Consider the following 114,785-nt stretch of genomic DNA (forward strand, 5'->3'; position numbering starts at 1 on the left):
GCGACCTGACCATCGATAACGCCACCCTGAGCAATGTCACCAGCAGCGATGGCGGCATTACCTGGACCGCCACATTGACGCCGTTAGCCGGCATCACCGACACCAGCAACATCGTCCGGCTGGGCAATGCCGGCGTTCAGGATCTGTCCGGCAATATGGGCAGCGGCACCACCGACTCCAACAATTACGCCGTCGACAGCCAACGCCCGACAGCGACTATTGTGTTGAGCGATACGCTCCTGAGAGCAGGGGAAGCCTCGCTGGCAACCATCACCTTCAGCGAGGCGGTGAGCGGCTTCGACAACAGTGATCTGACCATCGCCAACGGCACTTTAAGTGCGGTGAACAGCAGCGACGGCGGCATCACCTGGACCGCTACGTTCACCCCGACCACGGGCCTGACTGATACCACCAACGTCATCACCCTGAATAACACTGGCGTCTCAGACTTGGCTGGCAATGCGGGTGTGGGCACCACCGACTCCGCCAACTATATGGTGGAAACCCAGGTTCCGACCGCGACCATCGTGGTGGCAGATAACGCCCTCAAGGCCGGCGAAACCTCAGGGGTGACCATCACCTTCAGCGAAGCGGTGAGCGGTTTCACCAACGCCGATCTGACCATTGCCAATGGCTCCTTGAGCAACGTCAGCAGCAGCGACGGCGGCATTACCTGGACCGCGACCTTCATACCAACGGTTGACGTGACGGACAGTACCAACCTGATCAGCCTGGACAATCGGGGTGTGACCAACGCTTCGGGCAACAGTGGGGTCGGCGTGACCGACTCGAACAACTTCACCATCGATACGGTGCGCCCGACCGCAACCATCGTGGTGGCGGACAACGCCCTGAACATCGGCGAAACCTCGCTGGTGACCATCACCTTCAGCGAGGCGGTCAGCGGGTTCGACAACAGTGATCTCACGGTAGCTAACGGTTCCCTGAGCAACGTCAGCAGCCGCGATGGTGGCATGACTTGGACCGCAGCGTTCACCCCGACCGGTAACATCACCGGCGCCAGTAACCGGATCACCCTGAACAATAGCGGCGTCAGTGACCTGGCAGGCAACGCCGGAGTGGGCAGTACCGACTCGAACAACTACGCCGTCGACACCCAGCGGCCTACCGCCAGTGTTGTGGTCGCCAGTTCGGCGTTGACCGCAGGACAGACGTCGCAGGTGACCATCACCTTCAGCGAGGCCGTGAGTGGTTTCGATCTGTCCGACCTGAGCGCCACTAATGGCACGCTGTCGAACTTGTCCAGCCACGATGGCGGCCAGACCTGGACTGCCACCCTGACGCCGACGGCCAATATCAACGTCGCCAGCAATCTGGTCAGCCTGAACACCCTCGGCGTGACGGACCTGGCAGGCAATGCTGGCACCGGCAGTACAAACTCCAATAGCTTTGGCATCAACAGTATTTCCATGACCGGTGACCCGGAATTCCGCACCAGTATTACGCCAGCTGCGCTTCCGGGCGTGTCCAACGTGGCGCTGCAACCGAACGTGTTCGCTGCGCCGCCCGGCAATCTCGGCTCACCGTTGGCCTTCAACTCGCTGTTTCAGTCGCCGACCCTGGGCAGCGATGTACCGGCCCTAGGCAACATCTTCATCAATAATCAGGCGCTGGCGCCAAGTTATATTGCCCAGGTTTTCGGTAGCAGCGACAGCACGGGCAGCGTAACCAGTGGCTTTCATGGTGCTGGCGGGGGCGACGGTGGAGTGTTCGGTACTAGCACGATTTCCGGGGTATTTGGTCGGGACTCGGTGCCTGATGTTTCGCCGCTGAACGTGTTCGACGGTAAGCAATGGAACAGCAGTAGCAAAAATGCAGGCGAAGGGGTGCGCGGAATTTTTGGCGCGCCGACACTGAGCCAGCAATTGCATCAACTCAAAGAAAACGAGCAACGCCAGATTCGCGAATTGACGTTGGCGCTTGTGCAGATCGGCGCGAGTGAAGCGCAGGCCTGACTATAAAGAAGCTGTTTGCCGTACTAGGGGTTAGGGATGAATAAGGCTCAGAAGTTGTTCAGCGTCAGCTTGCTGGCGTTGATTGTGAGTGGTTGTGCGGTCACCAGTAAGCCGATCGATCGAAGTGAAAGCGAGCAGCGCGCCAAGAGTGATCTGGTCGATATGTACAAGGATCAGGAGCCGCTCAATGGTCCGCTGACCTTGCATGAGGCGATGGCTCGCGCGGTGAAATATAACCTCGAAGCCCGCCTTAAAGTCATGGAAGAGGCCATGGCTCAGCGTCAGGTCGATCTGGCCAGCTTTGACATGCTGCCACGCATGGCGATGAGTGCCGGTTACGCCGGGCGTAATAACGTCGGAGCCTCCAGCAGCCAAAGTATCCAGACCGGAACCCAGTCGTTGGAACCCTCGACCTCCCAGGACCGCGACCGCCGGGTTGCCGACTTGACCATGGTCTGGAACGTGCTCGATTTTGGTGTCAGCTACATCAGTGCCAAGCAACAGGGCGATCAGCGCCTGATCGTGCAGGAGCGTCGGCGCAAGGTGGTTAACACTATCGTCCAGGACGTGCGCTCTGCTTACTGGCGTGCTCTGGCTGCTGAACGGTTGCTCACGCAAATCGACAGTCTGATGGCGCGCGTCGAAAAGGCCCAGACCAACAGCGAGGCCATGAGCGACCAGCGCGTGGGTGACCCGGTTCAGGCCCTGAGTTATCAGCGCGCCCTGATCGAAGCGACCCGGCAACTGGAAGACCAGCGCCGCGCTTTATCCTTGGCCAAAACCGAGCTCGCAACCCTGATCAATCTGCCATTGGGTTCCGATCTGAAGCTGGCAGCGCAAAGTGATTACGAGGTCCCCGTGCTGAAAGTGGGCCTTTCTCGTTTGGAGGACGAGGCCTTGGCCAGCCGTCCTGAACTGCGCGAACAGGATTATCAGACGCGCATCAGCGCTGCAGAAACCCGTAAAGCCATGCTGCGCATGTTGCCGGGGCTTGAGTTCTCTGCTGGCGGGCATTACGACAGCAACTCCTTTCTGGTCAACCAGAGCTGGGCTGATTACGGCGTCAAGGTGACCTGGAACCTGTTCAACGTGATTTCGGCGCCCGCCGCCATCAACGTTGCCAAGGCAGGGGAATCCGTGGCTTCAGCTCGTCGGCAGGCCATGTCGATTGCGATTCTGGCGCAGTTGTATGTTGCCAACGCCAATTACCAAGAGGCCCTGCGTCAGTTCAAGACCAGCCAGCAATTGTCGAAACTCGACGGGCAGATTGTCGGCCAACTGCGCAATCGCTATAAGGCCAACAGCATTGGCGAACTCGATTTGATTCAGGGTGAACTCAATACTCTGCAAGCCGATTTGCGCCGTGACTTGTCCTACGCTGACTTGCGCAACGCCTATGGGCAAATCTTCGCCAGTGCCGGCCTTGATCCGCTGCCAGTGACGTTGGAATCGACGGAAATAAAATCCATTGCCAGCGCGTTGGCTACGCGTGAAGACGGCTGGGCGCAGGGTAAGATCTCGACGCCATGAGTGGGATGCGTTCGACGTCGCCTGACAGGCGCTCTGTCGGCGCGTTTGAACGCTGCGCTTTTCCATCGCCCAAAATTAAGCCCGGCAAAAGCCGGGCTGAAAGAACCTGCATAAGGTGTTAGCTCACACGGTTTGTACCGACGTGGTCATCGCTGATATTGATAGTCCGGAAAAATCATACTGATCATAGGATTAGCGATTTTTTTCCGGGCGATGCGAAGGAGTAGTGCGAGGGGTGTGGTTTTTTCGATGCTCGCAGCGTTCTATTTTTTGACCGAAATCGGGGCAGGAAAGTGCAACAAGGTCGGCGCAACGGCCATTCATCATTAGCCGTTGCAGCCTGTTGTAACTATTCCACGACCGCAGTCAGCTCGGGTGTACCGAAGCCTTTGAGTTCGGCATGCGAGCGTTCGAAGTAACCCGTCCAGAAGCTTTGCAAGTTCTGGATCAGTTTGCCGGAGCGGTAGCCGTTCTTGTTGTCTTGAGGGACGAACGCAGCACCGTGAACATAGACGCGGGCTCCCGCGAAGTCGGCAAACAAATTCTGCTTTTCGACCTTGGCCAGCTCGGCTGCGGGGTTGATATCGCGTATCCGATTAGCCGCATAGAAACTGCCGAAGTCGCTGTATTCGAGCATGTCGGACATCAAGAAAATGACCTGTTCGTTGGCGTCTTTGGCGTTGCGCAAATCGGCGGAAATTTCCCGCAAGCTGAACAGGATCTCACTGCGCGGAATGTCCGTGCTGGAGGTGCCCATGGTCGCTGCGAATGCCTTGCCGAAGTTCTGCCAGAGCACCTGCGGTTGAGCTTTCAGACAGTTGCCCAGTTTGCGCGCAGGCATCATCGGCACATCGCCAATGACACTGTCTTGCAACGGATTTTCCAGGGTTCCGGAGAATTGCAGTCGGGTGTAGTGCCCTTCCAGGTAGGCGCTGAAGCTGTAAAGCCGCAGCTTGTCCCCAGGCTGAATGAACCGCTTGATGTGGCTCCAGGCGGTTTGCTGCAGCTCCTTGGTCAGCGGCGTGGTCTGGTCGATGATAACCGTCAACAAGCGCCCCGAAGAGGGCGCCTTGAACTCGGTCAACTTGCTTTGCTCATAGCAGCTGGGCACGTCGTTGCGCTCAGCGCCCCATGCTATTAGCGGGACAAAGGCCAGCACAGCGATCAGTGTTTTGATCATCATCAGCTTTCCTGCTCGTCCAGCATCTGGAGTTTGTAAGCACGGCGGATCAGCGTTTCGTCCACGCCTTTTTTGCCCGCGACATAGGCTAGGTCTTCCTCCTCATAGCCGGTCAGCTTGCCCCAGGCGTGCGGGTCGAAACCGGCCGTCTTGGTGGAGACGTGTGCAATGGGTTCTGGCGTGACATCGACCGCGGAGGTCACCACAGCGGCTTGCCGTGTTTCGGCCGCGATGGGGTCAGGGATGGCCGACAGATTTTCGGACCTTTTGTTTTCGATGAAGCGCTCAAAGGTCCGCGCGTGTTTGTTCGATTCCTTCTCGCTGTGATCAGTGCCAGAGATATGGAACTGGGCCGACAGCAGCGCTTGCAGCGTGCTCAGTGCCTGTTGTGCGTCAACCGCAATGGAGCTTGCGAGGCGGCGGTGATAGGCCACATATTCATCGGCGTTGGCAAAACCGACGGTCTGCTCCCAGGCCTCTTTCGATTTGCTGCCAACAAAACCTCGGGAGTACGCCAGGTAAGTGCTGGTGAACTGAATGAACACGAACAGTGCGCTGAGCACGCCGAAAGTGATCATCGACGCGCGGTGCATCGAATCAATCTGGTCCTGAGCGCTTTTGGTTTTCGAATCGTTGCCCAGCGACTTCATGTCGTCGGTGATCGGGAAGTCATTCGAGGACGGGAAGTCATCGGCCGAAGCACTGATGGCCGGAGGGTTGGCGATCAACTCGGCCTCTTGGGCCTGCAGAGTTTCAGCCCGCACCCAGAAGGCTGCAACCGCCAGAATCAGGATGAAAACGCCATAGGCGACAGTGATGCCGAAGGACTTGGCTGGCGTTTGCTTGCTGTAGTTGACCTTGATGCGGTTGAGCATCTGCTGGTACGCCGGGCGGTCATTATCATCGTAGGTCTTGTCGATATTAAGCCGGTCTTTTTTGATGAAGTCGCCTTCCTCACCTTTCTTGCGCATGGTGGCGTAGGCCATGATCTGGCCGACCATGTGGTTCAGGTACAACTGGCGACCGGTCAGCTCAGACAGCAGCAAGGCGATGATCGAAATGACCAGACCAATACCAAACGCACCCGCCAGCGCGGTGTTGGGCGTGGCGAGTGTCATGGCGTATGGCGACAACGCGTAACCGAACGCAGAGGCTTCGATCACCATCAGCATGATCACCAGCATCCACAGCCACATGCTTTTTTCGATGCGGTGATCCTCGCTGACTTTCATCAGATAGTCTTCGCACTTCTGAAAGAACTGACCATTTTTTACATGGCCCTCGTAGTAGTGGTAGTAGGCGCTGCACAGCTGGGTTTCGGCGTCGAGGAAGTGGGTTTTCGGGTTCTGTTCGCCCGGATGATTGACCCAATGTTTGATCTTCCCGAACAGCGGGACGTTGTGCCGGGCCAGCATTAAGCCGTAACGCACTTTGTTCCAGTAGATGACCACCGGAATCATGAGAAAGAGCGTCGCCAGGAGAGGCACAACGATGTACCAGTAGGCGATGAAGAACGCCTGAATTGTCTGCAGCATGTTATTTCCCTATTTCATCTGGTTAGCGACGAACCGGCTCGAATTCAGCGACGAAAGCCTCGCCTTGTTTTGGATAGAACAGTTCCCCGGCTGTCGCGGCGCCTGTTCTTTTGTCGAACACGATGTCCATGCAGGACACCGGCGACTTCGATGCATCGACTGCGAAAACCCGGTACAGCACCTTGGTTTCACCGTCGAAGGTATTGGCAATCGACTGAATCTTTTCCGACTGCTTTTTTGAAGTCTTGTAGTCAGGGATGAATTGCATGAACGGCTGTACTGCCACCGTCGCATCTTCTTTGAGAATGGCGACTGGCCCGACCAAGGCGACATGCCCGTTGATGGCCTGGCCCCAAGGGCGACCGTTCATCCCAGGCAGGTAGTCAGTGGTGGCGATATCCACCAGCGCTCGATCAGTGGCCAGGTTTTTTACTTCGCCCGCCATACGTGGCATATCGGCGACGCAGGAACCTACCGGAGCCGAGGCGTAGGCCGGAGAGATAACGCTGAATACCGATTTCTTGGGCTCGATACCGCGCGCCAGTGCCGACTCCATACTGACGACCTGATGGCCGCCAAAATCGATACCACCTTTGCCCTGAACCGGAATGCCTGTGGAAGGCGCAGGTTGGGCTGTCGCGGGCGAGGACTCGGCTTTGTCGGCTTTGCTCAGGGTCGGTGTTTTGACCGGTGCACTGGCAGCTGTTGCCGCCGGGCTGGTCCGGGTGCCGTGTTCCAGGTATTTGGGGTTGTTGCGCTCGGCGCGTACGCGGGCAACCAACAGTTGCTGGTTATCGACCTGGGTCAATTCCACTCGACGGTTTTGCGCCCGACCTTCGGTCGTGATGTTGGCCGCCACAGGTCGCGAGGCACCGGCACCCTGGTAATAGATGTCTGCGGGCTGCAAACCGGCCTGGGCGAGGATTGTGCTCACGGCGCGGGCACGTTGTTCCGAGAGTCGCTGGTTGAGCTCGGCGTTGCCGGTGGAGTCGGTATGGCCCACTACCAGGATTTTCTTCGGCGCCGTTTGTGTTCCGCTCTGGCCTTCCGCAAGTACCGCAGCCATCTTGCGCAACTGACGTTCCCCATTGGCGGTCAGCACGGCAGAGCCGGTGGCAAACATTGCACTGTCCTGCACCTGCGCCTCTATGCCCACGGGTTGCAATTGGGGGGCGCTTTTACCTGGAGTGGGAGCCTGGGCCGTTGCAAGCTCCTTGATCTGCATGCTCATGCCTTCCTCGGTGGCAATCGCCTGCAGACGCTTGACGCGTGCCTGATACGCCAACGTTGCACCGCATCCGACAGCGGCACCGGCAATCGCACCGCCCGCGGCGTTCTTGCCCAGGGCAACCGCCACACCCGCGCCCAGCACGGCACCCAACATGCCGCCAGCCACGCATGCTGAGGTCTTATCCATTCCGCCCAATTGGTTATCGACGCTGGCGCAACCGGTTACACCGAGAGCAATGGCCATAGCCAGTGCTGTCGGGCGCACATTCCTTGAGTTCAACATCCCTTGCTGATTCCTTTTTTGTCCTTGGCACCTGACAGACTTGTCGGTGTGCCATATCACGCAAAACGCGTTGCTATCCCGTGTCATTACACAACGAACGCCACCATGCCAGAGTGGGCGATCCGACGGTTAATCAGGCTGGCGTCGCATCCGAGAGTGCGTGCTTTGACGGGTGTTACAAAATGTCGGGGGATAGTAGTAGCATTTCGATGTCAATAAAACAGTCGGCGACCACTTTCATTGAAGCCGGGGCAACGAAGTTGCCCCGCAATCGATGCCTGCCAGAAACACGTTCGAGGGGTGGCCGCAGACGCTCGCAGACGCAAGGGGCTGCGCATCAGAACGCCGGCAACCCCCATGCTTCAAGCGGGAAATCCAACAGCGACTCAAGGCGCAGATCGGCGTGAACGTATTGCTCGATTGGCATATGGGCGTCCGGCACGGCCACGGCGGACATGCCCGCAGCCTTGGCGGCCGTCACGCCGAAGGGCGAGTCTTCGAACACCAGGCAGTCCTTTGGGGCAACGCCCAGGCGGCGGGCGGCGACCAGGAAGATATCCGGTGCGGGTTTGGCGGCGCCCACTTCCGAGTCGTCAGCCGTTACCACGGTGTCGAACAGCTCGAACCATGCCCGATGCAGGGTGGTTTTGGCCTTGAAGTAGTGGATCGACGAGCTGGTGCCCACGGCGATGGGGATATTGTGCGCGGCCAAATGCCGGACCAATGCCTCGGCGCCTGGCATTGCGGGTGAACGTGGGAAGCGCTCATCCAGCATGGGTTCGCGAGTGGTCAGAAACTCATCGATGGACAGCGGCAACTCCAGCGCGCCGATCACGTAACCGGCGAAATCCCGCGCCCCACGGCCGATGGTGTTCTGCTTGATCGTCCAGTCAAACGTCCGACCGTAACGACTGGCAATAATATGAGTGACTTCGGTGTAGATACCCTCGGTATCCAACAACAAGCCATCCATATCGAAAATAACGGCCTTGATCGGGCCAAAAACGGTGCGTTGCTCACTCATCTCGTTTGATCCCGTTTTCAAATTCGAACATCAGCCTACCGTCTGAGGGAAGACCGTGGCTAGCGGCGGATGATAATCTCGGTCGATTATGGACAGCGAAGTGGGGCGGAAGATGAGCAAATCAGCAAACGTTGCAGTAGGCGTCGTCATTGCGGTGGCGGCACTGGGCACCGCTGGGGCGTGGTACACCGGGACTCAACTGGATGGTGTTTTGCGCGATTCGATCGACAACGCCAACCGACAGTTCAAGTCGTCTTTTAGCGGAACCGACGACAGCATGAGCGTCGAGCTGGTGTCGCTCGAGCGCCATCTGTTCACCAGCACGGCGCACTATCGTGTGAATGTTCAAAGCAAAAGCCTGGGCAAAAACAACGAAAAGATCGAGCTGTTGTTCGTGGATAACATTGAGCACGGCCCGTTGCCTTTTTCGCGACTGAGGTCGTTGAAGCTGCTGCCGGTCATGGCTTCCAGCAATTATGAAATCGAGAAAAACGCTTTTTCCGAAAAGTGGTTTGCCATGACTAATGGTGCCGCGCCGCTCAAAGGCAGTGCGAGCATCGGCTACGACCGCGCTACCGAAGGCACCCTGCAATTGCTGCCATTGGATATCAATGACAAAGACGGCATGTTCAAGTTCTCCGGCCTCGACCTCGCTGTGGCGGCCAGTGCCGATGCAGAGAAGCTCAAGATCACCGGGAATATGGACAACCTGCAACTCAACGTAGCCTCGGAACAGGGCCCTGTGAGTGTTGAACTCCACGGCGTGACCTTCGACACCGGTGGCACCAAAGGCGCCTCGGGTTTCTATCTTGGGCATAGCAACCTCAAAGTGGCCAGCGCGTTGTTCCAGATCGGGGACAAGCCTCCGGTGCTGTTCAAAGACTTTGTGAACACCAGCTTGATGCAAGAGGCAGACAGTAACCTGTCGGCTCAAGTGACCTACGACATCGGCATGATCAACTACAACGGCAAGGACATTGGCGCCTCGCAGATGCTGTGGAAGTTCGGCAACTTCGACGTAGCGTCTACACAAGCACTGCTCCATTTCTTCCAGGAGAAAGTCCAGCCTCAACAACAGGCTGCCGCGCAGGCCGGTATACCGTTCAAGTTGAAGCTGAGCGATGCCGATCAGGCAAAAATGAATGCCGACCTGGCGAAGCTGCTGAACGCCAAGCCGCACATCGAACTGGAAAAAATATCGCTCAAGACCGCCAACGGCGAAAGCCACTTCAGCCTTGCGGTGGACCTGAAAAATCCCGGGCCGCTCGATCAACCGCCTGCAGAAGTGGGCAGAAAAATGATCGGCGAACTGAACGCCAAATTGCTGCTGTCTCAACCCATGATCAAGGATGTCGCCAGTCTGCAAGCGAGCCTCAACGGTCTGACCGACCCCAAAGCGATCGCTGAACAGGCGCAGGGCGCGAGCGACATGGTCAGCGGCATGGCGGTGATGACCCAGTTGGCCAAGGTCGAGGGCGAGAACGTTGTCTCGGACCTTCACTATGCCAACGACATCGTTGACTTCAACGGCCAGAAAATGACCGTGCAGCAGTTCTTCAGCATGGTGACGAGCAGACTTGGCGGGCTGAGCACAACGGATCAGTAAGTCACCGAGTCAGCAAAGAGGGGCGAGTTTATTTATCGAAAATAAACTCGCCCTTTTTCTGCATGTTTACTGTCAGCGATGCCGACGAGATCAGCGCTCCGATGTATGCCATTCCATAGGGTTAGACGAAGGGCTGACCATGAAACCCTCGAGGGAGTCGCTGCGGTCCGGGCATATCCGTGAGCCGCTGTTGCCAAGAGGCACGCCAGTCGCTCGATGCATGAGCAGTCCTCGCTTTCCTCGCAGCTCTGCGTGCTGCGTTTCGCACGGTTTTCCTCGCCTCTTTGAAGGCATCGGTGTTACGGCAGTTGCGACACTTCACACGTCCAAGCTCAGTGGTGGAGATGATGTTGTCGCCGTGGCGGCCGCAGGCGATGTGCCCGGCGAGCCTGTAGTGAGTAACCATCGGTAAATCTCCTTCGCAGTGATTGCGGTACAGGAGTAAAAACAAGACGGATTTATCTATTAAAAGTAGATCCGTCTTGCTCAATTTGCAACGTACCGTTGGTCCCAACAATCTGCGCCACCCGCTCCAATGCGATCTTCAATTGTGCTCGATTGCTGGCTGCACACAGGCTGATGCGTACGGCATGGGTATCGTGTTCCTTGACTGCGAAAACCTCAGCAGGCACCACGTCGACCTGTGCTGCACGGCAGGCCTCGGCCAGCTTCATGGAGGGCAGTGAGCTGGTGACCCAAATGTGAGGAGACGGGCTTTGTGCCTGATACAACGCCGCGCCGAGTGTCTTTTTTGCCAAGCGCCAGCGCTGGGTGGTTTCTTCGGTCTGCCACGCCAGACGACGTTGTGCGGTTCCATCGTTGATCCATTGGCAGGCGATACTCAGGCAGAGCGGTGAAACGCCCCAGTGCGTGGCCTGCGCGTGGGGGTCGATACGTTCAAGCACGGACGGTTCGGCCGTGATCCAGCCAACCCGTAAACCGGGCGCGACCGTTTTCGACAGACTTGTCACCAACAGGCCATGCTTGCCCAACAGTCGCGTCAGTGGAGGTGAGGAGGTCAGCGCGCCATAGACATCATCTTCGATAATCAGCAGGTCATGCTGTCTTGCGACTTCCGCGATCTCGAATTGCCGCTGGGGCGACATGATCGTTGACGTCGGGTTCTGTAGCGTGGGCGTCAGCACGACGATTTTTGCCCCGGTGGCCCGCGCCATCCGGTCGAGTTCGTCAGGGAGGATGCCGCATCGATCAAGCGCAACGCCATGCATGGGCAAGCGCAATTGGCGGCAGGCCGCTTTGATCCCTGGCGCAGTGAAGGCTTCCACGATGACCGGCTCGCCGGGCTGACACAGCGACAGCAACGCCGTGAACAACCCCTGCTGGGCGCCGTTGCACAGCATGATGTTTTCTGTGGGCACGTTCAGGCCCCGGGCGTGCAGCCAGGCGGCACCCTGAGCCCGGCCAACTGCCAGGTCGTCAGCCGTGAGGTAGCGTTGCAGGCGCTGTGCTTGTCCGTTATTGATCAGCGTAGAGAGCGCCAAGACTTCGTCCTGACTGTCCTCATCGGTCACCGGCACATTGGTGCAAAGATCAATCAGGGCAGGGCGTTCGCTTGGTTGCTTGAGCCGGAACAACGTCGCCTCTTTGCTCCCGGCCAATACGTAAGTGCCGCGCCCCACTTCACCCGAAACCAAATGCCGCCGCGCGGCCTCACGATAGGCCTGCATCGTCGTACTTGGGTTCAGGCCCAGGTTCCAGGCGAGACGTCGTTGCGGTGGCAGCCGCTCGCCGACTTTTAACTCGCCGCTTTCTATCGCGCGCGTGATCGCTTCAACCAAGGCCAGGTACTTCGGCTGCGCACTGTCGTTGAGCGTCGGCGTCCACATTTATTGTTGCTCATGCAATATAAGGTTTAACCCATACAATGCCCCGGCCCTAAGATCAGGTCAAACCCACCCACAACCCGGTGACCTGATGTTTGACCTCGCCTCGTTACGCCACGCCGCGCAAACCATTCGCCCACTGGTTCCGCCTACCCCCCAATACGCATGGCCGCGCTTGGCCGAGCGTCTGGGTTGTGAGGTCTGGGTCAAACACGAAAACCACGCACCGACCGGCGCCTTCAAAATTCGTGGTGGCCTGCTGTACGTACAGGGATTGCTCAAGCGCAAACCTGACGTTACCGGGCTGGTGACTGCCACCCGAGGCAATCATGGGCAGAGCCTTGCAACGGCCGCACGCAACGCAGGGCTGCCGATTATCATCGTTGTGCCCCTCGGCAATTCGCAGGAAAAAAATGCCGCGATGCGGGCCATGGGCGCGCAACTTATCGAGTACGGGCAAGACTTCGACGAGGCGCGGATAGAAGCCGCGCGCCAAGCCGAAATGCAGGGCTACGAGAGTGTCCCGGCGTTTCATCCTGACCTTATTTTAGGTGTCGCGACCTACGCGCTGGAATTGCTGGAGGCGGTGCAGGGTCTGCAGACGGTCTACGTCCCCATCGGTATGGGTTCCGGCATATGCGGCCTGATCCAGACTCGCAACTTACTGGGCCTGAAAACCGAAATCGTCGGTGTCGTATCCGAACACGCCGACGCCTTTGCGCAGAGCGTCGAACAAGGCCGAATCATCACCACCGAAACCGCCAACACCTTCGCCGACGGCATGGCCTGTCGCCTGCCATTGCCGCAAGCATTCGACATCATCCGCCGAGGCGCAGCGCGAATCGTCCGGGTTAATGACGACGAAATCGCCAGCGCGATCCGGATCTTCCACGAAGACACCCACAACACCGCCGAAGGCGCCGGAGCTGCGGGCCTGGCGGCGCTGATCAAAGAGCGTGAGCGCCAACAAGGTGCCAAAGTGGCGGTGATTTTGAGTGGGGCGAATATTGATCGGCAGGTTTATGCGCGGGTGCTTGGGGGGTGAGTTTTCAGTGTTGGATTACGTCTTCTTGCGCCTACCAATAACCCTCTGAAATAGAACATCATCTGTGGGAGCTGACTTGTCTGCGAATAAGCCCGGTACGGGCTTCAGACATGCCCTAATGCACCCACATCACTGCATAGCCCAAGGTCATCAGACCCCAGGCTACCAGCGGATGAAACACCACTTGCCACACGCGTGCATGCGGGTCGAAGCCCACGCCGTGCACGTACCCCGCAGCCACGCCCCACATGACCAGCATCAGCAGGTTGTGGTTGTAGTGCCCTTGGGCGTTGAGGATGGTGATGGGGTGGATCAGTAGAATCAGGCTCAACGGAACGGCCAGCAGCAGGGACAAGACCCTGCTGCTGGCGCGTCGCAACCGCGGTGTTGCTTCAGAGGTCACCCGCTGGCTCCTTGTCCAGCGTGTCGGTGGCCTCGAGCCACATGACGTTGATGATGCCGAAGCTACAGGCCAATAAGACACCGAGGATCCAGGCGAAATACCACATAGTGTGTGCTCCTCAGTAAAGGCTGTGAGTGTTGGCGTCGATGTGTTTGGTGGTCACTTTGCCCCACATTTTGGCGTAGCACCAAAGGGTATAGCAGAGGATCAGTGGCACGAAAATCGCTGCCGCAACCAGCATGATATTGAGTGTCATGCGGCTGGAAACAGCATCCCACACGGTCAGGCTGGAGGCAGGGTCGATACTCGACGGCATGACAAACGGGAACAGGGCGAAACCGGCTGTGCAGAGGGTGCCAACGATGGCCAGGCTGCTGCCCAGGAACGCGCAGCGACTGTGACCTCCGCTGGCCGAGAGCAGGGCCAGCAGCGCGCCGACTATCCCCAAGACCGGCGCAATGATGGTTAGTGGGTATTTCCCGTAGTTCACCATCCAGCCCGGATTACTCGCGGCCACGGTTTTGCTCAGCGGATTCAAGGCTATGCCGGGATCGAAGGCTGAGGTGATGGTTTGACCTTCAATGCCGCCCAGCAAGAGCCAGACTCCGGCACCGATGAAGGTGAGCAGATAAACCGCCGCGAACAGTTGAGCAGCGCTGCGAGAACGCCGGGCGATGTCACCCTCTGTACGCATCATCAACCATGTGCCGCCGTGCAGGCAGAGCATGCTCAAGCTGACGACGCCAGCGAGCAGCCCGAATGGGCTGAGCAGTTGCCAGAAGCTGCCGTGGTAGCTGGAGCGCAGGGTATCGTCAAACTGGAAGGGCACGCCCAGGAGCAGGTTGCCGAACGCCACACCGAATACCAGCGAAGGCACCACGCCGCCAACGAACAGGCCCCAGTCCCAGCTTTGCCGCCAGCGGGTGTTGCTCAGTTTGCTCCGATAATCGAAGCCTACGGGGCGAACGAATAAGGCGAACAGTACCAGCAGCAGGGCCCAGTAGAAGCCCGAAAACGCGGCGGCATACACCAATGGCCAGGCGGCGAACAACGCCCCGCCGGCGGTAATCAGCCAAACCTGGTTGCCATCCCAATGCGGCGCGATGGTGTTGATCACCACGCGTCGTTCGTTATCGTTGCGGCCGACGAAGGGCATCAGCGCGGCGGCTCCGAGGTCGAAACCATCAGTCAAGGCGAAGCCGATCAGCAAGACGCCAACCAGTACCCACCAAATCAGTTTGAGGCTTTCATAGTCGAACATCATTTGCTCCTCAGACCAAGGTCGGCTGTGTGGCGTTGGCGGGTGTTGCCTCGCGTTCCAGGTGATAACGACCGGTGTGCAGACTGCTCGGCCCGAGTCGGGCGAACTTGATCATCAGGTACATCTCGATCACCAACAGCACGCTATAGAACGCGATCAGCGCCAGCAGAGAACCCCAGACATCACCGGTCGACACGCTTGAAGCAGACAGATGGGTCGGGAGTATTTCACCGACGGACCAAGGCTGACGACCGTGCTCCGCGACAAACCAGCCGGTCTGCGTGGCAACCCACGGCAGTGGCAGGCTGAACAGGGCCCACCTGAGCAGCCAGGGTTTGCTCATTTCGTTCTTGCGGGTAGACGCCCAGAACGCACAGACGAACAGGGCCAGCATCAGGAAACCGCTGAGCACCATCAGGCGAAAGGTCCAGAAAATCGAAGCCACGCCCGGGATAGAGTCCAGCGCGGCCTGCTTGACTTGTTGGTCGCTGGCATCGACCACCTTGTTCGTGTATTTCTTGAGCAGCAGACCGTAGCCCAGGTCCTTTTTCACCGCATTGAAGGCAGAGACCGTCTGTTCGCTTTTATCCCCGGCGCGCAGTTGCTGAAGCAGATCATAAGCAACCATGCCATTGCGAATCCGTACCTGATGCTGGGCAACCAGGTCCTTGATGCCTGTCACCTTCGTGTCCAGCGAGCGCGTGGCAATAATCCCCATGACATAAGGGATTTTTACCGCGTAGTCGGTACGTTGCTCGGCCTGATTCGGCAGCCCGAACAGGGTAAAGGCTGCAGGTGCGGACTCGGTATCCCACTCGGCCTCGATTGCCGCGAGCTTGGTTTTTTGAACATCGCCGATTTCATACCCGGACTCGTCGCCCAGAATGATCACCGAAAAAATCGACGCCATGCCGAAAGCCGATGCAATGGCAAAGGAGCGCCGCGCGAACCCTATATCGCGGCCCTTGAGCAGGTACCAGCTTGAAATAGCCAAGACAAAAATCGCGCCGGTCACGTAACCGGACGCAACGGTGTGGACGAACTTGACCTGTGCCACGGGGTTGAACAGCAAGGCGCTGAAACTGGTCAGTTCCATCCGCATAGTGGTGAAGTTGAACTCTGCGCCGACCGGGTTTTGCATCCAGCCGTTGGCGATCAAGATCCACAATGCCGACATGTTCGAACCGATGGCCACCAGCCAGGTAACCCCCAGATGCTGGACTTTGGTCAGACGATCCCAGCCAAAAAAGAACAGGCCGATGAAGGTCGATTCCAGAAAGAACGCCATCAAGCCTTCAATCGCCAACGGGGCGCCGAAAATGTCGCCGACGTAATGGCTGTAGTACGCCCAGTTAGTCCCGAACTGGAACTCCATGGTCAGGCCGGTGGTGACACCCAAGGCGAAGTTGATGCCGAACAGCTTGCCCCAGAACCGGGTCATGTCCTTGTAGACCTGCTTGCCGGTCATCACATAAACCGACTCCATGATGGCCAGGAGGAAGGTCAAGCCCAGGGTCAGAGGGACGAACAGAAAGTGATACAGCGCCGTCATAGCGAATTGCAGTCGAGATAAGTCGACGACTGATTCCGAGATCATTGGGGGTTCTTCTCAGGAAGTGCGGGAGGGGGGCCAAGCATGTGTTGGCCTACTTTGACGCCGTCATCCATGACCTCAACCGGAGCGCTGAACCAGATGCTTCGGATCCCCAACAACAAGACGAGCTTGATAAGCAATATCAGGCCAATTTCCTTCATTAATGGTTTTTTTAGAAAATCGAAGGGGCCTGGCATGACGGGTACTCGCAGGGATGGCGGAATTGTCCTGACGGCGACGGTGGCTAATATTGATCTGGATCAATATTTTCAACTGCAACGGGAGTGACGGAACGTCACACCCAGGCCGCGAGACGCATGAGCTGTCCGCACCGGGCAATGCTCGTCGGCCTGATCGTAGGGAACCGAGAACGGGTGTGATACACGACAGTATTGGGTACCGAACTAACGCTGATAAGCCACGTTGGCAGCTATGATGTTGTAGTCGGTATCCAGAATGATGGTCGACTGTTTTTCGTGTTCGAGATACGACACCCACTCGTGCTGTCCTTGGGTTGGCGTATGAAAACTCAATAAAAACAGTTGGTTGTAAGTTTGTTCAGATAATAGAAGATTGGCATGCTGATTAAGATGAATACAGGTCGCCAGTCGCGTGTCACCCAACTATCAGGAGAGCAGCTGTGATCATCGGTGACCAACTGCAGGTAGAAGCGTTCTTCGACAGCCATACGTGGACGGTCAGTTATCTGGTGCTGGACCGTGCGACGAAGCAATGTGCGCTGATCGACAGCGTGCTGGATTACGACCCCAAGTCAGGACGTACCCATACCGATTCGGCCGACCAATTGATCGCGCGGGTTCGTGAGTTGGGCGCATCGGTAGAGTGGATACTGGAAACCCATGTGCACGCCGATCATATTTCCGCTGCGGCCTACCTGAAGAAAACGCTCGGCGGAAAAATCGCCATTGGTAGCCTGATAACCGTTGTGCAGGACGTGTTCGGCAAGCTCTTCAATGCCGGCAGCGATTTTGCCCGTGATGGAAGTCAGTTCGATGTACTGCTCGATGATTGCGCGCACTTCAGCATTGGCTCGCTGCGGGCCAGGGCGATGCACACGCCGGGGCATACACCTGCGTGCATGACCTATGTTGTCGAAGTCGAGGGCGAAACCATCGCTTTCGTAGGTGACACCCTGTTCATGCCGGACTACGGCACTGCGCGGTGTGATTTTCCTGGTGCCGATGCGCGAACGATGTATCGCTCGATAAAAAAGATCCTGAGTCTGCCTCCACAGACCCATCTGTTCATGTGCCACGACTACTTGCCCAATGGCCGCGAACTCAAGTACCTGACAACCGTCGCGGAACAACGCGCCAGCAATATCCACATACACGACGGCATCGATGAAGACGCCTTCGTCAAGATGCGCGAAGCACGCGACGCTACCCTGGAAATGCCCGTCCTCATCTTGCCATCGGTGCAGATCAATATGCGCGGCGGTCTTCTGCCGGAGCCCGAAGACAACGGCGTCCGCTATCTGAAAATTCCGCTTAACGCGATTTGAATATGGGCTCAGGCGGAAAAATGAACGAACACAACCTGCTGCACCGGAGGGACGCAACGATGATCGACTGGTTAAATTTCACACCCTGGACTTCGTTGGCCGGAGGCGCGCTGATCGGGCTGGCCGCCAGCCTGTTTGTTCTGGCCAATGGACGGGTGTCCGGGATCAGCGGTCTGCTCGGCAGCCTTCTACAGCCCGACAGCGAAGGCCGTAGCGAAAAGGCACTTTTCCTGCTCGGCCTATTGATTGCGCCACTGGTGTGGGGACTGTTTGCTGCCTTGCCGCTAATAGCGTTCAAAAGCGGTTGGTTTGGCCTGGCAGTGGCCGGTTTGCTGGTGGGCGTCGGCACCCGCTACGGTTCGGGCTGCACCAGTGGGCACGGGGTGTGTGGAATTTCCCGGCGTTCCCCGCGCTCTATCGCGGCCACCATCACCTTCATGTTCGCGGGATTCATCACCGTCTTTGTCCTGCGTCATCTTCTCGGGAGCTAATCATGCGCAAACTGACAGCCTTCATTGCTGGCCTGCTATTTGGTATCGGCCTCTTGCTCGCCGGTATGGCCAACCCGGGCAAAGTGCTGGGATTTCTCGATCTGGCAGGCGCTTGGGATCCGTCGCTGGCGCTTGTGATGGTCGGCGCCATCGCCGTGGCGAGCGTGCCGTTCAACTGGGCCGGCAAACAATCGAAATCGTTGCTGGGTGCGCCGATGCAACTGCCCGTCAAACGCGAGCTGGATGCGCGCTTGATCGGTGGCAGCCTGCTGTTCGGTATCGGTTGGGGCATCGCCGGGATATGCCCGGGACCGGCAGTGGTCCTTCTGCTGACGGCCCACTGGCAAGCTTTTGTTTTCGTGTTGGCCATGCTGGTCGGCATGCTGTTATTCACCGCGCTGGAAGCCCGGCGCGCACATTGATCGGGAGATCACCATGAACGCAAACGTTGGAACCATCGACCGCGTCCTGCGCATCGCACTGGGCGTTATTCTCATCGGGCTGACCGTATTCGGGGTCATTGGCGTGTGGGGCTGGATTGGCGTAGTACCACTGGCGACCGGCATCTTCCGCTTTTGCCCAGCCTATTCACTGCTGGGCATCAAAACCTGCAAACGTGATTGATGCGTCGTCCGATGTGAAAGGAATCCCTTCAGGCCTTGAATCGCTCAAGTCGCTTTGATGGGATTTTTTTTTGAGCTCCGGGACTGACGCCAGGCGCCAGTCCTCAGCTTCAAAAAGTTACCGGGGAACCGCAGCCTCCAGAGCTTGGGCGAGGTCGCTGAGGATGTCATCGCAATGTTCGATGCCGATGGAGAGTCGGACCATATCCCTTGGCACGCCGGCCTTTTCCAGCTCTTCGTCGTTCAACTGGCGATGAGTGGTGGACGCAGGATGGCAGGCCAGTGATTTGGCATCGCCGATGTTGACCAGGCGCACCACCAGTTTCAAGGCATCGATAAAGCGTGCCCCGGCCTCCTGTCCGCCCTTGATACCGAACGACAGGATCGATGCGGGTTTACCAGCGGTATAACGCAAAGCAAGTGCATGCTCTGGATGGTCGGGTAACCCGGCGTATTTCACCCACGCGACGTTTTCATGAGCCTTGAGATAGTGCGCGACTTTGAGCGCATTTTCTGTGTGGCGCTCCATGCGCAGCCCAAGCGTTTCCAGGCCTTGCAGGATCAGGAAGGCGTTGAATGGCGACAGCGCCGCCCCCGTATTGCGCAGTGGCACTACCCGGCAGCGGCCGATGAAGGCGGCTGGGCCGAAGGCTTCGGTGTAGGTCACGCCATGGTAGGACGGGTCGGGCGTGTTAAGCAGGGGGAAACGTTCTTTGTTGTCAGCCCATGGGAATTTGCCGGAGTCGACGACGATGCCGCCGATGCTGGTCCCGTGTCCGCCGATGTACTTGGTCAGCGAGTGCACAATGATGTCGGCACCGTGCTCGAAGGGGCGGCAAAGAATTGGCGTGGCAACGGTGTTATCGACGATCAGCGGCACACCATGCCGGTGGGCAGCGTCGGCTAGTGCCTGAAGGTCAATAATATTGCCGGCCGGGTTGCCAATGGATTCGCAGAAAACCGCCTTGGTCTTGTCGTCGATCAGCGCCTCAAGCGCCGCGATGTCGTCATGGGCAGCGAAACGCGTCTGGATACCAAAGCGCGGCAGGGTATGCGCCAGCAGGTTGTAAGTCCCGCCATAAAGCTTGGCCACCGAGACGATATTGTCACCCACTTCGGCCACGGTCTGGATCGCATAGGTAATCGCGGCCATGCCTGACGCAACCGCCAACGCACCGACACCGCCTTCCATGGCTGCAACGCGCTTTTCAAGCACGTCATTGGTAGGGTTCATGATGCGCGAGTAAATATTGCCTGCGACTTTCAGGTCGAACAGGTCGGCACCATGCTGGGTATCGTCGAACGCGTAGGACGCGGTTTGGTAGATCGGCACCGCTACTGCTTTAGTTGTCGGGTCGGGGCTATAGCCTGCGTGGATAGCCATGGTTTCCAGTTTCATGCTCGCGCGTTCCTTCAGGAGTTGTAGGTGTCCCCGAAGAATGTGTTGAGCAAAGGCGGTAGTCAAGTTAGGGAATGGCGCTTGATTTCAGTGCGCATCACTGCGTGTATGTCTCCAGTTCAAGGAATGCAAAGCATACGAGGGGGCATACACGGCGTGAAGTTATAGGGGTAGGGAGGGATAGCCAGAAACAAGAAAGCCCGCACAGGGCGGGCTTCTTGGGGTGTTTCGTAGACTGTCTGAGACAGCCAGAAACAGCTATTTGGTGCACCAGGCGGGATTCGAACCCACGACCACTGCCTTCGGAGGGCAGTACTCTATCCAGCTGAGCTACTGGTGCAATGCGGGCGCCATGATACTCATCTGGCTGGCGGGCGTCCATGCTGGTGAGTGCTGTTGTTGATTTCGCACGTAACAGGGTGTGAACGTGACGTTGATCTGAAACTAATCGGCTAAACTCCGTTTTCGTTCTTTTTTTCGAACAGACTATTGTCCTTTACCCCCGCAGACCCTAGGATTCGTTTGAGATTTCAAACGCTTTTGGCTGGGTGCTGAACCGCACGTTCTACGATCAGTGCGCTATTTGTGCTTGAGTACGGTGAATGATTTCCTGACGGCAGCCTTTTATAGGCGCCTTTGAACAAACAAAAAAATTCGCTCCGCGCGTGCGCGGTGCTGTTTAGGAGACCGACATGCAGCTTAAAGACACCCAATTGTTCCGTCAGCAAGCCTTTATCGATGGCGTTTGGCTGGATGCGGACAATGGTCAGACGATCAAGGTGAACAACCCGGCTACCAATGAGATCCTCGGGACTGTTCCGAAGATGGGTGCTGTTGAAACCCGTCGCGCGATCGAAGCTGCTAACAAGGCGCTGCCGGCCTGGCGTGCGTTGACCGCCAAGGACCGTGGGAACAAGCTGCGTCGTTGGTTTGAACTGATTATTGAAAACCAGGACGACCTCGCTCGCCTGATGACCCTGGAACAGGGCAAGCCGCTGGCTGAAGCCAAGGGCGAAATCGTTTACGCCGCTTCGTTTCTCGAGTGGTTCGCTGAAGAAGCCAAGCGCATCTACGGTGATGTGATTCCTGGTCACCAGCCAGACAAGCGTTTGATTGTGATCAAGCAGCCAATCGGCGTGACGGCGGCGATTACGCCGTGGAACTTCCCTGCAGCGATGATTACCCGTAAAGCGGGCCCGGCGTTGGCTGCTGGCTGCACCATGGTTCTGAAACCGGCTTCGCAGACTCCGTTCTCGGCTCTGGCGTTGGCTGAGCTGGCGCACCGCGCGGGTATCCCGAATGGTGTGTTCAGTGTTGTCACCGGCAGTGCTGGCGACATCGGCGGCGAACTGACCAGTAACCCTATCGTGCGTAAATTGTCCTTCACAGGCTCGACTGAAGTCGGTCGCCAACTGATGGCTGAATGCGCCAAGGACATCAAGAAAGTGTCCCTGGAATTGGGCGGCAACGCGCCCTTCATCGTGTTCGACGACGCCGATCTGGATAAGGCGGTCGAAGGTGCGATCATCTCCAAGTACCGTAACAACGGTCAGACTTGCGTTTGCGCCAACCGCTTGTACGTGCAGGACGCAGTCTATGACGCGTTCGCCGAGAAGCTGAAAGTCGCGGTGTCCAAGCTCAAGATCGGTAATGGCCTGGAAGTCGGCACCACTACCGGCCCGTTGATCGACGGAAAAGCCGTGGCCAAGGTCAAGGAACATATCGCTGACGCCATCAGCAAAGGCGCGACCGTACTGGCTGGCGGCAACAGCATGGAAGGTAACTTCTTCGAGCCGACCATTCTGGTCAACGTGTCTAAAGATGCGGCTGTCTCCAAGGAAGAAACCTTCGGTCCGCTGGCTCCGCTGTTCCGCTTCAAAGATGAAGACGAAGTGATCGCGATGGCTAATGACACCGAATTCGGTCTGGCGTCGTACTTCTACGCCCGCGACCTTAGCCGCGTATTCCGTGTTTCCGAGGCACTGGAATACGGCATGGTTGGCGTTAACACAGGCCTGATCTCCAACGAAGTCGCGCCGTTTGGCGGGATCAAGGCGTCGGGTCTGGGCCGTGAAGGCTCGAAGTACGGCATCGAAGATTATCTGGAAATCAAGTACCTGTGCCTGGGCATCTAATTCTGTCAGCACAGTAGCGACACGTAATTCCACCTGTAGTTGGAACGTTGCAGCAGTCGATCATCGTATGCTGCTGCAACTGCCACCCGACTGCTTAATCCTTGAACTACGCCGCCCGATGAGCGGTGAATGAGGACATTATGAGCCAGACCAACGAATCCTTGATGAAACGCCGCAATGCCGCTGTTCCGCGCGGCGTGGGCCAGATCCACCCGATCTTCGCGGCTTCCGCGAAAAACGCTACTGTTACCGACGTTGAAGGTCGTGAGTTCATCGACTTCGCGGGCGGTATCGCGGTACTCAACACCGGTCACCTGCACCCGAAAGTTATCGCGGCCGTGCAAGAACAACTGACCAAGCTGACCCACACCTGTTTCCAGGTGTTGGCCTACGAACCGTACGTTGAGCTGTGCGAAAAGATCAACGCCAAGGTGCCAGGTGATTTCGAGAAGAAAACCCTGCTGGTCACCACCGGTTCCGAAGCGGTAGAAAACGCTGTGAAAATTGCCCGCGCCGCCACTGGCCGTGCCGGTATCATCGCGTTCACTGGCGCTTACCACGGCCGGACCATGATGACCCTGGGTCTGACCGGTAAAGTCGTGCCTTACTCGGCCGGCATGGGCCTGATGCCGGGCGGCATCTTCCGCGCGCTGTACCCATGTGCACTGCACGACGTGACGGTTGACGACTCCATTGCCAGCATCGAGCGCATCTTCAAAAATGACGCCGAGCCACGTGATATCGCCGCAATCATCATCGAACCTGTTCAGGGCGAAGGTGGTTTCTACGTTGCGCCGAAAGAGTTCATGATTCGCCTGCGTGCCCTGTGCGACAAGCACGGCATTCTGCTGATCGCGGACGAAGTTCAAACTGGCGCTGGTCGTACCGGTACGTTTTTCGCGATGGAACAGATGGGCGTATCTGCCGACCTGACCACCTTCGCCAAGTCGATTGCTGGCGGTTTCCCGTTGGCTGGCGTTTGCGGCAAAGCTGAGTACATGGATGCCATCGCTCCAGGCGGCCTGGGTGGCACTTATGCAGGTAGTCCGATTGCATGCGCTGCTGCACTGGCCGTATTGGACGTGTTTGAAGAAGAGCACCTGCTGGAGCGTTGCAAAGCGGTTGGCGAGCGCCTGGTGACGGGCCTGCGCGCGATTCAAGCCAAGTACCCAGTAATCGGTGACGTTCGTGCCTTGGGCGCGATGATCGCTGTCGAGCTGTTTGAAGGCGGTGATCCGCACAAGCCTAACGCGGCTGCTGTGGCTCAGGTTGTAGCCAAAGCGCGCGACAAGGGTCTGATCCTGCTGTCGTGCGGTACTTACGGCAACGTGTTGCGCGTTCTGGTGCCTCTGACTGCTCCTGACGAGTTGCTGGACAAAGGCCTGGCGATCATGGAAGAGTGCTTCGCTGAACTCGCATAAGTGTGAGTAAGTAAGCAAAAAAACCCGCTTCGGCGGGTTTTTCTTGTTTTAGGACAAGCATTTGCGCTTAGCGCCTATATCCCCACGGTTTGTTTGGATAGAGTGCGGGTATCGCTGTCGGAGAGCCCGGAATGACTGTTCTTGAACCGCCCACTGCACCCCGTGTTTTGATCGCTGAGGCTGACCCTTGGGTGCGCGACATGCTGACCGAATTAGTCCTGAGCGTGCGCGGTGATGCTGATCTGAAAGTGTGCTCCGAAGGGCTGGAGGCGCAAGACTGGTTGAGTCATCACCACCCCGATCTGGTGATTGCCGGTTGGGAACTGCCGGGCTCCGATGGCTTGAACCTGCTGCGCGGGGTGCGTCAACAGCGTCGTCAGCCGACGTTGCCTTTTATCCTGCTGAGTAGCCGCAATGACAGCGCCAGCGTGCGCGAGGCATTGCCGCTGGCGCCCACCGCTTACTTGACCAAGCCTTTGAATATGGACGGTCTGCGCCAACGCCTGGAAGATTTGCTGCTTCAGTCGAGTGAGCCGGTCGCTGTCGAAATTCCGGCATTGGCACCTGGTTTGAGTCTGTCGCAGTTCCTTGAAAGTCGCCGGGAAACCGCAGATGGCGCGCCCTTGCGGGTGGATGTGCATCAGGCGCTGAGGAGCAGTCAGGGTGCGACCGGCGCGGATTTGCGGCTGCTGGAGCAGGAACTGCGAGCTGACCCGCATATCACGGCAGTATTGATCGCTGCGGCCAACAGTGCGGCGCAGCACTTGGGCAAAGGCGTGCAGACCTTGCCGCAGGCGCTGCAGGCGCTGGGCCCGACGCAGAGTGTTAATCTGCTCCTTGGCCTGGCTATGAAGCGCGGGGCGAGGCTGACGGACAAAGGGCTGATCACCCACGCCCAGCGTTTTTGGGAGCAGTCGAGCCGCGCGGCTGAATACGCGCGCTCGCTTGCGCGTTTGCTGGATCTGGACCAAGAGCGTTGTTTCTGTGCCGGATTGCTGCACAGTCTGGGTGATTTGACGGTGTTGCGTTGCTTGCAGGACTGGATGCTGGCCGGTGGTGAGCTGGATGAGAAGGCGGTCAGCGAGTCGTTGGCGCAATTCGGTGCGGGGTTCGGTTCGGCTCTGCGCACGCGCTGGCGCTTGCCACTGGAACTGCGTGAGTTGATCGCGGCGGTCTATCACTTCGGCGGAGGCGTGTACTCGCGCGAGGCCCTGGCTATGAACGTGGCGGCGCAACTGGCGCTGCTCGGCCCGGAAGAGGGCGTTGATGCACTGGCCAACAGCAAACCGGCCCGTCTCTTGAAGATCGGGGCATCAGAGCTGGGGCGGTTGCGCAAGACGTAAATCTTCGTTGGCCAATAGGCCATTTTTCGCGAAAAAATCGCGAAAAGGCTGCATCAGGGACAGAAAACCTTCAGACCAAGACAATCTGATTCTTGCCCTGACGTTTGGCTTGGTACATCGCGGCATCGGCCCGAGCGTAGAGAACTTCCAGGCCAAGGTCATCGTCGCGGAGGTTGGTCAGGCCCTGGCTTACGGTGATGCCGAATGCCTGGTTGTTGCACTGGAAGCTCAGGCGCTGGATTTCCCGCTGCAGCCGTTCGGCGATTTGCTTGGCCATGTCCGGTGCGCACCCAGGGAGCACGGCGGCAAACTCTTCCCCGCCGATACGTCCGAACACATCGCCTCGACGCAGAGCTGAACGTCCACTCTCGGCGATGCGTTGCAACACCTGATCGCCTTCCTGATGGCCGTATGTATCGTTGACCAACTTGAAATCATCGATGTCCAGGAGCAAAAACGCCAAGGGCAAGCCCTGCAAGCGAGCCTGTTCGAACTCATGCTGAGCGCATTCGAAAAAGTGCCGACGGTTACTGCTCTGGGTCAGCACATCAGTGGTGGCGAGACGTTGAAGTTCGCCTTCAAGCTGCTTCTTTTCGGTGATGTCTTCGGCGATACCCACCACAATCAGACGCTGTCCGAGTTCCTGGCGACTGATAAAGCATTTGTCGCTCAGCCAGCGAACCTGCCCGTCTGAACGGATGATCCGGTATTCGCGGTCTTCGATGGCGCCCTTGTCCAGCACCTGGGTCAGGCTGCGTTCGGCATAGTCCAGGTCGTCGGGGTAAATGCTGTCGCGCCACTCGTTGTAGTCGGCGAGCAACAGGCCGGCCGAGCGCCCGAAAATCTGCTCATAGGCCGGGCTGACGTAAATCATTTGCTGGGTTTCCCAGTCGAACGCCCATAACACCGCGTTGACGCTGACCAGCAGCGAACTGAAAAGCTGTTCTCGTTCGCTCAGGCGTGCGACTTCTGCTTGGGCGTGCATCAGCGCCAGGAGGGTTTCCGCGGAAGGCGGCAGGTCGGTGGGAGAGGGCTGGTTAATGGGTGTCTGTCTGTCCATGAGCACTGCATCTCTAGAAGATGTGCGGCGCACAGCCACAAGTGAGCCCACCGAAATAGTGAGCTATTCATTCAGATAGAAAGTAGGACATGAAGTTCCAGCAGGCGCGCTCCCGGGCGGGGCGCGCCGATCAACGGTGTCAGACGGCGACAGGCCGTAGCGAGTAGGTTTTCAGTTGGCTGGCGAAATCACGCAGTGACTGGATACCACTGGCTTCGGCTTCATGAACCCACTCTTTGATCGCGGCGAGCATGTCGTGACCGTTGGTGCTGGTTTTTAGCCAGATATGTTGCAATGCCAAGCGCTTCTCGTAGATCACTTTCAGTGCTTGGCTGTGTTCAAGCATGGTATGGATGTGCAGATGGTGCTTGTCATCAAGCAGGCTGGTTTCTCGAGAGAGCAGGCGCTTGGCGCGATGGAACTGATGGCGTACCGACACATCGGCCTTGGTCAGTTCTTGTTTCACCAGCGGCGCGATCACCAATTTGCGGTACTGAGCCATGATCTGAAAGCGATTGTTGAGGATTGCCATGGCGGTATCCATGTCAACATGGCCCTTGCCTTCAACCCGGTGGGCGATAGGCGCAACGCGTTGAACCTTAGCCAGACGGAAGAAGCTGAAAACCTTGATCCAGGCCCAGCCCATGTCGAACTCCCACTTCTTGACCGACAACTTGGCCGAGTTCGGGTAGGTGTGATGGTTGTTATGCAGCTCTTCGCCGCCGATCAGGATGCCCCATGGCACCAGATTGGTCGCCGCGTCACGGCATTCGAAATTACGGTAGCCCACGGCATGACCAAGACCATTGACGACGCCTGCGGCCCAGAAGGGAATCCACATCATCTGTATCGCCCAGACGGTGATGCCGATCACGCCGAACAACGCGAGGTCGATCACCGCCATTATCGAGATCCCGAGGAGAGGGAAACGAGTGTACAAGTGGCGTTCGATCCAGTCGTTCGGACAATTTTTGCCGTAGATGCGAAGTGTGTCCGGATTTTCCGCTTCAGCGCGATACAATTCGGCGCCTTTGCGCAGTACAGTAGACAGCCCTTTGATCACAGGACTGTGTGGATCATCGACGGTTTCGCATTTGGCGTGATGCTTGCGGTGAATGGCGGTCCACTCACGGGTGTTCTGGGCAGTGCTCAACCACAGCCAGAAACGGAAAAAGTGTTTGAGCCCAGCGTTGAGTTCCAACGAACGATGGGCGGAGTAGCGATGTAGATAAACCGTGACGCCGACAATGGTCACATGGGTCATCAACAGGATGGCTACCACCAGTTGCCAAACTGATAAATCAAGAAGACCGTTGTTCCACATAAAATGTGTTGCCCTCAAAAATGCTCGATGAATATAAAAGCAGCAGCAGGCATTATCACTGACTCAGCTGATAAAACCAGTCGCACTTTTAGATAAGAGTCGCCGGATGTTTCTACTCTATAATCCGCGCCTTTCGTAAGGTTTTTTTTAATTTTATGTCACTTTCTTCTCGCAATGCGCTGCGGACGGCCCTGCTCTACGCGCTGGTGTCGGCTTTGTGGCTTGAGATCAGCAATGCCTCGCTTCGGCATCTGATCCAGGATCAGGCTAGTTTCGACCAATGGCAGTTGGTAAATGCCTATGCATGGCTGATTTTCAGCGCCGTGCTGATTTTTTTCGCCCGCACCCGGCTCCTCGGCTGCATGGCCGCCGCTGCCCGAGCCGGGCTGAAAAAGCAGGACCAGGAGCGCTTGAGCCAAGCGGAGGCGGTGTTCGATTGCACGTGCGAAGGCGTCGTGGTCACTGACAAGCAGGGTTTGATCGTGCATGTGAACCGGGCCTTCATGGAAATTACCGGTTACCAGGCAAACGAAGTGCTCGGACTTAACCCGAAAAAATTCAAGTCTGGCCGCCACGGACCTGAATTTTACCAGACCATGTTTCAGGCGTTGAACGCCAGCGGTCAATGGAGCGGTGAGATCTGGAACCGTCGTAAAAACGGCGAGATTTTTCCGCAATGGCAAAGCATCCGCGTCATCAAGGATGAGAACAGTGAAATCAGCCATTATGTGGCGGTATTTTCGGACATCTCCGCCATCAAGCGTTCGCAGCGCGAACTGGTGCACCTGGCGCACTTCGATCCGCTGACCAGTCTGCCTAATCGTCTATTGTTTACCGACCGTACCGAGCAAGCTCTGGAGCATGCCCAGGCCAACAAGCGTGGCTGTGCGTTATTGCTGATCGATCTGGATCACTTCAAGAACATCAACGACAGTCTTGGGCATAACGTTGGCGATCAGGTGCTCAAAATTGTGGCTGAGCGCCTGAATACATTGCTCGGCAACGGCATCACCCTGGCTCGGCTCGGGGGGGATGAGTTCGCCGTGTTGGCAGAAAACTGCCAGCAGGTGGCACAGGCCGCAGAACTGGCTCAAAGAGTCATCGAGGGTTTGAAGAAACCGTTCGTGTTCGAGGGCCATCAGCTGTTTATCAGCGCAAGCGTGGGCATCAGCCTGTTCCCCAGTGATGCCCTGAATGCCGAGCAACTGCTGCGCAACGCGGATTCGGCGTTATTCAAGGCTAAAAGCGAAGGCCGCGAAGGGTATGCCTTGTATACCGAAGAGCTGACCGCGCATGCGCAGCAGCGGGTCGAATTGGCCAGTGAGCTCCGTCGCGCCATAGCGCACGAGGAGTTGCGGGTGTTTTATCAGCCGATACATGACCTTTCCAGCGGCCGTATGTCCGGGGTCGAAGCGCTGGTCCGCTGGCAGCATCCTGAACGGGGGCTGGTGTCCCCGGGCGACTTTATTCCGGTTGCCGAACAAAGTGGCTTGATCGCCGATATCGACATTTGGGTGCTCAAGCACGCCTGCCAGCAGATGAGTGATTGGCGCAAAGCCGGGGTCGGCCTTGAATTTGTCGCGGTGAATGTTTCTAGTCGGATGTTTGGTCGCAGCGATATGTATCAGCACGTCGCGCAGGCTCTTCGCGACACGGGGCTTGATTCGCGTTTTCTGGAACTGGAGGTCACTGAAAGTGCGGTGATGGAAGATCCGGACATGGCCATCGAGCAACTGCATCGCCTGCGCGAGTTGGGCCTGCGACTGGCCATTGATGACTTTGGCACGGGCTATTCATCGTTGCTGCGGCTCAAACGCATGCCGGTGCAGAAACTGAAAATCGATCAGGGCTTTATCGCCGGTTTGCCCCATGACGAGGATGATGTCGCCATCGTTCGAGTGATCATCGCGCTTGCGCAAACGTTGGGAATGCAGGTGCTGGCCGAAGGCATCGAGCGTCCCGATCAGGCGAGTTTCCTGCTGGAAAACCATTGCGAGCAGGGCCAGGGCTACTGGTTTGGCCGTCCACAGCCGGCTGAAAAGCTGGATTTACACCATGTGGTGACGTTGTCCTGAGCACCCGAATGTCACGTTGCTGGAAACGCGCAATACGTTTCCTTGCCAGGAAATATCTCTAAATTCTTTTTGGTTATATCTGCATTCTTAAATAGTCTTTTTAAGAATAACTGCGCCTCTCTAAGATTACCTCCACGCCACAAGCAGTTGCCCGCGAATCGCTACTGCAGGCACCTCTTATCAAGGAGAAGAATCATGAGCGCATCTCTACGCAGTGTTGACGGCCAGGACGAAGCAAGCATCCTGCGCGAAATTCAGAGTGCGTTGCGCGACCTGCGCTTCGGCGCAGTGGAAATCACTGTGCATAACGCGCAAGTGGTTCAGATCGAACGCAAAGAAAAATTCCGCCTACAGACCCCGAGCAACAAGACCAGTTGACCTGCGGATCCAGGCGTCCGCCAGCTCCCACAGGGAGATGAGTTCGACCCATCAAGCAAAAGCCAACAATCAAAGAATTGTCCAGGAGCTTCACCATGTCTATTCGTCGCTTTGCCTTGGCCGCGCTCGCCAGCGCTGTTTTTGCAGGTTCCGCCGTTGCCAAGGACATTGAGCTGCTGAATGTGTCCTACGACCCGACGCGCGAGCTGTACCAGGATTACAACGCTGAGTTCATCAGTTTCTGGAAGAAGACCCACGCTGACGATACTGTGAAAATTCAGCAATCCCATGGTGGTTCAGGCAAGCAGGGGCGTGCGGTGATCGACGGTCTGCGCGCGGATGTGGTGACTTTGGCCCTGGCTGGCGACATCGACGAAATTGCGAAAATCGGCAAAACCTTGCCCGAGAACTGGCAAACCCGCCTGCCGGATGCCAGCACGCCATACACTTCAACCATCGTGTTCCTGGTACGCAAGGGCAACCCTAAAGGCATCAAAGACTGGGGCGACTTGATCAAGAATGACGTGTCGGTCATCACCCCTAACCCGAAAACCTCTGGCGGCGCACGCTGGAACTTCCTTGCCGCGTGGGCTTATGGTCTGAAGGCCGGTGGTAGCGAAGCCAAGGCGCGGGAATACGTGCAGGCCTTGTTCAAGCATGTGCCGGTTCTCGACACGGGCGCTCGCGGTTCAACCATTACCTTCGTCAATAGTGGTCAGGGTGACGTGTTGCTGGCATGGGAAAACGAAGCGTTCCTGGCACTGAAAGAAGACGGTGGCGCTGACAAGTTCGACATCGTCGTACCTTCGCTGTCGATTCTGGCCGAGCCGCCGGTATCGATTGTCGACAAGAACGTCGACAAGAAAGGCACCCGTGAAATTGCCACTGCTTACCTGGAGCATCTGTACAGCCCGGCCGGTCAGGAAATTGCCGCAAAAAACTTCTACCGCCCACGTAACGCAGAAGTGGCGGCCAAATATGCCAGGCAATTCCCTAAACTGGACCTGGTGACTATCGACAAAGACTTCGGTGGCTGGAAAACTGCGCAACCGAAATTCTTCAATGATGGCGGCGTGTTCGACCAGATTTACCAGGCGCAATAGCCTGTGCAGCGCTACGTTGAAAAGCGTATCGCCTAGTTTGGCCTTTAGCCCGGATTCATTTCCGGGCTTCGTGCGTTAACCAAGGACTTTTATGTCGCGTCGTATTTCCCCCGTCATACCCGGCTTCGGGCTGACGCTGGGCTACACCTTGGTGTACCTCAGCTTGATTGTGTTGATCCCGCTGGCTGCCATGTTCATCCATGCTGCCCAGCTGACGTGGGATCAATTCTGGGCCATCGTCACTGCCCCGCGTGTGGTTGCCGCCTTGAAGCTGAGTTTTGGCACCGCATTTTATGCCGCCATCATCAATGGCGTGATTGGCACACTGCTGGCCTGGGTGCTGGTGCGTTACACCTTCCCCGGGCGCAAGATCATCGATGCGATGATCGACCTGCCGTTCGCGCTGCCGACTGCTGTTGCCGGTATCGCCCTGACGGCGCTGTATACGCCGACAGGCCTGGTAGGGCAGTTCGCCGCCGACCTGGGCTTCAAGATTGCTTACACCCCGCTTGGCATCACCCTCGCCCTGACCTTTGTCACGCTGCCGTTTGTGGTGCGCACGGTGCAGCCGGTGTTGGCCGATATCCCGCGTGAAGTCGAAGAGGCCGCCGCCTGCCTGGGCGCGAGGCCGTTGCAGGTGTTCCGCTATATTCTGGTGCCGGCCCTGCTTCCCGCATGGCTGACCGGGTTCGCCCTGGCCTTTGCGCGTGGCGTCGGCGAGTACGGATCGGTGATTTTCATTGCCGGCAACATGCCGATGAAAACCGAGATCCTGCCGCTGCTGATCATGGTCAAGCTCGATCAATACGATTACACCGGCGCCACTGCCATTGGCGTGATGATGCTGATGGTTTCTTTCGTCCTGCTGCTGCTGATCAACTTGTTGCAGCGTCGCATCGAAACCCCATCCTAAGGAGGCGCGTATGTCTTACTCAACTGTTTCTGCTGCCGCCTCCGCCAACGCTGCCCGTCGTGGCAGCGCAGTGTCTCGAAGGATTCTGATCGGTCTTGGCTGGCTGGTTTTTATCCTGTTTCTGGGGCTGCCGTTGTTCATTGTGGTCTCTCAAGGCCTGAAAAACGGACTGGGTGCGTTCTTCACCGCGATCTTCGAGCCGGACGCATTGTCGGCGCTCAAACTCACCGTGATCGCCGTGCTGATTTCGGTACCGCTCAATGTCGTGTTCGGCGTCAGCGCTGCCTGGTGCGTGAGCAAGTATTCGTTCCGTGGCAAAAGTATGCTGGTGACCCTGATCGACTTGCCGTTTTCGGTGTCACCGGTAATCGCCGGTCTGGTCTACGTCCTGATGTTCGGCGCTCAAGGCTTGTTCGGGCCTTGGCTACAGGATCACGACATCCAGATCGTGTTTGCCTTGCCGGGTATCGTGCTGGCGACTATTTTCGTGACCGTGCCGTTTGTTGCTCGCGAGCTGATCCCGTTGATGCAGGAGCAAGGCACGCAGGAAGAAGAGGCGGCGCGGCTGTTGGGGGCCAACGGCTGGCAGATGTTCTGGCACGTCACGGTCCCGAACATCAAGTGGGGTTTGATCTACGGCGTGGTGCTGTGTACCGCGCGGGCCATGGGTGAGTTCGGCGCGGTCTCGGTGGTTTCCGGGCACATTCGCGGCGTCACCAACACCCTGCCGTTGCACGTTGAGATCCTTTATAACGAATACAACCACGTTGCAGCGTTTGCCGTGGCGAGCCTGTTGCTGATCCTGGCGCTGTTCATCCTGCTGCTCAAGCAGTGGAGCGAGTCGCGCATTACCCGTCTGCGCCAAAGTGCGGCGGAGGAATAATTCATGTCGATCGAAGTCCGTAACGTCAGCAAGCGTTTCAACGCCTTCCAGGCCCTGAACTCCATCAATCTGGACATTCAAAGCGGTGAGCTGGTGGCCCTGCTGGGCCCGTCAGGCTGTGGCAAAACCACCTTGCTGCGTATTATTGCCGGCCTGGAAACCCCTGATGAGGGCAGCATCGTTTTCCACGGAGAAGACGTCTCCGGGCACGATGTGCGTGATCGCAATGTCGGGTTCGTGTTCCAGCACTACGCACTGTTTCGCCACATGACGGTGTTCGACAACGTCGCGTTCGGTTTGCGCATGAAACCGAAGAACCAGCGTCCGACCGAAAGTCAGATTGCGGTCAAGGTTCATGAACTGCTGAACATGGTGCAGCTCGATTGGTTGTCGGACCGTTATCCGGAACAGTTGTCCGGCGGTCAGCGTCAGCGTATCGCGCTGGCCCGTGCGTTGGCGGTCGAGCCTAAAGTGCTGCTGCTTGATGAACCGTTCGGCGCGCTGGATGCCAAGGTCCGTAAAGAGCTGCGCCGCTGGCTGGCGCGCCTGCACGAAGACATCAACCTGACCTCGGTCTTCGTGACCCACGACCAGGAAGAAGCCATGGAAGTGGCAGACCGCATCGTGGTGATGGACAAGGGCGTGATCGAGCAGATCGGTTCACCGGGCGAGGTGTATGAAAACCCGGCCAGCGACTTCGTTTACCACTTCCTGGGTGACTCCAACCGTCTGCACCTGGGCGACGATAACCACGTGCTGTTCCGCCCGCATGAGGTGTCGTTGTCGCGGCATGAACTGGAAGACCACCACGCGGCCGAAGTGCGTGATATCCGGCCGCTGGGCGCCACCACTCGTGTGACCTTGAAGGTCGAAGGTCAAAGCGAACTGATCGAAGCCGAAGTGGTGAAAGACCACGACAGCCTGATCGGTCTGACGCGTGGCGACACCTTGTTCTTCAAGCCGAAGGTCTGGCAGAAACTGGCGGGTAGCTGATCTTTTTGACGCGGCGTGTTCGGCACGCCGCGTCAAACCATTCGCCTGTGCAGGCTGTGTGGAGCTAATGGCGTTGATCAAACCAGCGCTTTCTTCCCGCGAATACCGGTAGGTCCGACACGCTCTTCCATGGCGTGCTTGAGTGACTGTCGCAGCCCCAGCAAAAATGCCACTTCGGCCACCACGAACAGTGGCCCGACGATCAGCCCCGACACATCGTCAACGAACGCCGGTTTACGCCCTTCGTAAAAATGGCCGACAAATTGAATCGCCCAACCGACGACAAACAAACCGACGCCGCTGCTCAGCCAGACCAGCGTCGACTGCACGGCGAGCGTGTGTCCTGTCCAAAGGGATAGGCCGAGCAGGGCGCCCATCACCACACCTAACCGCATGTCCAGGCGCAAATAGAACCCTGTAGACGCCAGCGCCAGCAGGGTTGCGGGCGAAAGCCATACGCCGCTCATCACTGCGCCGGGGCGCGAAAGGAGCACGGCCACCGCAATGACAATCAGCGGAATGCCGATAAAGTGGCTGACGATGTTGCGTGTGTCGCGATGGTAGGCGGCGTATTGACTGAGATGATCAACGAGGTTTTTCATTGTTATTCCTCCTGTGGAACGATGATCATGCCTCGGGATTTGAAAGGGCTTTGTCTGTTACCCGACAAAGTCTGCAATTAAGGAGTTCATATGAGCGGAGCTGTATGGCGGACCCGACTGCTGACCGGCTACTGGTTCAGCAATCTGCCGGCTGGTTTACAGGATAGCTTGCTCAATGCCGCGAAAACGCGACGCCTGACGCCAGGTAAGCCGTTGTTCCGGCGCGGCGATCCGCCGTGTGGGTTGTATGCGGTGCTCGAAGGCGCGATTCGTATTGGCTCGGTCAGCGAGCAAGGCAAGCAGACGTTGCTGTCGCGGATCGAGCTGCCTTACTGGTTTGGCGAGGTGTCGTTGTTCGATGGCCTGCCGCGCACCCATGACGCATTTTCCGAAGCCCACAGCATTCTGTTGCAGGTCCCGCAGTCGGCGCTGGTGACTCTGCTGGAAAAAGAGCCTCAGTATTGGCGCCATTTCGCCTTGTTGATGAGTCAGAAACTACGCCTGACGTTCGTTCATCTCGAGCAGCAAAGCTTGTTGCCTGCCGCCGCGCGCGTGGCCTGTCGCTTACTGTTGATCGCCGAAGGGTATGGCGAGATCAATCGCTCGCGAGAGGTGATCGAGCTGCCTCAGGAGCCGTTGGCGCAAATGCTGTCGATGTCTCGCCAGACCATCAACAAAATCCTCAACGATTTTCAGGCTCAGGGTGTCCTGGACATCAGTTATGGCGAAATCAGGATTCTTGACCTGGATAAACTGCGTGCGGCGGCCTCGCAATCAGCCTAGCCTAGACGCACGATAAATGAGGTGCACCATGCGTTTGCTGTTAGTGGAAAACGATCTCAGTACCGCCAATCAGTTGGCCAAGGGGCTTGGCGAGTCGGGGTTTAGGGTCGACGTCGCGGATAACGGCCTGTCCGGCCGCCATTTCGTCGAAGAGAATGCCTACGACCTGATCATTCTCGATGCCATGTTGCCTGGCCTGAATGGCTGGCAACTGCTGCAACTGGTCCGTCAGCGCGGCAATACGCCCGTGTTGTTCCTGACCGCCCGCGATACCATGGAAGACCGGCTGCGCGGGCTGGAACTGGGTGCCGATGATTACCTGCTCAAGCCCTTTACCCTTGAGGAACTGTTGGTCCGGGTTCGGACCTTGCTGCGGCGTGGGCCAACCGGTACTGCCGACAGCTACTCTATTGCCGATCTGGAAATCGACGTACCACTCCAGCGCGTTAGTCGTGGCGGGCAACGGATCTCGTTGAGCGATCAGGAGTTCGAACTGCTGCAGTTGCTGGTCAGCCGTCAGGGTGATGTCATTTCACGCGCGCTGATCGCTTCGCAGGTGTTCAACAATGACATGGACAAGGTCGAAATCGCCATCCATCGCCTGCGCTCTAAAATCGATGAGCGCTACTTGCCGAAACTGATTCATACCGTGGGTGTTGTGGGCTATCAGTTGGAGGTGCTGGAAGGCTGATTGAGCTCTGTTGGCTGACTCCAACATGCACTATAGGCAGCTTTCTGCCCGGTAACGTTTCTGTCACAGCGTTTGGATAAGCTCGAATTGTAAGTTTTTTATGGGCCGCTCCTTAGGCAGGGGGCGGTCCTTTTTTTTGCCTGCCGAATCTATAATTCTTATATTCTTTTAAGGTCTTAATAAATAGCTTATTATTCCTTAACGAATATATGCCGCGTCCTTATACTTTGCCCATGAACGCAAACAGGCAGGAGGCGCACCCCATGCGTAATGAGTCGATCCGCTATCTGATCGTGCCAGGCTGGCAAGGGTCGCCTGACGACCATTGGCAAACGCATTGGCAGAACAGTTTGCCCAACAGCGCGCGCGTGGAGCAGGCCGACTGGCTCAAACCGCGGCGCGAGGATTGGGTCGGTGAATTGCAGCGCGCGATTGCCGCTGACAGCACGCCGGTGATCCTGATCGCTCATAGCCTGGGGTGCATCACCGTTGCCCATTGGGCCGAACTCGCGCCTTTGCAGTCGCTGCGTCAGGTGCGCGGAGCCTTGCTCGTGGCGCCGGCTGACGTTGAACGGCCGAACTGCTCGCCTGCGTTACGTAATTTCGCACCGATTCCTGGGCACCTGCTGCCGTTTCCGACCCAAGTGGTCAGCTCGGATAACGACACGGCGGTCAGTACTCAGCGCGCGCTAGAGCTGGCTCATAACTGGGGTGCAGAAACAGGCATTCTCAGGGGGGCGGGGCACATCAATGTGAAGTCCGGCCATCAGCGCTGGGAGCAGGGCTTCGCCTATCTGTACCGCCTGCAAAACCGAATGGAACACCACGCTCGGCGTCGCGCTTGAATTCAATCGGCGCGGCAGACGCCGCGCTTTACTCATCGCCCTCAATAATTTTCACGCCGGACCCTCGGGCCCTATTGTCTATTTTTAACGCGTGAGTCGTCGCAAGGGCTCAGGCGGGAGTTTGCCATGAGCCTTCACGAAACCTTTGGTCAGCCGTTATTGACCTTCCCCGATGCGGAAAAAAGCCCGCTGAGCATTCGCGCCAAAGCGCTGGTGTTCGTCGACCCGCGCTCGCGTCAGTTGCGCGAAGAGCTGGAGCAACTGGCACCGCGCTCGTTACCGGTGCTGATCCGTGGCGAAACCGGCAGCGGCAAGGAACTGCTGGCCCGGCATATCCATCGCGCCAGCGACCGTGGGGGCTTATTCGTGTCAGTGAACTGCGGAGCGATCAGCCCGACGTACGCCGATGCCGAGCTGTTCGGCTATGCCGCCGGCGCTCACAGCAGCTCCGCCAGCAGTCGTGCGGGATGGTTCGGTTCGGCCAATGGCGGGACCTTGTACCTGGATGAAATCGGCGATTTGCCGCTGCCGATACAGATCAAGCTGTTGGCGGCGCTGGAGAACCATGAAGTGACCCGCGTTGGCGCCCAGCAACCCAGCCCGGTGGACGTGCGTCTGGTGGCCGCCACCAGCATCGATCTGGCGCAGGCGGTGGCCGTCGGTAAATTTAACGAGCGGCTTTATCACTACCTCAGCGAAGGTCGACTGGACCTGCCTGCGTTACGCGAGCGAGTGGGTGACATCATGTCTTTGGCCGAATATTTTCTCGGCATTTACAGCCAGCGTTTGGGCTTGCCGGTGCCACTGATCAGTGAAACTGCGCAACAGGTATTGGAGCGGCACAGTTGGCCGGGCAATACTCGCGAGCTGGAGAACGTTATTCATTTCGCGCTGTTGGTCAGCAGTGGCGATGAAATTTTGCCCGAACACCTTAATCTGCCCGACAGCGCGAATCCTCTGGCGCAGATCGAGCAGCAAGCGGAGCACTTGCTCGCTTTCGCGCATCCCGGGCAACTGTCGGAATTGCAGCGATTGCTGGAGCGCCTGAGCCAACGCGTGTCGCAAACCCCACGTTAGACGCTGTGTTTCGCGGAGAGAGTGGCGCTTAATGCTAGTCAGCACAAAAAAGCATAACCATTGGCGTAAAAAGTATTGTCATGGAATAAGAAATATCGGTAATGTCCATTTCACGCCGCTGAGTCATAAGGTTCAACCGATGATCAGCGGCAACTCACTGATAAGCCGTCGTTTGTGACGACCGCGACTTTCACTAAGGACACCGCATGAAAAAGACGTTGTTGTTGACCGCCCTCGCTGCTGCGCTTTCGATTGGCCTGGCCCACGCCGGTGAAAAACTGGTCGTCGGCGCTACGCCTGTTCCGCACGCCGAGATTCTTGAGTTGATCAAGCCTGAGCTGGCAAAAGAAGACGTGGACCTGGAAATCAAAGTCTTCAACGACTACGTGCAGCCGAACCTGCAGGTTTTCCAGAAGAAGCTCGATGCCAACTACTTCCAGACCAAGCCGTACCTGGATGGCTTCAACAAAGGCAAGAAGGCTGATCTGGTTACCGTCGTCGGCGTTCACGTCGAACCGTTCGGTGGCTACTCGTCCAAGTACAAATCCCTGGCTGACCTGCCGGACGGCGCAACTGTTGCCATTCCAAACGAAGGCAGCAACGCTGGCCGTGCACTGCTGCTGTTGGAGAAAGCCGGTCTGATCACCCTGAACGACCCGACTGACGCACTGGCAACGGTAAAGGACGTCAAGACCAACCCCAAGAACCTGAAGTTCAAGGAGCTGGAGTCGGCCATGTTGGCGCGCGCTTACAATCAGGTTGATCTGGACATGATCAACACCAACTATGCGTTGGAAGCCAAGCTCAACCCGAAGAAGGATGCACTGATTCTCGAAGGCGCTGATTCGCCTTACGTGAACTTCCTGGTGGCGCGTCCAGACAACGCCCACAGCGATGCAATCCAGAAACTGGCCAAGGCGCTGACCAGCCCTGAAGTCAAAGCATTCATTGCCAAGAAGTACGACGGCGCGGTACTGCCGGCGTTCTGATCTGAATTCAAGCGTTAACGTTTTTTACGCCGGCGGCTTTCATTAGCGTCGGCGTTTTTGCGTTTGGAACTGACCTGCCCGGCGGATCGCTAGTGTGTTCAGTGATATCTATATTCCCCAACGGTATTTAAATTAAGTTTCTTATACCTATAAAGTTCTGACTCTTGTTACCCAGCACACCCGGAGTCGGAGTTCTCATGCCAGCAGCCTCCCAAGCGTCCTCATCTGTATACATAGCCGATCAAGCATTCGACATACGCTCGTTCGCCGAAAAAGTGGGTGCGGAAATCATCGGCCTGGATCTGTCCCGGCCTCTCAGCGATGCGGACTTCGCCCGTGTCCATCAGGCGCACCTGGACTACCACGTCGTGGTGTTTCGCGATCAACACATCACCCCGCAGCAGCAGATTGATTTCAGTCGGCGTTTCGGCATCCTGCAAATCCATGTACTCAAGCAGTTCCTGCTAAAAAACCATCCGGAAATTCTTATCGTTTCGAACATCGTCGAGGACGGTCAGCCGATTGGCTTGGGCGATGCCGGCAAGTATTGGCACTCGGACCTGTCCTACAAGGAACTGCCGAGCCTCGGTTCGATGCTGCACGCCCAGGAGCTGCCTGACGAAGGTGGTGACACGTTGTTCGCCAATCTGCACGTTGCCTGGGATACGTTGCCGCACGCCCTGCGTGAGGCGGTCGAAGGCCTCTCGGCGGTGCATTCCTACACCTCGCGCTACAGCGACGGCAAAAATGCCGCCAACTGGCGCCCGGCGCTGACGTCGGAGCAGCTTGCACAAGTGGCTGAAGTGACTCACCCGATTGTGCGCACCCATCCAGAAACCGGGCGCAAGGCGTTGTTCGTCAGCGAAGGATTCACCACGCGCATCGTCGGCCTGCCGGAAGACGAAAGTCGCCAGTTGCTGGATCAACTCTATGCCCACAGCGTGCGTCCAGAGCATGTCTATCGGCACCAATGGCAGCCCCATGATCTGGTGTTCTGGGACAACCGCTCGCTGATCCATTTGGCTGCGGGTTGCCCCACTGAACTGCGCCGCAAGCTGTTCCGTACCACGATTCAAGGTGATGCGCCGTTCTGATCGAGGGAGTTGTTTCATGAACGCTGTTTTGCAGGACCACACGGCCAGCGATAGTTTTATCGCACACAAGGTCAATCAGCAGACGGCTGAGCCCTTGTTGCACGTCCAGGGCGTGAGCCTGGAGTACCGCACCCCCGAGCGGGTGGTGCGGGCGACTCATCAAGTGAGTTTTGAAATCGACCCTGCGGATCGCTTCGTGCTGCTGGGGCCCTCGGGCTGCGGCAAATCCACCTTGCTCAAAGCTGTGGCCGGCTTCATTCAGCCCAGTGAAGGGCAGATCCGTCTGGCGGGCGTGCAAATCAAAGAACCTGGCCCGGACCGGATAGTGGTGTTCCAGGAGTTCGATCAGTTGCCTCCCTGGAAAACCGTGATCCAGAACGTGATTTTCCCGTTGGTGGCGTCTCGCACTCTCAAGCGTCGCGAGGCCGAAGAGCGTGCGCGTTACTACCTGGACAAAGTCGGCTTGAGCGCGTTTGCCGACGCCTACCCGCACACCTTGTCCGGCGGTATGAAAGCGCGGGTGGCGATTGCTCGCGCCTTGGCCATGCAGCCAAAAATCCTGTTGATGGACGAACCCTTTGCCGCCCTCGATGCACTGACCCGACGCAAGATGCAGGAAGAACTCCTGGCGCTGTGGGACGAGGTGCGTTTCACCTTGTTGTTCGTCACCCACTCCATCGAAGAAGCGCTGGTGGTCGGTAACCGAATTTTGCTGCTTTCGCCCCATCCAGGCCGCGTTCGGGCTGAAATCAACAGCCATCAATACGACCTGAACAGCCTCGGCGGTGCCGGTTTTCAAAACACCGCGCAACGCATTCATCGCCTGTTGTTCGATGAGGGTGGGACCGAACCGGTGGACCGCGAACTGAGCTTCCAGGATGTGCGCATAGCGTACTGACCATGACCCCGTCTCCCAGAAAAACGCTAACCCCTGTAGGAGCTGACTTGTCTGCGAAAGGCTGGGGTCGCGTCCGCCCCGGAGGACCTTCATACGGGGATGAATCCAGCCATTTTGCGACTGCTGCGCAGCCGATTCGCAGACAAGTCAGCTCCTACCTGGACATGATCCACCAAGAGAATTCGAGCATGAGCATCCGAGAGGAATACGAAATCACGCTGACGCCTTTTACTCAGGCGGCACTGGCGCGTGATATCCCGCTGACGCAACGTATCTGGCAACTGAGCTGGGTGCGCAAAAGCGTGATCCTGATCGCCCTGGCGGTGATCTGGGAACTGGCTGCGCGTGTGCAAAACAATGACCTGCTGCTGCCGAGTTTTTTGCAGACCGCCGCTGCTTTCTACGACGGCATCATCACCGGTGAGTTGCTGAACAAGGTCTGGATTTCCCTGACCGTGCTGGTCAAGGGCTACCTGATCGGGATCATCCTTGCGTTCGGCTTGACGACGCTGGCGGTATCAACGCAATTGGGCCGCGACCTGCTCAGCACGCTGACCGCGATGCTCAACCCGTTGCCTGCGATTGCCTTGCTGCCGTTGTCGCTGCTGTGGTTTGGCCTAGGCGAGAACAGCCTGATTTTCGTGCTGGTGCATTCGGTGCTGTGGGCGCTGGCACTGAATACGTATGCGGGCTTTCTCGGTGTCTCGGAAACCCAGCGCATGGCCGGGCGTAACTATGGCCTCAAGGGGCTGCGCTTCGTCTGGTTCATTCTGATCCCTGCCGCGCTGCCATCGATTCTGGCCGGGCTGAAAATTGGCTGGGCCTTCGCCTGGCGCACGTTGATCGCCGCAGAGCTGGTGTTTGGTGCGTCGTCGGGTAAAGGCGGGTTGGGTTGGTACATCTTTCAGAATCGCAACGAGCTGTATACCGACAAAGTATTCGCCGGGTTGGCCGCCGTTATTTTGATCGGCTTGCTGGTGGAAAACCTGCTGTTCAACAACATCGAACGCCTGACCGTAAAACGCTGGGGCATGCAGCGCTGACAACACGCGTAACCTTCTTATCTGCATTGCGAGGATCACATGGCCACTTCTTTCAAGCGTCCGGCGCTGACAGCACTTGCGACGGCATTCGGTTTATTCGGGGCACTCCTGAGCAGCGGCGTGCAAGCAGAAGGCAAGATCAGCATCGCCCAACAATTCGGTATCGGTTACCTGATTCTCGACGTGGTGCGCGATCAGCAATTGATCGAGAAACACGGTAAACAGCAGGGCCTGGACATCAAGGTCGACTGGAACAGCATCTCGGGATCTACGGCCATGAACGAAGCATTGCTGGCCGGTGCGCTGGATGTGGTCTCGGCCGGGGTTCCTCCGATGTTGACCCTCTGGGATCGCACCAAGGGCAAACAGAACGTCAAGGCCATCGCTTCGCTGGGTTCGATGCCTAACTACCTGCTTAGCAACAACCCGGACGTGAAGAGCTTGAAAGACTTCACTGACAAGGACCGTATCGCCGTGCCTGCCGCAGGTGTCGGCTTCCAGTCACGCACGTTGCAGATCGAAACGGCCAAACAGTTTGGCGATGCCGACTTCAAACGCTTCGATACGATCTCCGTCAGCCTGCCGCACCCGGATGCTACCTCGGCGTTGATCGCCGGCGGGTCTGAAATCAGTTCACACTTTTCCAGCCCGCCGTTCCAGTATCAGGAGCTGGAAAACCCGAAGGTGCATAAGGTGCTCAGCTCCTATGACGTGCTCGGCGGTCAGGCCACGTTCAACGTGCTCTACACCACTGAAAAATTTCACGACGAAAACCCCAAGACCTACAAAGCGTTCTATGACGCCCTGGCTGAAGCCGAGCACATCATCAAGGCCGACAAGCCTGCCGCTGCTCAGACCTACATTCGTGTGGAGCAATCGAAATTGCCATTGGCCTTCGTCGAGAAAATCGTCGCTGACCCGGAAATCGACTTCACCATCACCCCTCAGCGCACCTTTATCTACGCCAGCAAATTGCACGAACTGGGCGTGCTGAAAAACAAGGCTGATAGCTGGAAAGACTTCTTCTTCGAAGAAGCACATGGCGCGCCGGGAAGCTGATTTCTACTCATAGATGGTGGCTGCGATCTTTTAGGATCGGTACTACAGACAGTTTTTTTGTTTTCCACTAATTTCTGCTACTTCGAGTCAGTTGCCGATTTTCGGGCGCGCGGGGGCAGCATGTTTTACATGAACCGATGTTTGTATTCAGGGCTGCTGATCTGCGCCCTGTTAATGGCGCCATGGGCCGCCGCCGATACCTGGTTGGAAAACGACTATTGGCGAATAGAGATAGACCCGGCAACACTGGCGATTCGTGCCATTCCTGCCCGGGGTGCAGCAGTGCAAGCCTCCGCCGGAGTGGTTGCGCATCGGGTCAGCGCTCTGGATAAGCATGCGGAGCGCATCAACTGGCTGTGGGATGACGGTGCCTGGCAGCTCAGCGCAACGCTGGATCAGCGTGAACTCTCTCTGACTATTCAAGCCCGAGACCCCGGTGAGCTGGTTTTTCTCCGGCAACCCGGTCATGCGATGGGGAAGGGCTTGATATGGCCGCTTGCTGAAGGGCGTTACGTCCCGGCAGGTGATCCAGTGTGGCAGCGGTTCCTGCTGGATCAGGGCGAATTCAATACCACTCAGGACCTCAGCTTGCCGCTGTGGGGTATCGATCATGGCGGTTTCACCCTGAACTGGCTGATGACGAATCCCTACAATAACCGCCTGACATTGAGCGCCGAAGGCCTGGGGTTGGCGATTGCGGCCAGTCATGAATTCACCTCGCTGGCCCCGTTGACGCCGCTGACCTTTAGCCTATATTTGGGCGAAGCCGACCCGCTGGCTGGCGCCAAACGCTATCGACAGGGGCTGATTCAAGCTGGACGCTATGAAACCTTCAGCGACAAACTGCGGAAGACCCCAGAAGCCGCGAAGTTGCTGGGAGCCAGTCACATCTATTTATGGGGCAATGATTTACTCGGGCCGGATGATGTACGCAGTTGGCCGCGCTTGCTTGAACTACTGCGCGGCAAAGGAACATTGGCTACAGCGTTGCGCGGTTATCTTGATGCTGCAGCCACGCAGATGCTGGAAATCGCCCAGCCCCCGCTTAGCCGTTACCAACAGGCCACCCTGTTGAGCGGCCTTAATCAAGCCCTGAACACCAACGCGCGAGAAAGTTGGCAGGGGGCGGCCAGACCGGATATGCAGGCGTTGGCCAATCGCTACGGCGAACTGCGCGAGGAGTTCGCGAAGGCTTTCGTCACGGCGCTGACACCGCAGCCTGAGCGGTGGGGCAGCATCATGTCCGAGACGACGATCAAGCAACTCCAGGCCGCCAAGCTGACGCGTTTGTGGCTGGGAGTGGCCGAAGGTTGGGAAGGCGGCCTGTGGCATCCCGAGGCGATACGCGCCGGCGTACAGGCTGGCTATCTGATGGCCCCATACGACTCTTATCAAACGGCATTGTCGTCGACGGAAAACCCGGACTGGACTACCGCGCATCTGGGAAACGACGCCTATCGCGATTGCGCCATATTATTGAAGCGCGGCGAGTTCAAGAGTGGGTTCCAGCAGTCAGGACATTACACCGACCCGCGCTGCGTGCGGCCTTTACTTGAGGCTCGAATAAAGGCGATTCAGGCTAAAGCCGGGTTCAACAGTTGGTTCCTCGATGCCTACGCAACCAGCATGTTGTTCGACAGCTATCGTCCTGACGCCAGCATGACCCAAGCGCAAAATGCCGCTGGCAATATTGATGCCTCACGCTGGATCGCTGAAACCTTGAAGCTGGTCGCAGGCTCTGAAGACGGAAATGCTGTCACCGCCCAAGGCATCCTGTTCGCTCATGGTATGCAGACGCCGGTTATTGGTTGGGGCGATCCGGACCTCAGCAAAAACAAACAGTCACCGTACTATCTGGGTGACTGGTACCCACCAGAACAGCCGAGCGTATTCTTCAAGCAGGTTCCGATCAAAGAACCCTATCGAACCGTCCATTTCGATCCCGCTACGAGGCTCCCCCTGTATCAGGCGGTGTTCCATGGCTCGGTGATCACCACTCATCACTGGCTGTTCGACAACGTCAAGCTGAGTAACGTGAGAGCGGAGAACGAGTTGACACAACTGCTCTACAACGTGCCGCCGCTTTACCACCTGAGTGCTGACACGCTGAAGCATCGGTTGCCGCTGATTGAGCGCCAGAACGCTTTTTTCCAACCTTTGCACCAACGTTTGGGGACTCAGTCTTTGACGGAATTCCGCTGGCTGACGCCCGATCGGCAAGTTCAGCAGACCACGTTTACCGATGGCACGCGATTGGTGGCCAACTTTGATCGCCAGGTGCGGGAGGTCGTCGGCAAGCGCTTTGCCGGACAGTCTATTACAGCGTTTGAGGCGGACGGGCAGGTGACGGAATATCACGTTGACGGGAAGTTTGAAGGCTGAACAATTTGCTGCCACCGTCAGTCAGGGCATCTTCGAAGAAACGCTCTCCAACACGTTGTCTCCTGCAGGATTCAGGCATGACGCCGATCCGGGGCATTCCAATTATCTGTCGCCGAGTAAAGAACAACGGGGGCAGACTAAAGAGGGAAAAGGTGACCCCACAGGGCCACGTTGAATGTTTCGCCCATAAGTTAGCACCTGCAGGATCTGAAACACTCTGTAGGCGCTATCTTTTTGGCAATACTATTTATGTGGATATAACGTTTTCACCGGTCAATAGTTAACTTCAAAACTATCGAATTCGATCGCTGTGTAGCGGAAAACAGGTTCGCCCGCTTTATGATTGTAAATTTCTCGCTTTGGGGGGGACGCCGAGGAAGCGACGAGTTGGAAACCCGGCAGCAAGCCAACCGGCGGAGTAAATTCGTACTCCAGGCTTGTCCATTCACTGCGCGCAATCCCTGGTAATGGCATTAAATAAAACTCGTTTTCTATTCTCCCGGAAAGTAATAAGCCATAAAGTCCGATTTCGTCAGGACCTTTAAGGTCGGAAGCACGCACATTGAATTTCAAGGTGAATGTTTTCTGTGGGGAATTCTCCATTATCTGTTCGATCTGAACGCCTGGGCGCAACTTTATAGCCGCGTGGCCATTCAGCGGAGGGGCCCACTTGATAAGTGCTATATCCTGAGTTGTCCAATCGGCAAATTTTTTTGCGAAATCGCCGTTGAGCACGTGATTGCGAGGAACGGTACTGGTTGAAATGGGCATCGATTACGTCCTTGTTTAATGGCAGAGTGCGATTATTCCGCCGTCTAGCAACGGCGAGAACAAAATATAGAGTTTTTTGTTTTTATCAAATACTGTCAGAAGTAACAGGTTTCTAGAGTAATTAGCGATAACCCACTCACACTAAATATCGGTTGGTTACCACACGTTGGCTCCCCCCGGTGTCAGGCTAGTTGTCGCCTGAGCTGATTTATCAAAACGATAGATCGGGGGCGCCAAAGAGAGCTGTAATGTCGAGCTATTCACCTGAGCGTAAAGCGGCCCTTATCAACAAATTGCTGCCGCCTCAAAACATGTCCGTGGCCGAGTTGTCGCGTCAAGAAGGCATCTCTCAAGCCACCCTGTATGCTTGGCGAACCAAGCTCAAAGCAGGAGGCGCAGTGGTGCCCGGAGATAAAAGCAGTGCCGATAACTGGTCGGCTGAAGCCAAGTTCGCAGCGGTGTTGCACACGGCCACGTTGAGCGAGATCGAGCTTAGCGAATACTGTCGCAGCAAGGGTTTGTACCCCGAGCAAATCGGCGCTTGGCGACAGGCCTGCATCAGTGGCCAGCTAACAGCCCAGGCACAGCGCCAGGCCGAGCGAGAACAGGCGCGCGCCGACAAAAAACGCATCGCCGAGTTGGAGCGTGAACTGCGGCGCAAGGACAAGGCGCTCGCAGAAACCGCCGCGATTCTGGTGCTGCGAAAAAAGATGAATGCCTTCTGGGGAAACGACAGCGAGGACGTCTGACCTCGCTGCCAGAACGGCAACAACTCGTTGAACGTTTTAACCAAGCCGTTGCTTCTGGTGCACGCAAAACTATTGCCAGCGCGGAGATCGGGCTGTCGCTGCGCAGCCTGCAACGCTGGGCGCTGACGCCTGTGATGCAGGCCGACGTGCGCACCACCACGTCACGTCCGCGACCACTTAATGCCCTGAGTGAACAGGAGCGTTGCGCTATTTTAGAGGTCTGCAACAGTCCGCCATTCGTCAGCCTGCCGCCCAGCCAGATCGTCCCGATACTGGCCGATCAAGGTCGTTATCTGGCCTCAGAGGCAACCTTTTACCGCGTCCTGAAGGAAGCTGATCAGCAGCACCGACGTGGCCGCAGCCATGCACCGCACAAGCATGCTGCGCCGACAACTCACAGCGCAACCACAGCCAATAAGGTCTGGTCTTGGGACATCACCTACTTGCCATCGCCAGTGCGTGGGAAGTACTACTATCTGTATTTGATCGAGGACATCTACAGCCGAAAGGCCGTGGGCTGGGAAGTTTACGAGCAAGAAAGTGGCGAGCTGGCGGCCGAACTGATGCAGCGCACCGTGCTCACCGAACGCTGCGCCGGACGGCCCCTAGTGCTGCACTCGGACAACGGTGCACCGATGAAATCGGTGACGTTGCTGAGCAAACTGTACGAACTCGGCATCACCCCGTCACGCGGACGACCACGGGTGAGTAACGATAATCCCTACTCAGAATCGCTGTTTAGAACCCTGAAATATTGCCCGCAATGGCCTCCTGGTGGTTTTGCAGATTTGGACGCGGCACGCAGCTGGGTGCGCGATTTTATCCGCTGGTACAACCACCAACACCGCCACAGCCGCATCCGCTTCGTGACCCCGGCGCAGCGTCATCGAGGAGATGATCAAGAGATCTTGGCCAAGCGTCATGCCCTGTATCAGCAAGCTCGTAATCAACATCCACATCGCTGGTCAGGTGCGACACGCAATTGGCAGCCCATCGGCGCGGTCACACTCAATCCGGAAAGGGAGTTACCGACACTGAAAATAGCCGCATAAAACACAGCTGACGCGACAACTACCTTGCAAAACGCCGCTCCTCCAAAGATGGTGTTACCGACCAACTTTCTGTGGGAAGTCCTTCAAGCCTTGCGCCACACACTCGCCAGCCACGGCTGTTTCTCGCGGGGCAGTCCTTCGGGGCGGTAATAGTGTTCAAGCTCGGTGAAGCCCGCGTCATTGAGCAGTTCGCGCCAGGCTTCCAGGTCGTGATAGGAGCCATAACGGCTGCCGTTCCAGCCTTCCTGATTTTCGCCCCTTGGATTGGAGCTGAACAGCACGCCGCCCGGCTTCAGCGTTGCGTGCAGTTCGCGCAGGACCCGTGGCAGTTCCTGGCGGGGGACGTGGAACAACACTGCGTTGGCGAAGATCCCGTCGAAGCGCTCGGCCGGTAGATCGAGTTCGAGAAAGTTCTGCTGCAAGACCTCACAGCCGGTCTCGGCACGGGCCATGTCGGCGAAACGCTCGGCGCCGTCCAGACCCACCGCACTATGACCCATGGCGCTGAAGGTCTTCAGATCGCGTCCCGGTCCGCAGCCAAAATCCAGAATATGCCACGGCGCCTCGCCTTCGATATGTCGCAGCAGCGCGGCTATGTTCTGGCTGACGTCGTGGTCACGGGTGCCTTCGCGGAAGTCGTCAGCCACTTCGTTGTAGTGGCCGACGGTGGTGGCGGTGATTTTGGCGAGGTCCTGCGGGGCGAGTTTCATTGCGGGTCTGTCTGGGCGTGGGTAAGTGATGAATATACCCCCGCCCAGCCGTTGTTCAATCACTCAACGCTTGTTCAGCACCTGAGCCAGCCGATCACCGCCAAACTGAATCACTGCGACCAGCACCACTAACAAGGCAATCACAGTGAGCATCACCTGGCTGTCGAAGCGCTGATAACCGTAGCGGTAGGCGATGTCACCCAATCCACCTGCGCCGATAGCCCCGGCCATGGCCGACGAGTTGATCATCGTCACCAGTGTAATGGTGAAGCCGCCGACGATACCCGGCAACGCTTCGGGCAGCAGCACATGCCAGATGATGTGCCATCGGCGGCAGCCCATGGCTTGCGCGGCTTCGATCAGGCCATGGTCGACCTCTCGCAGGCTGACTTCAGCGATGCGCGCAAAAAACGGCGTCGCTGCGATGGTCAGCGGCACCACGGCCGCCCAGACGCCGTAGGTGGTGCCGACGATCAGCCGGGTGAACGGAATCAGCGCGACCATCAGGATCAGGAACGGAATCGAGCGGAACAGATTTACGAAGGCGCCCAGCACGCGATTCAGAGTGGGCGCTTCGTAGATTCCGCCTTTGGCGCTGGTGACCAGAATCACTGCCAGCGGAATGCCCAGCAGCAGGGCAATCAATGACGATACACCGACCATTAAAAACGTATCGATGACACCTTGAAGCAGTCGATCAAACCACATAACCCAATACCTCCGCGCGTTGCGCCAGTGTGCGGGCGCGATTGAGTAACTCGTCCAAGTCATGTGGCGAGTGGGCGACCTCGATCACCAGATGTCCCAGTGCGCGGCCCTGAATGCGCTCAACCCCACCCTGCAACAGGCTGATCCGCCCGCCAAGGGAATTGAACAGCGCGGCCAGGTCCGGCTCTTCGCCGCCAACGCCAGTGAAATGCACGTCCAGTACCACCGCAGCCGTGGGGTGCTGTGGCTCGGGGTTCAAGCGCGCTTGCACATCCTCGGGGAGCCCGTGTTGCAGCGGCGCCAGCAAGGTTTTGCTGACGTCGTGCCGAGGGTTGCCGAACACCTGCCACACAGGGCCGTGCTCGACGATTTGACCGTGTTCAAGCACCACCACCCGGTCGCAGATATCGCGGATGACCGCCATTTCATGGGTGATCAAAATGATGGTCAGGCCCAGCCGTTTATTGATCTCGCGTAGCAGACCGAGAATCGATTGCGTGGTCTCCGGGTCCAGCGCCGAGGTGGCTTCATCGCACAGCAGAATCGCCGGATCATGGACCAGGGCGCGGGCAATCCCCACGCGCTGTTTTTGTCCGCCCGACAGTTGTGCCGGGTAGGCCTTGTGCTTGTCTTGCAAACCGACCAGTTCCAGCAGTTCGGCGACTTTGCGCTGGCGCTGTTCACGTGGCACGCCGGCGACTTTGAGCGGCAGTTCGACGTTCTGCCACACGGTCTTGGCCGACATCAGGTTGAAGTGCTGAAAGATCATCCCGATACGCCGACGCAGCTGCACCAGATGGTCTTCGTCGAACTCGCTGATGTCCACCTGATCGATCAGCACCCGACCGCTGCTCGGGCGCTCCAGGCGGTTGATGGTCCGAATCAATGACGACTTGCCCGCGCCGCTGCGGCCGATGATGCCGAACACCTCACCGCGTTGAATCGCCAGGTTGATGTTCTGCAGTGCATCCACCGGCCCGTGCTGGCTGTCATAGGTTTTGCCCAGGTTGATAAAACGCACATGGGCCCGATTCAAGTCAGGGTGCAATTCCGAGGGCTGCTCGGCGTTGGGCGATTCATGCGGTAACGGGCGTTGGGCAGTCGCGTTCATGTTCAGCCTTCCCAGCCGGCTTGATAGAGTTTGCCATGGGCTTTATCCAGGGCGGCGCGAACAACGGGCGAGTGCTGGTATATGTCGACGAACTTGGCCAGACGCGGGTCATTTTTGTTCTCGGGCTTGATCACGAACTGGATCACGTATTCCTTATGATCTAGACCGTCGAACAGCAACGCGGAACCGGCATCGAAGGTTTTCGACAGGCGAATGTAGGCCGGGTAGCCCTGCACCAGATCAGCGTCATCGTAGGCGCGCACCAGTTGCACAGCCTCGACCTGAATCAGTTTGATTTTTTTCGGGTTGGCAACGATGTCTTCTTCGGTGGCCTTGTAGCCGACGCCAGGTTTGAGGGTGATCAGCCCGGCTTTGGCCAGCAGTTGCAGGCCGCGTCCGCTGTTGATCGGGTCGTTGGCGATGGCCACGGTGGCGCCAGTCGGCAGCTCATCGAGGCTTTTGTACTTCTTCGAATACAGCCCGACGTTGTTGATGATCCCGGACGCGTAAGGCACCAGATGGAAGCCCGCTGCGGCATTGGCATTTTCCAGGAACGGGACGTGCTGGAAGTAATTCACGTCGATATCGCCTGCCGCGAGGCTGACGTTCGGGGCGATCCAGTCGCTGAACTCCACCAGCTCTACCTTCAGGCCTTGCTTGCCGGCTTCTGCAACGGCCGCTTCCAGCGGGATGGCAAAGGCGGCGGTAGTGCCGACTTTGAGCGGTTTATCGTCGGCGTGGGCGTTGAGAGTGAAGAGCGCGAGGGCCAGGGTGATTATTGTTTTGGTCATGGCTGAAATCCTGGGCGTAATAAGGGCTGGAGTTGATGTTGTCTGACCGTGCGCAACAGTTGCATTGTTATTTCCCCGCATGTCGATACCCCGTCCCCGCATGCGACGCAGGTAAACGTGGGCCCTCGCGAAACAACTTCTCGCGCAGGGTGCCGCTGTCATAAGCGGTTTTGTAAGAACCACGGCGTTGCAGTTCCGGAATCACCAGATCGATGAAATCCGCATAGCTTTCCGGGGTCACGGTGCGGGTCAGGTTGAAACCGTCGAGGCCGGTTTCGGCGATCCAGGATTCCAGCTCGTCAGCGACCTGTTCCGGCGAGCCGACCAGGGTGAAGTAGCGCCCGCCCAGCGCGTGTTGATCGAGCAGTTTGCGGCGGGTCCAATCATTGTTTTTCAGGTTCTTGGTCGCCGACTGGATCGCGTTGCTTTTCACGTACTGGATCGGCTCGTCCAGTGTGTATTCCGCGAAGTCGATCCCGGTAGAGGCCGCAAAATGCGCAACGCCTGCTTCGGCGCTGGCGTATTCCAGATACTCCCGATGCTTGGCGCGGGCCAGTTCCTCGGTGGCGCCGACGATCACATTCAAGCCCATGAACACCTTGATGTCCTCGGGGTTACGCCCGGCGGCTTTGGCGCTGGCGCGAACCTTGTCCACTTGCTCGCGGGTCGCGACCTTGTTTTGTCCGCTGATAAAAACGCACTCGGCATGGCGCCCGGCGAACTGCAAACCGCGATCAGAAGTGCCTGCCTGAAACAACACCGGGGTGCGCTGCGGTGACGGTTCGCAGAGGTGATAACCCTCGACCTGGTAGAACTCGCCTTTGTGCCGAACCTTGTGCACTTTTTCGGGTTGGGCATAGATCCGTTGCTGGCGATCATTGATCACCGCGTCATCTTCCCAGCTGCCTTCCCAGAGTTTGTACAGCACCTCCAGGTATTCATCGGCCTGATCATAACGACGGTCGTGTTCGACCTGTTCGCTCAGGCCAATGGCCTTGGCTGCGCTGTCCAGATAACCGGTAACAATGTTCCAGCCCACGCGGCCACGGCTCAGGTGGTCGAGGGTCGACATGCGTCGGGCAAACAGATACGGCGCTTCATACGTGAGGTTGGCGGTCAGGCCGAACCCCAGATTTTTCGTGACCGCAGCCATGGCCGACAGCAGCATCAGCGGGTCGTTGACCGGCAACTGGATCGACTCTTTGAGCGTTACATCCACCGAGTTCTGATACACGTCGTACACGCCGGTGATATCGGCGATGAACAAGCCATCGAACAGGCCGCGCTCCAGCAGTTGCGCCAGCTCAGTCCAGTATTCGAGAGTCTTGTACTCGGTGGAGTTGTCCCTGGGATGCGTCCACAGGCCATGGTTGATATGGCCAATGCAGTTCATGTTGAACGCATTGAGGAGGATTTTTTTCTTCGTCATCAGAGGGTCCCCCGCAGTGGCGGGTTTGTATCATTGAGGTAGTAATTGCCGATGGCGTGATATTTCCAGCGCACCGGGTCGTGCAGGGTGTGCACGCGGGCGTTGCGCCAGTGACGGTCCAGGCCATGCTCGGCCAGCGTCGCCTGACTGCCAGCCAGCTCGAATAAGGTGCTGCCCGCTGCGAGAGAGATTTCGGTACTGATGGCGCGTGCTTCGGCCACCGCAATGGACGCGGCGGCGACGTTTTCAGCGGTGCTGTCGGCTTGGGCGCGATCAAGAAACTCACCGGCGCGTTCCAGCAGCGCTTCGGCCGCGTGCAGGCGAACGCCAAGCTTGCCGAAGCTGTGCAGGGTCAATGGATCGTCCACGGCTTTTTCGATACCGGAATCAATCCATGGCCGGGTGCGAGTGCGGACGAAGTGCAAGGCGTCCTCATAGGCCGCGCGGGCGATGCCGGTGTCGATGGCCGCATGAAGAATCTGTGCCAGCGGGCCTACGGTAGTTGGGCGTTCGAAGGCAGTTTGAAACGGCACCACGTCATCGGCGCTGACAAACACGTTATCGAACACCACAGAGCCGCTGCCGGTGGTGCGCTGGCCGAAGCCGCTCCAGTCATCGATCACCGTCAGGCCCGCAGCGTCACGCGGGACGAAGGCCAGTTGTTGCACACCTTGTTCGTCCACCACCGAGGTCGGTATGCGCTGCGCATACAAGGCGCCGGTCGCGTAAAACTTGCGGCCGTTGATGCGATAGCCATCACCGTCCTGGGTCAGGCGCGTAGTGCGGTCGTGAGCGGTTCTGGTGCCCAACTCGGCCAGTGCGTTACCGAAGCGTTGCCCGGCTAGTACTTCCGCGTACAGGCGTTTTTGCTGTTGAGCGCTGCCGTTCACGCGCAGCACCTCAAGGGCATAGAAATGGTTCTGAGGAATCTGTCCGAGGGACGAGTCAGCCTCGGCGATCAGTTGTGTGACCTTGGCCAGGGTGACGATGGAAACGCCCGCACCGCCGAAAGCTTTTGGCACGCTGATGCCCCACAGACCGGAGCGGGAAAACAGTTCCAGTTCTTCGTGTGGCAAGCGGCGTTCACGGTCACGCAGGGCGCTGTCGCGCTTAAAATGTTCAGCCAGATCGGCGGCCATGTTCAAGGCTTGGGCGTCGCTGTCGATCACTGCCGCCGTTTGCGGCAGGTGAGATATAAGGCTCATACGTTCTCCAGTGCTCTGGTCAGATCCAGGAATGCCGGGCCGGCACTGTGCCGTTCAGGTGGTAAGCGCCGACGGCGTGGTATTTCCAGCGCACCGGGTCGTGGAGCGTGTGAACGCGAGCGTTGCGCCAATGGCGGTCGAGGTTGAACTCGGCCAGGGTGGCGCGACTGCCTGCCAGCTCGAACAGCTTTTCGCTGGCGAGCAGGGAGATTTCAGTGGTCAGGACCTTGGCTTCTGCAACGGCAATCGAGGCGCGAGCGGCAGAGGCTACGTCCACGGGCGCGGCGTTGACCTCATCCAGCACCTGACCCGCTTTGCGCAGTAATGCTTCGGCGGCGTGCAGTTCGAGTTTCAGTTTGCCGATGTCGGCGATCACGTACAGATCGTCGCTGGCCCGTTCGACGTTGGCATCGATCCATGGGCGCGAGCGCTCGCGGACAAAACGAATGCTGTCGTCGATGGCTTCGCGAGCGATCCCGACATCGATGGCCGCCTGGATCAATTGCGACACGGCGCCCTGAATGTTCGGCGTATGCGCCAGGCGCCAGTTCTCGATGATGTGCTCGGCTTCCACCGGCACGTTATTGAGCAGCACCGTACCGCTGGCGGTGGTGCGTTGGCCAAAGCCGGACCAGTCATCGACAATGCGCAAACCCGGTGTGCCACGCGGGACGAATACCAGCACTTGTCGACCGTCATCGTTCAGTGCTTTGACTGCCACCCAATGCGCGAACAGCGCCCCGGTGGAATAGAACTTCTGGCCGTTGAGGACAAACCCGTCGCCCTTGGCGGTGATTCTAGCTTTGATATCCAGGGTGTTTTTGGTGCCGCGTTCAGGCCCGGCATTGCCGATGCGCCAGCCGTTCAGCACGCTTTGAAACACCTGTTTTTTTTGTGTTTCGTTGGCGCTGCCCAACAACGAATTGAGGATGCCCACCTGATTCTGCGGGATCTGCCCCAGCGCAGGGTCAGCAGCGGAAATGATCTTGAACACCTCCGCCAGGGTAACGAATGAAACCTGCGGGCCACCGTATTCACGGGGGATGGAAATGCTCCCCAACCCGCTGCGGGTGAAGTGTTCGATTTGGGCCCACGGCAGTTTGCGCTGACGATCACGCTGTGCCGCCTGCAAGCGCGCGAGCTGCGCCAATTCATGGGCAGCGGCGATGGCTTGGGCGTCGTTACTCAGGACCTTCGCTGGCAATAGCAGCGGGGCGATGTCCAGATCGCTCTGGAGGAGTGTAGCCACGAGATCCGACATCAGCGCCGCTCCGTGGCGGTACGCAATGCCCTGGCGATCTGCACGGGGGTGATTGTGAAAGTGACCATTCCAAACCTCACATCGACATAAGCCGCGTCTCTGCGGCGAAAACAAACTGACGGTGGTCCGGTGGTCCGGTGGTCCGGTATATATACCCTAAGCGTGTATAAAAATTAAATAAACTTACTTTTTGGAATAAGCATAGACGGGAGAGTTGCAGATCGTGATTTAAAGCTCCGTGGTGTATTAATCAGCGACGCCACTGACGTTAAGTGCGCGTGGTGGTGCCCAGCGTGACGTGTTGCCCACCCGGTCGATAATGCAGTAAGTCACTTCCAGCTGATGGTCTTCGCCTCCTTCCAGAATCAATGCCGGCGGAATATTCAATGTAATGGGCTTGCCCACATCGCTGGCATCGATGGCTGGCAGATCCATGCGCACATCCCCCCAGCGCAGGGTGATTTCATCTTTGGCGGCCATGTTTTGGTACGCCTCAATGGTCAGCTCAACACCCCTTCTCCGCTGTTTTGCGGTGAGCCCGTGGCGCAGCAGGGCGTCGGGTACAGCCAAGGGCGCGAGGCTCTGGTTTTCTTCTGGGCTCAACGGGTTGGGGTGACCACCAGGGCAATCGAGTTTTACCCATACATCTATGCTCGCGGAGAGCGACGGCGTACTGCCGATCTTTTGGATCTGGTACCAGATTTTGACCTTGCCGCTCTGTAAAAAACTTTCCGGGACACGCAGTGCCAGGGTCTCGCCGATATCTGCGGTCGTCAGCAGCTTTGATGCAACGTAACGGCCACCCCAGAACAGTTCGATCAGGTCGCCCTCGTCCATGGCCGCATAAGGCTTGATAGTGACCCGCAGATGCGCGGCGGCACTCACGCCAATACCGTGCTTGTTTGCTTGGGGCAAATAAGGGGCATGCAGTTTGATCTGATGGGACGTTTGGGTCGCACAAGCCATGTTGAATACTCCTCGTGATCAGCGGCTAACACGCGGCGCCGCGGATACCTCTATGAATGGATATCAATGAATCGTGATAGCCAGCTAAGAGAGGATGGGAACGAGTGTCAAGGCAGTGCGAGCGTGAAACGCGAGCTTCGGATGGAATCAGACAGTTCCTACATTTGTACGGCTTGTGGGTTACTTGGGTCTCAGTACTGCGTCCTACTCAGCAACCCCAAGAAATGTCAGGCGCGAAAAAAAACAGCGCCGGGTGAGCGCTGTTTTTTGTTATCTGCAGGGTTGATCAGTGCCTGCTTCGTTCCAGAAACTGGCGAGTCCGCTCTTCCTTAGGGTTGGCAAACAGCGCCTTGGCGTCGCCTTGTTCAACGATCACGCCCTTGTCGATAAAGATCACCCGGTTGGCGACATCCCGGGCAAAACTCATCTCGTGAGTCACGATGACCATGGTGCGTTTCTCTTCCGCCAGGGCGCGGATGGTCGTCAATACTTCACCCACCAACTCCGGGTCCAGCGCTGAGGTGGGCTCATCGAACAGAATGACCTCGGGCTCCATGGCCAAGGCGCGAGCAATCGCTACCCGCTGTTGCTGGCCGCCGGACAGTCGCCGTGGGTACGCGTCTTCCTTGCCGGCCAGGCCGACCTTGGCCAGCAGCTTACGCGCCAGCGCCTCGGCTTGCGGGCGGGGCATTTTTTTTACCACCAGCGGGCCTTCCATCACGTTTTCCAGCGCGGTGCGATGGGGGAACAGGTTGAAGTTCTGAAAGACGAAACCCACGTGCTGGCGCAGTTGTCGAATCAAGCCTTGCTGCTGACTCAGCGGGCGACTGCCATCGATCTCGATGTCACCGACGATGATCTTGCCGCTGGTGGGTTCTTCGAGAAAATTGAGGCAACGCAACAGGGTGGTTTTACCGGAACCGCTGGGTCCGATGATGGCCACAACCTCGCCAGCTTCGACGGTCAAATCGATGCCGTTGAGTACCGTCTGCCCTTTGAATTTCTTGGTCAGTTTTTCAACCACGATCATGCTTCAAGACTCCTGATCATGTCGGTTGACCCTCGCTTCCAGGCGGTGCTGCAGGTGCGCGAGCAGGCTGGCAAGGATCCAGTAGATCAGTGCGGCGGCAAGGTACATGGTGAAAATTTCGAAGGTCCGCGCAGTGATCAACTGTGCCTGACGGAACAGCTCGGGCACCTGAATGGTTGCCGCCAACGCGGTGTCCTTGACCAGTGAAATGAAGCTGTTGCCCAGCGGCGGCAAAGCGGTTCTCGCGGCTTGCGGAAGAATCGCCCGGCGCATGGTTTGCGCACGGGTCATGCCGATGCTGGCCGCAGCTTCCCATTGTCCGCGATCCACTGCGCCAATGGCTGAACGCAGAATTTCGCAGGCATAAGCGCCCATGTTCAGGGAAAAACCGATCAGCGCTGCGGGCAGCGGGTCCAGTTCTATCCCCAGTTGTGGCAGGCCGTAATAGATCATGAACAACTGGACGAGCAAGGGTGTGCCGCGAAAGAACGACACATACACCCGTGCAATTCCGCTCAGCAGCTTGAGGTGCGATAAACGCATCAATGCCAGGCCGAAGCCCAGCAGCAAGCCGAAGAACATCCCGCCCAGACTGAGGATGACCGTGAAATATGCGCCCTTGAGCAGAAAGGGCGCGGAGTCCAGCGCTAGCTTCAGACTCTCTTCAATCATTGGGTCACGTCAGAGCCAAAGTACTTCTGCGACAACTTGGCGAGGGTCCCGTCGGCACGCAGTTTGTCGATGGCTTTGTTGATGGCGGCGACCAACTCGGGCTCGCCTTTGCGTATCGCGATACCGGATTCCTGGCGGGAAAACGGCGCGCCGGACACGGCTAGCTTGTCATTGGTTTTTTTGACCATTTCGAATGCGGCCAGACGGTCAACGAGGATCGCGTCAGTGCGGCCGGCGATCAGGTCCTGGAATTTGGTAGGGTCATCGTCATAGGTTTTGACGATGGCTTTAGGCACGTTTTCCTTGAGCCATTGTTCATAGTTGGTGCCCAGGCCGACGCCGACTTTTTTGTCTGCAAGGGAGTCAGGTGTCGGGAACTTGCCTGCGTCCTTCTTCTGGGTCAGCGCTTGAATCCCGGAGATTGTGTAGGGCTCGGAAAAGTCGTACTTCTTCTTGCGCTCTTCGGAGATGGTCACCTGATTGATCACCACATCAAGGCGTTTGGATTCCAGCGCCGCGAGGATGCCATCCCATTTGGTCGGTTGCAGTTTGGCTTTCACCCCCAGCTCTTTGGCCAGGGCTTGGGAGAACTCGACTTCAAAGCCGTTGAGGTCGCCTTTCTCGTCCACGAAGCTGAACGGCGGATACGTGCCTTCAAGGCCGACATTGATCGTGCCGCTGTCCTTGATTTTTTGCAGCTGGTCCCCGGCGACGGCTTGCCCGATCAGGCTGGAGCCGAGCACAAGGCTCAATGTGGAAAGAAGAAATGTCCGGCGGATGGCAGCAATGTTCATGACGAGCCCCTTATGGTGTTTTGAGCGACAGGCAAGAATCAGACCCAATGAACGCTACTGCGGCCTTGAAACTTAATCCAGTTATTTCAGGCGACTTTATTCCCTTAGTGAGCCTTCACAGGGCGTGGCTAATCCTGCACGCCGTGTGACTATAGGGGCTGCTGCATATGAATTAAAATAATTAAAAATAATTTATATATTTCTAATTGGAATATGGAGGCTGGCTGGAAAATCAGCCCGAAAAGGCGCCGGGATAAGCGAACAAGGCCGGCGCGCCGCCCGTGTGCAGGAAGATGATCGGACCCTCATTGAAGCGCTGGCGACCGATGCCGTCGAGCAGCCCAGACATGGCTTTGCCGGTGTACACAGGATCGAGCAACAGGCCTTCCTGGCTGGCGACCAGCTTGATTGTGGCCAGGGTGCCCGCGTTGGGTGCGCCGTAGCCGGGTGCGAAATATTCATCCCACAGGTCGATCTTGAAGCTGCTCGGCAGATTGATGCCCAGTAACTCTGCAGTTCTCTGTGCCAGTCCTTCGACTTTCGGCCGCTGGGCTTCTTCGCTACGTGACACGGTAACGCCCACCACAGGCAACCGGGGCAACGCTTCGCTGAGTCCCAAGGCCAGGCCGCTTTGCGTGCCCGCACTGCCAGACGCGAGGACCACGGCGGCAAATGTCAGCCCGGTCTGCTCGATTTGTTCGGCCAACTCCAGCCCTGCGCGCACATACCCCAGCGCGCCCAACGCGTTGGAGCCACCAATCGGCACCGAATAAGGCTTTTTGCCGCCAGCCCGCAGACGGGCGGCGAGGGCATGCAGTTGCTCATCGGCGTTATCCAGGTTCTCGACCAGCTCGACCTTGGCGTCGAACAGGTCCAGTAACAGGCGGTTGCCATTGCTCAAGTAGCTGGTGTCGGTGCTGGCGATGGGGTTTTCCAGCAGCGCGACGCAACCCAGGCCCAGACGTGCAGCCAGCGCGGCCGTCTGGCGCACGTGGTTGGACTGGATTCCTCCGGCGGTAATCAACGTGTCGGCACCTTGGGCCAACGCGTCGGCAGCCAGGTATTCGAGCTTGCGCACCTTGTTGCCGCCCAGTGCCAGTGTGGTGGTGTCATCGCGTTTGACATAAATATCCCGGCCGGTCCAGGCAGACAGACGCTCCAGTTTTTCCAGTGGAGTGGGGGCGCCGAGCAATTTCAGGCGGTTAAAACGAGCGAGCTGTTGTTTGATCATGGTGGTCAATTGGCCGGGAAGTGAGTCGATGGACTATAGGCAACCGACTGAGCCCTGTGCAACATTTGCAGGAATGGACGGTGTTCGGCAAAGGCCCTACGGAAATTGTTAATTTTTCGTCGCAAAAGTTTGCCGTAGAGTGGGAGCATCAGCGGCCGTTATCGTGCGACCGTGAACGTGGCTCTTTTACCTTGAATGCAGAAGGAGTGGTGAGCGTGAGCGATATTCCAGAGGCATCGGCCGACAGCCGTACCGATAACTGGCAGTTGCAGCAAATCGTCAACCAATTGCGTGCGGCGCGTGATGACTGGCGCACGCGTAATGGGCGTGTGAGTGTTGAGCATGGCGGTCGTGAGCTGCCCTCACGAGCGGCCATGCGCGACATTCTCGAAGCACTGTGTGGGGCGTTGTTCCCGATGCGCCTGGGGCCGGTGGACTTGCGCGAAGAGAGCGAGGACTTCTACGTCGGCCATACCCTCGACGTGTCCCTCAATGCGTTGTTGGCGCAGGCTCGCCTGGAACTGCGCTATGTGGCGCGTCAACATGGCAAGAACGTCGCCGCTGCCGACACGCACGCGGTGCAGCTGATTCAGGATTTCGCCAGCGCCTTGCCGGTGATTCGCCGTTTGCTGGACACCGACGTGCTGGCGGCCTACCACGGCGACCCGGCTGCGCGCAGCGTCGACGAAGTGTTGCTGTGCTATCCGGGCATTCTGGCGGTCATTCATCACCGCTTGGCGCACCACCTGTACCGCGCCGGCCTGCCGTTGCTGGCACGGATCAGTTCGGAGATTGCACACTCGGCCACCGGCATCGACATCCACCCCGGCGCGCAGATTGGCCAGAGCTTCTTTATCGATCACGGGACAGGTGTGGTCATCGGTGAAACCGCGATCATCGGCGAACGTGTGCGCATCTATCAGGCTGTGACTCTGGGCGCGAAACGCTTCCCGGCGGACGAAGACGGTCAATTGCAAAAAGGCCACGCCCGTCATCCGATAGTCGAAGACGACGTGGTGATCTATGCCGGTGCGACCATTCTTGGGCGCATCACCATCGGCGAAGGTTCGACTATTGGCGGCAACGTCTGGCTGACCCGCAGCGTACCGGCTGGCTGCAACCTGACCCAGGCTAACCTGTTGCAGCAGGATGATGGGTGTCAGAAGTAGGGCGCTGAGTCGCCTGACACCTCATTCTCATGAATGAATTCGTTCCCACAGAGATTGCTTTTCTGTGGGAACGATTAGTGCTCTCCATGCGTCACACCTCCATACCAAGCGAGCGACAACCCGCCTGCGATTAGTCCTCGCGGGGCCATTTATGTTTAACTTGACCGTTCGTTCAAGTTAAATTCGGTGGTTCGCTGCCCGCTCACAACAGGAGGCTTACCCCTTGAGTTCGTTTTTCCCGGTTACTTCCCTCTTCCATGAGGCGCAGTCCCTATGAGTGCGCCTACCCCGCAGGTCAGCAGCCAAGTTCGGATGAATCCGCCGGTTTTTTATTTTGCGGCGGGTTTCATTTTGCTGTTCGGGCTGCTGGTGATTGTCTTTCCGCAACGCTCCGGCGAGTGGTTACTGGCGGCGCAAAACTGGGCGGCCAACACGGTCGGCTGGTATTACATGCTGGCGATGACCCTGTATCTGGTCTTCGTGGTGGTCACCGCCTTGTCTGGCTACGGCAAGATCAAGCTCGGTGCCGACCACGACGAACCCGAGTTCAGTTATTTGTCCTGGGCCGGCATGTTGTTCGCTGCCGGGATCAGCATCACCCTGTTCTTTTTCTGCGTTTCCGAGCCGCTCACCCACATGCTGCAACCGCCACAGGGCGAGGGCGGTACCACCGAGTCGGCGCGACAGGCCATGCAGCTGCTGTTTCTGCATTGGGGTTTGCATGGTTGGGGTGTGTTCGCGTTTGTCGGCATGGCGTTGGCGTATTTCGCCTATCGGCATAACCTGCCGCTGGCCTTGCGCTCGGCGTTGTACCCGCTGATCGGCAAGCGCATCAACGGTCCTATTGGCTATGCGGTGGATGGTTTCGGCATCATCGCCACGGTGTTCGGGCTGGGCGCTGACATGGGCTTTGGCGTACTGCACCTTAATTCAGGCCTCGACTATCTGTTCGGTATGCCACATACCCAATGGATTCAGGTGGGGTTGATCACCCTGATGATGGGGGCGGCGATTCTGGTGGCCATCGCGGGCGTGGACAAGGGCGTGCGCGTCATGTCCGACATCAACATGTTGTTGGCCTGCGCGCTGCTGCTGTTCGTGTTGTTCGCCGGTCCCACCCAGCATCTACTGAACACGCTGGTGCAGAACATCGGTGATTACCTGGGCGCGCTGCCCACCAAGAGTTTCGATGTTTACGCCTACGATAAAACCGGCGACTGGCTGGGCAGCTGGACCGTGTTTTATTGGGCATGGTGGATCGCGTGGTCGCCCTTTGTCGGGCTGTTTATTGCGCGTATTTCCCGTGGCCGCACCATCCGTGAGTTCGTCTGCGGCGTGCTCTTGATTCCGCTGGGTTTCACCTTGGCCTGGATGTCGATTTTTGGTAACAGCGCCATTGACCAGGTACTCAATCACGGCATGGTCGCGCTCGGGCAGTCAGCCATCGACGACCCTTCGATGACCCTCTACCTGCTGCTGGAAAACTACCCGTGGAGCAAAACTGTCATTGCCGTGACGGTGTTCATCAGCTTTGTGTTCTTTGTCACCTCGGCGGATTCTGGCACCGTGGTGCTGTCGACCCTGTCCGCGCGTGGCGGGAGTGCAGACGAGGATGGACCGAAATGGCTGCGGGTGTTCTGGGGCGTAGCGACTGCCCTGATCACCAGCGGGTTGTTGTTTGCCGGCAGTATCGATTCGCTGAAATCGGCGGTGGTGCTGACGTCGTTGCCGTTCTCGCTGATTCTGTTGCTGATGATGTGGGGGCTGCACAAGGCTTTCTATCTGGAGTCGCAGCGGCAAATCGCCCAGCTGCATTCGCTGGCGCCGGTGTCCGGCTCGCGCCTTGGGCGTGGCGGGTGGCGACAGCGCTTGACCCAGGCTGTGCACTTCCCGTCACGCGACGAGGTCTATCGTTTCCTTGAGCAGACGGTGCGTCCGGCCATCGAAGAGGTCACGGCGGTGTTCGTCGAGAAGGGCCTGAAGGTGGTGACCCAGCCCGATCCGAGCAACGACAGCGTCAGCCTGGAAGTCGGCCACGGCGACGAGCGTCCGTTCATCTATCACGTGATGATGCGCGGTTATTTCACGCCGACCTTTGCTCGCGCCGGCATGGGTTCGAAAGGCATGAACAATCGGCGTTACTACCGCGCCGAAGTTCACTTGAGTGAAGGCAGTCAGGATTACGATCTGGTCGGCTACACCAGGGAGCAGGTGATCAACGACATCCTTGACCAATACGAGCGGCACTTGCAGTTCCTGCATTTGGTGCGCTGAGGCAAAAAAAAAGCGCCTGAATGACCCGATGATCGGGCTTCAGGCCAGCCCGCCGTTGGCGCGCAAAATCTGCCCGTTGACCCAGCCGGCATCCGGGCCGACGAGGAAGGAGACGACGTTGGCGATGTCTTCTGGCTGACCCAGGCGTTGCAACGGTGGCATCTTGGCGAACTGCTGGATCTGCTCTTCGCTTTTACCGTGCAGGAACAACTCAGTCGCAACGGGCCCAGGCGCGACGGCGTTGACGGTGATGTTGCGGCCGCGCAGTTCTTTGGCAAACACATGGGTGAAGGATTCGACGGCCGCCTTGGTGGCGTTGTAGATCGCGTAACCCGGCAGGTTCAGTGCCAGGGCGGTGCTGGAGAAATTGACGATACGACCGTCGTCATTCATCCGCGTAGCGGCTTCCCGCAGGGTGTTGAAGGTGCCACGCGTGTTGATCCCGAAGGTCTGTTCGAACAACTCGTCGCTGGTGTCGGCCAAGGGGGAGGGATTCATCACGCCTGCGTTATTGATCAGCACGTCGACACGGCCCAGTTGCTGTTCGGTCACGTCGAACAGAGTGCGCACGTCGGCCGCGTTCGATACGTCAGCCTTGATGGCAACAGCCTGGCCGCCGTTGGCGACGATCCGGGCGACCAAGGTGTCGGCTTCGGCAGCACTGTTGGCGTAGTTGACGGCGATGGCGAAACCGTCGGCAGCCAGACGCTTGGCGATTTCAGCGCCAATGCCGCGTGATGCGCCGGTAACGATAGCGACTTTGCGCGCACGGGTGTGAGTGGCCTGATTCTGGGTAGTAGGGATCATGCTGCACCTCCTGACTGAATGTGGTTGTAGATTCACATGTTTATTCAGGGCGATAAATGGCCGTAAATTGCCTTTACTGTTCAATAAATCTCAACAATACAGTGCAGTACGGGGGCGTCTTTATTAGTCGGACTATTGGGGTGGGGCGCTTACGGGTATGCTCGGCCAGCTCGCCTGACCCCGTTGCAGCAATCGGTGTATTAAAAAAAGCAGGAACTGCGAGCTACGTTCAGGGGTCGCACCCATGCACCTTTAACGAGAGAGGATTCGATGACTTATATCGCTGCCGAAAACCGTTATGAATCCATTCCGTACCGCCGCGTCGGCCGTAGCGGCCTGGTTTTACCGGCCTTGTCCCTTGGGCTGTGGCACAACTTCGGCGACAGCACGCCGATGGACACTCAGCGTTCACTGCTGCGTACCGCCTTCGATCTGGGCATCAACCACTTCGATTTGGCCAACAACTATGGCCCGCCCTATGGCAGCGCCGAGATCAACTTCGGTCGTCTGTTGCGCGAAGACTTCAAGCATTACCGAGATGAGCTGATCATCTCCAGCAAAGCCGGTTGGGACATGTGGCCGGGGCCTTATGGTCAGGGCGGCGGCTCGCGCAAATACGTGCTGGCCAGCCTCGATCAGAGCTTGCAGCGCATGGGCCTCGATTACGTCGATATCTTTTATTCGCACCGTTTCGACCCGCTGACCCCGCTGGAAGAAACCGCCAGCGCCCTGGCCACCGCCGTGCAGCAAGGCAAGGCCCTGTACATCGGCATCTCGTCTTATTCCGGGTCGAAAACCCGCGAAATGGCGGCGTTGCTCAACGAATGGAAAGTGCCGCTGCTGATTCATCAACCGGCTTACAACCTGCTCAACCGCTGGGTCGAAAAAGACCTGTTGGACGCCACCGAAGAACTCGGCGCAGGAGTGATCGCCTTTACGGCACTGGCGCAAGGTTTGTTGACCGACAAATACCTGAATGGCGTGCCGAAGGATTCGCGGGTCAATCGCCCGGGCGGTGGGTCATTGCAGGCGTCGCACCTGTCCGAGAGCAACATCGCTCACGTGCGTGCCCTCAATGAAATCGCCCAGCGTCGTGGCCAGAGCCTGGCGCAAATGGCGCTGGCCTGGACCCTGCGTGATCCACGCGTGACCTCGGCGTTGATCGGCGCCAGTCACCCAGAGCAAATCATCGAAAACGTCGGGGCCTTGAAAAACCTGTCGTTCAGCAGCGAAGAGCTGGCCGAAATCGACCGCTTCGCAGTTGAAGGCGGGATCAATCTTTGGGAAAAACCGTCGACTGATCAGTAATTGACAGCGCTACTATAGGAGTCTGTGCCTGACGCATATTTTTAACTGTGGGAGACTTTACGACCAGGTTTGCCAAGGACGGCGCTCCACGATAAGGTTTCAGGACTTGTTGGGGTTTCACCAAGAGGTGTTGGCTTGTTTCTATCTTCGCTCTTACACGATGCATTCTTTATCGGCGCTTTGGTGGAAGGGGTGGGGCGAGGTCTCCCACGGTCTGTACTGTCTCATCAGTCAGAAGCGAACTGTTCGTCCCACCACCCCTTCAAGTCCTACCATACAAGCGAATGAATTCGCTCCCACATGGGTCCTTTAGTACACCAAATCTGTGGGAGCTGGCTTGCCTGCGAAGGGTTTGATGCGCTTTGTCAGACAGGCCGCTATAACGCAATCTCTGGTCTCTCACGCTCAAACGGGTAATACACCGGCCCGAGTTTCGCTCGCCACGCCACGGCCATGAACCTTGGCACCTCACTTCTCGGATTTGCGGGTAATTGCCCTGGATTGATCGGTGGCGTCCATTTAACGGTAAAGAATGGCGTGCTGCTGATCAGGCTCATGAGCGCCCCCTCTGCATGATAATCGGATCGGTCGAGGTTTCTGGTGTCACAGGCTGCACGCGCGGAATGTGCGGCGGCCGTTTCGTGTCAGGGCCGAATGTGGGGTCTGGCGGCACCGCATTATGGTATTCCGGAAATCGATCCTGAAAATCTATGGCAGCTTGAATGATCATCGCTTCGTTGAAGCGTGTTCCCCAGAATGCTGCAGTGATCGGCAATTGCGCGGGTAGACCGGTCCGCCCATATCCTATGGGAAATGTCAGCATGGGCCAACCTTGTAAGTTAGGCACGTCGTAGTGTGAACGTTGGTTCGGCAGCCTTTCGCTGCCATCAAAGCGCCTGCCGATGTGAGCACCCAATGGCATGACCAGCATAAAGTCCACGGCGTAATCATCAAGCGCCTGTTGGAGAAGCGCTTGCTCTCGTCGGCGCCGTTCCTCAGCTTCCGTTCTCATGGCAGAGGTGATGTAGCTCGCAGAGGTATTGGTCGCGGGGTGGTAATGCCCAAGTAACTCGGTCCGGTACTCGGCTGGCAGGTCCTGCGCAAATTCCGCAACCGACTGCCAGTGTCGACAGTCGAGTCCGTTACTCCAGAAAACTGCTTTGAATGGCGTGATGGGTTCTAGGTCCGGCAGTAACCCTAACTCGTGAGAGTGGGTGAAAGGTGCATTGTCGGGAATCTGTAGATCCAGGCCTGGGAATTCAACGACAGTGGCACCCAGGTCCCGTAGTTGCCCCTTAAAGCGATCGAACGCTAGCTTGTAGTCGGGGTCGTAGGTGTCGGCGGGAGGAACGGAGATGGAGTTCATCCAGTCCGTTTGAGGCACCCCAATGGTCAGCCCGCGCAGAGGCAAAAGGCCCTCTCTGGCGGTCGTTGGCAGCAGGTTTGGCGGGATCGGTGCCGACAGGGTATGGGGATCGTTGAGCTGATCGATCCCCGAGATGAGTGACAAAATCAGTGAGGCATCGCGAACCGACCGGCACATCGGACCTATCACATCAAGGCCGTTACTTGCGGGCATCAGACCGGCTACGGATACCAGCCCAAGAGATGGTTTGATCGCGCTGGCTCCGTTGCACGCTGCGGGGATGATCATCGAGCCGCCGGTTTCCTCGCCCAGCGACGCCGCGCAAAGGCGGGCCACTGGCGCGACCCCTGAGCCTTGGCTGGATCCGCCGGGTGCTCGCGCCGGGTCCCAGGCATTTCCAGCAAAAGTCCCCGTTGTATCGCCCGAGTAAGCCGAACACGTATTGTGCCCGACCAACACCGCACCTTGTGCCCGAAGCTTGGTCACACAGGTAGCATCCTGAAGCGCAATATTGCTGCTGAATGTCGCAGTGCCGTTTGTACTCTTTCGGTCTTGTATGCCGATTGAATCTTTCACTCCCATCGCAATACCACACAGTGGTGGTGCCGGGCCGCGTTCGTCGTTGGGATTGCTTAGCCATTCATCGGCCAGTCTGGCTTGTTCCTGGGCCTCTATCAGATCGATGCGCACGAAGGCGTTGTAGCCGCCGTTTTCATCATAGGTTTCGAAGGTGCCGTTGAATTGGCTGATTCTATTCAGGTAGGCGAGGAGCACTTGTTCTGCGGTCAACTTATTCGGATTGCCCTCGCGGAACAACGCAGCCATTTCGACGACTTCATAGTCGACGATTCGGTCGCGTTTTTTGATTGAGGAACCACGGGGGAGCGCTGCGAGAAGGCGGGCATTGAGTGCCTGCTCTTCGGGGGTAAATGCAAAAGTCGGTTTTTCCATGACGGCTATCTCCTTGATGACCTCAGGATCGAGGTCATTTTTGGAGCTAACCAGTGAAAGACAGATCTGTAAACCCTGTCAGAAATGACAGGTCATGGCAGCCGAATAGTCTGCGTAGGGGCAAACAATCGCATTTCCCTGTGCAGACAGGTCTTCCCGTGAGCGATCTGGAATCAACCAAGGCGCAAAAAGATCTTAGGCGTCGTCGCCTTCATCTTCGTCGCCGTCGATTTTCATCCCCAATTCCTTGATCTTGCGCGTCAAGGTATTGCGGCCCCAGCCCAGCAACACGGCGGCATCGCGGCGGCGGCCAGCGGTGTGCTTGAGGGCGGTTTCGATCATGATCCGCTCGAACGTCGGAACCGCACTGTCGAGCAGACTGGACTGCCCGCGTGCCAGCGCCTGATCGGCCCATTGGCGCAGCGCATGTTCCCAGTTGGTAACCGGTGCGGCGTCATGCGGCAGGCTAAGCAGTTCTGGTGGCAGGTCGCTGATGTGCACCTCGCGACCTGAGGCCATGACGGTGATCCAGCGGCAGGTGTTTTCCAGCTGACGGACGTTGCCCGGCCATGGCAGGTGCTTGAGGTATTCCTCGGTTTCGGCTTTGAGCAGTTTCGGTTCGACCGACAACTCTTGCGCGGCACGGGCGAGGAAGTGCTTGGCTAGGGTCGGAATGTCTTCGCGACGGTCGGACATCCGTGGAATGTGGATGCGGATCACGTTGAGGCGGTGGAACAAGTCCTCACGGAATTTACCCGCTTGCACCAGGGTTTCCAGATTCTGGTGAGTCGCGGCGATGATGCGTACGTCGACCTTGACCGGGGTATGCCCACCGACACGGTAGAACTCGCCATCAGCCAGTACCCGCAGCAAGCGCGTCTGGGTATCTGCCGGCATATCGCCGATTTCATCAAGGAACAGCGTGCCGCCGTCCGCTTGTTCGAAACGGCCGCGACGCAGGTTGGCCGCGCCGGTAAAGGCGCCTTTTTCGTGGCCGAACAGCTCGGACTCCATCAAGTCCTTAGGAATCGCTGCCATGTTCAACGCAATGAACGGCGACGCGGCGCGCGGGCTGTGGCGGTGCAACGCATGGGCGACCAGTTCTTTACCGGTGCCGGACTCGCCGTTGATCAGCACGGTGATGTTGGAATGGCTCAGGCGCCCGATGGCGCGAAACACTTCCTGCATCGCCGGGGCTTCGCCGATGATTTCCGGGGTGCGGGTCAGGGCCGGCACGACCTGCATGCCGTGTTGTTCCTGGGCATGCTGATTGGCGCGTTTGACCAGAGACACGGCCTCATCGACGTCAAACGGCTTGGGCAGGTATTCGAACGCACCGCCTTGATATGACGCCACTGCGCTGTCGAGATCTGAATGCGCGGTCATGATGATGACCGGCAAGCGCGGATGCAGTTCGCGGATCCGGGCCAACAACTCCAGGCCACTGGCGCCCGGCATGCGAATGTCGGAAATGATCACATCAGGCTGCTGGCGGGCCAGGCGACTCATCACCCCGTCGGCGCTGTCGAAGCTTTGGGTGGTCATGCCTTCTTGTTGCAGGGCTTTTTCCAACACCCAGCGGATAGAACGGTCGTCATCGACGATCCATACAGTTTCACTACGGCTCATGTCGACGCGGCTCCTTGTTCTAGCGGCAGGAAGATCGAGAAGGTGGTGTGGCCAGGATGGCTGTCACACTCGATCAGTCCCTGATGCTGACTGATGATGTTCTGGGTAATCGCGAGGCCGAGCCCGGTGCCATCCGGGCGGCCGCTGACCATGGGGTAAAAAATGGTTTCCTGAAGCTCGGCCGGAACGCCCGGACCGTTGTCGATGATTTCAATCTTGCACACCAGACGGTGGCGGACGTGGCCGATGGTGAACTGGCGCAAGGCGCGGGTGCGCATGCTGATCCGGCCCAGGCGCAACTCGTTCTGACTGCTGATGGCCTGCATGGCGTTGCGCACGATATTGAGGACGGCCTGGATCATTTGCTCGCGGTCGATCAACACGTCTGGAATGCTCGGGTCGTAATCGCGCACCAAGGTGATGCAGCCTTGGCTTTCGGCGTCGACCAGGCTGCACACGCGCTCGAGCACTTCGTGCACGTTGGTCATTGCCAGCGAAGGCAGCTTGTTGGAACCCAGCATGCGGTCGACCAGATTACGCAGGCGGTCGGCCTCTTCGATGATGACGTTGGTGTAATCCTTGAGGCTCTCTTCAGGCAGCTCCCGGGCCAGCAGTTGGGCGGCACCGCGAATCCCGCCGAGCGGGTTCTTGATTTCGTGGGCCAGGCCGCGCACCAGCATTTTGGTGGTTTCCTGCTTGGACAGCTGAGCCTCTTCCTTGGTAATCCGCAGCAAGCGATCACGTGGGTGGACCTCCAGCAGGAGCAGGGTTTCGCCTCCGCTGAGGATCGGGGTGACGGCGTAGTCGACGGTCAAGGTCTGCCCGGTCAACGCGGTGAGCATCGCTTCGCGCTTAGTGAACGGGTGAGCCTGTTCGACAGCCTGACGCAGCGAGCTCAGTGCTTCAGCCGATTCGGTGAACAGCTCGCTGATGAATTGTCCATGGCTGCGTTGGCCGCTGATGGCCAGCAGCATTTCCGCTGCTGGATTCATGTACTCAAGACGCAGGTTCGAGTTGAGTAAAATGGTGGCAGTGGTCAGGTTGTCGAGTAAAAGCCGGTGCAGCGCGTCACTGATAGTCATTACTTGTCGTTGACCTCTTTTGGCACATTGCAACCCCAGGCGGGCCCGGATCGCAGGCGCTGGTTGGTCTTCGCCAGCATGGGTTTAGCCGCTGATACGGTACTGATAGTACGAATCTGCAAAAACCAAACCAAGGCTCCGAAAAGAAGCGCCAAACCCGCAAAATCGGGCTTTTTTCGGACATTGGGTCGTTAGAGGCTACTCTCCGCCAGGATTTTCGAACCAAAATGGGTGGCTTCGTCGATCACGCTGCAAGCTATCGCACCAATATAGTGCCTGACGCTGTTGAGTGGTCAGAAGAAAGGCAGGAGGCTGCTTTTTTTCTCCGCAGGCTTATCGGCAAGGGCGCATTCGGGGCGTACACCGTAATCCGCTTCCTTGCACGGCTGCGCCAGACGTTTTTGCGCCAGGGTGATGCGCAACATATGGAAGGGCTGGTTGGGTGTTCGCTCTACGATGCGATCCGTTTCATCCATAATCTCGACGGCCAGCTGGTGTGTCCCGCGATCAATGTTGATCAGTGGGAACACCGGACTGCGACCTGCTTGCCCGTAGGGTTGGCCGTCGACCAGCAAGCGATACGTGTGACCGTTCTGCAGGGCCGGGTCATTGCTGACGCTGACGATCAGTTCCCCCGTCATGCTGCGCACCGTTGCATCCGGTTCGGGCACCAGGATCCGCAGGAGTTGGTAGCGGAATATGGGCGCGGGTTTTGTGGGGGCGTGGGCCTTCTGCACGACGTGCTTGCGTGGCTGGGAGCTCATATTGCTGGGCGGGATCTCGACGCGATGCGCGTTGCCAGGGTGCGCCTGGTCAGTGAACACCCGGTTGCCTTGCGGATCGACGTAGGTATAGACGTCGGCAACCGCTGGTAATGCGAACAAAATCAGGCATAGCAGCAACAGGCTGCGCACGGGGTTTGATCGGGAAGGCATCTTAAGGTTTACCGAGATGGACGCGCTGCACGCTGATCGTGACGGTCGGGCTTTGCTGGATGATCTGTTGGTCGTTTATCACGCGGACCGCGAGGCTGTGCTCCCCCCGGTCAAGGTTCACTACCTGGAGCCTCGGGACGTTGCTGGGTTGTCCGTAAGCGTTACCGTCGAGCACCAGTTGCAAGAGATGCCCGGGTTGCAGGCGTGGTTGCAGCTGGACGCCAATCGTGAATGTTCCGTTGTTGGCGCGCAGCGCTTCATCGGTCGGCAGGTCACTCAGCGTCAGCACGCCATAGGCGTCGGATGACTGACCCTGATTGGCGCTGGAGGCCGCGTTGTTTTGCTGAGCGGCAGGCTTCTTGGTATCGACACTGTTCAGTGGCGGCAACTGCACGGTTTCGCTTGGTGTGCCGTTGGGTGGTTGATTGCTGTAGGCGGGATTGCCATTGGCGTCGGTGTATTTATAAATCTGCGCCGCGGCGGGCAAGGCGATCGACAGCAGCAGAAATATAAGGCTTCGATGCATGGAATCGTCCAATGGCAATAGCGCGGGTTTTAGTTGGTAGGCTCTACCGATATCGGCATACCGGTGGTGCCAGCATAGAACACAATGAGTTCGGTGGGGCTATTGCCACTGAGGCCGCGGTGAACAATGTTATTCATTTCAGGTAAAACCTGTCCGGCTGTCAATGTTACGGTTTTATCGCTATCCCGTGCCTGAACGATCAACTCGCCCGAGACTACATAACCGGCCGCCGGCATTGGGTGGGAATGCCAATCGAAGCTGCTGCCGGGTGCCATGGTTACTTTTCGAACAGTCAGTTCTGGCTGTCCTTGTGGGTATGCAACATAGGGCGTGCCGTCCCAGGACGATGAGCTCTGCAAAAGGATCTTTGAATCAATGGCTGGCTTCATCTGGGCGTTGGCCGTACCGATGAGAGTCAAGAGGCTTAGGGAGAGCAGGGCTTGTTTGATCATATTCAACTTCCTCGGTCTGCCAGGGCGAAACGCCCTGAGCGCAGCCGAGTAAACGTCATGATCAGGGGCACAAACCAGCCTTCAAGAATTGCAGAAAATGTCGGAAATACGAAGTCATGTAATGGAGGCTCAGCGTCGTATTTTCATGCTAAAGCGAGTTCTCCAGACCTGAGGGGCTAGCTGTTAGCAATCTTGTCAGCGGGGCTGCTGGGTGATGATACAAAGCTCCCCGACTGCACGTCCCAGTGCGATGTCATGGATGGCGTCGTTTGCCTGAAGCTGTCGTTGCTGGTTCAGCCAGGTCGGGCATTGTGGATCGTGCCGGTAGGGCGTGAAGGCTGCGAAGTTTTGCAGCAATCGAATTTGCAGTCGGTCGAGCTGTGGGCGGACTTGATTGACCAGGTCCGGTCTCGCTGTATTCGGCGCCTTGCCTGCCGCGTGCCAATTGGCCAGTAGCGTGTACTGCACCAGCTTGTTCGCCTCGATTTGCGCCGCCAGGAATTGACTGACTTCTTCGGGATTGAGCTTGTAGGCCGGGGCCAGCTTTGCCGCGTTGGCGATGACCTGTTGTTCGCGCAGGCTGTCCTGGATCGGTTTTCCGCTGTCCCATTTGGTGAGTGCGACCTGATCGGCGATGCTCAAGCGTTCACTGACGGTCTGGATCAAGGGCGCCAGCGAGTCGGGTGGTTGAGAGGGTGTGGGCGTATTGGCGCAGGCGCTTATGCTGACTATGGCCGCACATAGAAGAGACAAATGCGGCAGTCGATGTGAATTCGACATGGGTAGACCTCTGGCTGATTCGGCGACCTGATAAAGCCAGAGAGTTAACGCCACAGGTTGTGCTCAAAGCCAGAAACCAATTGTTAAAAAATATCAGGCATAAAAAAGGCCCCCCGAAGGAGGCCTCTATTACGTCGATGCGGCTGACGTAACTGGATTAGCAGCTGTAGTACAGCTCGTATTCCAGTGGGTGTACGAAGGTGCGTACTTTGATTTCTTCTTCGCTTTTCAGAGCGATGTAAGCGTCGATGAAGTCATCGCTGAATACGCCGCCTTTGGTCAGGAACGCACGACCTTTGTCCAGCTCTTCCAGGGCTTCTTTCAAGCTGCCGCAAACTTGTGGGATCTCTTTCGCCTCTTCAGGCGGCAGGTCGTACAGGTTTTTGTCAGCAGCGTCGCCTGGGTGGATTTTGTTCTGGATGCCGTCCAGGCCAGCCATCAACAGTGCAGCGAAGCCCAGGTACGGGTTAGCTGCTGGATCCGGGAAGCGAGCTTCGATACGGCGAGCTTTAGGGCTGGACACGTAAGGAATACGGATCGACGCGGAACGGTTGCGAGCCGAGTAGGCGAGCATTACCGGTGCTTCGAAACCTGGGACCAGACGCTTGTAGGAGTTGGTCGACGGGTTGGTGAAGCCGTTCAGTGCTTTACCGTGCTTGATGATGCCGCCGATGAAGAACAGGGCGGTATCGGACAGGCCGGCATAGCCTTCGCCTGCGAAGGTGTTCTTGCCATCTTTGGAGATGGACATGTGTACGTGCATACCTGAACCGTTGTCGCCATACAGAGGCTTAGGCATGAAGGTAGCGGTACGGCCGTAGGCATCGGCTACGTTGTGTACGCAGTATTTCAGGGTCTGAACTTCATCAGCCTTGGCAACCAGGGTGTTGAATTTCACGCCGATTTCGTTCTGACCGGCAGTCGCCACTTCGTGGTGGTGAACTTCGATGACCAGGCCCATTTCTTCCATGGCATTACACATGGAGGTACGGATTTCGTGGTCGTGGTCGAACGGTGGAACCGGGAAGTAGCCGCCTTTGATACCTGGACGGTGGCCACGGTTGCCGCCTTCCACGTCCTGGTCGGACATCCAGGAGCCTTGTTCGGAGAAGATCTTGAACATGGAACCGGAGATGTCGGACTTGAACTTCACTTCGTCGAAGATGAAGAATTCTGGTTCCGGGCCAACGAAAACAGTGTCGCCGATACCCGTGGACTTCAGGTATTCCTCAGCGCGACGGGCAATGGCGCGTGGGTCGCGGTCATAGCCTTGCATGGTCGAAGGTTCGATGATGTCGCAAACCAGGATGATGGTTGGCTCTTCGGTGAACGGGTCGAGCACGGCAGTGCTGTCGTCAGGCATAAGGATCATGTCGGACGCTTCGATGCCTTTCCAGCCCGCAATGGAGGAACCGTCGAACATTTTGCCGATTTCAAAGAAATCTTCATCCAGCGCATCGCGAGCCGGCATGGTCACGTGGTGCTGAGTGCCTTTGGTATCAGTGAAGCGCAGATCAATCCATTTAACGTCATGATCTTTGATGAGTTGAACCGACTTCGACATGGTGTCCTCCGGGTGGCTTCGGGCCACTTTAGTGGTTTGGCCCTTAGAATTGGGTGATGCCGGCGCGAATACTCTGCCAAGGCAACCTGCCTCACAAGGGAGCAAATTGCATGCCAGTGCCCCGACTTGGGTTTTTCGCGCCAAACGCAGGCATTGCGGGCATTAAAGCTGATAAATCGAAAATTTGATGCACTGATATGATGCGGATTGATGAGAGAGCGGTCTTTTTTGGTGCGTGCAATATTGGCTGTACGATAACTGGTTAAACCTTGAGCAATTTCCGCTATAATCCTGCCCCCTATTTTTCGGCTGGCACCTCGCGCGTTTTTTACATGAAACTAATCGTAAAAGTCTTCCCCGAAATCACTATCAAAAGCCGGCCGGTGCGTAAGCGTTTCATCCGCCAGTTGGCCAAAAACATCCGTACCGTGCTCCGTGATCTGGACCCGGCATTGGTGGTGGGAGGCGTGTGGGACAATCTTGAGGTCGAAACCAGGGTTAGCGAGCCGAAAGCCTTGCAGGAGATGATTGAGCGCCTGAGTTGCATGCCGGGCATCGCACATTTTTTGCAGGTCAATGAATACCCGCTAGGCGATATGGACGACATCGTCGCCAAGTGTAAAGAACACGTCGGCGCATCGTTGGCCGGCAAAATGTTTTCAGTGCGCTGCAAGCGTGCCGGCAAACACAGTTTCAGCTCCATGGATGTCGAGAAATACGTCGGTAGCCAGCTTCGCCAGCAGTGCGGCGCTGCCGGAATTTCCCTGAAAGCACCCGAAATCGAAGTGCGCATGGAAATTCGCGACCAACGGTTGTTTGTGATTCACGGTCAGCACAACAGCATCGGCGGTTATCCGCTGGGTGCGCTCGAGCAGACACTGGTGCTGATGTCCGGCGGTTTCGATTCCACGGTCGCGGCCTACCAGATCATGCGCCGTGGGCTGATGAGCCACTTCTGCTTCTTCAATCTCGGTGGTCGCGCCCACGAATTAGGGGTGATGGAAGTCGCCCATTTCTTGTGGAAGAAGTACGGTAGCTCGCAACGCGTGCTATTTGTCAGCGTCCCGTTTGAAGAAGTACTGGGAGAAATTCTCGGTAAAGTCGATAACAGTCATATGGGCGTGGTGTTGAAGCGTATGATGTTGCGCGCAGCGACCCGTATCGCTGATCGGCTCGAGATTGATGTGCTGGTAACAGGCGAGGCGATCTCTCAGGTCTCCAGCCAGACCCTGCCCAATCTGTCGCTGATCGATTCGGTCACGGAAAAGCTGGTTTTGCGTCCACTGATCGCCAGCCACAAGCAAGACATCATCGATCAGGCTTACGATATAGGCACTGCCGATTTCGCCAAGCACATGCCCGAGTATTGTGGGGTGATTTCGGTCAACCCCAAGACCCACGCCAAGCGCAACCGCGTGGAGTATGAAGAACAGCAGTTTGATATGGCGGTGCTCGAGCGTGCGCTTGAGCAAGCCAGGTTGGTGCCGATCGATCGCGTTATCGACGAATTGGGCCAGGACATTGAAATCGAGGAAGTCAGTGAAGCACTGGCCGGTCAGGTCATCGTCGACATCCGTCATCCGGATGCTCAGCATGACGAACCGCTGGAGTTGCCTGGCATTGAAATACAGACGCTGCCGTTCTATGCATTGAACAGCCGCTTCAAGGAACTGGATGAGACTCGCCAGTACCTGTTGTATTGCGACAAAGGCGTGATGAGTCGCCTGCATGCCCACCATTTGCTCAGTGAGGGGCATGCCAATGTGCGCGTTTATCGACCGAGCTAAGTGCCCGGGGCTGTTTGCCTGTGGCTTGCGTCACCGGCCCCCCGACGCCAGTCGTCAAGCCGTCATGGCTTTCGCCGACTCTACTGTTAATAGCTGCCTACAATAGGCAGCTGACCGAATCCTCTGATCGAGATACACAAGTGATCGAAAATCTACGTAACATCGCCATCATTGCTCACGTTGACCATGGTAAAACCACCCTGGTAGACAAACTCTTGCGTCAATCCGGCACCCTGGAGCGCAACGAGCTCAACGACGAGCGCGTGATGGACTCCAACGACCAGGAGAAAGAACGCGGTATTACCATTCTTGCCAAGAACACCGCTATCAACTGGAACGGCTACCACATCAACATCGTGGATACCCCGGGCCACGCCGACTTCGGCGGCGAAGTTGAACGCGTAATGTCGATGGTTGACTCCGTTCTGCTGCTGGTTGACGCTCAAGACGGCCCTATGCCGCAAACCCGTTTCGTGACCAAGAAGGCTTTCGAAGCCGGCCTGCGTCCGATCGTTGTGATCAACAAGGTCGACCGTCCGGGCGCTCGTCCAGACTGGGTTCTGGATCAGATCTTCGACCTGTTCGACAACCTGGGTGCTACTGAAGAACAACTGGACTTCCACGTTGTTTACGCGTCTGCACTGAACGGTATTGCCGGTCTGTCGCACACCGATATGGCCGAAGACATGACCCCGCTGTACCAGGCCATCGTCGACCACGTGCCGGCTCCAAAAGTCGACCGTGACGGTCCGTTCCAGATGCAAATCTCCGCTCTGGACTACAACAGCTTCCTGGGCGTCATCGGTGTTGGCCGTATCGCTCGTGGTCGCGTCAAGCCGAACACTCAGGTTGTAGCTATCGACATCGACGGCAAGCGCCGTAACGGTCGTATCCTCAAGCTGATGGGTCACCACGGTCTGCACCGTATCGACGTTGACGAAGCAGCTGCCGGCGATATCGTTTGCATCAGCGGCTTCGACCAGCTGTTCATCTCCGACACTCTGTGCGACCCACTGAACGTCGAAGCGATGAAGCCGCTGACCGTTGACGAACCAACCGTTTCCATGACTTTCCAGGTAAACGACTCGCCTTTCTGCGGTAAAGAAGGCAAGTTCGTCACCAGCCGTAACATCAAGGAACGTCTGGACAAAGAATTGCTGTTCAACGTTGCACTGCGCGTTGAAGAAGGCGACTCGGCTGACAAGTTCAAAGTGTCCGGCCGTGGTGAGCTGCACCTCTCGGTACTGATCGAAACCATGCGTCGCGAAGGCTTCGAAATGGGCGTTGGTCGTCCAGAAGTGATCATCCGTATGGTTGACGGCGTTAAGCACGAACCGTACGAAAACGTCACCATCGACCTGCCGGAAATTGCGCAAGGCGCGATCATGGAGCAAATCGGTATCCGTAAAGGCGACCTGACCAACATGGTTCCGGATGGCAAAGGGCGCGTTCGCCTTGAGTACAACATCCCGGCACGTGGCTTGATCGGTTTCCGTAACGAATTCCTGACCCTGACATCCGGTGCCGGCATCCTGACCAGCATCTTCGACCGTTACGACGTCATGAAGTCCGGCGACATGTCCGGTCGTCAGAACGGCGTACTGGTTTCGGTTGCTACCGGTAAGGCTCTGACCTACTCGCTGGAAACTCTGCAGGCGCGTGGCAAGCTGTTCCTGGGTCACGGTGAAGACGTGTACGAAGGTCAAATCGTCGGCATCAACAGCCGTGACAACGACCTGGGCGTTAACCCAACCAAAGGCAAGAAGCTCGACAACATGCGTGCTTCCGGTAAAGACGAAACCATCGCTTTGGTTCCGCCTATCCGTTTCACTTTGGAACAAGCGCTGGAATTCGTTCAAGAAGACGAACTCTGCGAAGTAACGCCGAAGTCGATCCGCCTGCGTAAGAAAATCCTTGGTGAAAGCGAGCGCACCCGCTCTGCCAAGAAAAACGGCAACTGATTCATTAGTTAGCTGTTAAAAAAACGCCCCCGACCGCAAGGTCGGGGGCGTTTTTGTTTGTCTGGAAAATGTCAGAAACGCTGTAAGAGTGGTGCGTCAAGTTTGACTGGGTTGGTCCACTCGAGCGCTAATTAGACGGTATATGACAGACACGGCTCCCCAGCGGGCAGGCGACCGGTGTTGATCAGAAGGTTGGTTTAGCGGACTTTAAAGCAGCGCTGGCTGCGTGGGGAGTGCAGCCAGCGGCAGATATAGCGACACGTGCGATCACTCAGCGGCGATCATGATCATCCCAATGTTTGCGATGACCATAGGCATGACCACGACCGCGATGGTCGCCGCGGTAATCACGACGATCATCGCGACCACGGTAGCGGCGGTCTCCACGACCATCGTCGCGGCTTTCGTTGCCCATGTAGTTACCCAGGGCGCCACCTGCACCGCCACCGGCTGCTGCGCCGATCAGGCTGCCGGTAGTGCCGCCGACGCTGCGGCCAAGCACGTTGCCGCCCGCTGCGCCCAAGCCGCCACCAATAGCGGCTTCACCACGGTTGCGACGGTCTGCGCCCACTGCGCCACCTGCCGCACCGCCTAGACCAGCGCCAATCGCTGAACCTGTGCTGCCGCCCAATTGTTGGCCGACAACGGAACCGAGTACCCCACCCAATGCACCGCCCACGCCGGCTTCAGCGGTGCCGCCAGCTGAGGCAAAACCACTGGCCAGGGAGAGAGACAACAACAGAATCGAGGAATACTTCATGTATGGAACCTCATAGGGATGACGGCGCGATCCTGAGGCCATGTCAGTATTGCTACAATCTAAATCCGACGAGTAACACGTATTATAAGAAAACACTAACATGCTGTTTTTTAACGGGAACTTTAGTTGTAAATAGCACTCTGAGCTTACTTGGCATACATGCCGTTAGTCGCTGTATGCCATTGTTCCTTGTCAGTTTACATAATCCGTCCGTCGTCACTTGCTGTTTCCAGGCGGATAGCGATGAACTTTGACGTTGGTGTATGGCTGCCGTCACCCACGCTTTCGAGTGGCACTAACGGGTTCACTTCCGGGTAATAAGCGGCTGCTTGTCCGGCGGGAATATCGAATGCCAGCAGGGTGAAGCCTTTTACGCGGCGCTCGCGACCATCGTCCCAGATCGACACCAGGTCCGCTTTCTGCCCCGGCTTGAAGCCCAGGCGGATAATGTCTGCTTCGTTGACGAACAACACATCCCGCTGACCTTTGACCCCGCGATAACGGTCGTCCAGCCCATAAATAGTGGTGTTGTACTGATCGTGCGAGCGCATGGACTGCATGATCAGGTCGGGAGTCTGGCCGGTAGAGCGTACGTTCTCATGCACCAGGTCCAGCGGCAGGACGTTGGCCTTGAAGTTGGCTCGGGCGGTGGGTGTGTTCCAGCGGCGTTTACTGGCTGCATTGCCGAGATAGAAGCCCCCCGGATTTTTCAGGCGCTCATTGAAGTCCTTGAAACCGGGGATGGTGTCAGCAATCAGGTCGCGAATACGGCTGTAATCCGCAGTCAGCCACAACCAGTCCACGGGTTGCGTGCCCAGGGTCGCGGCAGCGATACCGGCGATGATTGCCGGCTCCGAACGCATCTGTCTGGACAGGGGCTGCAGTTGGCCATTGGACGCATGAACCATGCTGAACGAGTCTTCCACCGTCACCGCTTGTGGGCCTTCGGACTGGATATCAATATCGGTCCGGCCGAAGCATGGCAGGATCAGTGCGTGTGCGCCGTGAGTCAGGTGGCTGCGGTTGAGCTTGGTGCTGATCTGCACCGTCAGGTCGCAGTTGTTCAAGGCTTCAACGGTGCGTGTGCTGTCTGGTGTGGCTTGGGCGAAGTTGCCACCCAGGCCGATAAAGACCCTTGATTTGCCCGCGAGCATTGAGTGGATAGCTTCCACCACGTTATGACCCGATGCGCGTGGGGCTTTGAACTGGAAGCGTTTTTCCAGCGCATCAAGGAATAACGCAGGTGGGCGCTCATTGATGCCCATGGTCCGGTCGCCCTGCACGTTACTGTGACCACGCACTGGGCACAGGCCTGCGCCGGGCTTGCCGATGTTGCCGCGCAGGAGCATCAGGTTGGCAATTTCCTGAATGGTCGGCACCGAATGGCGATGCTGAGTGATGCCCATCGCCCAGCACATGATGACTTTCTGACCTTTGCAGTACATCTTCGCCGCGTGCTCGATATCGGCAAGGGGCAAGCCGGACTGCTCAATGATCTCTTCCCACGAGGTGTCATCGACGGTCGCCAGGTAATCAAGCACGCCGTCGGTGTGTTCGTTTAGGAAGGCGTGATCGAATACCGACGGTGCGTTGTTGGCCTGAGCCTCGCGTTCCCATTGCAACAGGTACTTGGCCATGCCGCGCAACAGCGCCATGTCGCCACCCAATGCCGGGCGGAAGTACGCAGTGTTGGTCGGCTCCGAGCCGTTGGTGAGCATTTCCAGCGGGTGCTGCGGATGCTGGAAGCGTTCCAGGCCGCGTTCTTTGAGCGGGTTGACGCACACCACTTGCGCGCCGCGTTTGACGGCTTCACGCAGCGGTTCGAGCATGCGCGGGTGGTTGGTGCCGGGGTTTTGGCCGAGAACGAAAATCGCATCGGCGTGTTCGAAGTCATCGAAGGTTACCGTGCCTTTACCGACGCCAACGCTTTGCGCCAGGGCGACACCGCTGGCCTCGTGGCACATGTTCGAGCAGTCGGGGAAATTGTTGGTGCCGTAGGCGCGTACGAACAGCTGATACAGGTAGGCGGCTTCATTGCTGGCCCGGCCCGAGGTATAGAACTCGGCCATGTTCGGGCTTGGCAGCTTACGCAGATGCTTGCCAATCAGGGCGAACGCGTCGTCCCAACTGATTGGCGTGTAACGATCGGTTTCAGCGTTGTAGCTCATCGGCTCGGTCAGGCGACCCTGGTACTCGAGCCAGTAGTCGCTTTGCTCACGCAGGGCGCTGACGCTGTAGCGGGCGAAGAACGAGGCATCGACACGGCGCTTGGTGGCTTCCCAGTTGACCGCCTTGGCGCCGTTCTCGCAGAACTTCACGATGCCGCTTTCCGGCGAATCGCCCCACGCGCAGCCTGGGCAGTCGAAGCCGCCGTTCTGGTTAGTCTTGAGCATCATGCGCAGGTTCTTCAGTGCGTTATCACTGCTCAGCCAAGCCTGCGTCACACTGACCAGTGCGCCCCAGCCGCCCGCCGCGCCTCTGTACGGTTTGTAGCGGGGCGTCGGGGTTTTGTCGGCTTGGTGACGAATGCTCACGCTTGATTCTCCATCGCAGGGCTATAGACCCGCGGCGCACTGTGTTGCGGCAGGTGGATTAAATTGAGGTTGTGTCGGCGTGCCCATTGCAGGGCCAGGCCGGTGGGCGAGGACAGGCTGACCAGCGTCTGAATGCGGGCGCGCAGTACTTTCTGGATCAGTTCCAGGCTGCAACGGCTGGTGACGATGGCAATCCCGCCAGTCAATGGAATGTTCTGGCGGATCAACGCACCGATCAGTTTGTCGAGGGCGTTATGCCGGCCGATGTCTTCGCGGCCCAGCAGCAGCTCTCCCGTGCTGTCCATGAACAGCGCGGCATGTACCGCGCCGCAATGCTGGCCCAGTGGCTGGAATGCGCTGATGCGTTGGCGCAGCCCTTCCAGCCAGATCGCAGGCGGCAATGGCGCGCCCGGCAATACATCGAGTTCGGGTAACGCTTGCTCGACCGCTTCCACACCGCACAGGCCACAGCCACTGGTCCCGGCCAGTTGGCGACGCTGCTGTTTGAGGTTCCAGAAGGCGCGGCTGGCGATCTCCACCTGCGCGTGCTGCGCAGAACCCGAGCCGCTGAGCTTCAGGTCGTAGATTTCGTCGGGAGAGGCAATGATGCCGCTGCCCAGGCTGAAGCCGACGATGAAGTCTTCGAGATCGGTCGGGCTGACCAGCATCACCGCTTGGCTGATGCCATTGTAGGCAATGGCCAGCGCCACCTCTTCGGCCAGCGCCGTGCTCCCCGAGGCTTCGCGTTCAAGGTTTGAGTAGCTGTAGGCGTGGCTTGCGGCGGACGCGGGCGCCGTGCTGACCGTGCGCTTGGCGGGCATGGGATCGTACCGGCAGGTTATTTGCCTTTAGCCTAGGCCTGTCGTCGGATAACGTCTAATCGCTAGTGCTGATGCCTTGATAGATGACGTCGATCAAGATGCTTCGATGATTTTCTGGTAGGCCGCGAAGCATGCTTCGGCCAGGGCAGAGCGCGGCGCGCTACGACGCATGATCAAACCCAGCCGGGCCAGGGTTTTGGCCTCCGCGATAGGGTGCAGGCGCAGGTGCTCGGTCAGGGTCTCCAGACCGCCATCAAGTGGCATGATCGCGCAACAGAAACCGCCATGCACCGCTTGCAGCAACTGATGGACCGCGTCGGTTTGCAACAAGGGCAGGGGGTTCAGGCCCCGACTGTGGAAATTGTGGTCGATGGATTGACGAAAGTGCATGCCGCTGGTCAGTAGGCCGAGGGGCAGCTCGATCAGGCTTTCCCAGCTGAGTGGATCTTCACCGAAGCTGAAGTGACGGTGATCGTAAAGCAGGCCCATGCGTGTTTTTGCCAGTGCCAGAGAATCAAAGCGCTCACCGTCGAGCCGGTCCAGATACGACACGCCCAGATCCAGCTGATTGCTCGCCAACTGCTCCAGAATCTGCTCGGAGCTGAGCGCCGACAGTTCGAAGCGCAGGTTGGGGTGCAACTGATGCAGGCGTTGCATCAGTGGCAGTGGATCGAAACTCGACAGCGGCACCACGCCCAGGCGCAACGTACCGACCAGATGCCCCCGGCACGCTGCCGCTTCGGCGTACAAGCCGTCATAGGCGGCGAGTACCGTCCGCGCCCAGGCCAATACCCGTTCACCCGGCGCGGTAAAACTTTCGAAGCGCTGACCACGATTGACCAGCGGCAACTCCAGCTCTTCTTCCAGGCTGCGCAGGCGCATCGACAGGGTCGGCTGGGTAATGTGGCAGCGCGCCGCCGCTTGGCCGAAGTGCCGGGTCTCGTCGAGGGCGATGAGGAATTTAAGCTGTTTGATGTCCATCTTCGCTCCGGGGCGTTATGCAGGCAGTTCGTCCTGTAGCTGGCTTGCCTGCGATCAGGTTGATGCGGTGTGTCAGGTAAAACGCCATCGTGGGCAAGCCCGCTCCTACAGTGTCCGCGCAGCTAAAGCCCCGCAATCAACGTCCGATAATCCGCTACTGCGGCAAACTCTTCGGTGTTCTTCGGGCCCTTGCGGCTGTCGGGTTCGCTGACGGCCAGCAGATGGGCGATTCCGAATGTTCGGGCGCTGCGCAGGATCGGCAGGGTGTCATCGATGAACAGGCTGCGACCTGGCTCGAAGGCGATGTCGGCGTGCAACGCATCCCAGAACTGCGCGTTCTCTTTGGCGAACCCGTAGTCGTGGGAGCTGATCATGCGTTCGAAGTAGGGCGCCAGTTGCACCCGCTCCATCTTTAATGACAGCGAGTCGCGGTGGGCGTTGGTGATCATGATCACGCGTTTGCCGGCCTGCTTGATTGCCATCAAAAACGTTTCGGCATCCGGACGCAGGGAGATCAGGTGCGCAGTTTCCAGTTTCAGCTCGCGCAGCGGTAGCTTCAGCTCGGCGCTCCAGAAGTCCAGGCAGTACCAGTTGAGCGTGCCGGCATTCTTTTCGAACAGCGGGGCCATTTCCAGTTCGGCCATGGCCCGGCTGACCCCGTGCAGTTCGGCGTAGCGCTGTGGCAGGTGCTCCATCCAGAAATGGTTGTCGTAATGCAAGTCGAGCAGGGTGCCGTCCATATCGAGCAGAACGGTATCAATGTCGCGCCAGGGTAAAGAAGGCATTCAGGTCTCTCGGGCGGTGAATGAGCCACGTCAGCATATCCGACACAGACAATCGGGAAAGCCACGGTATAGTACTCCGTCCACGCCAAGGAGCTTGCCATGCGACAGAAACCCACCATCCTCGCCCGCGAAATCGTCGCCAGTAGCCATCTGTTCCGTGTCGAAGCGTTGCAGTTACGTTTTGCCAACGGCGTCGAGCGCACGTACGAGCGTCTGGTGAGTAGAGGCGTTGGTTATGGCGCAGTGATGATCGTCGCGATGCTCGATGCCGACCACGCGGTATTGATCGAGGAGTACTGCGGGGGGACCGACGAGTACGAGTTGTCTTTGCCCAAGGGCCTGATCGAACCGGGCGAAGACATCCTGGCCGCTGCCAATCGTGAGCTTAAGGAGGAAGCCGGGTTTGGCGCTCATCAGCTTGAGCATTTGACCGAGCTGTCCCTGTCGCCCGGTTACATGAGCCAGAAGATTCAGGTGGTGTTGGCCACTGATTTGTATGAAGAGAGCCTGCCGGGCGACGAGCCAGAGCCGATGCGCGTCGACAAGGTCAATCTGCGTGAACTGTCCAGCCTGATTCAACACCCACAGTTCAGCGAGGGCCGTGCCTTGGCGGCGCTGTATCTGGTCCGCGACTTATTGACCCAGCGTGGAGTATTCGAGCCATGACCCAAGCGTTCGCTCATCTGCCGCATCAGTTGTTGGCGCCCGTGATTGAGCTGGCCAGACGTGCAGGCGAAGTGATCCTGCCGTATTGGCGCGCAAATGTGTCCGTCGTCACCAAGACCGATGCGTCGCCCGTCACCGCCGCGGATATAGCGGCGCATCATCTATTGGTCGCGGGTTTGCAGGCGCTGGCGCCTGATATTCATGTGCTGTCTGAAGAAGATGCCGACATTCCCCTCAGTGAGCGCTCCACTTGGGAGCGCTGGTGGCTGGTCGATCCGCTGGACGGCACCAAGGAATTCATTTCCGGCAGCGAAGAATTTACCGTCAACATCGCCCTGATCGAACAGGGGCGCGTGGTGTTTGGCGTGGTCTCGATGCCCACCAATAATCGCTGCTACTTCGGCGGTGCGGGGTTGGGCGCGTGGCGCAGTGATGATGAGGCGCATGCTGCGCCGATCCGCGTGCGAACGGCGCCAGCACCCGGCGAAGCGTTTACCGTGGTCGCCAGCCGTCGTCACACCAGCCCGGAACAGGAGCGCTTGTTGGAGGGGTTGTCCGAGAGCCTGGGTGATTTGCAACTGACCAGCGTCGGCAGCTCATTGAAGTTCTGCCTGCTTGCCGAAGGTGCCGCCGATTGTTATCCGCGTCTGGCGCCGACCTCGCAGTGGGACACCGCTGCGGCTCAAGGGGTACTCGAAGGCGCAGGCGGCGAAGTGCTCGATCTGGCAGGCGAGACGTTCAGCTACCCGTCGCGCGAGTCGCTGCTCAACACCTCGTTTCTCGCGTTGCCGGCGAACGCGCCGTGGCGCAGCAAGCTGTTGGCGCTGGCTAAATCCGAGCTATAGGGCTTAACGATGCAACACAAACTGCCCGCTGAAACGTACTGCCGCGTTGTCACTGCCCTGATTGAAAATGTGCGTCGGCAAGGTCAAGCGGGCGCGTCCATAACGGCGGTACGTGCTTAGAAATTTTTCCCAGGCGGCATCCTCTGGCGCCTCGCACGTGGCGATGGCATCGGCGGTGACCGGTAGCGGATAGCTGATCTGCCCTTCCTGAATCACAATATGCCCGTCTTCGATCCCCTCTTCGCGCAGGCGCAAATGCAGCCAGCCCCAACCCGCCAGCACGGCCGCGCTGTACAGGCTACCGCCGAACATGGTGTTTTTGTGATTGGTGTTGGGGGCCAGGGGTAACTGCAGACGCAGCTGTCGCCCTTGCCAGCTGAGCACCTTGAGGCCCATCTCGCGGGTCAGGGGAATGTCGTGATGCAGCACCTTCTGCAAATGGTGGCTGTCGTTATTCATGCGGGCTCCTATTTATCAATCGAGTTCATCGGCAGCGCTGCCGCTGCTGTCACCAAAGCTCAGGCCGTGTTTGCGCAACTTGTCGTGCAGGGTTTTGCGTGGCAGCCCCAAGGCTTCGGCGAGGCTGCGCACGGAACTGTGAGGCCGGGTCAGCTCTGCGGCGATCAAGGATCGTTCGAAGCTTTCAACCTGCTCGCTGAGCCCGCCTCCGGTGGTTGGCATGCTGGGGACTTCATTGCCTTCGAGGGCCAGTTCCAGGCCAAGGGCAAAGCGCTCTGCGACGTTCTGCAGTTCGCGCACATTGCCCGGCCAGGTGTGCCGCAACAGCAAGGCGCGTTGGCCCGGTTGCAGTTCGTGTTTGGGCAATCCGTGGCGGGTGCTGGCTGAGTCGGCAAAGTGCTGGAACAGCATCAACGCGTCTTCGCCACGCTCGCGCAGCGGTGGAATTTTCAGCGGTGCGACGTTCAACCGGTAATACAAGTCAGCGCGGAAGCGTCCTTGATCGGCAGACTGACGCAGGTCTTCCTTGGTCGCGGCGATCACCCTGATATCCAGTGGAATCTGCTGATTGCCACCCAAGCGCTCGACCACGCGCTCTTGCAGCAAGCGCAGCAATTTGACCTGCACCTCCAGGCTCATGCTCTCGATTTCGTCGAGAAACAGCGTACCGCCGTTGGCGAATTCGAACTTGCCGATCCGGCGTTTTTGCGCGCCAGTGAACGCGCCCGGCTCATGCCCGAACAGCTCGCTTTCGACGACGGACTCGGCGAGTGCCCCCGCGTTGATCGCGACAAAAGGCCCGGCCCGGCGGTTGGACAGGTCGTGCAAGGCGCGGGCAACCACTTCTTTGCCAGTGCCGGTTTCACCGAGTATCAGCACGTCGGCCTTGGTCGCGGCCAAGGCACCGATCTGTTCACGTAGACGCAACATTGGCGCGGACTGACCGACCAGGCGCGTACTCAATTGGGTCCGATCACTCAAGGCCAGGCGCAGGCTGCGGTTGTCCAGCACCAGGCTGCGCAGATCAAGCGCGCGGCGCACGCTGTCGAGCATGGCGTCGCTGGAGAACGGCTTCTCCAGGAAATCATAGGCGCCGGCGCGCATGGCTTGCACCGCCAACGGCACGTCGCCATGACCGGTCATCAGCAGCACGGGCAGTTCCGGGTCCTGAGTATGCAGTTGTGCGAGCAGTTCGAGCCCGTCGATGCCAGGCATGCGGATATCACTCACCACCACGCCAGGCCAGTCGCGCTCAATGCGACTCGCCAGGCCCTTGGCGTCGGCCAACGCCAGAACGTGCAAGCCGGCAAGGTCCAGGGTCTGGCTGAGGGCGCCTCGCAGATGCGGGTCGTCGTCGATCAGCACCACCTGAATCCGGCTGTCGATGGCGTGGTCCGTACTCATGCAGATAGATCCTCTGGCGGTTGAAGATTGACCCCGGCCGCCCCGGCCTGCAGGTGCAGGGTCAGCAGGGCGCCGCCGTCGGGATGATTGGCGAGCAGTAACTCTCCGCCCAGCGCGCGCATCAGCGTATCGCAAATCGCCAGGCCGAGGCCCAAACCCTGGGTGCGGGTCTTGGTGGTGAAGAACGGCTCGCGGGCACGGGCCAGAGCTTCTTTGGAAAAACCCGGGCCGTTATCGCGGATATACAGATTGACGCCTTCGGGAGTCTGTTCGGCACTCAGCCAGAGTTTGCGTGGCGGACCTTTTTCAGTGAGCGCATCAAGGGCATTGGCCAACAAGTTACCGAGTACCTGACGCAAGCGGGTTTCACCGGCCTGGACCCAGAGTGTCGCGTCCGGCATGTCGCGGATCAGTTCAACTTCCATTGCCCGGCGGCGTTTGGACAGCAGCGCCAAGGCATCGTCGAGCGCCGGTTGCAGGGCGACACTTTCCGGCGCATGCCGATCGCGTCGGGCAAACGCGCGCAGATGGGCAATGATCGAGGCCATGCGTCCGGTGAGTTCGCTGATCAGCTTGAGATTGCCGCGAGCGTCCTCGGTGCGTTCGTGATCGAGCAGCACTTCGGCGTTTTCCGCATAGCTGCGGATCGCCGCCAGCGGTTGATTGAGTTCATGGCTAATGCTGGCAGACATGGTCCCCAGTGCCGAGAGTTTACCGGCCTGCACCAGTTCGTCTTGTGCGCGGACGAGTTCCTGCTGCGCCTGCTCGCGCTCCAGTACTTCTTGCTTGAGTCGACTGTTCAGGCCTTCCAGGTCGGCGGTACGTTCGATTACGCGCATTTCCAGCTCGCGACGGGCCTTGGCTTCGAAGGCAATGCGGTCCAGATAATGGCGCCGGCGTTGCATCATCAGGCCCAGCAGCAGCATCAGCACCAACAGGGTCGCGCCGCCGACAGCGACGGCGGTACGCACCGGTCGGTCGATCAGCCCACGTGGGGCAAGGATACTCACGGCCCAGCCGGTCTCGTCGATCTGCTGGGTTTGCGTCAACCAGGCCTTTTCGTCGAGGTGCAACGGTTTTGGGTTCCGGGTCGGATAGGGCTGGATGGCGTTGATCGCTTGCTGTTCTTCCTGGCTCAGCGGACGGGTTGCGCGAAAGCGCCATTCCGGGTTTGAGGTCAGGATCACCACGCCATTGTGATCGGTCAGCAGCAATTGCTCCGGGGTTATGCCCCACAAGGTCTCGGTGCGGTCCAGATCGACCTTGACCACCAGCACCCCAATCACCTTGTCGCCATCGTGCACGGCACCGGCAAAGAAGTAACCGCGTTTGGCCGAAGTCGTGCCCAAGCCGAAAAAGCGCCCCAGGCCGCCGGCCATGGCTTCACTGAAGTAAGGGCGAAAGGCGAAGTTGCGCCCCACGAAACTGTCGCGCTGGTCCCAGTTGGACGCTGCCAGCGTATTGCCGCTGGGGTCCATCAGGTACATCACCTCTGCCCCGGTCTGTTCGCAAATATCCTTGAGTAACCGGTTGGCGTCTTCCAGAGTGACCTTTTGCTGGGGATTCGCCAACACCGCGCGCAGGGCTGGAAGATCGCCGAGAATTTGTGGCAATACTTCATAGCGATGCAGGGTGCCGAGCAGGTTGGCGACGTAGAGATCAAGCGTCTGGCGGTTCTGGCTGACCAGCTCGTTGCCGTAATAACGCTCGGCCAGATGCTGCAGTGGCCACAACAGCGGCGCAAGACAAAGCGCCAGCAACGCAAGGCTGCGCCAGCGGGGGCGTCGGGCAACGGTGGACGTCGTGATCATAGAAATGCGCCAGATGATGTTCGCCTGACACGGATTATTTGTAGGCACTGACGTGTCTGCGAAAGCGGTGTCCCAGGTACTCCGCGTGACGCCGCTCTCAGACACGTCAGTGCCTACGCCCTCCGGGCAGAAGCTGATCGACCCATTATGCCTACTGCTGACCGGCTAAGCACTCCAGCAACGCGTGATGCCAATCAGGCTGCTGCACCTGCCATTCACGCTGCAGAAGACTGCAATCGAGGCGTGAGTTCAGCGGGCGTTCGGCGGGAGTCGGGTAGGCGCTGGACGGAATCGCTTCCAGCGTCGCGCAGGGCTTGCCTTGTTTGATCAGTTGCTCACCAATGGCCTGAGCAAAACCGAACCACGACGTCTCGCCGCTGGCGGTCAGGTGATACGTACCCCAGGCGCCAGCCTGTCCGTCGCGCCAGTGTTCGATCAGCAAGCGCGTGCTGTGGGCGATGGTGCCGGCCCAGGTGGGTGCGCCGATCTGGTCCGAGACGATGCGCAATTCTGCCCGCTCTTGCAGCAGGCGTTGCATGGTCAGCAGGAAGTTACGCCCGTGCAGGGAGTAAACCCAGCTGGTGCGCAGGATCAGGTGTTTGCCCCCCACCGCCGCAATCGCCTGTTCGCCCGCCAGTTTGCTACGACCATACACACCCAGCGGGTTCGGCAGATCCTGCTCGGTATAGGCCGAGTCTTTTTTGCCGTCGAACACGTAATCGGTGGAGTAGTGAATCAGGGGGATGCCCAGCCGATCAGCTTCTTCAGCGAAAATACCCGGTGCCGTGGCATTGATCGCGAAGGCCAGCTCGGGTTCGTTTTCAGCCTGATCGACTGCGGTGTGCGCTGCCGCATTAATGATCAGGTCTGGACGTAGTGCGCGCACGTGGTCACGAATGGCCTCGGGCTGGCCAAGGTCCAGTTGATCGCGCCCCAGCACGTGCAGTTCGCCGAGATCAGCCAGGCTTTTCTGCAACTCGCGTGACACCTGACCATGCTGTCCACTGATCAATATCTTCAGTGGTGGAGTGGAGGACTGGGTCATGAGAACAGCTCAGCCTCATTCAGGCTTCTGCCGTTTTGATCCTTCTCCGACAGTTTCGGGATGTCGGTGAGCTGCCAGTCAATTGCCAGGTCCGGGTCATTCCAGCGAATGCAGCGCTCGGCACGAGGCTGATAGTAGTCGGTGGTCTTGTAGAGGAATTCGGCGTAGTCGCTGAGCACCAGGAACCCGTGAGCAAAGCCTTGCGGAATCCACAACTGACGATTGTTTTCGGCAGAAAGCCGGATGCTGGCCCAGCGACCGAAGGTCGGTGAGCTGCGGCGAATATCCACCGCGACATCCAGCACTTCTCCCGCCGTGACCCGAACCAATTTGCCTTGGGTGTGTTCCAGTTGGTAATGCAGGCCCCGCAACACGCCCTTTTGCGAGCGTGAGTGGTTGTCCTGAACGAAGTCCGCTTCTATGCCAGTGTCTTGTTTAAAGTCGCGCGCATTGAAGCTTTCATAGAAAAACCCGCGCTCGTCGCCAAATACTTTGGGTTCCAGGATCAGGACCCCAGGCAGTTCAGTCGGCACCACCTTCATTATTGATATTCCCCGGCAAGCTTGAACAGGTATTGGCCATAGCCGGTCTTGCCAAATGCATCTGCGCGGTTGAGCAGGTGCTCGCGGTCGATCCAGCCGTTTTGGAACGCGATCTCTTCCAGGCAAGCCACTTTCAGGCCCTGACGATGCTCAATGGTCTGAACGTACTGCGACGCTTCCAGCAGACTGTCGTGGGTGCCGGTATCAAGCCAGGCAAAACCCCGACCGAAGCGCTCGACCCGCAGATCGCCGCGTTCCAGATAGGCGTTGTTGACGTCGGTAATCTCCAGCTCGCCACGGGGCGAAGGCTTCACCGCTTTGGCGATCTCGATAACGTCATTGTCGTAGAAATACAGACCGGTCACGGCGTAGCTGGATTTCGGCTTTTTCGGCTTTTCTTCGATGGACAGCGCACGGCCACTCTCATCGAAATCAATCACGCCAAAACGCTCTGGATCCTTGACCCAATAACCGAAGACCGTCGCGCCTTTGGGGTGCTCGGCGGCACTTTGCAACTGCTCGCTGAAATGCTGTCCGTGGAAAATGTTGTCGCCCAGAATCAGGCACACCGGGTCATCGCCGATGAATTCTTCGCCGATCAGAAACGCCTGGGCCAGGCCGTCCGGAGTGGGCTGTTCCTTGTAGTGAAAATGCACGCCAAACTGGCTGCCATCACCCAGCAGGTTGCGATATTGCGGCAAGTCCTGCGGGGTGGAAATAACCAGGATTTCACGGATGCCGGCCAGCATCAGGACCGAGATCGGGTAATAGATCATCGGTTTGTCATAGACCGGCAGCAATTGTTTGGAAACACCAAGGGTGATGGGGTGCAGACGCGTGCCCGAACCGCCAGCCAGAACGATGCCTTTCATCATGCGATCAAATCCTTAAGGTCAGTGAATCCCAGTCGTTCGCCTTGGTAGCTGCCGTCCTGGACCCTACGGCACCAGTCTAGGTTATCCAAATACCACTGCACGGTTTTGCGCAGACCCGATTCGAATGTTTCTTCAGGGGTCCAGCCCAGCTCGCGCTCGATCTTGCTGGCGTCGATGGCATAGCGCATATCGTGGCCTGGGCGATCGGTTACGTAGGTGATCAGATCAGCGAAATTCGCTACACCCGGCGGATGCTCAGGCGCCAGTTCTTCAAGTAGCGCGCAGATGCCGCGCACCACATCGATATTCTTTTGCTCATTGTGCCCGCCGATGTTGTACGTCTCGCCGACAACACCCTCGGTTACCACTTTAAGCAGCGCCCGGGCGTGATCTTCGACATACAGCCAGTCGCGTACTTGCAGGCCATTGCCATACACCGGTAGCGGTTTACCCGCCAAGGCGTTGAGGATCACCAGCGGGATGAGCTTCTCCGGGAAGTGGAACGGCCCGTAGTTATTGGAGCAGTTAGTGACGACAACCGGCAGGCCATAGGTGCGGTGCCAGGCCCGAACCAGGTGATCGGACGCCGCTTTGCTGGCCGAATACGGCGAGCTTGGCGCGTAAGGCGTGGTTTCGGTGAACAGGTCATCGACGCCGTGCAGGTCGCCGTACACCTCGTCTGTAGAAATATGGTGGAAGCGGAACGCCGCACGTTCGGCTTCAGGCAGCTTGCTCCAGTAGGCGCGTGTGGCCTCAAGCAGGCTGTAGGTGCCGACGATGTTGGTCTGAATGAATTCCGCCGGACCATCAATAGAACGGTCAACGTGGGACTCAGCAGCCAAATGCATAATCGCGTGGGGCTCGAAGCGTGCCAGCACAGCGCTGACAGCGGCCTGATCAACGATATCGGCCTGCACAAACTCATAGCGGGTGTTGGTCGCAATGCTTTGCAGCGACTCCAGATTGCCGGCGTAGGTCAGTTTGTCGTAATTGAGGACTTCGTGATCGGTGTTCTGGATCAGGTGACGGATCAGCGCCGAACCGATAAAGCCGGCACCGCCTGTAACGAGGATTCGCATGAGTTTGCCTTCTTCCTTGGATGGACGTTAAGCGGATGAGACATAGCTTGTCGGCAGGAGAGGGCAGGTGCAAGAGCGATTGATCGAGAAAACGCTACAAAGCCATGAAAAAAACACATGAGGAGCAGGTTGCGCGCCATAAAACTGTCGCGACTGAAGTTGGTGACCATAAACACCTAAATTTTTTGAGTTTTCCCGTGCGTTAAGTGCGGCGAAAAAAAACGCAGAAGGTCGTCCGCGCGCCCGCGATCCTGTAGATACCGTATTGATCCCCAATGAGCATGCGCCCACTGCGTCCTCTCTGCCGTTCATAGAAGCCGTTCATTTCTTCCTTATTGTGGTTTTTCCTGAACACACCCCTTGCGCATCGCCCAGCCAACTGGCGATATAGGCCGCTAACAAGAACCGTTGAGGTCGTCATGTCGCTCGCCACGTTGATTCATCGTTCCAGTCTGCCGTGCCCGGAAGTCAGCGCCGAGCAGGCGTTGCTATTGCTTGAGCAGCATTACGGGTTGAGCGGCACGCTCAAGGAGTTGGGTAGCCAGCAGGATCGTAACTATTTGCTCGACAGCGCTCAGGGGCGCTATGTCTTGAAGATTTGCCACGGTGATTATTCGTTGCGCGAGCTTCAGGCACAGCACGCGGCGTTGGGGCATTTAGGGGCGGAGCCGGGGTTGCGTGTGCCTCGGGTGATGGCGGCCAGCAACGGTGAGGAATTGCTTTCGCTGGAGATCGGCGGTCGGACGGTGCAGGCGCGGTTGCTTGAGTTCATCGACGGTCAGTCGTTAGCCCATTTGCCCCACCTGAGCCGCGACGTGGTGGTGGGATTGGGTGAACTGTGCGCTCAGGTCGACCTGGCGCTGGCGAGTTTTCAGCACGCGGGGCTGGAGCGAACGCTGCAGTGGGACCCGCGGCATGCCGATGCGTTGATCAGGCATCTATTACCGGTCATCAATAACGCTGAAGAGCGCGCCTTGCTCGCACACGCCGCCGAGCAGGCGGCGCACCGCTTACGACCGCTGGTGGCGAAGCTGCCGGTGCAGGCGATTCACCTGGATATCACCGAATATAACGTGGTCTGGGTACGCGATCAGCAGCGCCAATGGCAGTTGCAGGGCTTGATTGATTTCGGGGACTTGGTCACTACCTGGCGAGTTGCCGACCTGTCAGTGACGTGCGCGGCGCTGTTGCACCATGCCGATGGCAATCCGCTGTACATCCTGCCGGCGATTCAGGCGTATCAGGCCATCAACCCGTTGCAACCCGAAGAGTTGCAGGCGCTGTGGCCATTGATCGTCGCGCGGGCCGCGATTCTGGTGCTCAGCAGCGAGCAGCAGGCCAGCATCGAACCGCACAACACTTACATCCAGGCCAATTTGCAGAGCGAGTGGGGTATCTTCGATGTGGCCACTTCGGTGCCTCTCGAATTGATGGAGGCGGCGATTCTGGCCAGCGTCGGGCTGGCTCAGCCAGAGACCCGCGCTGAATCGTTCTTGCCCCTGCTGCCCAGCCTGAGTGGTCGCGAATTCACCCCTGTCGACCTGGGTGTGCTCAGTACGCACTTCGCCGCCGGCAATTGGGAGAAGCGCGGTATCGATGAACAGCTGTTGTTCGAAGCGGGCATCAAAAGCGGACTGGCCTCGACCCGATATGGTGAATACCGCTTGTCGCGCACGGTCCCCGACAGCGCTAAAGAGCCTGACACCTGCGCTTTGCATGTCGAACTGCATGTGCCTTCAGGCACTGAGCTGCATGCGCCATTCGGCGGCACGTTGCGTCTGACCGCTGATGCTGCGCTGTGGCTGATCGGCGAGCAGATGAATCTGCGCGTGTGGGGCGTGACCTCTTCGCTGGACTCAGGGTGTGCCGTGCGTGCAGGTCAGGAGATTGGTCAGAGCAGCGGCTCTTTGATCGTCCAGCTGTGTCGCGTGACCGATATCAGTCCGCCGTTGTTCAGTACTCCTTCGTGGGCGCCAGCCTGGCAAGTGGTATGCCCTTCGCCCGCCGCGCTACTGGGATTCGATTGCGATGCGCCGCCGATTGAAGACTCAGCGAAGCTGCTGGCGCGTCGCGATGCCAGCTTCGCCCGGTCGCAGAAGCACTATTATCAGGACCCGCCGCAGATCGAGCGGGGCTGGCGCAATCACCTGATTGATATGCAGGGTCGGTCTTATCTGGACATGCTCAACAACGTCGCGGTATTGGGGCATGGGCACCCGCGCATGGCCGAAGAATCCGCACGCCAGTGGTCGTTGCTCAACACCAACTCGCGCTTTCATTACGCGGCCATCGCCGAATTCTCCGAACGATTGCTGGAGCTGGCGCCGGACTCCATGGACCGGGTGTTTCTGGTCAACAGCGGCACCGAAGCCAATGACCTGGCGATTCGTCTTGCCTGGGCTTACAGCGGCGGGCGCGACATGCTCAGCGTGCTGGAGGCGTATCACGGCTGGTCAGTGGCGACCGATGCCATCTCCACCTCGATTGCCGACAATCCGCAAGCCTTGAGCACCCGGCCTGATTGGGTGCACCCGGTGACAGCGCCGAATACCTATCGCGGTGAGTTCCGTGGCAGCGACAGCGCGCCGGATTACGTACGCAGCGTCGAACACACGCTGGCGGAGCTGGCCAGCCAGGAACGTCAGGTCGCCGGTTTCATCTGTGAGCCGGTGTACGGCAACGCGGGCGGAATCTCGTTGCCACCAGGCTATCTGCAGCAGGTATATGCCAAGGTCCGCGCCCAGGGCGGGGTGTGCATCGCTGACGAAGTTCAAGTGGGTTACGGCCGTTTGGGCCATTACTTCTGGGGCTTCGAAGAGCAGGGCGTGGTGCCGGACATCATCACCATGGCCAAGGGCATGGGCAACGGCCAGCCATTGGGTGCGGTCATCACCCGTCGGGAAATTGCCGAAGCGCTGGAGGCCGAGGGTTATTTCTTCTCATCTGCGGGCGGTAGTCCGGTCAGTTGCCGCGTCGGCCTGGCCGTACTGGATGTGATGGACAAGGAACAGCTGTGGGAAAACGCCCGAGTGGTAGGCGGTCATTTCAAGGCCCGCCTGGAAGCCTTGATCGATAAACATCCATTGGTCGGTGCGGTGCATGGCTCCGGCTTCTATCTGGGCGTGGAGTTGATCCGCGACCGTGAAACTCTGGAGCCTGCCACTGAGGAAACCGCCTACCTGTGTGATCGACTGCGTGAGTTAGGGATCTTCATGCAGCCCACCGGTGACTACTTGAACATCCTCAAGATCAAGCCGCCGATGTGCACCACCCGGCAGAGTGTGGATTTCTTTGTGGATACGGTGTCGAAGGTGCTGGGCGAACTCGGCTGACTCGAATTCATTCGCGAAGTGTGAGGCAAGTAAAGCAGGCCTGATAATCGATTGTTATCGACCTAGAGGCCTGATTATTTTTGCTTTCCGTCTAATCATCCTTCCAAAGCCGATTTTTATCGGCTATAAAGTTGCCAAGATTGTCACGGGTCCTCTGCTAAGGTGAGGGCCCCACCGCATTTGCCCAGGAGGAGATTTCCATGAGCCGTATCGTTACTGTCGCCGCCACCCAGATGGCCTGTTCCTGGGATCTTGAAGCGAACATCGAAACCGCTGAAAAGCTGGTGCGCGAAGCCGCTGCCAAAGGCGCGCAGATCATCCTGATTCAGGAATTGTTCGAGACCCCGTATTTCTGCCAGAAGCCGAACCCGGACTATCTGCAGTTGGCCACGCCCATGGAAGAAAACGTCGCCATCAAGCACTTCCAGAAAGTCGCTAAAGAACTGAAAGTCGTGCTGCCGATCAGCTTTTTCGAACTGGCGGGACGTGCACGCTTCAACAGCATCGTGATCATCGACGCTGACGGCACCAACCTCGGGATTTATCGTAAAAGCCACATCCCGGATGGCCCTGGCTATCATGAGAAGTACTACTTCAACCCGGGCGACACCGGCTTCAAAGTCTGGCAAACCCGTTACGCGAAAATCGGCGTGGGTATCTGTTGGGATCAGTGGTTCCCGGAATGCGCCCGCAGCATGGCGTTGCTGGGTGCGGAAATCCTGTTCTACCCAACGGCCATCGGCAGCGAGCCGCATGACAAGACCATCAGCTCCCGCGACCACTGGCAGCGCGTGCAACAAGGCCATGCCGGCGCCAACCTGATGCCGCTGATCGCCAGCAACCGTATCGGTAACGAAGAGCAGGACGGCTACGACATCACGTTCTACGGCTCGTCGTTTATTGCTAACCAGTTCGGCGAAAAAGTCGCAGAGCTCAACGAAACCGAAGAAGGCGTACTGGTTCACAGCTTCGACCTCGACGAGCTTGAGCACACGCGTAGCGCGTGGGGCACTTTCCGTGATCGTCGTCCTAACTTGTACGGCGCGATCAAAACGCTCGACGGTTTCCTGGAGTCCTGATCGCCATGACCACGCTGAAAAGCACACCACGCGCCGATGGCTTCTATATGCCTGCCGAATGGGCGCAGCAGACCCAGACTTGGATGATCTGGCCCGAGCGGCCGGACAACTGGCGCCTGGGCGGCAAGCCGGTACAGAGCGCCCATGTCGTGTTGGCCAAAGCCATCGCGCGTTTCGAGCCGGTGACCGTGGGTGTTTCTGCCGCGCAATACGACAACGCTCGTGCGCGCCTCGATGTGCCGAACATTCGCGTCGTGGAGATCAGCAACAACGATGCCTGGATACGCGATACCGGGCCAACCTTCGTCATTAATGACAAGGGCCAAGTGCGCGGCGTCGACTGGGGCTTCAACGCGTGGGGTGGTTTCGACGGCGGTCTGTACGCGCCGTGGAACTTCGACGAGCAGGTGGCCAGCAAGGTGCTGGAGATTGAACGTTGCCCACGCTATGTGACCGAAGGCTTTGTGCTTGAGGGCGGCTCGATTCACGTCGACGGCGAAGGCACACTGATTACCACCGAAGAATGCCTGCTCAATCGCAACCGTAATGCGCATCTGTCTCGCGAAGAGATCGAAGCGGTGCTGCGTGATCATCTGGCGGTAGAGAAGATCATTTGGCTGCCGGACGGCCTGTACAACGACGAAACCGACGGCCATGTGGATAACTTTTGTTGCTACGTGCGCCCCGGTGAAGTGTTACTGGCGTGGACCGATGATCCAAAAGACCCCAACTATCCACGTTGCCAGGCGGCGATGCGCGTCCTGGAACACGCGCACGACGCCAAGGGTCGCCCGTTTATTGTGCATAAAATGCCCATTCCCGGTCCGCTGTTTGCCACCGAAGAAGAGTGTGCAGGCGTCGATCAGGTGCACGGCAGTCAGGAGCGCAACCCGACGGTGCGGCTGGCTGGCTCTTACGTTAACTTCCTGATAGTCAATGGAGGCCTTATTGCGCCTGGCTTTGACGACCCTCTCGACGAAACGGCGCGTGAGATTTTGCAGCGTCTGTTCCCGGAACATGAGGTTGTCATGGTGCCAGGCCGCGAACTGTTGCTTGGTGGCGGGAATATCCACTGCCTGACCCAGCAGCAACCGGCCCCCCACAAAGGCTGAGTTGGTCTTGTTCTTGCTATTAAAGCCCATCAATTGATGGGCTTTTTATTGGCGTCAAATCGCTGACCCATACTGTCCTTCTCGGGGCTGTCATAAAGCACAGGTACATTTAGCCGCTCAAGACTCAAGAGGTTGTCCCCCATGAACGCAGGTATTGAGCAGCCCTTTGCTCGTAGTTTGTCTGCAAGTAGCGAATCACGCCAGTTGATGGCGGACTGGTTAAGGACAACCAGAAGATCCCAGGCGCCGGAGCCAGACTCACGACAGTTGTTGCAGGCTCGCTACCCGGTTGGATTGATCAGCGACGCAGAGCTAGACGCATTGATGCTGATTCTGGACCGCTGAGTTTTCAAAATTGACACCCCGGTAACCCACGGCTAGGATTCGCGCCCGCCTGTGGCTACCCGCCATGTACGTAGCATCAGTAGTCCACTGCGATGATTTCGTGCGGGCCTTCTGAGTCGGTCCGATTGACCAGACTCAAAGGCCGCAACCCCTGTCCGGCCAAGGCCACAGCGCGTGATCAACTCGCATTAAGGAAAACAAGATGTTGAATGTACGTATTGGCGTGATCGCCGTGATCGTCATGTGCGCCACTCAGGCAATGGCCGATGGACAAGCGGATTCCAAAGGTTTTGTCGAGGACAGCAGCCTCAACCTGCTCTTGCGCAACGCTTACATCAGCCGTGATTACAAGAACGGCGTTCAGGACAGGGCCGAATGGGGTCAGTCCGTCACCGCTGATTTCGCATCGGGCTTCACCCAGGGCACCGTTGGCTTTGGCGTCGATGCATTTGCGATGTACGCGGTGCGTCTGGACGGCGGTAAAGGCAAAAGCGGCCGTGCGGGTATCGACTTTTTCAAGCAGGACAGCAGCGGCGAAGCGGCTGACGATCTGGCCAAAGGCGGCGGTGCCGTCAAAGTACGTTTCTCCAATACCGTGATCAAGTACGGCGAGCAAATGCCGTCGCTGCCAGTGTTGAGCTACGACAACGTGCGTCTGCTGCCTGAAAGTTTCACCGGCACCCTGATCACGTCCAAGGAAATCGAAGGCCTTGAGCTGAATCTGGGCCGGTTCACCGCCGAGTCGCGTAAAAGCGTTGAAGGCCGTGACAGCGGTGATCTGAAGAAAATCGACGTCTACGGAGGTAGCTACAAATTCACAGACAGTTTCAGCGCAGCGTTCTATGCCTCCAACGACGAAGAAGTACTGAAGAAGCAATACCTCAACCTTAACTACGTGTTTGCACTCCAGAAGGACGAGTCGCTGACATTCGACTTCAACGGGTACAAGACCACGCTGGACAAAGATTTCGCTGTCAACGATGCACGAGACAACAAAATCTGGAGCCTGGCGGCGACCTACGCCCTCGGTATCCACTCCTTCACCCTCGCTCACCAGCGCAGCACCGGCGATACCGGCTACAAATACGGCGGTTATCGCAACGCGGGCGGTACGGGTGATGGCGGTAACACCATCTACCTCGCCAACTCCTACTGGTCTGACTTCAACGCCAAAGACGAACGTTCCTGGCAACTGGGTTACGGGGTCAACCTGGGCACGCTCGTGATGCCAGGCCTGACCTATAAAGTCGCCTACGTACGTGGCAACCACATCGACGACGGCTCCGGCCGCGGCAATGGCGAAGAACGCGAAATCTTCAGCCAGTTGCAATACGTCGTACAGACTGGCCCGGCGAAAAACCTCTCCGTGCGCCTGCGCAACTCCTTCTTGCGCGTCTCGGACAACGCCAGTTTCTACAATGATGAAGGTAACGAACCCCGTATCTTCGTCGACTACCCGATCAACATTTTCTGATGCTTGAACGTGTGACGCGCTGATAAAAAACGCCTCGGGTCGATCGGGGCGTTTTTGTGTGCGGGGTACATTAAATACAAGGCCGCAACCGCCTTCGTCTATAGAGGCAGGCTCATGGACTGATGGCGACAACCCATGACGCTCGTTACCATGCGCCTATCTTCTCGCTCCCGGTCACCGTAATGGCCCTCGCTGCTCCGCCCGACCTCAGTGACACCGCCGTCCCCGTGCAGCCCCTGGCGCGGACGTATCCGCGTGGCCTGTATATCGAGCCGCACGAGCATGTCTGGGGGCAGGTGCTGTACGCCATGTCCGGCGTCATGTGGCTTGAAACCCCGCACGAAGCGCTGGTCGTGCCGCCGCAACGTGCGGTGTGGTTACCGCCGGGCGTGGTGCATGGGATTCGGGTGGTGTCGGACCTGGAAATGCGCAACATCTACCTGCGCCCGGCGATTGCCGCGACGCTGGAAAGCACAGTGCAGGTCATCGAAGTCGGACGGCTGCTGCGTGAGCTGATCCTCAATCTGGTGGAGCAGGCTCAGGATCAACAGCGGCAGGACTATTACGACGCGGTCGTAGACCTTGCGTTGCTGGAGTTGAGGCGAGCCAAGCGCACCGTGCTGAAAATCCCCTTGCCCGATAGCTCCGACCGGCGCCTGATCAACCTGTGCCAGGCGGTGATGGCGTCGCCCTCGCTGGATGTGTCCTTCGAGCAACACGCGGAAAATGCTGGCGCCAGCGTGCGTACCCTGGCGCGTCTGTTTCAAGCTGCACTGGGCATGGGCTTCGCTGAGTGGCGGCGACAGGTGCAATTGGCAACGGCGGTCGCCGAGCTGATTCAGGGGGTACCGATCAGCACCATCGCGCGCGATCTCGGTTATTCGCCCAGCAGCTTCAGCGATATGTTCCGTCGTGAACTGGGCATGAGCCCTTCGCAGTACCCGGTCGGCGAGCGTGCGGCCTGACGACGGCCCGCGTGATTGTCTGACGTTGTTTGGCAGTAAAGCAGAAGCAGTTGACCGACAGCTTCCTGCGCCTCCTCCTACACTCGGGACACCTAAAACACGGTCGCTCAGCCGCACAGCGCAACGCGACGTCCAGAGATGGAGTTCCTTATGAATGCCCTGCAATTTTCCAAAACCGGCGACCTCGCGGCCCTGCACTACATTGACGTGCCCAAACCCACCCCCGCTCAAGACGAAGTACTGATCCAGGTGAAAGCCGCCGGCCTCAACCCCAGCGACGTGAAAAATGTACTCGGGCGCTTTCCCTACACCACCCTGCCGCGCATCCCCGGTCGGGACTTCTCCGGTATCGTCGTGGAAGGTCCGCAGGCACTGATCGGACAGGAAGTCTGGGGCACGGGTAAAGAACCGGGCTTCATCCGCGACGGTTCGCATGCCGAGTATTTGACCCTGCCCGCCAAAGGCGTCGCCCTCAAGCCCAAAGCCTTGAGCTTTGCCCAGGCTGCCAGCCTTGGCGTCCCGTTCACCACTGCGTGGGATGCACTGGAGCGGAGCCTGGTGACTGCTGACACGCGCCTGTTGGTGATCGGCGCCAACGGTGCAGTCGGCAGTGCCGCCCTGGCTCTGGCAAAAATCCGTGGTGCCCACGTGCTCGGCGCAGTGCGTCGCCCCGAGCACGTTAAAGCGCTCAACGACCGAGGCTTCAACGCCATCCAGCTCGACACACCCGAAGACCTCGCCGCCAGCGTCAACGCAGTTTTCACCGGCGGCGCCGACGTCATCTTCGACACCACTGGCTTCTGGCTTCCTGCCGCCGTCACTGCCCTGGCCCCCTTCGGCCGCATCGCCATCATCGCCGCGCCTGCGGATGGGCACGTGCATCTGCCCGCGTTGGCGCTGTATCGCAAAGGTGGGTCTGTTGTGGGCATCAACTCATTGCTCTACGGGACAGAGGCGTGTGCCGGGATGCTGGATCAATTTGGGCGGTTTTTTGATGAAGGATTATTGCCTTTGCCGACCGGGTTGTTTGAGTCGCCATTGAGTGAGGGGCTGGCGCGGTACGAGGAGGTTAACAAGGGGAGTGGGGATAAGGTGGTTTTGCTGCCTTAAGACAGGGGTCAGAGGCCGGTTTGCCGGCCTCCAAGACGTCGCGCCAGGGATTGTTACCGTTTCGGTAAAGAACATTATGCTTCTTTTGGGTATAACTATATAACCATCCTTGTAAACTACACACATGCCCTAGCAAACGAACTCAGCAGAGCATGGTACTTCGTGTTAGACCTAACTTTAAAAGGGTCTAGCAACTTCTTCCGCCTCCTCGGCAAGTGAAGTCAGTCGGTTGTGATTGATTTAAAGGCCTGTAAATAACATGAAAAGTTTAATCGTACTTGCGTTGGTCGGCTTCTCTACAATCGCCGCGGCTGACGAAGTGCAAGCTGTTAATAGCGCAGCTGTTGAACAGTACACGTACTCTATGAATCTAGATATTGCTAAAGTTATTCACATGGATTCAGTGCCGGACACCTGCGGTGTCGTTCCGATGCACATGACTTACGAAGACCACAAAGGTCAGCGTCACACCCTCGAATACAGCGTGATGGGTAACGGCTGCTCAAACGGCTAAGCCTCACGCTTCAGATCGACATGTGACCCAAGCCCCCTCTTATGAGGGGGCTTTTTGTTGTGTGCTCGATAAGGCGTACGTCCTCGGTAACGGCTGCTGGTCATCCGCAGCCCGCAGGCCAAGGCACGGACTGATCGGCGCAACGCCTGGGAAAACACCGCCTCAGGGATTGTTACCGTTTCGGTAAAGAATATTATGGTTCTTTTGGGTTTAACTAAATACCCACCCTTGTAAACTAACCCCATTCCCTGGTAACCGAAACAAACAGGGCATGGTACTTCGTGTTAGACCTAACTCTAAACGGTTTAACAACTTCTTCCGCCACGTTGGCAAATGAAGTCAGTCAGTTGTGATTGATTTAAAGGCCTGTAAATAAAATGAAAAGTTTAATCGTACTTGCGTTGGTCGGCTTCTCCTCAATCGCAGCAGCTGGCGAAGTGCAAGCCGTCAACAACCCAGCCGTTGAACAGTACACATACGCCACAGAACTTGATGTCGCTAAAGTGATTAGCATGGACTCAGTCCCTGACACATGTGGTGTTGTTCCGGTGCAAATGACTTACGAAGACCATCAAGGTCAGCGTCACACCCTCCAATACAGCGTGATGGGTAACGGCTGCTCAAACGGCTAAGCCTCACGCTTCAAGCAGAGACGTGACCCAAGCCCCCTCCTGATGAGGGGGCTTTTTGTTGTGTGTGGCGGAAAGGCATCAAGGGTGCAGAGATCTGAAATTTAAGTAGGACGGATCGCAAAGTGCTTCAGCGCTGCGATTAAGGTCATGCCTTACCGTAGACTCGGAGCGTGGCATGAGGCCACTCAGCGACTAAGGACGGCAGATGTATCAATACAAGATGGTTCAGGTTCCACCCAACATCGAAGTAAAGGTCAAGAACTCAGGCACTGAAGCCGCCGTGTATTTGGAGTCGATCGCCAATCAATACGCAGAGCAGGGTTGGGAGTTCTACCGCGTAGACAGCGTCGGCGTTCAGATCAAGCCCGGTTGCTTTGAAGCACTTTTTGGAAAAAAAGCCGATTTCAGCACCTACTACGTCATTACCTTCCGCAAGCCTCGGTGATGATTCGGCTGTTACTGGCGCTCATACGCCTGTATCAAGCCATGGCCCCTCAAAGGTTGAGAGGGGCCTGCCGGTTTGAGCCGTCGTGTTCCTGCTATGGCAAATTGGCCATCGAAAGATACGGTCCCTGGAAGGGGAGCCGGATGACGTTCAATCGTATCTGCCGATGCCGAATCCCCAACGGCGGAGAGGATTACCCGTAAGCTCTCCAGAGGAATTGTGCCCGTGCCGAGCCATTCCTTCCGTGCTTGTCGACTCCATGCAGCTGCCAGCACCCTGGATTGCAGCTGCTACGCTTGTCTTTGTGACGATTATTCGTTTTTTTCCCATGATTTCGCCGGAAAAACGGCAGAGAGAACTGCTCGCGCCAGTTATTTAGACGCGCCGGAAAATAAATAACCTCACCCAGTAAACACTAAGCCTAATGGCTGGCCGTGGTTTGACTAGTTCTGGCGCCCAAGCGAGTTGGATTTCGTTGAGCAAAGGAGTGGACATGTCTGCCGACAAGAAAAAAACTATCAAAAGTAAAACAAAAGCAGAGGCATTCGGGATTTTCGAGCCGGTCTTTCGCTCGCGCAAAGAACGCGTGCATGCAGGCGAGAGCTTGCTTGAGGGCATGCCACATTCGAGTCACGCCGTATGGAAACCACCGCGCAAACACCGTGACCCTATCGATGTCCTGGAAGAGTCCAACCGGTATCGGCTAGCCAGTCTGGTACCTGTCCGCTATGGGCGTATGTTGCGCAGCCCGTTTACTTTTCTGCGCGGCTCTTCGGGGTTGATGGCATATGACTTGGCCACCACCCCGAACACAGGTATTCAGGTACAGGCCTGCGGGGATTGCCACCTATTGAACTTCGGATTGTTTGCGACCCCCGAGCGCAATCTGATTTTCGACATTAACGATTTCGACGAAACGACGCCCGCACCGTGGGAATGGGATATCAAGCGTCTGGCGATCAGTTTTACCGTGGCTGCGCGCGATAACGGCCTCACCGACAAGGAGGCCGAGGCGAGCGCCGTCGAATGTGTGCGTGCTTATCGCGAGCGTCTGCGCGAATGTTCGAAGATGAGTCCGCTGGAGGTTTGGTACGACCGTCTGGATGCCCAAACGATTGTTGATATGGCCCCCAATGCCAAAGTCAAAAAGGCGCGGGAGCAATTGATTGAAAAAGCAAAGATGCGTGTAGGTGATTACCTTTATCCCACAATCAGTGGCGAGGTCGGGGGGCGGCGGCGTCTGATCGATCAACCGCCCATACTTTTTCACATTTATGAAAAAGACTTTGAGCAGCGCGTTTATAAGGCATTGCAGGATTATCGATTATCCCTGCCGCACGAGCGCCGCGTGCTCTTCGATCGTTACCGTCTGGAAGACATCGCTCTCAAAGCCGTCGGCATCGGTAGCGTGGGTACCCGTTGTTTTGTCGGTCTGTTTTTTTCCGCAGAAAACCATCCTCTGCTCCTGCAATTCAAGGAAGCTTGTCCCTCCGTACTCGAGCCTTATGCGGGCAAGAGCATTTATGACAATCACGGGCAGCGCGTTGTCACGGGGCAGCGGCTGATGCAGTCCTCCAGCGATATTTTTTTGGGCTGGACGCAAGGCCAAAGAGGACGGGATTTCTTTGTGCGCCAGTTACGGGACATGAAAATGTCCGCGCCTGTAGAAGGCGCATCGTTCGCACAAATGAAGATGTATGCCGAGCTGTGCGGTCTTACCCTGGCCCGTGCTCACGCCAAATCCGGGGATGCGGCGCTGATCAGTGGCTACCTGGGCAAGTCGGACACTTTCGACCAGGCCATCGGCGAATTTGCCCTGACCTATGCGGACCAAAACGCAAAAGACCATGCGGCGCTGGTGGCTGCAGAGAAGTCCGGACGGATCAAAGCGCTGATAGAGGAAGATTGATGACGCCGATCCGCTGTGTAGCATTGCTCACCGCAGCCTGCTACTTAGGTGGGTGCGGAACAATGGGGCCAACCTCGATTCAGCGCGATCGTACAGACTACGGCGGTGTTCTTTCCACGACCTGGAAAGAGCAGACGCTGCTCAATGTCGTCAAGTTGCGCTACGGGGACGTACCGGTGTACCTGGATGTCACGTCAATGATCAGCTCCACCGCGATGGAGAGTCAGGTCAGCCTGGGCGCGAGCTGGTTTTCGGGATGGCCTAACGATGGAGATAGCCAAGCCATCGGCGCATACGGCCGTTACACGGACCGACCGACGATCAGCTACACACCACTCTCCGGGGAGAAATTCTCACGCTATCTGCTGCACCCGCTATCACCGGCTTCCGTGTTCTCCCTTGTCCAGGCGGGCTATCCCGTGGATCGCGTGCTGCAATTGACTACCCGCGCCATTAACGGCGTCTATAACCGATCCACATCGCCCACCCGTGCCCGGGCTGCGGATCCACGTTTCTATCAGGTGCTTGAGACGCTAAGACGGATACAGCGGTCGGAATCGCTGGGCATGCGAATTAATCCGGGCGCTGACAGTGACGCCGTTCTGGTTATCATCAATCAGGGCGTTCCTGAAAGCGTCCTGAAGGACAGCCACTTTGTGCGCGAAACCCTTCATCTGCGTCCCGACACAAGTGAACTGACATTGACCTTCGGTATGGTGTCGAGGAGCGATACGGAGGTCGCCCTGCTCACGCGCTCCATGTCGGAAATATTCCTAGAGCTTGCCGCGACCATCGAGGTGCCTCCCCAGCACCTGAAGGAAGGACGCGCAAACCCGGCAGCGGCCGCACCTGATAACCCAAGCCCGTGGGACGACCCGCTGGTACGTATCCACTCGAGCGTGGAGCGACCCGCCGATGCGTATTCCGCCGTTCGCTATCGTGGCTATTGGTTCTGGATCGACGACCGCGACATGAAGTCCAAATCGGAATTCCTGTTCATTCTCGTGCTGTTCTCCCTGGCCGAAACCGGCGTACCGCCGCAGGCGCCAGTGATCACCGTGCCCGCGAACTGATACCGACGTGCTGTACACCCGGGCCACTGGCTGGCGAAATCAGGCCAGAGGATCAGGCCTGACTATTGATTACCGCAGTCTTTAAATGTGTAAAAACTACATTTTGGAGGGTCGCAATGAATCCGAATTTCCAACCTTCATTCCGAATCGCAGACGCCATCGCCCTGGCGACAACGCTTCACGCCGATCAAACCCGCAAGGCCACCGGTATTCCCTATTTGTCCCACCTCATGGGGGTCGCCTGCCTGGTAATGGAGCACGGAGGGGATGAAGACCAGACCATTGCCGGCTTACTCCACGATGCGGTGGAAGATGCCGGCGCGCATGCCGAAGCACAGATCAGAACGCAGTTCGGCGAACGAGTCACCCGCATCGTGCTCGGCTGCACCGATGGTGTACCGGACGAAAATGGCGAGAAGGGTGATTGGCATACCCGCAAGCAGCGCTATTTGGATCATCTGCCCGATGCGCCAGCAGAGGTCTTGTTAGTCTCCGGCTGCGACAAACTGCACAACGCTCGCGCAATCGTGAGCGATCTCAATACCCATGGCCCCAAGATGTTCTCTCGTTTCAATACTGGGAAGGACGGCACCCTGTGGTACTACGATCAACTGGCAAGCGCCTTCCAGACTTGCCTGCCAAGCCCACTCGCTGACGAACTGACCCGCACAGTGGCCGAGATGAAGCGTTTGGCGGATTGACGTAGGCTGACAGAACGCCAAAACGAAAAAACCCGCCAGAAGGCGGGTTTTCGGGGGGTTCAGAGATTTTGAAAGCCTTCTCTGGAACCTTGTATGGTGCGGCACCAGGAGTCGAAAAATATTGTAACCTGCTGATAAATAGACTTTTTTAAACCGCAAGACGGATTTCTATCTCTAAAATTATCCTATTGTCTTAAACTAATATCGTACGCTACCACCTGATCAAGTTTTACCACTCTATTTTGACTGCTCTCTCGGTTTGATGTTGTGGTGCAACGGTCGGTTTTGGGTACATTGACTGTAAGTATGATTAACGTATTGGAGGACCCATGACTACAATGGTCGATGTATTAGATACTGCGGTAAAAATCGGACTTGGAGCAGTGATAAGTGGTGTTGTTACATTTTGGCATACAAGGCAAAAAGAAAGAGGAGAAAGCTTAAGTCGGTTGAATTCAAAGCGCCAAGAGCTTTTGGAAAAAGCGGCGTCGCAAGTTGAGCAGGTAAATCATGTTTATCTTAAGTATTGGGCTTTAGTCGTTGAGGCTACACGCTACGATCTATCCGGGACTGAGTGGCCTCAAAAAAGAGTTCGAGAACTTGATGAAACTAAAGACGAACTTTTTCAGTCATTTAAGTATTTCACGGATGCTGAATCAAAAATTTTGTTGATAAGCGAGCCTGAGATTTATGATCTTATGAGGGGCTACGGGGAATTGGTTGTGAAGTTTAGGCGCGGGATATACGTAGGAAAGCCCGGCCTTGATGAGTGTCAAATTAGTTTGGAGAAATCAGAAATAAAAGTAGCGCGCGAAAAGTTATTTCGGTCCTTGAGTAAGGCATATATCAATGGCCTGCACTGATGAGGTTGGATAGAATTTTAGTGTTAGTCATTCATCGGTTGGCGCGTATTGTGGTGCCTGCGGATTGAAATTTAAAAAAGTAGATAATTTTATCTAATGTGGAAGGCCTATGACCAAATATTTCATGGCTCTAGTTTTTCTACGAGCTGCTGCCAAGCATTGTGAGATCTTTTTGATAAAAAAACCGACAGGTTTAAGGGGGTTCCGCCATTTCCAAGTGTGAGCATCAAAAAACCAGTATATGCTTTATCTAGTAGCTTGAGATGAGATTCGCACGTCTCCCTGTCCGTAAATGAAGGATGAGGTTTCGCTTCAGGATGAGTGTGCCATAACCCTACGACATGCAAACCATTTGAAAACATGGTTTGTCGATCCCTAACTAACTGTTTTTTATTGGGTTTCCAATGGGTTCTATCCCGTTGGTCAGAGCTATAAGGCCCCGTAATTTCGTTAACTACAACTATGCTATCAGAAATGTTTCTAGAGAAAATTTGACCACCGGATTCGTAGTCAGATGATTTAATTTGTGCGTGTTTGTACAGATGCTCTAGTACATTGGATTTTATTACTAGCAAAGCTGTTGTGTCTGGAAACTGGAAGTATCTATCCTTTGTTTTCAAATCTGCCTCGTAATTATGGCGCCATCGATATTGTTTGGTAAAATTGCCCAGTTTCTGCGCTCCGCTATATATTTTTGAATGCTGGTGTATGCATGTCCTCTAACCCAGCTTTTTATTTTAACTTGGTCTGTTGGTTTGTTTGACAATGCAGAAAGGCATTCTTCTGCAGTAATGCCTGCGGCAAGCGACAACTGATCTAAAGTATACGGTGCGAAGCGACTGCTACAGCCTGGCTCTGATAATAAATAGTCCTTTGGCCAGCCCTCGAAAGCATGAGCCTCATTCCACAGATTCAACCCATTGATGTTCCACTTCGTCTGATCATAAAATATGACCACGTGAGCTGCAGTAATAAATGGTTCCATCCATGCTGTTACTAAAGTCACATGTTGGGTTGACCTCTTAGTGGCAATTAGCTCTCGAACAGTACGTTCGCCAGTAGCGTCGATAATCAGGTTAAATTTTGAGATGTCTGTTTGCTTGAGCCATTTTTGGGCCGAGCAATGCTCTGGGACTAATTTGCAGTTTGGAGTGTCCGCGCCTTTTACAGATGATAGTTGAGAAGCCTTGGATTTCCCTAGGCTCTTTATGCCAAGAGTGTGCCTGCCTATATTGGCAGGCTTGAAAATGTCAGAGTCGATAAGATGGATTTCCCCGACTCCTGAGTGAGTTAGAATGTGTAAAATATGGCTGCCGAGTGAGCCTGCGCCAATTAGCGCTATTTTTGAATTGGTGTAATTAACAATGTTTAAGTCTTCATATCTTCCAAACAACCAATCGGGGTCCGTTTTTTCGCAGATGATTGGGCGCATTACCTTGAGTTTCCCCTCTGCCGGTAGATAGTACCCATAATCACAGTTGGGAGCCCTTAGAACGATTAACCTTGCAACGCTAAAATTTTTGCCGTTAAAGAATTTTTGGGTTTCTTTTATTCCAATAGCAGCGCGGCAGCGGCGTTTTGCAAGGTAGTTGTCGCGTCAGCTGTGTTTTATGCGGCTATTTTCAGTGTCGGTAACTCCCTTTCCGGATTGAGTGTGACCGCGCCGATGGGCTGCCAATTGCGTGTCGCACCTGACCAGCGATGTGGATGTTGATTACGAGCTTGCTGATACAGGGCATGACGCTTGGCCAAGATCTCTTGATCATCTCCTCGATGACGCTGCGCCGGGGTCACGAAGCGGATGCGGCTGTGGCGGTGTTGGTGGTTGTACCAGCGGATAAAATCGCGCACCCAGCTGCGTGCCGCGTCCAAATCTGCAAAACCACCAGGAGGCCATTGCGGGCAATATTTCAGGGTTCTAAACAGCGATTCTGAGTAGGGATTATCGTTACTCACCCGTGGTCGTCCGCGTGACGGGGTGATGCCGAGTTCGTACAGTTTGCTCAGCAACGTCACCGATTTCATCGGTGCACCGTTGTCCGAGTGCAGCACTAGGGGCCGTCCGGCGCAGCGTTCGGTGAGCACGGTGCGCTGCATCAGTTCGGCCGCCAGCTCGCCACTTTCTTGCTCGTAAACTTCCCAGCCCACGGCCTTTCGGCTGTAGATGTCCTCGATCAAATACAGATAGTAGTACTTCCCACGCACTGGCGATGGCAAGTAGGTGATGTCCCAAGACCAGACCTTATTGGCTGTGGTTGCGCTGTGAGTTGTCGGCGCAGCATGCTTGTGCGGTGCATGGCTGCGGCCACGTCGGTGCTGCTGATCAGCTTCCTTCAGGACGCGGTAAAAGGTTGCCTCTGAGGCCAGATAACGACCTTGATCGGCCAGTATCGGGACGATCTGGCTGGGCGGCAGGCTGACGAATGGCGGACTGTTGCAGACCTCTAAAATAGCGCAACGCTCCTGTTCACTCAGGGCATTAAGTGGTCGCGGACGTGACGTGGTGGTGCGCACGTCGGCCTGCATCACAGGCGTCAGCGCCCAGCGTTGCAGGCTGCGCAGCGACAGCCCGATCTCCGCGCTGGCAATAGTTTTGCGTGCACCAGAAGCAACGGCTTGGTTAAAACGTTCAACGAGTTGTTGCCGTTCTGGCAGCGAGGTCAGACGTCCTCGCTGTCGTTTCCCCAGAAGGCATTCATCTTTTTTCGCAGCACCAGAATCGCGGCGGTTTCTGCGAGCGCCTTGTCCTTGCGCCGCAGTTCACGCTCCAACTCGGCGATGCGTTTTTTGTCGGCGCGCGCCTGTTCTCGCTCGGCCTGGCGCTGTGCCTGGGCTGTTAGCTGGCCACTGATGCAGGCCTGTCGCCAAGCGCCGATTTGCTCGGGGTACAAACCCTTGCTGCGACAGTATTCGCTAAGCTCGATCTCGCTCAACGTGGCCGTGTGCAACACCGCTGCGAACTTGGCTTCAGCCGACCAGTTATCGGCACTGCTTTTATCTCCGGGCACCACTGCGCCTCCTGCTTTGAGCTTGGTTCGCCAAGCATACAGGGTGGCTTGAGAGATGCCTTCTTGACGCGACAACTCGGCCACGGACATGTTTTGAGGCGGCAGCAATTTGTTGATAAGGGCCGCTTTACGCTCAGGTGAATAGCTCGACATTACAGCTCTCTTTGGCGCCCCCGATCTATCGTTTTGATAAATCAGCTCAGGCGACAACTAGCCTGACACCGGGGGGCGTCGGGATCTATTCTATCGATTAATCTGTGATGCTCATCGCACATCAGCATGACATTCTCAGGATCATCTGAGTTCTGATATGAATTAGCTAATGATCCGCGTGGACCATCAGGTGCGGAGCCGATGATATGTGCTAGATAACCATGTCTAGCACTGAGCGTTGTCAGGCTTGTCTCCCCAACAAAGTGCCCGCATCCTTGATACATGCAGCAGCCAGCTGCATCATCCCACACGCGCATAACTCCTCTTTCAGACAGAGGTTTTCCTCGAGCATTTGAGAAAGATTTAAGATATTCCTTGCTCCAAGCTTCTATATCTTTACATTTCGCTTTTACGTATGTTTTGGTCGGTAGTAAAGAAGTTTCTGTGTCTTGAGATAGCTCTTCAAGCTCGACTCTTGAGATAAATAACTGACCAGTTTTCGCTAGTGTTTTGAGATGTGGTAATGCTTTGCTGAAGTCGCCGACTATAATCTCTTGGCAAATACCGTTTTCAGTAGTAACGAGTAATGATTTATATGAATTATGTACAAAGTATAGAACGACGCTTGTGTCGCAAGCCTGTAACTGATGACATACTTCTTCTTCGGTTTTCCCGTCGACGTCTCGGATTTTTTTTGGTGTTTTTATATTAAGTGAAAACATGGCAGTTCCATTGCAATTAGCCACTTATATCAAAACGGGTGCACGTCGTCTTGAATGTTTGGATGAGGCTATCAGTAGTGGCTTAATGCAAGCCAGTTGCCAGCCTACGGTGCCAGTATACGATCGCTTTTTCCACATTGGGAAGGGGAAGGCTAGAACCAGCTTTTTTTCAGCCTCTCAGCTATCAATTGGACAGTGCGCTTGTAGTAATAGCGCGTCCACGGAGCTTGGCCGGACAATTCAACATTCAGTAACCACAAAAGATGCTTTTTTTGCCATGTCCATGGACTGTCTCGGTGCCAGCGATCGGAAATGGCTGTTTGAATCGCCTTGGCTTGGCGAATGTGGCGTTCGCGTGTGGTTTTTGCCCCAGTCAGCACCCCGGCCAAAAACAGCTCCATATCAAATGGCTTGGTCATGATCGACCTCCGATGTAGGCGGATACGACGTCAATTCGACCGTGTCCCAACTCATAGCTGATTTGTGCGCGCACCTTCTGATCGAGGTGTCGGTCAATCTGGTAGAACTTGCCTCCGTTGATTGGCGCTTGGCGATGAGTGATTTGCTCATATCGTTCACAAGCATAGGCTGCCCGCAATTCATGGAGGCCTTTGAGATTGTGCATATGGAGGATGTCCCGTGCAGGGCGGACGATTCGCTTTTGGAAATCGAGGTAGCTTTCGTTAGGACCAAGCAAGTTGCGGCTATTGGTTGGGGAGACCTGCTCGGCGTACCTGAGCGCTTCGCGAATATGTTCATCCACGCTGATCCAGCGAGGCGCTGTTGCACCGCTTCGGCCACCTTTGGTGCCGTCCTGGATGTTGATCTTGCCGTAACGTTTTGCTTCGCGCTGGAGACGTGGCAGGTCGGCCAAGATCGCCTCGCGCAAACGCATGCCGGTGGCGCGTGCCAACTGCACGATGGCGGCGGCACGGGGATGCTGTTCGCGGAGCGCATCGACGATGCGCATCACGTGTTCGCGATCCTGGCCTTGTGGAACTGTCATGCGGATGGTGGTGCGCTGCATTTCCAGCGCCTTGCTCGGACTCGGCACTTTCACGTACTGATCACCGCGAAGCGCTGCCATGGTCCGGTTGACGCTGGACAATCGATTTTGTGCGGTGGCGATCGCGAGGTCGCCGCGCTCGACCAAGTGATGCAGATGCGCCGCGTAATCCGACAAGATCTGGCGATCTATCTGCCGCGCATCGTTGAGTCCTGGTCCGTCGTCTGAGCGACACCAGCGCACGAATGCCTGCCAACGATCACTGTGCGCTTTGACGGTCCCATAATGCCCGCCGCCAAACATGTCCCGCAACGCCTGCGGTCCGGCGTAACTCAATTGCCGACCATAGCCAAAATTACGCCCATCCCGTCTACCGACCAATCCCATGACCAAACTCCTCTCGAAGCCACACTTGTAAAACCTTCCCCACGTCATCCCGCCACGAATGTTGAGTGTTATCAGGGATCAAGGCCCCTGCGACCTGTGAGGGTTGTCCACTAACGCGGGACTGGCGGCTCTTTACGACCGGGAGCTTGGGCATCTCATGATCTGGCCTCCTGAACACTTCCGAGGAAGTGGGCGGGTGGTGGCTGCATCGGCTGACGAATCCAACGCCGCGAGATCCTGAGTCAGGTAAAAGCAGTGATGCGATGACCGGGGCATGCCTGACTGTCAGTCAGGTGCAGTCCATTCCCTGGGCTGCGGCACCATCATCTGCGTCGCTGTTGCTGGTGACTTCGGTGTTTGTCACGCCGATTGTCACGAGGGGAAATGCCGCAATGCCTTGTACGAGTTGGGCTGCAGCAGCGGTAGGAGCGCCCGTCTCTTTCCGGAAGAAAGAGACGGGCGCAGGTTGGCGCAAGGAAATGGCCAAGCGGATAGGTTGCTGCAGGGCAGCTATGAAAGGGAATGAGTTGCCGCAGTGGGCACGCTGGTAAAAGTAGGCATCCATCACATCGCTGTGACCGTGCGAGCCGCCGGACGCTAATCGCACTTTGGGAGAACCACCACGGTGTGGCGTAGC

104 protein-coding genes, 1 tRNA gene and 2 pseudogenes (1 of these 107 running past the window's edge) are annotated in these 114,785 nt (G+C 57.4%); 50 read left to right on the forward strand and 57 right to left on the reverse strand.

Annotation, left to right across the window (positions count from 1 at the left end; all coding sequences use genetic code 11):
• Both RGU44_RS20350 and RGU44_RS20355 read left to right on the forward strand, forming a co-directional pair.
• Positions 1-1,424, forward strand: a pseudogene (locus tag RGU44_RS20350) (Ig-like domain-containing protein); its annotated part reaches 4,385 nt to the left of the window's first position; the annotation flags it as partial.
• A 588-nt stretch (positions 1,425-2,012) separates the two neighbouring features.
• Positions 2,013-3,506, forward strand: a complete 1,494-nt coding sequence (locus tag RGU44_RS20355; RefSeq protein ID WP_322177236.1) for a TolC family protein — start codon at positions 2,013-2,015, stop codon at positions 3,504-3,506.
• A 349-nt stretch (positions 3,507-3,855) separates the two neighbouring features.
• Here RGU44_RS20355 and RGU44_RS20360 read toward each other — a convergent pair whose 3' ends face one another.
• From RGU44_RS20360 to RGU44_RS20375, 4 genes are all read right to left on the reverse strand, one after another.
• Positions 3,856-4,689, reverse strand: coding sequence for a hypothetical protein (locus tag RGU44_RS20360; protein ID WP_322177237.1), 834 nt, complete (start codon positions 4,687-4,689; stop codon positions 3,856-3,858).
• Complete coding sequence (locus tag RGU44_RS20365; RefSeq protein ID WP_322218817.1) at positions 4,689-6,221, reverse strand: hypothetical protein; 1,533 nt, start codon at positions 6,219-6,221, stop codon at positions 4,689-4,691. The genes RGU44_RS20360 and RGU44_RS20365 overlap by 1 nt, the downstream gene beginning before the upstream one ends.
• Positions 6,222-6,243: 22 nt before the next feature.
• The gene (locus RGU44_RS20370) at positions 6,244-7,734 is read right to left on the reverse strand and encodes an OmpA family protein (RefSeq protein WP_322218820.1); all 1,491 of its coding nucleotides are present in this window, start codon (positions 7,732-7,734) and stop codon (positions 6,244-6,246) included.
• Positions 7,735-8,071: 337 nt separating this feature from the next.
• Complete coding sequence (locus RGU44_RS20375; protein ID WP_322177240.1) at positions 8,072-8,758, reverse strand: HAD-IA family hydrolase; 687 nt, start codon at positions 8,756-8,758, stop codon at positions 8,072-8,074.
• Between the two features lie 112 nt (positions 8,759-8,870).
• Between RGU44_RS20375 and RGU44_RS20380 the strand changes: the two genes are divergently transcribed.
• On the forward strand, positions 8,871-10,364 hold the full coding sequence (locus tag RGU44_RS20380) for a YdgA family protein (protein WP_322218823.1): 1,494 nt from the start codon (positions 8,871-8,873) through the stop codon (positions 10,362-10,364).
• 121 nt (positions 10,365-10,485) lie between these two features.
• Here RGU44_RS20380 and RGU44_RS20385 read toward each other — a convergent pair whose 3' ends face one another.
• The gene (locus RGU44_RS20385; RefSeq protein ID WP_257604449.1) at positions 10,486-10,770 is read right to left on the reverse strand and encodes a hypothetical protein; all 285 of its coding nucleotides are present in this window, start codon (positions 10,768-10,770) and stop codon (positions 10,486-10,488) included.
• A gap of 52 nt (positions 10,771-10,822) precedes the next feature.
• Entirely contained in the window at positions 10,823-12,211 is a 1,389-nt protein-coding gene (locus RGU44_RS20390; protein ID WP_322218826.1) for a PLP-dependent aminotransferase family protein, read from the reverse strand.
• Between the two features lie 88 nt (positions 12,212-12,299).
• Between RGU44_RS20390 and RGU44_RS20395 the strand changes: the two genes are divergently transcribed.
• Entirely contained in the window at positions 12,300-13,253 is a 954-nt protein-coding gene (locus RGU44_RS20395) for a threonine dehydratase (RefSeq protein ID WP_322177243.1), read from the forward strand.
• A gap of 115 nt (positions 13,254-13,368) precedes the next feature.
• Here the strand turns inward: RGU44_RS20395 and RGU44_RS20400 are convergent, their stop codons facing one another.
• The 6 genes and pseudogenes from RGU44_RS20400 to RGU44_RS20420 all read right to left on the reverse strand — a co-directional run.
• Positions 13,369-13,656 (reverse strand): cyd operon YbgE family protein, encoded by a 288-nt coding sequence (locus tag RGU44_RS20400; RefSeq protein ID WP_322177244.1) that lies wholly within the window; start codon positions 13,654-13,656, stop codon positions 13,369-13,371.
• A complete protein-coding gene (gene cydX / locus RGU44_RS20405; protein WP_219063702.1) occupies positions 13,646-13,762 on the reverse strand; it encodes a cytochrome bd-I oxidase subunit CydX in 117 nt (38 codons plus the stop codon). The genes RGU44_RS20400 and cydX overlap by 11 nt, the downstream gene beginning before the upstream one ends.
• A gap of 12 nt (positions 13,763-13,774) precedes the next feature.
• A complete protein-coding gene (cydB, locus tag RGU44_RS20410) occupies positions 13,775-14,917 on the reverse strand; it encodes a cytochrome d ubiquinol oxidase subunit II (protein ID WP_322218829.1) in 1,143 nt (380 codons plus the stop codon).
• 10 nt (positions 14,918-14,927) lie between these two features.
• Positions 14,928-16,514 carry a cytochrome ubiquinol oxidase subunit I gene (locus RGU44_RS20415; protein WP_322218832.1) on the reverse strand — a complete coding sequence of 529 codons (1,587 nt, stop codon included), beginning with the start codon at positions 16,512-16,514 and terminating at the stop codon, positions 14,928-14,930.
• Entirely contained in the window at positions 16,511-16,708 is a 198-nt protein-coding gene (cydP, locus tag RGU44_RS25185) for a cytochrome oxidase putative small subunit CydP (protein WP_330201613.1), read from the reverse strand. Before cydP ends, RGU44_RS20415 begins: the two co-directional genes overlap by 4 nt.
• A gap of 111 nt (positions 16,709-16,819) precedes the next feature.
• Positions 16,820-17,053 (reverse strand): annotated as a pseudogene (locus tag RGU44_RS20420) (AAA family ATPase); the annotation flags it as partial.
• 98 nt (positions 17,054-17,151) lie between these two features.
• On the opposite strand from RGU44_RS20420, the gene RGU44_RS20425 reads away from it, so the two are divergent.
• The 4 genes from RGU44_RS20425 to RGU44_RS20440 are packed head-to-tail and all read left to right on the forward strand — an operon-like array spanning position 17,152 to position 19,151.
• The gene (locus tag RGU44_RS20425) at positions 17,152-18,036 is read left to right on the forward strand and encodes an MBL fold metallo-hydrolase (protein WP_322218834.1); all 885 of its coding nucleotides are present in this window, start codon (positions 17,152-17,154) and stop codon (positions 18,034-18,036) included.
• Between the two features lie 20 nt (positions 18,037-18,056).
• Positions 18,057-18,527 (forward strand): YeeE/YedE family protein, encoded by a 471-nt coding sequence (locus tag RGU44_RS20430; protein WP_322177249.1) that lies wholly within the window; start codon positions 18,057-18,059, stop codon positions 18,525-18,527.
• A 2-nt stretch (positions 18,528-18,529) separates the two neighbouring features.
• Complete coding sequence (locus RGU44_RS20435; RefSeq protein WP_322218836.1) at positions 18,530-18,949, forward strand: DUF6691 family protein; 420 nt, start codon at positions 18,530-18,532, stop codon at positions 18,947-18,949.
• Between the two features lie 13 nt (positions 18,950-18,962).
• Positions 18,963-19,151 (forward strand): DUF2892 domain-containing protein, encoded by a 189-nt coding sequence (locus RGU44_RS20440; RefSeq protein ID WP_322177251.1) that lies wholly within the window; start codon positions 18,963-18,965, stop codon positions 19,149-19,151.
• A gap of 117 nt (positions 19,152-19,268) precedes the next feature.
• On the opposite strand, the gene RGU44_RS20445 is transcribed toward RGU44_RS20440, so the two are convergent.
• Entirely contained in the window at positions 19,269-20,549 is a 1,281-nt protein-coding gene (locus RGU44_RS20445) for a bifunctional O-acetylhomoserine aminocarboxypropyltransferase/cysteine synthase (RefSeq protein WP_322177252.1), read from the reverse strand.
• A 263-nt stretch (positions 20,550-20,812) separates the two neighbouring features.
• Positions 20,813-20,889: transfer RNA gene (locus RGU44_RS20450), tRNA-Arg, on the reverse strand.
• 352 nt (positions 20,890-21,241) lie between these two features.
• On the opposite strand from RGU44_RS20450, the gene gabD reads away from it, so the two are divergent.
• The 3 genes from gabD (at position 21,242) to RGU44_RS20465 (ending at position 25,448) form a co-directional block, all read left to right on the forward strand.
• Positions 21,242-22,684: an NADP-dependent succinate-semialdehyde dehydrogenase gene (gene gabD, locus RGU44_RS20455; protein WP_322177253.1), complete on the forward strand. Its 1,443-nt coding sequence runs from the start codon at positions 21,242-21,244 to the stop codon at positions 22,682-22,684.
• Between the two features lie 140 nt (positions 22,685-22,824).
• Entirely contained in the window at positions 22,825-24,105 is a 1,281-nt protein-coding gene (gene gabT, locus RGU44_RS20460) for a 4-aminobutyrate--2-oxoglutarate transaminase (RefSeq protein ID WP_322177254.1), read from the forward strand.
• Positions 24,106-24,236: 131 nt separating this feature from the next.
• A complete protein-coding gene (locus tag RGU44_RS20465) occupies positions 24,237-25,448 on the forward strand; it encodes an HDOD domain-containing protein (RefSeq protein WP_322177255.1) in 1,212 nt (403 codons plus the stop codon).
• 70 nt (positions 25,449-25,518) lie between these two features.
• Here RGU44_RS20465 and RGU44_RS20470 read toward each other — a convergent pair whose 3' ends face one another.
• Positions 25,519-26,508 carry a sensor domain-containing diguanylate cyclase gene (locus tag RGU44_RS20470; protein ID WP_322177256.1) on the reverse strand — a complete coding sequence of 330 codons (990 nt, stop codon included), beginning with the start codon at positions 26,506-26,508 and terminating at the stop codon, positions 25,519-25,521.
• Between the two features lie 139 nt (positions 26,509-26,647).
• Positions 26,648-27,832 carry a delta-9 fatty acid desaturase DesA gene (gene desA / locus RGU44_RS20475; protein WP_322218839.1) on the reverse strand — a complete coding sequence of 395 codons (1,185 nt, stop codon included), beginning with the start codon at positions 27,830-27,832 and terminating at the stop codon, positions 26,648-26,650.
• A 155-nt stretch (positions 27,833-27,987) separates the two neighbouring features.
• Between desA and dibA the strand changes: the two genes are divergently transcribed.
• The 6 genes from dibA to RGU44_RS20505 all read left to right on the forward strand — a co-directional run bounded on the left by dibA (position 27,988) and on the right by RGU44_RS20505 (position 34,177).
• Positions 27,988-29,907: a phosphodiesterase DibA gene (gene dibA / locus RGU44_RS20480; RefSeq protein WP_322177258.1), complete on the forward strand. Its 1,920-nt coding sequence runs from the start codon at positions 27,988-27,990 to the stop codon at positions 29,905-29,907.
• Positions 29,908-30,102: 195 nt separating this feature from the next.
• Positions 30,103-30,285 (forward strand): sulfur starvation response protein OscA, encoded by a 183-nt coding sequence (gene oscA / locus RGU44_RS20485; protein ID WP_322218840.1) that lies wholly within the window; start codon positions 30,103-30,105, stop codon positions 30,283-30,285.
• Positions 30,286-30,380: 95 nt separating this feature from the next.
• On the forward strand, positions 30,381-31,388 hold the full coding sequence (locus tag RGU44_RS20490; protein WP_322218841.1) for a sulfate ABC transporter substrate-binding protein: 1,008 nt from the start codon (positions 30,381-30,383) through the stop codon (positions 31,386-31,388).
• Between the two features lie 91 nt (positions 31,389-31,479).
• Positions 31,480-32,301 (forward strand): sulfate ABC transporter permease subunit CysT, encoded by an 822-nt coding sequence (gene cysT / locus RGU44_RS20495; RefSeq protein WP_219063721.1) that lies wholly within the window; start codon positions 31,480-31,482, stop codon positions 32,299-32,301.
• A 10-nt stretch (positions 32,302-32,311) separates the two neighbouring features.
• On the forward strand, positions 32,312-33,184 hold the full coding sequence (gene cysW, locus RGU44_RS20500; RefSeq protein WP_322177261.1) for a sulfate ABC transporter permease subunit CysW: 873 nt from the start codon (positions 32,312-32,314) through the stop codon (positions 33,182-33,184).
• 3 nt (positions 33,185-33,187) lie between these two features.
• The gene (locus RGU44_RS20505; RefSeq protein ID WP_322218842.1) at positions 33,188-34,177 is read left to right on the forward strand and encodes a sulfate ABC transporter ATP-binding protein; all 990 of its coding nucleotides are present in this window, start codon (positions 33,188-33,190) and stop codon (positions 34,175-34,177) included.
• 77 nt (positions 34,178-34,254) lie between these two features.
• Here RGU44_RS20505 and RGU44_RS20510 read toward each other — a convergent pair whose 3' ends face one another.
• Positions 34,255-34,779, reverse strand: coding sequence for a DUF962 domain-containing protein (locus RGU44_RS20510; RefSeq protein ID WP_322218845.1), 525 nt, complete (start codon positions 34,777-34,779; stop codon positions 34,255-34,257).
• A 90-nt stretch (positions 34,780-34,869) separates the two neighbouring features.
• On the opposite strand from RGU44_RS20510, the gene RGU44_RS20515 reads away from it, so the two are divergent.
• The 10 genes from RGU44_RS20515 (at position 34,870) to RGU44_RS20560 (ending at position 45,640) form a co-directional block, all read left to right on the forward strand.
• Complete coding sequence (locus RGU44_RS20515) at positions 34,870-35,562, forward strand: Crp/Fnr family transcriptional regulator (protein WP_322218847.1); 693 nt, start codon at positions 34,870-34,872, stop codon at positions 35,560-35,562.
• Positions 35,563-35,590: 28 nt separating this feature from the next.
• The gene (locus tag RGU44_RS20520) at positions 35,591-36,253 is read left to right on the forward strand and encodes a response regulator (RefSeq protein ID WP_322177265.1); all 663 of its coding nucleotides are present in this window, start codon (positions 35,591-35,593) and stop codon (positions 36,251-36,253) included.
• Between the two features lie 263 nt (positions 36,254-36,516).
• Positions 36,517-37,098 carry an alpha/beta hydrolase gene (locus tag RGU44_RS20525; protein ID WP_322218850.1) on the forward strand — a complete coding sequence of 194 codons (582 nt, stop codon included), beginning with the start codon at positions 36,517-36,519 and terminating at the stop codon, positions 37,096-37,098.
• Between the two features lie 126 nt (positions 37,099-37,224).
• The gene (locus tag RGU44_RS20530) at positions 37,225-38,175 is read left to right on the forward strand and encodes a sigma 54-interacting transcriptional regulator (RefSeq protein ID WP_322218852.1); all 951 of its coding nucleotides are present in this window, start codon (positions 37,225-37,227) and stop codon (positions 38,173-38,175) included.
• 206 nt (positions 38,176-38,381) lie between these two features.
• Positions 38,382-39,164 (forward strand): MetQ/NlpA family ABC transporter substrate-binding protein, encoded by a 783-nt coding sequence (locus tag RGU44_RS20535; RefSeq protein WP_322218854.1) that lies wholly within the window; start codon positions 38,382-38,384, stop codon positions 39,162-39,164.
• Positions 39,165-39,361: 197 nt separating this feature from the next.
• On the forward strand, positions 39,362-40,258 hold the full coding sequence (locus RGU44_RS20540; protein ID WP_322177268.1) for a TauD/TfdA family dioxygenase: 897 nt from the start codon (positions 39,362-39,364) through the stop codon (positions 40,256-40,258).
• Between the two features lie 16 nt (positions 40,259-40,274).
• A complete protein-coding gene (locus RGU44_RS20545) occupies positions 40,275-41,156 on the forward strand; it encodes an ABC transporter ATP-binding protein (protein WP_322218858.1) in 882 nt (293 codons plus the stop codon).
• A 188-nt stretch (positions 41,157-41,344) separates the two neighbouring features.
• The gene (locus RGU44_RS20550) at positions 41,345-42,199 is read left to right on the forward strand and encodes an ABC transporter permease (protein WP_322218861.1); all 855 of its coding nucleotides are present in this window, start codon (positions 41,345-41,347) and stop codon (positions 42,197-42,199) included.
• Positions 42,200-42,238: 39 nt separating this feature from the next.
• Positions 42,239-43,258, forward strand: a complete 1,020-nt coding sequence (locus RGU44_RS20555; protein WP_322218863.1) for an ABC transporter substrate-binding protein — start codon at positions 42,239-42,241, stop codon at positions 43,256-43,258.
• 129 nt (positions 43,259-43,387) lie between these two features.
• Positions 43,388-45,640 (forward strand): glycoside hydrolase, encoded by a 2,253-nt coding sequence (locus RGU44_RS20560; RefSeq protein WP_322278484.1) that lies wholly within the window; start codon positions 43,388-43,390, stop codon positions 45,638-45,640.
• A 273-nt stretch (positions 45,641-45,913) separates the two neighbouring features.
• On the opposite strand, the gene RGU44_RS20565 is transcribed toward RGU44_RS20560, so the two are convergent.
• Positions 45,914-46,411, reverse strand: a complete 498-nt coding sequence (locus RGU44_RS20565; RefSeq protein ID WP_322218865.1) for a hypothetical protein — start codon at positions 46,409-46,411, stop codon at positions 45,914-45,916.
• A 248-nt stretch (positions 46,412-46,659) separates the two neighbouring features.
• On the opposite strand from RGU44_RS20565, the gene RGU44_RS20570 reads away from it, so the two are divergent.
• Positions 46,660-48,212, forward strand: a protein-coding gene (locus RGU44_RS20570; protein WP_250690811.1) for an IS3-like element ISPpu4 family transposase whose coding sequence is annotated in 2 segments (ribosomal slippage) — positions 46,660-47,122 and positions 47,122-48,212 — 1,554 coding nt in all. Because the reading frame shifts where the segments join, the coding sequence is not laid out codon by codon here.
• A gap of 83 nt (positions 48,213-48,295) precedes the next feature.
• On the opposite strand, the gene RGU44_RS20575 is transcribed toward RGU44_RS20570, so the two are convergent.
• The 12 genes from RGU44_RS20575 to RGU44_RS20630 form a co-directional block, all read right to left on the reverse strand.
• On the reverse strand, positions 48,296-48,922 hold the full coding sequence (locus RGU44_RS20575) for a class I SAM-dependent methyltransferase (protein ID WP_322218867.1): 627 nt from the start codon (positions 48,920-48,922) through the stop codon (positions 48,296-48,298).
• A 63-nt stretch (positions 48,923-48,985) separates the two neighbouring features.
• The gene (locus tag RGU44_RS20580; RefSeq protein ID WP_322177273.1) at positions 48,986-49,630 is read right to left on the reverse strand and encodes a methionine ABC transporter permease; all 645 of its coding nucleotides are present in this window, start codon (positions 49,628-49,630) and stop codon (positions 48,986-48,988) included.
• Entirely contained in the window at positions 49,620-50,741 is a 1,122-nt protein-coding gene (locus RGU44_RS20585; protein ID WP_322218870.1) for a methionine ABC transporter ATP-binding protein, read from the reverse strand. Before RGU44_RS20585 ends, RGU44_RS20580 begins: the two co-directional genes overlap by 11 nt.
• 2 nt (positions 50,742-50,743) lie before the next feature.
• Positions 50,744-51,532 (reverse strand): MetQ/NlpA family ABC transporter substrate-binding protein, encoded by a 789-nt coding sequence (locus RGU44_RS20590; protein WP_416151983.1) that lies wholly within the window; start codon positions 51,530-51,532, stop codon positions 50,744-50,746.
• 67 nt (positions 51,533-51,599) lie between these two features.
• A complete protein-coding gene (locus tag RGU44_RS20595) occupies positions 51,600-52,961 on the reverse strand; it encodes an LLM class flavin-dependent oxidoreductase (RefSeq protein WP_322218872.1) in 1,362 nt (453 codons plus the stop codon).
• A complete protein-coding gene (locus tag RGU44_RS20600; protein ID WP_322218875.1) occupies positions 52,961-54,166 on the reverse strand; it encodes an SfnB family sulfur acquisition oxidoreductase in 1,206 nt (401 codons plus the stop codon). The genes RGU44_RS20595 and RGU44_RS20600 overlap by 1 nt, the downstream gene beginning before the upstream one ends.
• Before the next feature lie 19 nt (positions 54,167-54,185).
• Complete coding sequence (locus tag RGU44_RS20605; protein WP_322218878.1) at positions 54,186-55,427, reverse strand: SfnB family sulfur acquisition oxidoreductase; 1,242 nt, start codon at positions 55,425-55,427, stop codon at positions 54,186-54,188.
• Positions 55,428-55,673: 246 nt separating this feature from the next.
• A complete protein-coding gene (locus RGU44_RS20610; protein WP_322218879.1) occupies positions 55,674-56,393 on the reverse strand; it encodes a hypothetical protein in 720 nt (239 codons plus the stop codon).
• 286 nt (positions 56,394-56,679) lie between these two features.
• Positions 56,680-57,423, reverse strand: coding sequence for an L-cystine ABC transporter ATP-binding protein TcyN (gene tcyN, locus RGU44_RS20615; RefSeq protein ID WP_322177279.1), 744 nt, complete (start codon positions 57,421-57,423; stop codon positions 56,680-56,682).
• A 3-nt stretch (positions 57,424-57,426) separates the two neighbouring features.
• The gene (tcyL, locus tag RGU44_RS20620) at positions 57,427-58,092 is read right to left on the reverse strand and encodes a cystine ABC transporter permease (RefSeq protein WP_219063783.1); all 666 of its coding nucleotides are present in this window, start codon (positions 58,090-58,092) and stop codon (positions 57,427-57,429) included.
• Entirely contained in the window at positions 58,092-58,889 is a 798-nt protein-coding gene (tcyJ, locus tag RGU44_RS20625; RefSeq protein WP_219063744.1) for a cystine ABC transporter substrate-binding protein, read from the reverse strand. The genes tcyL and tcyJ overlap by 1 nt, the downstream gene beginning before the upstream one ends.
• 232 nt (positions 58,890-59,121) lie before the next feature.
• On the reverse strand, positions 59,122-60,120 hold the full coding sequence (locus tag RGU44_RS20630) for a D-cysteine desulfhydrase (protein ID WP_322177280.1): 999 nt from the start codon (positions 60,118-60,120) through the stop codon (positions 59,122-59,124).
• A gap of 215 nt (positions 60,121-60,335) precedes the next feature.
• Here RGU44_RS20630 and epsC point away from each other — a divergent pair, with 215 nt between their 5' ends.
• Positions 60,336-61,289 (forward strand): serine O-acetyltransferase EpsC, encoded by a 954-nt coding sequence (epsC, locus tag RGU44_RS20635; RefSeq protein ID WP_322218881.1) that lies wholly within the window; start codon positions 60,336-60,338, stop codon positions 61,287-61,289.
• A 273-nt stretch (positions 61,290-61,562) separates the two neighbouring features.
• Positions 61,563-63,563, forward strand: coding sequence for a choline transporter BetT (gene betT, locus RGU44_RS20640; protein WP_322218883.1), 2,001 nt, complete (start codon positions 61,563-61,565; stop codon positions 63,561-63,563).
• 39 nt (positions 63,564-63,602) lie between these two features.
• Here the strand turns inward: betT and RGU44_RS20645 are convergent, their stop codons facing one another.
• On the reverse strand, positions 63,603-64,370 hold the full coding sequence (locus tag RGU44_RS20645; RefSeq protein WP_322177282.1) for an SDR family oxidoreductase: 768 nt from the start codon (positions 64,368-64,370) through the stop codon (positions 63,603-63,605).
• Positions 64,371-64,640: 270 nt separating this feature from the next.
• On the opposite strand from RGU44_RS20645, the gene mgrA reads away from it, so the two are divergent.
• Positions 64,641-65,678, forward strand: a complete 1,038-nt coding sequence (gene mgrA / locus RGU44_RS20650; RefSeq protein WP_322177283.1) for an L-glyceraldehyde 3-phosphate reductase — start codon at positions 64,641-64,643, stop codon at positions 65,676-65,678.
• A 553-nt stretch (positions 65,679-66,231) separates the two neighbouring features.
• Here mgrA and RGU44_RS20655 read toward each other — a convergent pair.
• From RGU44_RS20655 to glnA, 8 genes are all read right to left on the reverse strand, one after another.
• Positions 66,232-67,995: an amidase gene (locus RGU44_RS20655; RefSeq protein WP_322218886.1), complete on the reverse strand. Its 1,764-nt coding sequence runs from the start codon at positions 67,993-67,995 to the stop codon at positions 66,232-66,234.
• A 195-nt stretch (positions 67,996-68,190) separates the two neighbouring features.
• On the reverse strand, positions 68,191-69,624 hold the full coding sequence (gene ntrC, locus RGU44_RS20660) for a nitrogen regulation protein NR(I) (RefSeq protein WP_322177285.1): 1,434 nt from the start codon (positions 69,622-69,624) through the stop codon (positions 68,191-68,193).
• Positions 69,621-70,706: a nitrogen regulation protein NR(II) gene (gene glnL / locus RGU44_RS20665; protein WP_322177286.1), complete on the reverse strand. Its 1,086-nt coding sequence runs from the start codon at positions 70,704-70,706 to the stop codon at positions 69,621-69,623. The genes ntrC and glnL overlap by 4 nt, the downstream gene beginning before the upstream one ends.
• A gap of 293 nt (positions 70,707-70,999) precedes the next feature.
• Positions 71,000-71,620: a DUF4124 domain-containing protein gene (locus RGU44_RS20670; RefSeq protein ID WP_322278485.1), complete on the reverse strand. Its 621-nt coding sequence runs from the start codon at positions 71,618-71,620 to the stop codon at positions 71,000-71,002.
• 22 nt (positions 71,621-71,642) lie between these two features.
• The gene (locus RGU44_RS20675; RefSeq protein ID WP_322218890.1) at positions 71,643-72,167 is read right to left on the reverse strand and encodes a DUF4124 domain-containing protein; all 525 of its coding nucleotides are present in this window, start codon (positions 72,165-72,167) and stop codon (positions 71,643-71,645) included.
• Positions 72,168-72,196: 29 nt separating this feature from the next.
• On the reverse strand, positions 72,197-72,619 hold the full coding sequence (locus tag RGU44_RS20680; protein ID WP_322218893.1) for a cupin domain-containing protein: 423 nt from the start codon (positions 72,617-72,619) through the stop codon (positions 72,197-72,199).
• Between the two features lie 195 nt (positions 72,620-72,814).
• On the reverse strand, positions 72,815-73,399 hold the full coding sequence (locus RGU44_RS20685; RefSeq protein WP_322177289.1) for a chorismate mutase: 585 nt from the start codon (positions 73,397-73,399) through the stop codon (positions 72,815-72,817).
• 157 nt (positions 73,400-73,556) lie between these two features.
• Positions 73,557-74,963 (reverse strand): glutamate--ammonia ligase, encoded by a 1,407-nt coding sequence (gene glnA, locus RGU44_RS20690; protein WP_322177290.1) that lies wholly within the window; start codon positions 74,961-74,963, stop codon positions 73,557-73,559.
• 332 nt (positions 74,964-75,295) lie between these two features.
• On the opposite strand from glnA, the gene thiI reads away from it, so the two are divergent.
• Positions 75,296-76,750: a tRNA uracil 4-sulfurtransferase ThiI gene (gene thiI, locus RGU44_RS20695; RefSeq protein ID WP_322177291.1), complete on the forward strand. Its 1,455-nt coding sequence runs from the start codon at positions 75,296-75,298 to the stop codon at positions 76,748-76,750.
• A 140-nt stretch (positions 76,751-76,890) separates the two neighbouring features.
• Entirely contained in the window at positions 76,891-78,711 is a 1,821-nt protein-coding gene (typA, locus tag RGU44_RS20700) for a translational GTPase TypA (RefSeq protein ID WP_219063756.1), read from the forward strand.
• A 271-nt stretch (positions 78,712-78,982) separates the two neighbouring features.
• Here the strand turns inward: typA and RGU44_RS20705 are convergent, their stop codons facing one another.
• From RGU44_RS20705 to yrfG, 5 genes are all read right to left on the reverse strand, one after another.
• Positions 78,983-79,471: a glycine zipper domain-containing protein gene (locus RGU44_RS20705; RefSeq protein WP_322177293.1), complete on the reverse strand. Its 489-nt coding sequence runs from the start codon at positions 79,469-79,471 to the stop codon at positions 78,983-78,985.
• Positions 79,472-79,668: 197 nt separating this feature from the next.
• On the reverse strand, positions 79,669-82,005 hold the full coding sequence (locus RGU44_RS20710; RefSeq protein ID WP_322218896.1) for an FdhF/YdeP family oxidoreductase: 2,337 nt from the start codon (positions 82,003-82,005) through the stop codon (positions 79,669-79,671).
• Positions 82,002-82,826, reverse strand: coding sequence for a formate dehydrogenase accessory sulfurtransferase FdhD (fdhD, locus tag RGU44_RS20715; RefSeq protein WP_322177295.1), 825 nt, complete (start codon positions 82,824-82,826; stop codon positions 82,002-82,004). The genes RGU44_RS20710 and fdhD overlap by 4 nt, the downstream gene beginning before the upstream one ends.
• A 93-nt stretch (positions 82,827-82,919) precedes the next feature.
• Complete coding sequence (locus RGU44_RS20720) at positions 82,920-83,807, reverse strand: LysR family transcriptional regulator (RefSeq protein WP_322218898.1); 888 nt, start codon at positions 83,805-83,807, stop codon at positions 82,920-82,922.
• Between the two features lie 122 nt (positions 83,808-83,929).
• A complete protein-coding gene (yrfG, locus tag RGU44_RS20725) occupies positions 83,930-84,592 on the reverse strand; it encodes a GMP/IMP nucleotidase (RefSeq protein WP_322218900.1) in 663 nt (220 codons plus the stop codon).
• Between the two features lie 99 nt (positions 84,593-84,691).
• On the opposite strand from yrfG, the gene nudE reads away from it, so the two are divergent.
• Both nudE and cysQ read left to right on the forward strand, forming a co-directional pair.
• Positions 84,692-85,258: an ADP compounds hydrolase NudE gene (gene nudE, locus RGU44_RS20730; RefSeq protein ID WP_322177298.1), complete on the forward strand. Its 567-nt coding sequence runs from the start codon at positions 84,692-84,694 to the stop codon at positions 85,256-85,258.
• Positions 85,255-86,103 carry a 3'(2'),5'-bisphosphate nucleotidase CysQ gene (gene cysQ, locus RGU44_RS20735; RefSeq protein WP_322218903.1) on the forward strand — a complete coding sequence of 283 codons (849 nt, stop codon included), beginning with the start codon at positions 85,255-85,257 and terminating at the stop codon, positions 86,101-86,103. The genes nudE and cysQ overlap by 4 nt, the downstream gene beginning before the upstream one ends.
• 3 nt (positions 86,104-86,106) lie before the next feature.
• Here the strand turns inward: cysQ and RGU44_RS20740 are convergent, their stop codons facing one another.
• The 7 genes from RGU44_RS20740 to rfbB all read right to left on the reverse strand — a co-directional run bounded on the left by RGU44_RS20740 (position 86,107) and on the right by rfbB (position 93,318).
• Positions 86,107-86,562: a thioesterase domain-containing protein gene (locus tag RGU44_RS20740; RefSeq protein WP_322218906.1), complete on the reverse strand. Its 456-nt coding sequence runs from the start codon at positions 86,560-86,562 to the stop codon at positions 86,107-86,109.
• Positions 86,563-86,577: 15 nt separating this feature from the next.
• Entirely contained in the window at positions 86,578-87,966 is a 1,389-nt protein-coding gene (locus tag RGU44_RS20745) for a sigma-54 dependent transcriptional regulator (RefSeq protein WP_322218908.1), read from the reverse strand.
• On the reverse strand, positions 87,963-89,777 hold the full coding sequence (locus tag RGU44_RS20750; protein WP_322218910.1) for a sensor histidine kinase: 1,815 nt from the start codon (positions 89,775-89,777) through the stop codon (positions 87,963-87,965). The genes RGU44_RS20745 and RGU44_RS20750 overlap by 4 nt, the downstream gene beginning before the upstream one ends.
• A 151-nt stretch (positions 89,778-89,928) precedes the next feature.
• Complete coding sequence (gene rfbD, locus RGU44_RS20755; RefSeq protein ID WP_322177303.1) at positions 89,929-90,822, reverse strand: dTDP-4-dehydrorhamnose reductase; 894 nt, start codon at positions 90,820-90,822, stop codon at positions 89,929-89,931.
• Positions 90,819-91,364, reverse strand: coding sequence for a dTDP-4-dehydrorhamnose 3,5-epimerase (rfbC, locus tag RGU44_RS20760; RefSeq protein WP_322177304.1), 546 nt, complete (start codon positions 91,362-91,364; stop codon positions 90,819-90,821). Before rfbC ends, rfbD begins: the two co-directional genes overlap by 4 nt.
• Positions 91,364-92,239 (reverse strand): glucose-1-phosphate thymidylyltransferase RfbA, encoded by an 876-nt coding sequence (rfbA, locus tag RGU44_RS20765; RefSeq protein WP_219063769.1) that lies wholly within the window; start codon positions 92,237-92,239, stop codon positions 91,364-91,366. The genes rfbC and rfbA overlap by 1 nt, the downstream gene beginning before the upstream one ends.
• On the reverse strand, positions 92,236-93,318 hold the full coding sequence (gene rfbB, locus RGU44_RS20770) for a dTDP-glucose 4,6-dehydratase (RefSeq protein ID WP_322177305.1): 1,083 nt from the start codon (positions 93,316-93,318) through the stop codon (positions 92,236-92,238). Before rfbB ends, rfbA begins: the two co-directional genes overlap by 4 nt.
• Positions 93,319-93,737: 419 nt before the next feature.
• On the opposite strand from rfbB, the gene RGU44_RS20775 reads away from it, so the two are divergent.
• The 15 genes from RGU44_RS20775 to RGU44_RS20845 all read left to right on the forward strand — a co-directional run bounded on the left by RGU44_RS20775 (position 93,738) and on the right by RGU44_RS20845 (position 108,872).
• Positions 93,738-96,650 carry an aminotransferase gene (locus tag RGU44_RS20775; RefSeq protein ID WP_322177306.1) on the forward strand — a complete coding sequence of 971 codons (2,913 nt, stop codon included), beginning with the start codon at positions 93,738-93,740 and terminating at the stop codon, positions 96,648-96,650.
• Positions 96,651-96,850: 200 nt separating this feature from the next.
• Positions 96,851-97,729, forward strand: a complete 879-nt coding sequence (gene aguB / locus RGU44_RS20780; protein ID WP_322218913.1) for an N-carbamoylputrescine amidase — start codon at positions 96,851-96,853, stop codon at positions 97,727-97,729.
• Between the two features lie 5 nt (positions 97,730-97,734).
• Complete coding sequence (gene aguA / locus RGU44_RS20785) at positions 97,735-98,841, forward strand: agmatine deiminase (protein ID WP_322218915.1); 1,107 nt, start codon at positions 97,735-97,737, stop codon at positions 98,839-98,841.
• Between the two features lie 141 nt (positions 98,842-98,982).
• Positions 98,983-99,186 (forward strand): hypothetical protein, encoded by a 204-nt coding sequence (locus RGU44_RS20790; RefSeq protein WP_322177309.1) that lies wholly within the window; start codon positions 98,983-98,985, stop codon positions 99,184-99,186.
• Between the two features lie 202 nt (positions 99,187-99,388).
• Positions 99,389-100,660, forward strand: coding sequence for an OprD family porin (locus tag RGU44_RS20795; RefSeq protein ID WP_322218918.1), 1,272 nt, complete (start codon positions 99,389-99,391; stop codon positions 100,658-100,660).
• 182 nt (positions 100,661-100,842) lie between these two features.
• A complete protein-coding gene (locus RGU44_RS20800) occupies positions 100,843-101,625 on the forward strand; it encodes a helix-turn-helix transcriptional regulator (RefSeq protein ID WP_322278486.1) in 783 nt (260 codons plus the stop codon).
• A gap of 150 nt (positions 101,626-101,775) precedes the next feature.
• The gene (locus RGU44_RS20805) at positions 101,776-102,735 is read left to right on the forward strand and encodes a zinc-binding alcohol dehydrogenase family protein (protein WP_322277806.1); all 960 of its coding nucleotides are present in this window, start codon (positions 101,776-101,778) and stop codon (positions 102,733-102,735) included.
• A 259-nt stretch (positions 102,736-102,994) separates the two neighbouring features.
• Complete coding sequence (locus RGU44_RS20810; RefSeq protein ID WP_322177312.1) at positions 102,995-103,249, forward strand: DUF2790 domain-containing protein; 255 nt, start codon at positions 102,995-102,997, stop codon at positions 103,247-103,249.
• A 377-nt stretch (positions 103,250-103,626) separates the two neighbouring features.
• Positions 103,627-103,881: a DUF2790 domain-containing protein gene (locus RGU44_RS20815; RefSeq protein WP_322177313.1), complete on the forward strand. Its 255-nt coding sequence runs from the start codon at positions 103,627-103,629 to the stop codon at positions 103,879-103,881.
• A gap of 205 nt (positions 103,882-104,086) precedes the next feature.
• A complete protein-coding gene (locus RGU44_RS20820; protein ID WP_322177314.1) occupies positions 104,087-104,326 on the forward strand; it encodes a DUF4177 domain-containing protein in 240 nt (79 codons plus the stop codon).
• Positions 104,326-104,529, forward strand: coding sequence for a membrane protein insertion efficiency factor YidD (yidD, locus tag RGU44_RS20825; RefSeq protein ID WP_322277807.1), 204 nt, complete (start codon positions 104,326-104,328; stop codon positions 104,527-104,529). The genes RGU44_RS20820 and yidD overlap by 1 nt, the downstream gene beginning before the upstream one ends.
• 290 nt (positions 104,530-104,819) lie before the next feature.
• The gene (locus RGU44_RS20830; protein ID WP_322277808.1) at positions 104,820-106,235 is read left to right on the forward strand and encodes a DUF2252 domain-containing protein; all 1,416 of its coding nucleotides are present in this window, start codon (positions 104,820-104,822) and stop codon (positions 106,233-106,235) included.
• Positions 106,235-107,308, forward strand: coding sequence for a hypothetical protein (locus RGU44_RS20835; protein ID WP_322177316.1), 1,074 nt, complete (start codon positions 106,235-106,237; stop codon positions 107,306-107,308). Before RGU44_RS20830 ends, RGU44_RS20835 begins: the two co-directional genes overlap by 1 nt.
• Positions 107,309-107,424: 116 nt before the next feature.
• Positions 107,425-108,009, forward strand: coding sequence for an HD domain-containing protein (locus RGU44_RS20840; RefSeq protein WP_322277810.1), 585 nt, complete (start codon positions 107,425-107,427; stop codon positions 108,007-108,009).
• A gap of 329 nt (positions 108,010-108,338) precedes the next feature.
• The gene (locus RGU44_RS20845) at positions 108,339-108,872 is read left to right on the forward strand and encodes a hypothetical protein (RefSeq protein ID WP_322277811.1); all 534 of its coding nucleotides are present in this window, start codon (positions 108,339-108,341) and stop codon (positions 108,870-108,872) included.
• Positions 108,873-108,994: 122 nt separating this feature from the next.
• Here RGU44_RS20845 and RGU44_RS20850 read toward each other — a convergent pair whose 3' ends face one another.
• From RGU44_RS20850 to RGU44_RS20875, 6 genes are all read right to left on the reverse strand, one after another.
• Positions 108,995-109,492 carry a Mov34/MPN/PAD-1 family protein gene (locus tag RGU44_RS20850; RefSeq protein ID WP_322277812.1) on the reverse strand — a complete coding sequence of 166 codons (498 nt, stop codon included), beginning with the start codon at positions 109,490-109,492 and terminating at the stop codon, positions 108,995-108,997.
• Positions 109,489-110,304, reverse strand: a complete 816-nt coding sequence (locus RGU44_RS20855; protein ID WP_322277813.1) for a ThiF family adenylyltransferase — start codon at positions 110,302-110,304, stop codon at positions 109,489-109,491. The genes RGU44_RS20850 and RGU44_RS20855 overlap by 4 nt, the downstream gene beginning before the upstream one ends.
• A 176-nt stretch (positions 110,305-110,480) precedes the next feature.
• A protein-coding gene (locus RGU44_RS20860) for an IS3-like element ISPpu4 family transposase (RefSeq protein ID WP_250690811.1) occupies positions 110,481-112,033 on the reverse strand; the annotation gives its coding sequence in 2 pieces (ribosomal slippage) (positions 110,481-111,571 and positions 111,571-112,033; 1,554 coding nt in all).
• 41 nt (positions 112,034-112,074) lie between these two features.
• On the reverse strand, positions 112,075-112,755 hold the full coding sequence (locus tag RGU44_RS20865; protein WP_322277814.1) for an HNH endonuclease: 681 nt from the start codon (positions 112,753-112,755) through the stop codon (positions 112,075-112,077).
• Positions 112,756-112,907: 152 nt separating this feature from the next.
• Entirely contained in the window at positions 112,908-113,174 is a 267-nt protein-coding gene (locus RGU44_RS20870) for a hypothetical protein (RefSeq protein ID WP_046034614.1), read from the reverse strand.
• A complete protein-coding gene (locus RGU44_RS20875) occupies positions 113,171-114,148 on the reverse strand; it encodes an integrase domain-containing protein (protein WP_322277815.1) in 978 nt (325 codons plus the stop codon). Before RGU44_RS20875 ends, RGU44_RS20870 begins: the two co-directional genes overlap by 4 nt.
• Positions 114,149-114,785 lie beyond the last annotated feature (637 nt).

Source organism: Pseudomonas sp. 5C2, assembly GCF_034314155.1.
GTDB lineage: Bacteria > Pseudomonadota > Gammaproteobacteria > Pseudomonadales > Pseudomonadaceae > Aquipseudomonas.

Excerpts from the sequence above, each read along its gene's own strand:
- RGU44_RS20355 (WP_322177236.1), top strand. The coding sequence starts at position 2,013 with ATGAATAAGGCTCAGAAGTTGTTCAGCGTCAGCTTGCTGGCGTTGATT.
- RGU44_RS20360 (WP_322177237.1), bottom strand. The coding sequence starts at position 4,689 with ATGATGATCAAAACACTGATCGCTGTGCTGGCCTTTGTCCCGCTAATA.
- RGU44_RS20365 (WP_322218817.1), bottom strand. The coding sequence starts at position 6,221 with ATGCTGCAGACAATTCAGGCGTTCTTCATCGCCTACTGGTACATCGTT.
- RGU44_RS20370 (WP_322218820.1), bottom strand. The coding sequence starts at position 7,734 with ATGTTGAACTCAAGGAATGTGCGCCCGACAGCACTGGCTATGGCCATT.
- RGU44_RS20375 (WP_322177240.1), bottom strand. The coding sequence starts at position 8,758 with ATGAGTGAGCAACGCACCGTTTTTGGCCCGATCAAGGCCGTTATTTTC.
- RGU44_RS20380 (WP_322218823.1), top strand. The coding sequence starts at position 8,871 with ATGAGCAAATCAGCAAACGTTGCAGTAGGCGTCGTCATTGCGGTGGCG.
- RGU44_RS20385 (WP_257604449.1), bottom strand. The coding sequence starts at position 10,770 with ATGGTTACTCACTACAGGCTCGCCGGGCACATCGCCTGCGGCCGCCAC.
- RGU44_RS20390 (WP_322218826.1), bottom strand. The coding sequence starts at position 12,211 with ATGTGGACGCCGACGCTCAACGACAGTGCGCAGCCGAAGTACCTGGCC.
- RGU44_RS20395 (WP_322177243.1), top strand. The coding sequence starts at position 12,300 with ATGTTTGACCTCGCCTCGTTACGCCACGCCGCGCAAACCATTCGCCCA.
- cydX (WP_219063702.1), bottom strand. The coding sequence starts at position 13,762 with ATGTGGTATTTCGCCTGGATCCTCGGTGTCTTATTGGCCTGTAGCTTC.
- cydB (WP_322218829.1), bottom strand. The coding sequence starts at position 14,917 with ATGTTCGACTATGAAAGCCTCAAACTGATTTGGTGGGTACTGGTTGGC.
- RGU44_RS20415 (WP_322218832.1), bottom strand. The coding sequence starts at position 16,514 with ATGATCTCGGAATCAGTCGTCGACTTATCTCGACTGCAATTCGCTATG.
- cydP (WP_330201613.1), bottom strand. The coding sequence starts at position 16,708 with ATGCCAGGCCCCTTCGATTTTCTAAAAAAACCATTAATGAAGGAAATT.
- RGU44_RS20430 (WP_322177249.1), top strand. The coding sequence starts at position 18,057 with ATGAACGAACACAACCTGCTGCACCGGAGGGACGCAACGATGATCGAC.
- RGU44_RS20435 (WP_322218836.1), top strand. The coding sequence starts at position 18,530 with ATGCGCAAACTGACAGCCTTCATTGCTGGCCTGCTATTTGGTATCGGC.
- RGU44_RS20440 (WP_322177251.1), top strand. The coding sequence starts at position 18,963 with ATGAACGCAAACGTTGGAACCATCGACCGCGTCCTGCGCATCGCACTG.
- RGU44_RS20445 (WP_322177252.1), bottom strand. The coding sequence starts at position 20,549 with ATGAAACTGGAAACCATGGCTATCCACGCAGGCTATAGCCCCGACCCG.
- gabD (WP_322177253.1), top strand. The coding sequence starts at position 21,242 with ATGCAGCTTAAAGACACCCAATTGTTCCGTCAGCAAGCCTTTATCGAT.
- gabT (WP_322177254.1), top strand. The coding sequence starts at position 22,825 with ATGAGCCAGACCAACGAATCCTTGATGAAACGCCGCAATGCCGCTGTT.
- RGU44_RS20465 (WP_322177255.1), top strand. The coding sequence starts at position 24,237 with ATGACTGTTCTTGAACCGCCCACTGCACCCCGTGTTTTGATCGCTGAG.
- RGU44_RS20470 (WP_322177256.1), bottom strand. The coding sequence starts at position 26,508 with ATGGACAGACAGACACCCATTAACCAGCCCTCTCCCACCGACCTGCCG.
- desA (WP_322218839.1), bottom strand. The coding sequence starts at position 27,832 with ATGTGGAACAACGGTCTTCTTGATTTATCAGTTTGGCAACTGGTGGTA.
- dibA (WP_322177258.1), top strand. The coding sequence starts at position 27,988 with ATGTCACTTTCTTCTCGCAATGCGCTGCGGACGGCCCTGCTCTACGCG.
- oscA (WP_322218840.1), top strand. The coding sequence starts at position 30,103 with ATGAGCGCATCTCTACGCAGTGTTGACGGCCAGGACGAAGCAAGCATC.
- RGU44_RS20490 (WP_322218841.1), top strand. The coding sequence starts at position 30,381 with ATGTCTATTCGTCGCTTTGCCTTGGCCGCGCTCGCCAGCGCTGTTTTT.
- cysT (WP_219063721.1), top strand. The coding sequence starts at position 31,480 with ATGTCGCGTCGTATTTCCCCCGTCATACCCGGCTTCGGGCTGACGCTG.
- cysW (WP_322177261.1), top strand. The coding sequence starts at position 32,312 with ATGTCTTACTCAACTGTTTCTGCTGCCGCCTCCGCCAACGCTGCCCGT.
- RGU44_RS20505 (WP_322218842.1), top strand. The coding sequence starts at position 33,188 with ATGTCGATCGAAGTCCGTAACGTCAGCAAGCGTTTCAACGCCTTCCAG.
- RGU44_RS20510 (WP_322218845.1), bottom strand. The coding sequence starts at position 34,779 with ATGAAAAACCTCGTTGATCATCTCAGTCAATACGCCGCCTACCATCGC.
- RGU44_RS20515 (WP_322218847.1), top strand. The coding sequence starts at position 34,870 with ATGAGCGGAGCTGTATGGCGGACCCGACTGCTGACCGGCTACTGGTTC.
- RGU44_RS20520 (WP_322177265.1), top strand. The coding sequence starts at position 35,591 with ATGCGTTTGCTGTTAGTGGAAAACGATCTCAGTACCGCCAATCAGTTG.
- RGU44_RS20525 (WP_322218850.1), top strand. The coding sequence starts at position 36,517 with ATGCGTAATGAGTCGATCCGCTATCTGATCGTGCCAGGCTGGCAAGGG.
- RGU44_RS20530 (WP_322218852.1), top strand. The coding sequence starts at position 37,225 with ATGAGCCTTCACGAAACCTTTGGTCAGCCGTTATTGACCTTCCCCGAT.
- RGU44_RS20535 (WP_322218854.1), top strand. The coding sequence starts at position 38,382 with ATGAAAAAGACGTTGTTGTTGACCGCCCTCGCTGCTGCGCTTTCGATT.
- RGU44_RS20540 (WP_322177268.1), top strand. The coding sequence starts at position 39,362 with ATGCCAGCAGCCTCCCAAGCGTCCTCATCTGTATACATAGCCGATCAA.
- RGU44_RS20545 (WP_322218858.1), top strand. The coding sequence starts at position 40,275 with ATGAACGCTGTTTTGCAGGACCACACGGCCAGCGATAGTTTTATCGCA.
- RGU44_RS20550 (WP_322218861.1), top strand. The coding sequence starts at position 41,345 with ATGAGCATCCGAGAGGAATACGAAATCACGCTGACGCCTTTTACTCAG.
- RGU44_RS20555 (WP_322218863.1), top strand. The coding sequence starts at position 42,239 with ATGGCCACTTCTTTCAAGCGTCCGGCGCTGACAGCACTTGCGACGGCA.
- RGU44_RS20560 (WP_322278484.1), top strand. The coding sequence starts at position 43,388 with ATGAACCGATGTTTGTATTCAGGGCTGCTGATCTGCGCCCTGTTAATG.
- RGU44_RS20565 (WP_322218865.1), bottom strand. The coding sequence starts at position 46,411 with ATGCCCATTTCAACCAGTACCGTTCCTCGCAATCACGTGCTCAACGGC.
- RGU44_RS20575 (WP_322218867.1), bottom strand. The coding sequence starts at position 48,922 with ATGAAACTCGCCCCGCAGGACCTCGCCAAAATCACCGCCACCACCGTC.
- RGU44_RS20580 (WP_322177273.1), bottom strand. The coding sequence starts at position 49,630 with ATGTGGTTTGATCGACTGCTTCAAGGTGTCATCGATACGTTTTTAATG.
- RGU44_RS20585 (WP_322218870.1), bottom strand. The coding sequence starts at position 50,741 with ATGAACGCGACTGCCCAACGCCCGTTACCGCATGAATCGCCCAACGCC.
- RGU44_RS20590 (WP_416151983.1), bottom strand. The coding sequence starts at position 51,532 with ATGACCAAAACAATAATCACCCTGGCCCTCGCGCTCTTCACTCTCAAC.
- RGU44_RS20595 (WP_322218872.1), bottom strand. The coding sequence starts at position 52,961 with ATGACGAAGAAAAAAATCCTCCTCAATGCGTTCAACATGAACTGCATT.
- RGU44_RS20600 (WP_322218875.1), bottom strand. The coding sequence starts at position 54,166 with ATGAGCCTTATATCTCACCTGCCGCAAACGGCGGCAGTGATCGACAGC.
- RGU44_RS20605 (WP_322218878.1), bottom strand. The coding sequence starts at position 55,427 with ATGTCGGATCTCGTGGCTACACTCCTCCAGAGCGATCTGGACATCGCC.
- RGU44_RS20610 (WP_322218879.1), bottom strand. The coding sequence starts at position 56,393 with ATGGCTTGTGCGACCCAAACGTCCCATCAGATCAAACTGCATGCCCCT.
- tcyN (WP_322177279.1), bottom strand. The coding sequence starts at position 57,423 with ATGATCGTGGTTGAAAAACTGACCAAGAAATTCAAAGGGCAGACGGTA.
- tcyJ (WP_219063744.1), bottom strand. The coding sequence starts at position 58,889 with ATGAACATTGCTGCCATCCGCCGGACATTTCTTCTTTCCACATTGAGC.
- RGU44_RS20630 (WP_322177280.1), bottom strand. The coding sequence starts at position 60,120 with ATGATCAAACAACAGCTCGCTCGTTTTAACCGCCTGAAATTGCTCGGC.
- betT (WP_322218883.1), top strand. The coding sequence starts at position 61,563 with ATGAGTGCGCCTACCCCGCAGGTCAGCAGCCAAGTTCGGATGAATCCG.
- RGU44_RS20645 (WP_322177282.1), bottom strand. The coding sequence starts at position 64,370 with ATGATCCCTACTACCCAGAATCAGGCCACTCACACCCGTGCGCGCAAA.
- mgrA (WP_322177283.1), top strand. The coding sequence starts at position 64,641 with ATGACTTATATCGCTGCCGAAAACCGTTATGAATCCATTCCGTACCGC.
- RGU44_RS20655 (WP_322218886.1), bottom strand. The coding sequence starts at position 67,995 with ATGGAAAAACCGACTTTTGCATTTACCCCCGAAGAGCAGGCACTCAAT.
- ntrC (WP_322177285.1), bottom strand. The coding sequence starts at position 69,624 with ATGAGCCGTAGTGAAACTGTATGGATCGTCGATGACGACCGTTCTATC.
- glnL (WP_322177286.1), bottom strand. The coding sequence starts at position 70,706 with ATGACTATCAGTGACGCGCTGCACCGGCTTTTACTCGACAACCTGACC.
- RGU44_RS20675 (WP_322218890.1), bottom strand. The coding sequence starts at position 72,167 with ATGCATCGAAGCCTTATATTTCTGCTGCTGTCGATCGCCTTGCCCGCC.
- RGU44_RS20680 (WP_322218893.1), bottom strand. The coding sequence starts at position 72,619 with ATGATCAAACAAGCCCTGCTCTCCCTAAGCCTCTTGACTCTCATCGGT.
- RGU44_RS20685 (WP_322177289.1), bottom strand. The coding sequence starts at position 73,399 with ATGTCGAATTCACATCGACTGCCGCATTTGTCTCTTCTATGTGCGGCC.
- glnA (WP_322177290.1), bottom strand. The coding sequence starts at position 74,963 with ATGTCGAAGTCGGTTCAACTCATCAAAGATCATGACGTTAAATGGATT.
- thiI (WP_322177291.1), top strand. The coding sequence starts at position 75,296 with ATGAAACTAATCGTAAAAGTCTTCCCCGAAATCACTATCAAAAGCCGG.
- RGU44_RS20705 (WP_322177293.1), bottom strand. The coding sequence starts at position 79,471 with ATGAAGTATTCCTCGATTCTGTTGTTGTCTCTCTCCCTGGCCAGTGGT.
- fdhD (WP_322177295.1), bottom strand. The coding sequence starts at position 82,826 with ATGCCCGCCAAGCGCACGGTCAGCACGGCGCCCGCGTCCGCCGCAAGC.
- RGU44_RS20720 (WP_322218898.1), bottom strand. The coding sequence starts at position 83,807 with ATGGACATCAAACAGCTTAAATTCCTCATCGCCCTCGACGAGACCCGG.
- yrfG (WP_322218900.1), bottom strand. The coding sequence starts at position 84,592 with ATGCCTTCTTTACCCTGGCGCGACATTGATACCGTTCTGCTCGATATG.
- nudE (WP_322177298.1), top strand. The coding sequence starts at position 84,692 with ATGCGACAGAAACCCACCATCCTCGCCCGCGAAATCGTCGCCAGTAGC.
- cysQ (WP_322218903.1), top strand. The coding sequence starts at position 85,255 with ATGACCCAAGCGTTCGCTCATCTGCCGCATCAGTTGTTGGCGCCCGTG.
- RGU44_RS20740 (WP_322218906.1), bottom strand. The coding sequence starts at position 86,562 with ATGAATAACGACAGCCACCATTTGCAGAAGGTGCTGCATCACGACATT.
- RGU44_RS20745 (WP_322218908.1), bottom strand. The coding sequence starts at position 87,966 with ATGAGTACGGACCACGCCATCGACAGCCGGATTCAGGTGGTGCTGATC.
- RGU44_RS20750 (WP_322218910.1), bottom strand. The coding sequence starts at position 89,777 with ATGATCACGACGTCCACCGTTGCCCGACGCCCCCGCTGGCGCAGCCTT.
- rfbD (WP_322177303.1), bottom strand. The coding sequence starts at position 90,822 with ATGACCCAGTCCTCCACTCCACCACTGAAGATATTGATCAGTGGACAG.
- rfbC (WP_322177304.1), bottom strand. The coding sequence starts at position 91,364 with ATGAAGGTGGTGCCGACTGAACTGCCTGGGGTCCTGATCCTGGAACCC.
- rfbA (WP_219063769.1), bottom strand. The coding sequence starts at position 92,239 with ATGATGAAAGGCATCGTTCTGGCTGGCGGTTCGGGCACGCGTCTGCAC.
- rfbB (WP_322177305.1), bottom strand. The coding sequence starts at position 93,318 with ATGCGAATCCTCGTTACAGGCGGTGCCGGCTTTATCGGTTCGGCGCTG.
- RGU44_RS20775 (WP_322177306.1), top strand. The coding sequence starts at position 93,738 with ATGTCGCTCGCCACGTTGATTCATCGTTCCAGTCTGCCGTGCCCGGAA.
- aguB (WP_322218913.1), top strand. The coding sequence starts at position 96,851 with ATGAGCCGTATCGTTACTGTCGCCGCCACCCAGATGGCCTGTTCCTGG.
- aguA (WP_322218915.1), top strand. The coding sequence starts at position 97,735 with ATGACCACGCTGAAAAGCACACCACGCGCCGATGGCTTCTATATGCCT.
- RGU44_RS20790 (WP_322177309.1), top strand. The coding sequence starts at position 98,983 with ATGAACGCAGGTATTGAGCAGCCCTTTGCTCGTAGTTTGTCTGCAAGT.
- RGU44_RS20795 (WP_322218918.1), top strand. The coding sequence starts at position 99,389 with ATGTTGAATGTACGTATTGGCGTGATCGCCGTGATCGTCATGTGCGCC.
- RGU44_RS20800 (WP_322278486.1), top strand. The coding sequence starts at position 100,843 with ATGGCCCTCGCTGCTCCGCCCGACCTCAGTGACACCGCCGTCCCCGTG.
- RGU44_RS20805 (WP_322277806.1), top strand. The coding sequence starts at position 101,776 with ATGAATGCCCTGCAATTTTCCAAAACCGGCGACCTCGCGGCCCTGCAC.
- RGU44_RS20810 (WP_322177312.1), top strand. The coding sequence starts at position 102,995 with ATGAAAAGTTTAATCGTACTTGCGTTGGTCGGCTTCTCTACAATCGCC.
- RGU44_RS20815 (WP_322177313.1), top strand. The coding sequence starts at position 103,627 with ATGAAAAGTTTAATCGTACTTGCGTTGGTCGGCTTCTCCTCAATCGCA.
- RGU44_RS20820 (WP_322177314.1), top strand. The coding sequence starts at position 104,087 with ATGTATCAATACAAGATGGTTCAGGTTCCACCCAACATCGAAGTAAAG.
- yidD (WP_322277807.1), top strand. The coding sequence starts at position 104,326 with ATGATTCGGCTGTTACTGGCGCTCATACGCCTGTATCAAGCCATGGCC.
- RGU44_RS20830 (WP_322277808.1), top strand. The coding sequence starts at position 104,820 with ATGTCTGCCGACAAGAAAAAAACTATCAAAAGTAAAACAAAAGCAGAG.
- RGU44_RS20835 (WP_322177316.1), top strand. The coding sequence starts at position 106,235 with ATGACGCCGATCCGCTGTGTAGCATTGCTCACCGCAGCCTGCTACTTA.
- RGU44_RS20840 (WP_322277810.1), top strand. The coding sequence starts at position 107,425 with ATGAATCCGAATTTCCAACCTTCATTCCGAATCGCAGACGCCATCGCC.
- RGU44_RS20845 (WP_322277811.1), top strand. The coding sequence starts at position 108,339 with ATGACTACAATGGTCGATGTATTAGATACTGCGGTAAAAATCGGACTT.
- RGU44_RS20855 (WP_322277813.1), bottom strand. The coding sequence starts at position 110,304 with ATGCGCCCAATCATCTGCGAAAAAACGGACCCCGATTGGTTGTTTGGA.
- RGU44_RS20865 (WP_322277814.1), bottom strand. The coding sequence starts at position 112,755 with ATGTTTTCACTTAATATAAAAACACCAAAAAAAATCCGAGACGTCGAC.
- RGU44_RS20870 (WP_046034614.1), bottom strand. The coding sequence starts at position 113,174 with ATGACCAAGCCATTTGATATGGAGCTGTTTTTGGCCGGGGTGCTGACT.
- RGU44_RS20875 (WP_322277815.1), bottom strand. The coding sequence starts at position 114,148 with ATGGGATTGGTCGGTAGACGGGATGGGCGTAATTTTGGCTATGGTCGG.